This window comes from Arsukibacterium tuosuense (genome assembly GCF_900215315.1).
GTDB classification, from domain to species: domain Bacteria; phylum Pseudomonadota; class Gammaproteobacteria; order Enterobacterales; family Alteromonadaceae; genus Alishewanella; species Alishewanella tuosuense.
On sequence record NZ_OBEB01000004.1, the window covers coordinates 57672 to 173014 of the forward strand.

Sequence of the window (115343 nt, forward strand, 5' to 3'; positions counted from 1 at the left end):
TGTCGGCAATCTCAGTGGCTCACAGGAAGCTGTGGAATGGGCTTTGTTGTGGTTGCCGGAAGGGGGCGAGCTGGTTACTGAAAGTTACGTTAACCTGATTCCCACCGCTCAGGGGGGAACTCATGTTAATGGTTTGCGCCAGGGCTTACTGGAAGCTTTACGCGAATTTTGTGAGTTTCGCACCTTGCTGCCACGGGGCATTAAGTTGTCGCCGGAAGATGTCTGGGACCGCTGCAGCTATGTACTCAGTGTGAAAATGCAGGACCCGCAATTTGCCGGTCAGACCAAAGAGCGCTTGTCGTCACGCCAGTGCGCGGCTTTTGTCTCGGGTATTGTCAAAGATGCCTTCAGTTTATGGTTGAACGAGCATACTGATATCGCGCTGGCGCTGGCTGATTTCTGCATTAACAACGCCCAGAAACGTTTAAAAGCCGCTAAGAAAATTATCCGCAAAAAAGTCACCTCGGGCCCGGCCTTACCGGGCAAGCTAACCGATTGTTCGGCGCAGGATTTAAATCAGACCGAGTTATTTCTGGTGGAAGGTGATTCAGCAGGGGGCAGTGCCAAGCAGGCGCGCGACCGTGAGTTTCAGGCGGTAATGCCGCTGCGTGGTAAAATTCTCAATACCTGGGAAGTGGAGTCCGGCCAGATTCTGGCGTCGCAGGAAGTGCACGATATTTCTGTGGCAATAGGTATTGACCCCGATAGTCAGGATTTAACCGGGCTGCGCTATGGCAAAATATGTATCCTGGCTGATGCCGACTCAGATGGTTTACACATTGCTACCTTACTTTGTGCGTTATTTATGCGTCATTTCAGCACGCTAGTCGCTGCAGGCCATGTTTATGTAGCGATGCCGCCGTTATACCGGATAGATATTGGTAAAGATGTCTATTACGCCCTGGATGAAGATGAAAAAACCGGCGTGCTGGACAGGATTGAAGCCGAGAAAAAGCGCGGTAAGGTTAACGTGCAACGTTTTAAAGGGCTGGGTGAAATGAACCCGTTGCAATTGCGTGAAACAACGATGGACCCGAATACCCGGCGCCTGGTGCAGCTCACCATCGATGACGTGGCTCAAACCATGGAGCTGATGGATATGTTGCTGGCAAAAAAACGGGCGACTGATCGGCGCGACTGGCTGGAGTTAAAAGGCGACCGGGCGCTGATTGCCTAACGTTGTGAGCAGTTTGCCAGCGCCAAAGCATATGCAACAGAATAAAGGATGTGAAACTGTTTTGATGAAAATCTGCCGCTACTTATTGCTGCTGCTATCGTTAAGCATGGCGTTTCTGCTCCGGGCGGAGCCCATTCCTGACTGGTTACAGGAGCTGGATAGCCTGAAGCATCGTCAGCCGGAGCAAAGTCTGGCGATTCTGACCGCGCGCCAACCTGAGTTTTCCAGTCAGCCAGATGCGGTAAAGGCCTATTGGTTGCGACAGCAAGCCGCTCTGTACAGTGCGCTTGGCCGTCATCAACAACAGCAACAGGCTGCCCGTCAGGCGCTGGAACTGTTGCAGGACACTGAGTCGGCGTTGAAAGTGGAAGTATGGTATGAACTGGGGTATGCCCTGGAAATGCAGGTGCAGTTAACCGAAGCGCTTAGTCATTATCAGCAGGGAACGGCACTGGCTACCTTGCTGGACAATGAAAAATTGATCCTGCGTGGTCAGATAAACCAGGCTGCCATCATGAGTGAGCAAAACAATGACCAGCAGGCACTGACGTTATTAAAAGATGTGTATCAGCGTGCTGAATTGCTGCAAGACCCGGAAGTACTGGCTGAAGTAAATGCGCAACTTGGTCTGATGTATTCTTCACTGGCATTTGAAGACGACGCACTGGAGTTTTTGCAGCGGGCACTGGTGTTGTATCAGCAATTGGGCTGGGTTAAAAATGAAATAGCGGTATTGTTTAATCTGGCTCGCACCTATAGCTATCAGGAAAATTATCAGCAGGCTTTGGATCATTTTAATCAGATGCTGCAACGCAGTCTGGCAGCGAATGATAGCGTTAATTTGTATCATGCCTATCTTGGGCTGGCGATTACCAGCGCCGAAATGAGTCGGACCGGGGCGGCGCTTGGTTATATTGAGAAAGCCGAGCAATATTTAGCAAATTTGCAGTCCAGTTATCATGTACAGTCGCATCATTATGAAAAAGCGCTAATTTACAGGGATTTAGAGCAAACATCGCTGGCCATGCAGCAGGTGATGCTGGCAGAACAAGCCAGCAGGCAGCCGGCCGAGCAAGCTGACCATGTGGCGCTGGCCATTAAATTACTGCGGGCTGAGTTACTGGCGCAGCAGGATCAATACCAGAAAGCTTACTTTGCCCTGCATGATTTTATTGATGGCTTTCAGCAACTGCGTAATAAAGAAAATGAGCTGGCGCTGGAGCAAATACGGCTGGAGTTTGACAGCGAACGACAACAGGTCCGCACCAGCTTACTGGAAGCGGAAAATGAATTAAAAGCGCTGCGCTTGCAGGAAGTTGAACGCAAACGCCAAATTCAGCTGTTGTGGCTCGGGATCCTCGGTTGCACAACCCTGATTTTACTGGGCATAGTGTTATGGCAATTTACCCGGCGTGCCGGTAAAACCCGCCGTGAAAAAACAGACTTACCACTGTAACAACGTTACGTTGATAACGGCTGTTACAGCAACTTAATTTATAACGAATTAGCTTAATAATAACAGGAACCGGCATGACAGAAACGGTGTTATCCCAGGACGGCGTTGAGCAGCTACCGCTGCGCCGCTTTACTGAAGAAGCCTACTTAAATTATTCGATGTACGTCATTATGGACCGGGCGTTGCCGCACATTGGCGATGGCTTAAAACCGGTGCAACGGCGGATTATTTACGCCATGTCAGAGCTCGGCCTGTCGCACCTGGCCAAATATAAAAAATCGGCGCGTACTGTCGGTGATGTACTGGGTAAATTTCATCCGCATGGTGATAGCGCTTGTTACGAAGCGATGGTGCTGATGGCTCAGCCGTTCTCGTATCGTTACCCGCTGGTTGATGGCCAGGGTAACTGGGGGGCGCCGGATGACCCGAAGTCTTTTGCTGCCATGCGTTACACCGAAGCGAAGTTGTCCCGGTTCAGCGAGGTATTATTATCTGAGCTTGGTTCTGGCACCACAGACTGGTTGCCGAACTTTGATGGTACTTTAGAAGAGCCAAAGGTACTGCCCGCCCGGTTACCCCACATTCTGTTAAACGGTATTACCGGTATTGCCGTGGGTATGGCTACCGATATTCCGCCGCATAATGTGCGTGAGGTGGCTAATGCCTGTGCGGCATTACTGGACAACCCGCAAAGCTCTATTACTGATTTAATGCAGTATGTCAAAGGGCCGGATTACCCGACCGACGCTGAAATTATCAGCCCGGCCAGCGATATTGCTGCAATTTATCAAAGTGGCCGTGGCAGCATAAAAATGCGGGCGGTGTATCAGCTGGAAGATGGCGACATAGTATTAACCGCTCTGCCGCACCAAACGTCCGGTTCAAAAATTCTGGAGCAGATTGCCGGTCAGATGCAGGCGAAAAAGCTGCCGATGGTCAGTGATCTGCGCGATGAGTCGGATCATGAAAACCCAACCCGGATTGTGATAGTACCGCGGTCAAACCGGGTTGATATTGAACAATTAATGCAGCATTTGTTTGCCACCACTGATTTAGAGCGCAGTTACCGGGTTAACTTAAATATTCTGGGGCTGGATCAGCGGCCGCGGGTGAAAAACCTGCTGGAAATTCTCAGTGAATGGCTGACATTCCGCCGCGACACGGTGCGCCGCCGCCTGCAATACCGCTTAGATAAAGTGCTCGATCGTTTGCATGTGTTAGAAGGTTTATTAATTGCCTTTTTGAATATTGATGACGTTATCCGGATTATCCGCACCTTCGATGAGCCGAAACCGGAACTGATAGCGTTTTTTGGGATAACCGAACGCCAGGCCGAAGCTATTTTAGAGCTGAAATTACGTCATCTGGCCAAGCTGGAAGAAATGAAGATCCGGGGCGAGCAGGATGCGCTGGCCAAAGAGCGGGACAAACTGCAAAGTATTTTAGGCTCAGAGAAAAAACTCACCAAGCTTATTCGCGATGAATTACTGGCCGATGCCGAGAAATACGGTGACGAGCGCCGCAGCCCACTGGTGACCCGGGGTGAAGCTAAAGCATTAAGTGAAAAAGAGTTGCTACCCAGTGAGCCGGTGACGGTAGTACTGTCGGAAAAAGGCTGGGTACGCTGTGCCAAAGGCCATGATGTCGATGGTAATGCCCTGAGTTACAAAGCTGGTGATGCCTTTAAAGCCATGGCCAGCGGTCGTTCCAATCAGCAAGCGGTGTTTATCGATTCCAGTGGTCGTAGCTATGCCACCGAAGCGCATGAATTGCCGTCGGCCCGCGGTCAGGGCGAGCCCCTGAGTGGCCGCTTTACCATTGTTGCCGGTGAAACGGTCGACCATGTGCTGCTGGGTGATGAAAAGCGGGCACTGTTACTGGCCAGCGACGCCGGCTATGGCTTTGTGGCCGAATACAGTGATTTACTCAGTCGTAATAAAGCGGGAAAAGCGGTGCTCAGCTTACCGGTCGGCGCTAAAGTCTTACCGCCGCTGGTAGTGAAACAACCCGAGACCGATTTATTGTTGTGTATTTCAAATGAAGGCCGGATGCTGGTGTTTCCGGTGAGTGAACTACCCAAGCTTAGTAAAGGTAAGGGCAACAAGCTGATGTCGATTCCTTCAGCCCGGGCTGCCAGCCGGGAAGAGTATGTATGTCAGCTGGCAGTGGTGCCGGCAGAAGGCGGCGTTACCCTGGTAGCGGGTAAGCGTAAACTGACGCTGAAAACGGCTGATTTAGAGCATTATGTGGGCGAGCGAGGCCGCAGAGGCAACAAACTGCCACGCGGGCTGCAGCGGATTGACGAAGTGCAGGTGCAGCAGGGAGCCAGCGACAGCCAGCAAACTGATGAAACTGTCAGAGATCAAACCAGCAATGACAGCTAAAGCCGCTATACTGTGCCCCTTTTATCCGGAAGGGGCCAGCTAGTGATTGCGGTTGTTCGTCTAATATTACTGACGTTATTTTTTATTATCAGCACGTTGGCAGGGTTAATCGTCTGTTTGTTCAGGCCCTTTCATCCTGACAACGTCGCACTGTTCAGCCGCTGGTATGGCAAGGTTTCCTGGATTTTAGGGATTGAAGTTGAAGTACGGCGCGACCCGGCGATAATTGTCGGTGAGCCCTATGTGTTTATTGCCAACCATCAGAACAACCTCGATTTATTCACGCTCAGTGGCACAGTATTGCCGCGTACGGTAACGATTGGTAAAAAAAGTCTGAAATATATCCCGTTCTTTGGCCAGTTATACTGGTTGAGCGGTAATATCATGATTGACCGTAACGACAAAAATAAAGCGTTAAGTACCATGCTGGCCGCAGCAGAGCGGATATCGCAGCATAAAATTTCAGTCTGGATGTTCCCCGAGGGCACCCGCAGTTATGGCCGTGGTCTGTTACCGTTCAAAATGGGGGCCTTTCATATTGCACTTGAAGCCAATGTACCGCTGGTGCCGGTAACCATGAGTAGCACCCATGGTCAGTTCAAACTTAACCGCTGGAATAACGGCAAGGTTATTGTCCAGTTTGCCGCGCCAGCGCCGCTTAGCAAAGAAGATAGTTTGCGCCAGTTTGCGAAAAATATCCGTTTACAGATGGCCGCACAAATTCAGCAGCTTGATGAAGAGCTCGGCAACGACTACACTGCGCGAAACAGCAAATCAAAAGAGTAATTGCATGGAAAACTGGCAGGAATTTACTGAAGATACCATAGGCGCGTTGCTGGAAGATGGCAGCGATCCGGATGCGCTTTATACCGTAGAGCATCACTTCTACGACAAAGACTTCAACAAGCTGGAAAAACTGGCCGTTGAGCTGTTTAAACTCGGTTACGAAGTCACCGACGCCGAAGAAGTCGAGTTTGAAGACGGCGCCAGTGCCTGGGTTTTTGACGCAATTCGCGAGCAATCGCTGGAGGTTGAACCTATTGTCGCCGATGCGATTAAACTGGAAGAGCTGGCCCATAAGCATGGCGTAGAATACGACGGCTGGGGCACCTACTTTGAAGGCGACGAAGAAGACTTCGTCCTGGATGACGACGAAGAGTAAGGTAATTAGTTAACAACAAAAAAGCCGCTTAAAAGCGGCTTTTTATATTTTACGGCAGTCTCGGTGGCGTCTGTTGCGGTAGCTACCTGCTGCTAACCTCCACCGCCAAGCCGGTCGCGTAGCTTATCTTTCAATTTGTCAGCGGCCTGTTCTTTTACGTCAGCCAGTTTGGCGTTAAGCATTTGCTCAATATTGCCCTCAAGTGACTCGGCTGCACTGTCCTGCTGATCCAGCATACTCAGCCAGTCGCTCTGACCACCCAGCTGCTGTTGCAGTTCACTGTCGAGCTTGCTGCGTAAATCTGTTTGCAGCGTGGCAATTTTCGCTTTGGCTTCACCCAGCACAGCGTCGGCCAGCAGCTTGTCCAGCGGCGAGCGAATGCTGACATCAGGCGCACTGATTAAACCGCTGGCATTTAAGTTTAATGGAATTTCTGCCTGCTGGTTTAGCAGGGTAGCCAGTTGCTGCATGTATTTGTTGTCGCTGGGTTTAAATTCGGCTTGCTGTAATACCAACTGCGCCTGTTGCTTGACCTGGTTGTCGACCAGATTCAGCTTACCGGTGGTATTCAGGGTGGCGCAAGCGAGCTGTAGCAAGGTGTCGCCACGGCCGATATCCATGCTGTCGACATTAATGCCCTGCAGCTGCCAGTTCACGTTAGTGACCATTTGTTCCAGCACAGCGAAGTCGCCGTTCAGCTTTAGCAGTGCCAGCTGCGGCAGGCCCGTTACCTCGGCATTGAAACGGGTAGCGGCGTTGATGATCTCGTGCTGAGCAGTAATATCCTGCAGCTCTACTAAGGCTTCACCGCCGCCAATAAGCCAGTTAACCCGGGCATTTTTAATCCAGAAGTCGGGATAGGGTTGACTGGGTAGTGGCAGAATGCGATTAGCTAAGGTAAGTTCAGGTTGATCACTCAGCTCTTTACCAGGTAAGTTTTCAGGTAGGTAAGGACCAGCCAACCGGTAAACTGCCTCGAGCTGACCAATCCGCTCGCCCCAGAAGTCACCCAGTAAGATCTGACTGATCGGTGCCAGGCCGCCATCGCTAATGTTGGCCAGGTCCTGCAACTTTTGCCAGTCACTGCTGCTGGCGTCACGCAGCGCCGTTACCGCCTGCTGCAATTGCTGGCGGCTCTGGCCAAGCTGCTCCTGCACCGCTTTTAATTTATCGCGCTCTGAGCGCAGGCTGTCCTGCAGTTTTTTCAGTTCAGCTGCCTTTGCTGCTAAATCGGCCGGATTGGCAATTTTACTGTCGGTCAACGCTTTAATGTCGGCCTGAATTTGTTCGAGTTTCGCTTTATCTGGTAACTGCGATTGTACGTCGCGCAGCACTTTTTGCTGGTCTTTAGCCAGCTGTTGTAACTCTTCGCCGCGGGCCACGGTTTGCAAATCGGCCCGGGCTAACAGCTCATCGGCGTCCGGTAAATCCAGGCGCAGTAATTGTTGGAAATCAACTTTATCAGCGGGGTCAGCATGCGGGCCACGAAATACCTTGCCCGGACTGCTGCGCTCAGTGCCGTAGGCCAGGCCGTCAACCGCCAGGTCGTTGATCACATAATAGCCAAGTAACGCCGGCCACACTTCCAGTGCGGCGCGGGCATTGCTGAAACTAATGGTGTTATGGCTTGGTTTAGCATTGTCAGTGATTTGTAATTCACTGACGTTAAGGGTAAGCGGAGCCAGGCTAACCGACACGTCACTGATATTGACTTCAGCGCCAACTGCTTTTTCCAGGGTATATACCATGCCCAGCCGGATAGCGGTGCCAAGAAACAGATACACCAGTGCCAGCACGGCAGCGAGCAGGGTAAGAAAAATTAACCAACCGGATTTACGGATCATCTGACGCCCCTTAATTTAATTTTTCATACAGCTGGACCAGCTTGCTGGCCTTTAACATCTGTACGATTTTCCATTGCTGAAGTTTGCTCATTACCCGGCCACGATATTGTTTTACCAATACTGTACTAAGCCAGGCAACAGGCAGTAGCAACAGTATGCCCAATACAAAAGCGCCTAATACCAGAGTGTGGTGTAAATGAAACAGTTGCAACGTTTCACTTTGCGCCAGCAGCTGCAATAAAGCGGGGCTTTGTGCATATTGCCAGGTAAGGGCTTCCAAGGCGTCACCGAACATAAACATCAGGCCGCTGCACAGGCCCCAAACCAGCAGAAAGGTAGCCAGATTTACGGTTAACAGACACACCAGCAGCAGGATCAGCAGGGTCAGTAAACCAAAAGGTAATAAACCGGCCATCAGGCCCAGGCCAATAGCCCAGCCAATTTGCCAGGGGGAGGCTTCAGAGTTCAGTACTTTAAGAATTCGGGCAAGCAGGGTTAGCATAGGACATCCTTTATCGTCGCAGTCAGTGCTGTTATATAAGGTAACAGCCACACCGGCGTTTGTCAGCCGCCGGTGGTTGAAACAGTGCCGATAAATTCAATGCCAGCAGGCTTTTACTGCACCTGATGACGCAGCCAGCGCTGACTTAGCTGCTGGCCTATTATCCGCAAGATTAACCCGGCCAGCAGCAATGCTGCGGCCAGTTCAAGCCAGCCAGGCAATACAGAGTGCTGATGTTGCATGGCTCCCTGCACCGTTATATCAAAATAGGCCAGGCCCCGGTCCAATAACCAGCCAAAGAAAACCGACATAACAATAACGCCGAACAAATAAGCTGCTAATGCTCTTTTACCCAACTCTTTGTATACCACACTAATAGTGGCGATATTGGTAGCGGGACCGGCCTGCATAAACACCAGCGCTGCACCCGGGGAAATGCCAACCAGCATCATTGCCGCGGCAATAGGCGTTGATGCCGTGGCACAGACATACATCGGCACGGAGATTAGCACCATTAATAACATAGTCCAGATACTGCTGCCGTATTGGGTGAGATAGTCCATCGGTACCAGGGTTTGCACCAGCGCTGCGAAGAACAAGCCCAGCATCAGCCACAGGTAAAAATCACTCAGTAATTTGCCGGTACTGTACTGCAGGCCATCCTTTGCCTGCTGCCACAGCGAGGATTTTGCCATTGCCTTGCCCTTAGCGCTGCAGCAGGACGGCTTAACTGGCTCGCTGACCGGTGCTGCTTTTACAGCGCAGCAGCTTTTAACGCTATTGCTGTTGTCAGCGGGTGTTGGTTCTTCAGTGGCCCGGCCGACCAGCAGGCCGGCGGTAATGGCGCTGATAATAGCCGCAACCGGCCGCACTATTGCCATCACCGGCCCCAGCAGCACATAGGATACTGAAATAGAGTCGACCCCGGTTTCCGGGGTGGCGCTTAAAAATGCCACGGTAGCGCCTTTACCTGCGCCACCACGGCGCAGCTGGATTGCTGCCGGGATAACCCCGCAGCTGCAAAGTGGTAACGGTGCGCCTAACAGCGCCCCTTTGAGCACCGGTTTTATCCCTTCGCCGCCCAGCTGTTTCTGCAGCCAGTTCATTGGGATCCAGGTTTTCATCATCGCAGCGACCACTAACCCGACCAGTAACCAGGGTGCCGACAGTACAAACAGCTGCCAGAAATTATCAATAAAACTTAGCATCAGTTTTGCTCCTGCTGTTGTGGCGGCATTTTATGTTGCTCGGGTTTAACAGTGCTGCCTTGCTCCAGTGCCGTCAGAATAGAGCACTCTGTGGCGCTGATGCTGCCGCCGCAACAGGCATCGTCCAGCTGTTGCAGGGCTTGTTTAAACTGCTGCAACTCGGCCAGTTGCTTGCTGATCTCCTGGATTTTTTGCTGCACTTTATCTTTGACATCGCTGCACTGCCACTGGCTTTTGTTATCTTCAATTTGTAGCAATTCATGAATTTGCTGCAAACTAAAACCAACACTTTTTGCCCGTAAAATAAAAGCCAGACGCTGGCTGTCAGCTTCGAGGTACAACCGGTAGCCGGCGTCAGAACGCGCGCTGGGGCTTAACAGCTGTTGTTTTTCATAAAAGCGGATGGTGTCAACACTGACCCCATGCCGTTTAACTAATTCACCAATCTTCATCTGAGTGCTCCTGATATCGCTTTAAACGACTACCGGCACAGTATAAACCCTTGAGCTTACTCCAGAGTCAAGGGTTAGCAACAAAATCAGCTGGCCGCTGTCAGACCAGGGCTTGACCAAGTAGTAATTGAATGCTGAAACCAGTGATTATTGCGGTACCCAGTACCACCACCACAAAGGCAATCATCAGCGGCCACTGGAACAGTCGTTTTAAAATAATCATTTCCGGCAGGCTGGCGCCGGCACCACCAATGGTCAGCGCCATTACGCTCCCTAAACTGGCCCCTTTGGCGACCAGGGTTGCCGCCAGCGGTAACATGGTACTGGCCCGCACGTACAGCAAGATACCGCTCAGGGCTGCGGCCGGGATCAGCCACCAGGGGTTAGTGCTGCTCAAACCTGCCAGCAAAGAAGCGGGCACATAGCCATGGATCACTGCACCTACTGCTACACCCAACGCAATATGCGGTAAGAAACTACGGGTTTCTTTTATTGCTTGTTGGAATAATGCTTTTAGTGACACCGATTTCCTGGCTTGTGTCGCAGGGTCGGCGCTACTACTGCCACAACAGCTGTTTGCAGCAGCAGGTAAGGTTACAAAGCGCTGGAAATTTAAAGCTTGCAGAACAAGGCCGCTGCTAATAGCTACCCCCAGCACCGCTACGCTATAAATCAGCAGTAGTTTCAGCCCGAAGATTACCCACAGCATGGCGATTAAATAGGGGTTTAGCAGCGGTGAGGTAAACAGAAACGTCATTACCGGGCCAAAAGCAGCATTAGCCCGCAACAAGCCAACCATCATCGGCAGGGTTGAACAGCTGCAAAAGGGGGTAATGGCGCCTAGTCCAGCCGCCAGCATATAGCCACTTTTACCTGATAGCAGTGCCTTAACCCGCGCTTTAGGGATCTTATGTTGTAGCCAGCTAACCAGCATACTGATGAGCACGAACAACAGCAGCAATTCACTGAACACGATGACAAAGAATTGAATGCTGCTATAAAGCGCATTCTGGTTAAGGTTGGTTAAATCGAGCATTTTGAACTCCTCAGTTTTATTATTCCGCAATTATCGAAATATTGATTATTAAAAAAGCCCGCCGGGCAGTTATAATTCCATTAATGTCGAAATATTTTATTTCTATCAGTATGGAATTGTCAATATGCTTCGATAAATATAGAATGATTTTATTTTCAGACCAAAGTCTGTGTTAAGAGGAAAACCTAATGGAACTTGAATTGGCTGCGGCGCGGCTGGCTGAACTGGGTCACAGCACCCGGCTGGCAATATTTCGTATTCTGGTTAAAGCCGGCCGGCAAGGGTTAAGTGTTGGCGATATTCAGCAGCAACTGGATATTCCTGGCTCAACCTTGTCCCATCATTTGGCGAGAATGATCAAAGTAGACTTATTGCAGCAACAGCGTGAGGGCAGGACACTGTATTGTCAGTTGCAGTTTGAGGTAGTGGAATCGTTATTAGGCTATTTATATGCGGAATGTTGCACCGCTGATGGCCAGCCATTATTGGCGATGCATAACATAGAGCTCGCCAGCGCTAAGTGTTGACGCTTTTGCGAACAACAACCTGCGGTGTGCGATAAAAGGTAGCGGGAAACCAGCGTAAAGCGGTTACGATTAGCGATTGCGAATAATCGTTGCTGATAATTAAGGAATACCAATGCGTTATGTTGTGTTAAGCCTGAGCCTGCTGCTGTCACTGTTTGGTTGCACAGGAAATACATCATCTGTTAATTCGCCGGGGGCTGCCCCAGCTTCATCCCAAACTGAATTTAACCCGGCCTGGCTGTCAAGCCAGGCTGCCAGTCAGGCATTGGCAAAGGGTGAAGTCAGCAGCGAGCTGCTGGTCAGTTATTATCTGCAGCAAATTGATACGCATAACAAAGCCGGACATCAGCTGGCGGCAATTAGTGACATTAACCCGGATGCACTGGCCCAGGCGCGGCAGCTTGATGCAGAGCGGCGTCAGGGTAAGCTGCGCTCTGCGTTGCATGGCTTGCCGGTAGTGCTAAAGGCCAATATAGCCACTAACGACAGCATGCCGACGACTGCCGGTGCGCTGGCGTTGCAAGGCCATCTTACGGCGTCAGACGCTGCACTGGTAAGCCAGTTGCGGGCCGCCGGGGCTATTATTCTGGCAAAAACTAATTTATCAGAATGGGCTAATTTCCGGGGTGAGAAATCAGCCAGTGGCTGGTCGGCGCTGGGTGGCCAGGTGCGCAATCCGCATTTATTAAGTCATACACCTTGTGGCTCCAGTTCTGGCTCAGCCGTGGCCGTCGCGGCCGATTTAGCTTTGCTGGCTGTGGGCACTGAAACCGATGGCTCGATAATGTGCCCGGCTGCTATTAATGGCATTGTTGGTATAAAACCAACCCGCAGTTCGGTGTCAGGTGAGGGTATTATTCCGATCGCTGAAGCACAGGATATCGCCGGCCCAATGGCCAGAACGGTATATGGTGCGGCATTATTATTGGAGGCTTTGGTCACGCCTGCAGCTAAAAATCAATTTGCTGTATCTCTGACTGAGGCTGCTGCCAAGCCGCCCACAACAAAGAAAGTGCTGGTGGTGCGCGCTTATGATAAGCAGGATGCGGCGTTAGCGCCGATGCTGGATAAGCTGACAGCAGAGCTTAACGCTGCCGGAATTGAGGTGGTCAGTACTGATAACTGGCAATTACCGCCAGAATTGTACCAGGCAGAGCTAAAGGTATTAATTTATGAATTTAAACGTGATTTAGAGCACTGGTTAACTACTTATCAGGTACCTGCAGAGCGGGACACTCTGGCGGAAATCGTAGAATTTAACCGGGCGCAAGGTGAAGCCGCGCTGGCGTTTTATGGCCAGGAGTATTTAGAGCAGGCAGCGGCGATAGATTTAGCGGCCGATTATGCCGGTTATCAGCAAGCGCTTGCTGCCAGTCGCAAATTAGCAGAACAGGCGCTGGATCAGTATCTGCGTCAGCAGGGGTATGATGCGATTATTCTGCCATCTTATGGTCCGGCCTGGCCAATTGATCATATTAATGGTGACGACTTTAATTTTGGTACCTCAACTGCTGCGGCAGTGGCGGGTTATCCGTCTATTACCCTGCCAGCAGGTTACAGCGGTATTTTACCACTGGGTGTCAGTCTGGTCGGCTTGCCCTGGTCAGAACCTGAATTGCTGGCGCTGGCCAGTTTACTGGAGCAGCAATTGGCAGCCTATCAGCGGCCGGGTTTTGTGGCTGAACTTAGCAACTAAACATGAATGGCAGTTTTGACTTATTTGTGGTTGAGGCGTAATCTTAGCGGCACTAGCTTCAGCGGCAATTGGATCTGGCAACAGTAACCTGAATTATTTTAAACTCATACGGCAGCTGATACAGATTTATGTTAAGTAACTTATGTTAAGCACTTTGGTACAACAGCAAAAGCACTGGACTATCCCGCTGATGGTCAGCCTTGCTTTGTCCTGGTGTTTGCTGCTGTGCGGTAGTTTAAGTAGTGGTATAAACGCCGGGGTAAATGACCCGGCCCATGCGATGGGCACTGAGCATTCCCAGCACGCTGCCACAGTGCTCTCTGAGAAAACACCGCCTTGTCATAGTCAGCCGGTGTTAACCGGCGTTGATGCCACCGGGCTGACCGCTCAGCACGATAATTGCTCGGGTTGCGATACGCAGGCCACTCAGCTGGATCCGCTGTCGCTACCGGCTATGGTGCTATTTGTAAGTTGGGTGCATGTTAGCGAGATCTGGCCAGTTAACGAACCTGCTAATAACTGGTTTGCTCAGGCGCCACCACCACGACCGTCCGTTCCTCTTTATTTACGTAAAAACCTGCTGTTGATTTGATAGCTGCGATGTAACCAACGGTTATTTTCGCTATGTCAGACACAGAGGTTTTACTATGTTTATCCCGGTTAAAAGCGGTTTGCTGGCCAGTTTGCCAGTGTTATTATTTCTCCAAAGTAGTGTGGTGGCAGCGCCAGCGCAGCAAAGCCCTGTAACAAAGCAAAGCCCATTGCAGCAACTCACTGCGTCTGCTGAACAAGCAACGGTGTATACCTGCTCGATGCATCCGCATGTTCGCTCCACTAACCCTGACGACCGGTGTCCGATTTGCGGAATGGCGCTTATTCCGGTAACCGTGGATGCAACAGAAAATCACTCTGACCCCTTTTCCGGCGAATCTGCTCGCGGTATGCGCTTAAGTGCGAGAGCTGAAGCGTTATTACAACCTGAGTTAACGCCGGTACGACGGCAGCAGGCTGAGGGCAGCATAGCATTGGTCGGAAAACTGGCTGCCGATCAAAGCCGCTTAAAAACCATTAGCGCCTGGACATCCGGTCGGATCGACAAATTTTACCTTAATAGTAGCGGGGTCGATGTTAGTGCCGGCCAGCCAATGGTGGAAATTTTTAATCCGGATCTTATTGTTATTCAACAGGAGCTGGTGCAGGCCAAACAACTGGCTGCGGCAAAAGGTAGCAGCCTGCCAGCGGACAGCACGCTGGCAGCAGCGCGCCGTCGTTTGCGGCTGCTGGGTGTGCCCGCTACTCAGATCGACAGTATTTTACAAAGTGAAAACCTGCAGGACACGGTAACCATTAGCGCGCCGGTATCGGGCCGGGTACTGGATAAACTGGTGAATGAAGGCGCATATGTCAGTGCCGGCCAGCCGCTGTTTACTGTTCTTGAGCTGGATAAAGTCTGGCTGGAGCTGGAAGCCTTTGAGCACCAGCTTGCTGCTATCAGCCCGGGGCAGCCAGTCAGCGTGGAGTTACTGGCATTGCCGGGAGAAACCTTCCACACGCAAGTGCTGCTGCTGGAACCCGAGGTTGATAGTAACCGACGCACGGTAACCGTGCGGGCGCTGCTGGATAACCCCGATGGTCGCCTGTTACCCGGTATGCTGGCCCGTGCCAGCTTGCTTGACAAAGAGGATGACGTATTACTTATTCCTGCATCAGCAGTGCTGCATACCGGACAACGCTCGTTAGTTTATGTGCAGCATCCGCAACAGCCGACAGAGTTTTCCGGTCGGCAAGTAACACTGGGCCGGCGTTTTGCCGATAAATATCAGGTACTGAGTGGCTTAACTGAAGGTGAGTTAGTGGTAAGCAAGGGCGCATTCCGCTTGGATAGCGAACTGCAGATCCGCGGTTTGCCCAGTATGCTCTCTGCTGATGGCCGCAGTGGCGATCCTCATGCGCAGCATGGTCATCCGCAAACACCGGCGCAAAAAACTGAGCAGCAGATGGCAACATCTGCTCAGGACGAAGACTTTAGTCTCAGCGCTGCGCAACAGGCAGCTATTCTGGAACCTTACCAGCAACTATACCTGGCCTTAACCGAGGACGACCTGGCAAGCTGGCAGCAGGGCACCGAAGCCTTTCAGCAAGCGGTTGCCGGGGTTAACTGGCCTGTAGGTTTGCAGCAACAGGCAGCGCAGTTGCAGCGTGGCGCCGGGCACAGTCATCATATAAACGACCTTGAGCAGGCCCGGCAGCAATATTATCAGCAGGTGCAGGCGCTAATAGCGCTGGCAGAGCAGGGCATCTTAGCGGCGGGCTGGTATCGGGCTTATTGTCCGATGGCGCGCGACGGTGAGGGTGCCAGCTGGCTACAGAGGCAGGCTACCGTGTTAAACCCCTATTTTGGGCCAATGATGCAAGGTTGCGGTGATATTGAACAGCAGTACAGCGACGGAGGCAGCCATGCACACTGAGCCGTCTTCGACGCAGGACAACAGCAGCCCGTGGTTTAGCAAGCTGATTAACGGCTGCCTGCGCCAGAAATTGCTGGTATTGCTGATGAGTGCGTTGTTGGTCGTGGTGGGTATTGCTTACGCGCCATTTGGCTGGCAAACCGGTATGCCACTGCAGCCGGTGGCAGTCGATGCTATTCCAAACCTGGGTGAGAATCAGCAAATTGTCTTCAGCGAATGGCCGGGACGTTCACCACAAGATGTCGAGGATCAGCTCAGTTACCCGTTGAGTGTCGCCCTGATGGGCGTGGCCGGGGTTAAAGATGTCCGTACCTTGTCGATGTACGGTTTTTCCAGTATTGCGGTGATCTTTGACGACAGTGTCGAGTTTTACTGGTCGCGTAGCCGTTTGCTGGAAAAACTGGCCAGCTTGCCGGCCGATACTTTACCTGAGGGAGTTCAGCCAGGCCTGGGGCCAGATGCGACGGCACTAGGTCAGGTGTTCTGGTACACGTTGGAAGGTCGTGATCCGAACGGCAAAACGACCGCAGGCTGGGACTTAGACGAGCTGCGCAGTATTCAGGACTGGTATTTACGAACAGGTTTGCTGGCGGCCGAAGGTATTAGTGAAGTGGCGTCCATTGGTGGTTATCAGCGTGAGTACCAGATAGAAGTGGACCCGGACTTACTGCGTATCCATCAGGTTACCCTGGCCGACGTTAGCAGTGCGGTGATGGCAGCAAATCTGGATGTCAGCGCTGGTAGCCGGGAAATTAATGGTGTGGAATATGTGCTGCGTGGCGTCGGTTTAGTTGAAAAACTCAGTGATATCGAACAGGCTGCGGTAAGGTTGGCGGCTAACAATATCCCGATTACCGTTGCCGATGTGGCAACAGTGAGTATAGGCCCGGCCCAGCGCCGGGGGGCATTGGATGTCGCTGGTGCTGAAGCCGTCGGAGGCGTGGTAACGGTTCGTCAGGGTTTTAATCCGCGCCAGGCAATCGACAATATTAACGCTCAGCTAAAGCAAATAAGCCGGGGCCTGCCGGCCAAAGCGGTTATCGACTGGTCAGATACCAAAGCGCAGCAAGTAGCAGCTTTTGCCAGTGCCAATAGTTTACCAGCCTGGGGCACCGATAACAGCCGCTGGACCACTTTCCTCCAGCAGCACCCGGCCACAGCCTGGCCAGAGTGGCTAACCTTAAGCCAGCTGACGGTGGTGCCATTTTACGACCGCTCAGAGCTGATTAATGAAACCCTGGGTACGCTGCAACAGGCATTGAGTTTGCAGCTTCTGGTGACGATTATTGTGGTGCTGGTATTGCTATGGCACCTGCGAGCTGTTTTTGCGGTCAGTATTATGTTGCCGCTGGCAGTATTGCTGAGCTTTATCGGCATGAAATTGTTGGCGGTTGAGGCCAATATTGTCGCCCTGGCGGGTATTGCGATTGCCATTGGTACTATCGTTGATATGGCGATAATTGTCAGTGAAAACCTTATCCGCCAGCGCCAGCAGCAACCGGAGTTAACTGCTTATCGTGCGGTGCAGCGGGCAATGCAGGAAGTGGGGCCGGCAATACTAACCGCCATCAGCACTACCGTAATCAGCTTTCTGCCGGTATTCAGTATGACGGGGGCTGAAGGTAAATTATTTGGTCCGCTGGCGTACAGTAAAACCCTGGTGTTACTGGCAGCAGCCTTACTGGCGCTCACTTTACTACCCGTGTTGCTGTTTTTACTATTCTCGCCGCGGATGCAGGGCATTAAAAACCGCTTTCAGCCGCTAAGGGCACGACTGACTGGCTGGCACAGCCGCTGGCTAACCGGCACACCACTGGCACGGCTAAGCCTGCCAGCCAACCTGTATGGCCGTGGCCGGGCATTACTGCTGTTGTCCTTGTTGCTTGGCGTCACGAGTTTACTGGCATACTTCTGGCAGCCATTGGGGCCGGCTGCGGGTTTACTAAGTAATACGCTGTTGGTTGCATTGCTGCTTGCCGTGGTGCTGCTGTTTTTCTGGCTGTTCTTAGTCAGTTATCTGCCATTGTTGCGGTTGATACTGAAGGTCAAATTGTTGTTTTTGCTACTGCCGATGTTGTTAGTAGGGCACGGCCTAACCATCTGGCTTGGCGCTGAACGGGTACTCCCCTGGGTGGCAACTGACAGCGCAACGGCGCAGCGCTACCCGGGCTTGGGGCGGGAGTTTATGCCGGCGTTAGATGAAGGGGCTTTTTTATTGATGCCCAGCCTGATGCCGCATGCCTCGATGGCTGAAGCTATAGCAGTGCTGCAACAGCAGGATCAGGCAATTGCTGCCATTCCTGAAGTGCGGTCGGTTGTGGGCAAGGTTGGCCGGGCCGAGACAGCGCTGGATCCGGCACCACTTGGTATGATTGAAACACTTATTCAATATCACAGTGAGTTTAAAACCGATGAGCAGGGCAAGCGTGTTTATTTCCGGTTTGACCCTGACAGTCAGCAATTTGTCAGAGATAGCACGGGCCAGTTAATACCGGATAGCCAGGGTCGGCCATACCGGCAGTGGCGCGAGCACATTACCAGCCCGGATGATATCTGGCAGGAGATTATTCAGGCCGCGCAGTTGCCTGGTGTCACCTCTGCACCTAAGTTACAACCAATAGAGACCCGGCAATTGATGCTGCAAACTGGCATGCGTGCAGCAATGGGGTTAAAACTGGCTGCACCCGATTTAGCGACGCTTGAGCAGCTGGCGTTGGCGCTGGAACAGCTGATCCGGGAAGCGCCTGCTGTAAACCCGGCGACGGTGAACGCCGAGCGGATAGTAGGCCAGCCTTATCTGGAGATCCATCCGGACCGAACCGCCATAGCCCGGCACGGTCTGAGTATGCAGCTGGTGCAACAGGCTATCGCTAACGCAATAGGCGGCATGGATGCAGGTCAGATAATTGATGGCCGTGAGCGTTATCCCATCCGAGTGCGCTATATGCGCGAGCGCCGCGATACGCTGGAGCAACTGACCGGGGTATTAATTGATACGCCTGCCGGTTATCCACTGCCATTAAACCAATTGGCTGAGATTCGGTACCAGCGTGGTCCGCAGATGATCCGCTCGGAGAATACTTTCCTAACCGCCTATGTAACCTTTGGGGGCAAGCCGGGCATGGCCGAAGTAGAGGTGGTTGATGCGGTAGCAACCTACCTGGACGATAAACTTGCGACCGGTGCCTGGCAATTACCAGCCGGCGCCAGTTACAGTTTCGCTGGCAGTTTTGAGCATCAGCAGCGGGCTGCGACCACCTTGTTATGGGTAGTACCGCTGGCGTTACTGCTGATTTTTATGCTGCTTTATCTGCAATTCCGGCGGGTCAGTACCACTCTGATGATTTTCAGTAGCATCGCCGTCGCCTGGGCCGGTGGTTTTATCATGCTGGACTGGTTTGCGCAGAGCTGGTTTATGAACTTCAGCCTGTTTGACACTAACCTGCGGCAGCTGTTTCAGTTACAACCTTACAATTTAAGTATCGCTGTCTGGGTAGGTTTTCTGGCGTTATTTGGCATAGCGGTAGATGACGGTATTGTGATGGCCAGTTATTTAAAGCAAGCTTTTGCTGAGCGTACAGCGCGGACTAAAGCAGAGGTGCGGGCGCGGGTATTAGCAGCAGCACAGAAGCGAATCCGGCCGTGTCTGATGACATCGGCCACCACTATTCTGGCGTTGCTGCCGGTATTAAGTGCCACTGGCCGCGGTGCAGATCTGATGATCCCAATGGCCATTCCGACCTTTGGTGGGATGTTATTTGTACTGTTAAGCGTATTTATGGTGCCGGTGTTGTATTGTGCGGTGGAAGAGCGGAGAGTTTCTCGTGTAGCACGTTAGCGATCGACTGCAATACCCCATTTGGCTTGCCACAGCAACTCGTTCGGGCTGACGCCCTCACTCAGACACTCTGTGGCAACCAAATCGGGTTTCCAGTCTCACGCTTAAGCCCCCTGCCAAATAGCTTCAAGTATCAAGCCAGCGCAATAAAGCCAAAAAAGGCAATAATCGCTGCTATTAAAGCATAGGGGAACTGGGTTAGCGCATGGCTCATCAGGTTACAACCTGAGCCCTGTGCGGCCAGTACCGTTGAATCACTGTAAAAACAGGCCTGGCTGCCAAAAGAACTGGCTGATAACAGCGCACCTATTACCAGTGGAATATTGGCATCTACCGCGAACGCCAGTGGCATAACAATCGGAATAGACACTGCAAAAATACCCCAGCTGGAACCTGTGGCGAAAGCCAGCACCGCCATCGCTAGAAACACCAGTGCCGGCAACATCTGCGCGTTCATATAAGGCGCCAGGTTCTCAATAACATACAGCGGCAAGCCGAGTTGATCGCAGACATCTTTAAACGTAAAGGCAGCAATAACGGTACAAATGGCCGGTAGCATGGTTTTAAAGCCGTGCATCATCAGTTCCATCATCTCAACAAACGGCATTAACCGCTGCGCCATATACATCGGGATAGTGAGGATAAATGTCAAAATAAGCGCCGGCCAGATTTCGGCATCAAACCAGATAGTAAAACCAACCAGCATCAGCATCGGTAGCACAAAGTTGTGTAATTTACCGTGGGTGCGGTCGCTTTGCTGCATTTCCTGTTCAAACGATTGCATCGCAAATTCATCGGCACCGTGGCTGGCGCGTGCGGCAATTACCGGAGCAGTTGCTTCGTCAATTGCCGGTGCACTCAGTGCTGCCAGTTCAGCTTTTTTCATCGGCCCAAACAGTGGCACAATGCCCAGAATAACCAGCAACACCATCAGCATGGCCAGCCAGGCATACAGCATATAGGGAATAGCTGAAATATACGTGCTGATACCGTTAGGGTCGGTATCCGGCGCCACACCATTGGCTACCAGTAACCCGCCAAAGAATACCGCCCAGGTGGAAATAGGCACCAGCACACAAATAGGCGCAGCCGTAGAGTCAACTACGTAGGCCAGCATTTCGCGCGATACTTTATATTTATCAGTGATGCGCTTCATGGTTTCACCAACGGTGAGCGCGTTTAAATAGTCATCAATAAAGATAACAATACCCAGAAAATAGGTCATTAATAATGATGGCTTGCGGCCACTGGCATATTGCTGAGCCATCCGGCCAAAGGCAAAAGCTCCGCCGGTATGTACCAACAGCGCAATTAATGCACCGAAGCCACCGCAGACTAAAATTAACCAGCCGATCGTTTCATCCTGCATCACCCTGACTGAGGTTTCCCCAAGATTGAACAGGGCGTCTTTCGGGCTGCCTATCAGTAAAAGTCCGGCCACGGCGCCCAGAATCAGCGCCAGAATTGGCCTTTTCAGCCAGACCGCAAAGGCGATAACCACCAAAGGTGGGATAAGACTGATGGCGGAAGGTTCTGTTTGTAAAACAGCAGCGGCCGCTTCGACCGCGGCAGCAACAGGTTCGGCAATACTGTCCATCTGGTTATCTGCTGACATTTCTAAGTCTCAAATAAAAGCTCCGCATACCGGAGCCAGGTTGATAAACCGTTGCAGCAGATAAACCAGGGCAACGGAGCGCATTTTTTAATTTTTAAAATTTATCAGGCATAAAGTAGTGCTGGTTTTCAGCGTGTAAAAAACCACGGCGCAATAATATCAAAAATATAGTTTTCCACCAGAAAATTGTCTTAGCAGCGCTAGAAGCAGTATTCGCCTTTCCCGGGTCTGGAGTCATTGTCATGAAAATTTACACCAAGATTTGGTCTAAATGTTAAATTATATTAAAAACAGTGGTTTAAAAACTGGCCTGATTAATGCTTTATGTATAGGGAATGCGAATATTAGCGGTTATTCGCCCGTTTGTTCCAACAAGGAGATTTAATATGAACAAATTAACGAAGGGTATGTTGGCGGGTGCCGCTCTACTGGTTGCGCCATTTACTCAGGCAGCAGTGATTGAGTGGACTTATAATGTTACTACAGAATGGACCGGTGCAACTTTCAGTGGTGGCAACGCTAATGAAATTGTAAACGATTCGCTGATTAGTTGGGGGGCGGCTGGTGGTGATCATACCGATACCTCTCAGAACGCTCAGAATTCTCGTAGTGGTTTGGAAATTAGTGACTCACCGGCAGCGGGTAATGTTTTTACCAATAATATGATGCCTGCGCCAACCAACACCATAACGCATTACAACAACACACTCTCTGCCAGTTTCAGCACATTGCTGACTGCTGGTGTTTTAACGACGTTGGATTTGACACCGACTGATCCAGCAGGTCCTGCTGCGCCAACCTTTATGACTAATTTCTTTGTCGATTTTATCGAGACGCCAAACACAACCCCTTGTAACTTTCCAAGTGCGACTGTGTGTGATGACATTTTTGTCATTCAGTTTGGAGCGTTAAATAGCGAGTTCGTATATGATGGCGTAACTTACTTTTTAAGTATTGTTGAATTATCAGGTAATTTGACTCCACTTGATAATGCGACTTGTGCCAGAGCAGGTGTAGCAAATGGTTGTTTAGGTTTTACCACACCTGAGAGTACTTTAACCCCTGCACAGTTCGGCTTCCTTATTACTACCCGCCCGGTAAACGTACCTGAGCCAGCGATGTTAGGCTTGTTCGGTCTGGGCTTGTTAGGCTTAAGAGCGTTCGGTCGTCGCCGTTCTGTTAAAAAATAGTGAGTAATTAAGTGTGCAACTAATTTTTAGTTAAACACAAAACAAAAAAACCGGAGCTTGCTCCGGTTTTTTTCTGAGAGGCGCTGTAACTAAAGGGCAGTAATTTCTGCCTGCTGAGCCTGCAGCTTGGTCACAGCCTGTTCTAACTCGGTTTGTTTGGCCCGCTCTTTTGCCAGTACGGCTTCGGGCGCTTTCGCTACAAAGCCCGGGTTATTTAATTTGCCGCTGACCCGCGCCAGTTCCTGATTAGTTTTTTCCAGTTGTTTAGCAATCCGGCTTAGCTCAGCCTCTTTATCAATTAAGCCTGCCATGGGGATCAGTAAATCCATATTGCCAACCAATTGCGTCGCACTGGCCGGTGCTTTTTCATCGCTATCTAATACAGTGATATTATCCAGCTTTGCCATTACCATTAAAAAGTTCTGGTTTTGCTGCAAGCGGCGCTGCTCTTCATTATTCAGATTACGCAGTAGCACGTTTAGTGGCTTGCTGGGGGCGATGTTCATTTCGCCACGCACATTCCGAATAGCAGTAATAACGGCTTTCAACCATTCTAAATCAGCCATTGCCGTATCATCAGCCAGGCTTTCATCAAACTGCGGGTAGGCTTGCAGCATAATGCTGTCTGCCTTATTGCCATCAATAACAGCTCCGGTCAGCGGTTTTACCGACTGCCAGATTGTTTCGGTAATAAACGGCATGATCGGGTGCATTAGGCGCAGTAAACTCTCCAGCACGGTTAGCAGAGTATGGCGGGTACCGCGCTGTTCAGCCTCAGTGCCTTTAAACAGCACCGGTTTGGTTAGCTCTAAATACCAGTCGCAGAACTGATTCCAGGTAAATTCATACAAGGTGTTTGCAGCTAAATCGAAGCGATAACTGTCGATATACTGGCTAACTTGCTTTACCGTTTGTTGGTATTGCGCCAAAATCCATTTATCGGCCAGCGACAGCACTTTCGGCTCGCTGCCAAAGCCACAATCTTTCTGTTCGGTATTCATCAGCACATAGCGGCTGGCATTCCACAGTTTGTTGCAGAAGTTTCGATAGCCTTCCAGCCGTTTCATATCCCAGTTTATATCACGGCCGGTAGAGGCCAGTGATGCCAGGGTGAAACGCACGGCATCAGTACCACTGGCGGTAATGCCATCCGGGAACTGCTGCTCGGTTTGTTTAGCAATTTTTTCGGCCAGTTTAGGCTGCATTAAGTTACTGGTGCGCTTGGCCAGTAAGTCGGGCAGGCTGATACCGTCAATCATATCCAGCGGGTCGATGACATTGCCCTTGGATTTTGACATCTTGTCGCCGTTTTCATCGCGGATAAGCCCGGTAACATAAACGGTTTTAAACGGTACCTGGGGTATACCATTTTCATCTTTAATAAAATGCATGGTCATCATGATCATCCGGGCAACCCAGAAGAAAATAATGTCAAAGCCGGTTACCAGTACGTCAGTCGGATGAAAGGTTTTTAAATCGTCAGTCTGCTTTGGCCAGCCCAGGGTAGAGAAAGTCCACAATGCTGAGCTGAACCAGGTATCCAGTACGTCATTGTCTTGCTGTAAGGGCAAGTCGGCAGCTAACTGGTAAGTGTCGCGTACTTCCTGCTCGGTGCGGCCAACATACACCTTGCCGTCATTATCATACCATGCCGGAATGCGGTGGCCCCACCACAACTGACGGGAAATACACCAATCCTGAATGTCACGCATCCAGCTGAAATACATGTTTTCGTATTGCTTGGGTACAAACTCAATCTGGCCGGTTTCAACCGCTTCAACGGCGGTTTTAGCCAGCGGCGCTACCCGAACATACCATTGATCAGTTAGTAACGGCTCTATGACCACGCCACTACGATCGCCGTAAGGCAGGGTATTGGTTAAGTTTTCAACCTTTTCCAGCAAACCAGCCTGTTCAAAAGCGGCGACGATGGCCTTACGGGCGGCATACCGGTCCAGCCCCTGGTACGCCTGCGGAATGGCGGCAGTCATTGCCGGGTTCAGCTCACCGTTGCTATGAAAGCACTCGCCGTCAGCGCGGATAGTTGCATCCTGGGTCAGAATGTTGATCATCGGCAGCTGGTTACGTTTACCTACTTCATAATCGTTAAAATCGTGAGCCGGAGTAATTTTTACGCAGCCGGTGCCTTTGTCTTTATCGGCATGCTCATCGGCGATAATTGGAATAGGGCGGTTAACTAACGGCAACAGCACTTGTTTTCCAATTAACGCCTGATAGCGCTCATCAGCCGGGTTTACCGCCACGGCAGTGTCGCCCAGCATAGTTTCCGGCCGGGTTGTGGCCACTACCAGATAGTTTTTACCATCGATGGTTAGTGCACCATCGGCCAACGGGTAGCGCAGGTGCCACATATGGCCCTGTTGCTCTTTATTTTCCACTTCCAGATCAGAGATAGCGGTATGCAGTTTCGGGTCCCAGTTGACCAGCCGTTTGCCACGGTAAATTAAATCGTCCTGATACAGCCGAACAAACACTTCCTGCACGGCTTCAGACAAGCCTGCATCCATGGTAAAGCGTTCCCGCTCCCAGTCGACTGAATTACCGAGACGACGCATTTGTGAGGTAATAGTGCCACCGGATTCAGCTTTCCAGTCCCAGACTTTTTCGATAAAGGCTTCACGACCAAGCTCGTGCCGGCCTGGTAAGCCAGCCGCCGCTAATTGCCGCTCTACTACCATCTGGGTTGCGATACCGGCGTGGTCACTGCCAACCTGCCACAAGGTATTTTTGCCGCGCATCCGCTGGTAGCGGGTCATTGCATCCATTATGGTTTGCTGAAAAGCATGGCCCATATGCAGGCTGCCGGTAACATTTGGCGGTGGGATCATAATGCAGTAACTGCCGGCCCCGGTATCACCGGCCGGTTTAAAATAGCCTTTGCTTTCCCATGCGCTGTACATGGCTTGTTCTATCTGACTGGGATTAAATGTTTTTTCCATGAGAGTACCTGTTGTTCAGTCGGCATTGACGGTAGCAGGGGTAATACCCGACTGACGATATTGCTTATAACGTTCCCGCGCCTGCGATTTGGCAGCAGCCTCAGCCGGAACAAATTCGATAATGTCGGCGAACCGGTTGGCAAAAGCCGGCATATCCGGCGCCAGGTTAATTAATACCTGACGGCTTTGCTTCGGCGTTTGCCAGCTTATTTCGACTGGCGCACCACGTGCCGGACCTTCACCGCTAAGGTTATGCGGTACAAAGCTGTCTGCCTCAAACTGCCATAACAGCTGGTCGATAAGCTCGGCATCTTGCTGGCTGGCAGTATAAACAAAAACCCGCTGGTTAGCGCGGTAAAAGTTGGCGCACAGCTGACATGCCAAAGTAAAATGAGCTGGCGGGTCGCTCAGCTCATTCTCTGTTGACAACTGGCTATCGGCCAGCACATAAAAGGTAACCGCCATCAGTGATCCTGGTTGTGGCCAGCCCGGTTAATTAAAAACTGGGTTAATAATGCTACCGGCCGGCCGGTAGAGCCTTTGTCTTTGCCACCACTGCGCCAGGCTGTGCCGGCTATATCCAGGTGAGCCCAGTTATATTTGCGGGTGAATTTCGATAAGAAACAGGCTGCGGTGATAGTGCCTGCGGCGCGGCCGCCTAAATTACTGAAATCTGCAAAGGGGCTTTCCAGCTGTTCGTGATAATCATCCCACAATGGCAGGCGCCAGGCGCGGTCACCACTTTGTTCTGACGCATTAAGAATTTCGTGGGCCAGCGGGTTGTGGTTACTGAGCAGGCCAGAGGCGTGTTTGCCCAGGGCAATCACGCAAGCACCGGTAAGGGTGGCAACATCTATTACCAGTTCCGGATCAAAGCGCTCTGCATACGTCAGGGCATCACACAACACTAAGCGACCTTCGGCATCGGTGTTTAATACTTCAACGGTCTGGCCTGACATGGTGGTCAGAATATCACCTGGCCGGTACGCATTGGCATCGGGCATATTTTCAGCTGCGGCCAGAATAGCGACGATATTTACAGGTAAACCCAGGGCAATAACCGAGTGCATGGTGCCAAGTACAGAGGCTGCACCGCACATGTCGTATTTCATTTCGTCCATGCCATCGCCTGGTTTTAAACTGATACCGCCGGAGTCGAACGTCAGGCCTTTACCAATTAACACCATAGGCGCACTGTCGTTGCCGGCGCCGTTATATTTAATGACCGACATCTTCGGACCATTAACTGAACCCCGGCCAACCGCCAGGTAGGAATTCATGCCATGGCTGGCCAGCTCTTCTGCGCCCAGCACTTCAACACTGATTTTATCTGATAATTCGACCAATGCCTGCGCCTGTTCCGCCAGGTAAGCCGGGGTGCAGATATTAGGTGGCATATTGCCAACATCTTTACATTGCTTAATGCCTGCAGCGATGGCCAGGCCTTGCTCTACCGCACGCTCGCCAATGGTTAAGTCGCGCCGGGTCGGCACGTTAAACACAATTTTACGTAGTGGCCGGCGGGTTTCGTCTTTTTTGCTCTTTAAACGGTCAAATACGTACAGGCAGTCCTGGGTGGTTTCCACCGCATGGCGCACTTTCCAGTAAGTATCGCGGCTTTTAACATGTAGCTCTGATAAAAAGCACACGGCTTCCATCGAGCCGGTTTCATTCAGGGTACTGATGGTTTTAGCGATAATTTGCCGATACTGCCGTTCGTCCAGCTCACGCTCTTTGCCGCAACCAACCAACAATACCCGCTCGCTTAACACATTAGGCACATGGTGTAATAACAGCATCTGGCCTGGCTTGCCTTCTAAGTCGCCACGGCGCAACAAATTGCTGATATAGCCTTCGCTGATTTTATCCAGTTGCTCTGCTACCGCGGAAAGACGGCGTGGTTCGTACACGCCCACAACAATACATGCGCTGCGTTGTTTTTCCGGACTTCCGCTTTTAACGCTGAACTCCATACTTACTCCTGATTCTAAGAGACTGTGCTACTATAGCCGTTAACATATAGTCGTTAACAATTGTCATTACGTTATAGCGCCAGCTATTTACATGGCTGAATTCTACCGCGAATTGAGAAAAAAGCTCGGTTTTCCCGGTACTTTGCCTGATAATAATTGCTATAAATATCAAGTTTACTTAAAAATTGCCAGGTTTCCAGCAAAAAGACAGGTTTTAGGGGGCATTGTTGATTATTTTTCGCTATCTGATTGGGGAGGTTTTTCGCGCCCAATTGGCTGTCTTTGTTATTCTGACCAGCATTATTATCAGTCAGCGCTTTGTGAAGATTCTGGCTGATGCCTCCGAGGGCGATTTACCTGGGCAGCTGGTGATGAGCATCGTTGCCCTGAAGTTACCCCAGCTTGCGGTAATTATTCTGCCATTAAGTGCATTTCTGGGTATTTTGGTTGCGTATGGCCGGGTGTATGCCGACAGTGAGATGACGATATTGCACTCTACCGGGGTCAGTGAGTGGTATGTTACCCGTCTGACTCTGCTGTTATCGGTTGTAATGGCGATATTAGCCGGCAGTGTTACCTTGTATCTCAGCCCCTGGGCTACCGAGCGTGAATATCAGTTGCTGGAAAAAGCAGACAGTAATGTCGGATTGTTTTCGTTGGTGCCGGGCCGGTTTCAGCACACTGCCAATGAACAAGCCGTAATATTTGTGCAGGAGATCAGTCGCTCTGGCAATAATTTAGCACGGGTATTTGTGGCACAAACTGAACTACAGGGTGAGCGTGCTCAGCACGCCATTGTTTATGCTGAGACGGGCGCAGTAAGCGAAGACGCTGCCACCGGTGCGCAGATGCTGGAATTACAACGTGGCCGCCGTTATGCCGGTGATGGTCGCTCGCCAGCCTATGAAGTGACAGAATTCGGCCGCTATCAAATTCAGCTGCGTGAACAACAAGTCGAGCAGCGTCGGCGCAAACTCAGTAGTCTAAGTACGCCTTTACTGCTGCAGGAACAAAGCACTGAAGCCATAGCCGAGTGGCACTGGCGTATCGCAATCCCGTTATCCATTCCGATCCTTACTCTTATTGCCGTGCCGCTGAGCCGGGTTAACCCGCGGCAAGGAAAGTTTGGTCGTTTGCTGCCCGCACTGTTGTTATACCTGGGTTACTACGCGCTATTAATTATTGGCCGCTCTGCGCTGGAAGATGGCAAAATACCGGCTGAGCTGGGGATGTGGTGGCTGCATGGTGGCGCCTTGCTGCTGGGTGTGTTTCTGATACTGCGAAACCGGGCCGGTGCCCAGCGTTTTCGTGCCAGGTTAGCGGGGCGAGCCTGATATGCTGAAAATTCTCGATTTATACATTGGCCGTACTATTCTGGCAACCTCGGCGCTCACCCTGAGTGTGCTGGTTGCGTTATCAGCACTGTTTCGTTTTATTGACCAGATGCGTTCTATTGGCCGCGGCTACTATGACATGGTGCATGCGGCACTTTTCACTCTGTACAGTATGCCGGGCGATTTCGTGCTGTTTTTCCCAATGGCCGCGCTGATTGGCGGCTTGATAGGTATGGGCATGCTGGCCAGCAGTAGTGAGCTGGTAGTAATGCAGGCTGCCGGTTTATCGCGTTTAAATATTATCGGCTCGGTTATGAAGTCAGCTATTATCATGGTGTTAGTGGTGATGGCAGTAGCAGAGTGGGGCGCGCCGGTAAGTGATCGTGCAGCGCGGGAATTGCGGATAAAAGCGATTTCCGATGGTAATTTGTTTGCGGCCCGCCAGGGTGTTTGGGCCAAAGATGGTGATAGCTTTGTCAATATTAAAGAAGTAGACGACGTCGGTAATTTATCCGGCCTGACCATTTACCAATTTGGCAGTGACCTGCAGCTTGAAACCGTAGTCAGTGCCAGCAGTGCGGTATATCGTAACGAGCGCTGGCGGCTTGCAGACGTAACCGAGTTAACTTTTAGCCCGGAGCGGGTAATACGAAACAACCTGCCGGAACAGCAATGGCAATCCAGTTTAAGCCCCGACAAACTGGGGGTCGTGACCATAAAACCTGAAATGTTGTCGCTGACCGGTTTGGCGCAGTACGTTGAATACCTGGAGCAAAATGATCAGGAAGCCAGTCGCTATGAACTGGCCTATTGGCGTAAAGTGCTGCAACCATTGTCGGTTGCTGCCATGTTATTGCTGGCGCTCAGTTTTATTTTCGGGCCGCTGCGCAGCGTGACCATGGCTGCCCGGGTGCTGCTGGGTATTTTAACCGGTTTTGGCTTTTTTATGAGCAACGAACTGTTCGGCCCGCTGGCCCTGGTGTATCAGTTACCACCGCTGGCTGGTGCCATGCTGCCCAGCCTGCTGTTTATGGCACTGGCAGTATATTTTATGCGAAAAAAGGTATAGCCAGTAAATCGTCTAACGGGCGCGCTGGTGCACGTTCAGGCTTTTACTATGCTCTTTACTTATTACTACCATCTGGCTGGCGGTAAGCTGGTCCTGTAACGCCAGGCCCTTACCCCAGCGCAGCCACAACCAGAAATTACCTAAACCAAAAAATGCCAATAGGGCCCGAGCTAACGCCTGCAAAGGGGTGAGCGGCAAGCCGTTTTGTTTTACCACGACAATACGCCAGGCCCGCATACCCAGGGTCTGGCCGGCTTTACACCAGAAATAGACGTAAAAACTGAGAATTACTGCAATCAGGTAAACAAAATAAAACCAGCGGCGCAGTCCGGTATTTAAATAATCGGCTATGTCGCTGTAACCGCTCAAGTTAACCAAAGTGGCCCAAGCCAGCAGCTGTACCAGCAACATCGCCACCCCAGCGGCCAGCATTACCAGCGCTGCTAACACCAGCACATCATAAATTATAGCCGCTAAACGGCGGGCAAAACCGGCACGGGGGGCATTGGCAAGCATACAAAGGTCCTGTTTCAAAACTTGCACAAGTTTAACACGGCCGCGCATTTTTACGATCCCGGGCCAGGCTTTTTAATGGTTATCATAAATTGCAGGCTAATTCCCGGTGACTTATTAACCACGCTTTAAACCGGTTGAAGCTGTTATCGCAATCACTCTTTGTCATGAAAGTGACATGCCATTTTCATTATTTAGACGCAAAAATATCATTATATATTCATTTTTTTGTTCGTTTAGGTTCATTTTTTACAGCTAATTTACGTCCGCAAAATACAATATAACCAAAGGATCTATAAATGACGGTGACAACTAAAAAAAAATGCTTATCCGTATTGATATCAGCTGTATTGTGCGCGCCAGGCTTAAGTTTTGCTGATACCACAACAGAAGCCGAGATAGAGTCAATTACTATCGTCGGCAAAAAAGCAACCTACGCTAATAATATTGTTGATGAAAGCATGAAAAATCAACAGTCCAATATGACCAGTGTACTGGCTGTTATTGATAATCTTCCCGGGGTTTTAATTAACGAAGGTGATGCATTTGGTGCGGATGACTGGTCAACGTCTATCTCAATTCGCGGATTTCAGGTTGACTTAAGCCAGCAGCAAATTGGTATTACTATCGATGGAATTGCGAACGGCAATTCAAATTATGGTGGCGGTGCAAAGGCCAACAGATATATCGATTCGGAAAATTTAGCCCTGGTTGAAGTGTCACAGGGCACTGCAGATATTGCTTCCCGCTCAAATGAAGCGCTGGGTGGCACGCTAAACTTTACAACAATTGATCCTGACTACGATAAAAAAATTACAACAAGTCTGAGTTTGGGTGAGTCTGATGCCCAAAAGTTTTTTGTCCGCTTAAATTCCGGTGAAATTTTTGACAACACCTTTGCCTGGTTAAGCGTGTCAACCCAGAACAGCAGTGACTGGATGGATCAGGCGGCAGAAAATACCCGTGACCATTTCGCTGCTAAAGTAATCAGTATGATTGGTGACACCAAAATAACCGGGTATTTGTCATATGACGACACTCACGAAGACAATTACCAACGGATTTACGGCTTAGCGCAATTTGCTCAGGAGCCGACATGGGACCAGCTAACCAGTGAATGGACTGGTATTCCCTATATTGATCAGGCATATCGGCGCGGCTGGTCAACTTTAAGGGAAAATTTATTCGGCTACCTGGAAGCCGAATGGCAAATGGGCAGTGTCGACTTTAAAACCAATGTGTATTATCACGATAATGAGGGACGAGGTGACTGGATCCCACCGTATCTTGTCGAAGTTACGAACGATGGTGCAGGAAACGCCAACTCTGAGTTGCTTCCTCAGACAGTTTTCGGTGGCCCATTTTTAGGGCAAATCTTTTTTGTTAATCAAGCAGGTGCCACTTTAACACCTAACGCTGGCTGCGTTAGCTCGTTAACTTTTCCGTACGGTGGCGGCGCTGCACAGTATGATCCGGCATGCTATCAGGCCGGCGCCATTCCTGTAAGCTCGTATCGCCATACCCATTATAAGAAACAACGGCTTGGTATTAACGGTGACTTTACCTGGGAGACTCAAATTGCTGAGTTTGACAACGTGTTGCGCGGTGGTTTTTGGTATGAAGATGTTGATCGCGGTGAATATCGTGACTGGCATAAAATTATAGATAGCCGCACCGGTTTCCGATACGACAATACACCTTACTGGGTGCAGTATGATCGTGAATTTCCGACTGATACCTTAATGTACTATGTTCAAAATGAAATCGACTTTGGTGCGGCTTTAGTCAAACTCGGCTTGAAGCAATTCAATGTTGATGTCGCAAAGGATGACCTGTTCAATAGTGCTAATGATATTGACGTATCTTCCGATTCTGATCTGTTACTCAATATTGGTATTGTGGTACCAGTTAACAAAAATTTAGAGATTTTCAGTGGTTTTGCGCAAAATTTTGCCGCAGTCAAAGATGTGGTTCTTGAACGTGATGATGCAGATGTAAGTTTTGTTGAACCAGAAGAGACCGATAACTTTGATTTAGGTTTGCGTTATTCTGGCAATGGTATTAATGCCGGTGTTACCTACTACCAAATTAAATTTGATAATCGTATTACCTTTATAAGTAGTGAAACGGTTACGGGTATCGACTTTTTAGAGTCAGCTGCCGGTGGTTATATCAACGACGGTGGTGTTGAATCCAGTGGCTTTGAGGCTTCAGTAGATTACGCGCTGAATGCTAACTGGCGGGTCTATTCATCATTAACCATTAATGACTCAGAGTACACTGATGCGGCCATTAAAGGGAATAAAGTATTGGGCGTTGCTGAAAATATGGCTGTGCTTACGCTGGATTGGCAGCAAGACGATTACTTTGCGGGGGTGAGTACTAAATATGTAGGTAAGCGCCCACTTGATCAGGAGAACAGCGCGGAAGTCGACAGTTACACTGTAACTGATTTTTACATTGGTACCGCGTCGAAAATTGCTGAAACTGATGTGCAATTGAGACTTACGATCAATAATTTATTCGACACCAGCTATCTGGGCACAATAGCGCCTGGTGCGGGTTGGATAGGCGCTCCAAGAACGGCCTCATTTAATGTTACTGCAACATTCTAAGATTTAGGATGTGTATACCAAGCGCAGGGTAAAAACTCTGCGCTTTTTTCTTATCATAAATATTGGTCGCACCCGTGTTGCTTACGAGCACGAGTCAGATTTTGCAAACATAAGGAAACACTCATGCGATTAAGTACAACATTAGGGCTGATGTGGTTAATGGCGGTTCAACCTTGCCTGGCGCAAGACGTCACTAAAATTGCCTTTGGCTCATGCGCCCATCAGGACAAGCCGCTCAATATTCTGGCAACTATTGCGCTTGAACGGCCCCAGGCAATGCTATGGTTAGGAGATAACATTTATGGTGATACTGATGATATTGCCGTGCTGCAGTCAAAATATAAAAAGTTAGGAAACAACAAGAACTTTATAGCGTTACGCGAAACCACCCCATTTTATGCTATTTGGGATGACCATGATTTTGGCAAAAATGACAGCGGTAAAGAGTTTGACTTTAAGTTTCAATCCGCTGAGGCATTTTTAAATTTTTGGCAAGTTGCTCAGAGTGATCCCCGCCGCAAACAACAAGACGGTATTTATCATTCTGTAATGCTGAATGGACCCGCTGGCAGAACAATTCAGATCATATTCCCCGACCTGAGGTTTAATCGCGACCCGATCAGTGCGGTAGATGAGCAAACCTACCGAAGCGACAGGCAAGCCAAAAAAATGGGGCCCTATCTTCCAGATCCAACAGCGACAAGGTCGATGTTGGGCAACACGCAATGGTTATGGTTTGAGAACGAATTAAAAAAACCAGCAGATATAAAAATAATAGCATCTAGCCTACAAATTCTGGCAACGTTTACGGGTTGGGAAGCATGGAAAAACTATCCGTATGACACCGAGCGGCTATTTAGTTTAGTATCTGATTTATCCCTGGATAATCTTCTCCTGATCAGTGGCGATACCCACTGGGCAGAGATTTCTAAACAGACGCTTGGTCAGATTGAACTGATTGAGGTGACATCTTCAGGTTTAAGCGAAAAATGGAAAGATGTGAGTCCGAACCACTATCGGATAAGTCCAAGCTACTATCAAAATAACTATGGACTAATTGAAATAACCTGGCAGGAAAAAATAGCAAACCTAACCTTAGGATTCAAAAATAAACAAGGCGATTATGTTGCTGTGGAAACGTTAACCATTAATCTGACTGCTCAGAATCTTTGATAATAATTTGCGATTGCTGCTATTTTGTCCAATTAAAAGCTAATTAAAACAAAGTGTCATAAAAGCACTTGCTAACCCTTTGCAGCATCGTATAATGCCAATGCTTTATGCATTTCCCCCTGTGCCTGGGTGGCGAAATTGGTAGACGCAGTGGATTCAAAATCCACCGTTAGAAATAACGTGCCGGTTCGAGTCCGGCCCTAGGCACCAATACTTGATAGTTAGCAACTACTTAGTAAATTTATAATTAATTCCAATCATCAAACCAGTCATAAAAGCGAATGCTTTTTAATGGCCATCAAAGTTATTGCCTGTTTTACTCAGTTACCTGCTGCCCAGGGCCTAGTCTGTCTGACAGTTTAATAACTCCCTTAGCTTATCTGTGATCTGCGTATTCGCTATGCCGGAAGTCGCTAACCGGATAACAATGACATAGACCAATTCCAGCCGCCAGACCAGCAGCTTTTTTATTGCCTTGCGTTTGAGCTGTCGCTATTATGGGTAGGAAGTCAATGTGGACGCCGGAGCAGCTAAATGGATTTGAACTTGAGTATAATTACCGGGATAGGTGTTTTGGTGCTGGCAATGCTGGTGTTGTCGCTGGTGCGACAGAATCGGGATCAGCAGTGGCAGATAGACTGGAACAGGGATGCTATGCGCGAGATGTTAAAAGAGATCATTGAACTGAAGCGCCAGCTTGACCCGCAACCAGAACTCGAGGCCACATCGTCGGGCCGCACTGCCTGTCGCTGGGGCGGCCCTGATTATATACCTGAAGAAGACCAGAGACGGGGGCGGGGATGACCTGGGTCCGGCAAGACAGCAGATTAGGAGATAAACGATGAAATTTAACCCGGTAGTGCATTTCGAAATTTACGTAGGCGATATGGCGCGGGCTAAAGCGTTTTATCAGACAGTATTTGAGATAGAACTTGAACATATGCCAACACCCACGCCGGAAGTTGAGATGGAGATGTGGTTCTTTCCGATGGATAAAGAAAACGGCATGAGTTACTACGGTGCAGGCGGTAGCCTGGTTAAAATGGCGGGTTATACGCCTGGCAGCGGTGGTACGCTGGTGTATTTTGGCTGCGAGGATTGCGCGGTGCAGGCAGAACGCGCTAGGGCCAATGGTGGCAGCATTCACCAGCCAAAAATGCCAATTGGTGAACATGGTTTTTGTGCCGTAGTGCGGGACACTGAAGGCAATTTAATCGGCTTGCATTCGATGACGTAGATAAGCGTTGGCAGCTGACGTAGTATTGCCCGCAACACTTAACTTAAGGCCATTTGCTGAGTATTTGCTGGTAAACGCCGTTAGCCTGCATGTTAAGCAGCTCACGGTCGAACTGTTGCTGCAGGTGCGGGTCTTTAATAATTGCGCCATAGGACTTGGCAACAAATATTGGGTGAACTGTCAGCTTGTTATCAGGGAAATGCTGTTGCATGATATAGTTTAATAATCGTCGCTCACCAATCACCACATCGGTTCTGTCATTTACCAGTAGTTTTAACTGTAGTTCCCGTTCCGCCACTTCTAAGTAATTTGCATCATTTACCGCCTGGTCAAATTCATCACCCAGCACTGAACGGGCGAATTGATAGGCGATGATGTTTTTGCCTTTTAAATCTGCGATGGTATCAATGCGATGTTTGTGTTTTCTCAACGATACAGCAACATCATGAAATGGCTGATAATTTTTAGTTAGATAGCCATTTTCAGCGGTGAAGGCAGCGGGACTGGCCACGTCGTACTTACCCTCATTAAACTCTTTGATTAACCGGCTATAGCCAAGCAGGTGAAATTCGCTTTCATAACCCAGCGAACTAAGAATATGGCGGATAATTTCAACATCTATGCCTGTTACACCGCTACCTTCCTGATAAAATGCCCAGGGGGGACCAAAATTAACAGCCACTCGTAATGTTTTGGACTTTGCAGCTACCTGCCATGACAAGATAAACATCAACAAAAGCATTATGCGCATTATTACTACCTGATAACCGGTGATGACCAGAGCGTTCTATCGTTATGTTATTGTTTAAGAAGTACTTTAATTTATTACCAGCATCACGGCAATCACTGATTTCTGTAGCTGATTGCTACTTGGTCTTCAGGATGTGGCACGACACACCTTAGTACGACTGGCTGCTTTTGCTTTGTATAGTGTTTCGTCAGCGTGTTGGATCAGACTGGCTGAGGTATCGGTTTTACTGCATTGCGCCACGCCAATACTGACCGTACAGACAGGAATATCGTTGTTTGCAGTAGTGTATTGCTGTAACGATAACCGAATGCGCTCTGCCAATTCGATAGCGCTGTCGATATCGGTGTCGGGCAAAATAATCAGGAACTCTTCGCCGCCAATTCTGCCGACATAATCGGTTTTTCTGAGGTGATCCTTACATCAGTAGCAAAGAATTTAAAGGCCGTTTTGATGATGGTGTAAAAAATGGCAATTTGAATACTATGTTCGAATATACCTTTGATTACGAAATGAAACCCACCCGCGTAAAAGTGCATATGAAAAAAGCTATGGTTGGCGATTCTTACTGGGTAAATCAGCAGTTGCCGGTTTATGGTGGCGAGTAGTTGTTTATCAGAATAGTTTAGCTATTGGTAATCTGGATTATCAGTCTCAACGTTTAACTGAAAATTCTTTTAGGATTATCTTATGTATTGCGCAGATTGTGAGTCGGTAGACGATTATTTTTTTGAACAGGTAACCTATTTTTGGGTATTTGTGCCGACCACTGAGACCTTTGGTAAGCTTGCCCGATTTTACGGCTCTAAAAATTTTGAAGCCAGGCAGGAAAGCACTCACTGTATCTCAGCCAAGATACCGTCGAATACTATAGAGAGTTTTCTAACGTCGTTGAATGGCGTACTGGAACAAACAGAGCTTGCTGGTACTAAAGTTACCACTATGGCAACTGCTCAGCAGCCTGATATAGAAGCCACGGCACGGATTACCACGTTTGATGTATTAATTAATCGCTACAAAGCAAAGTGGTTGATTAACAGTATTGAGCAAGAGCGCTATGAAACCTGGTTTCAGCCTATTGTGCATGCCCAAACTGCACTGCAGACTCCGGTGATTTATTCACACGAAGGTTTGTTTAGAGTCCGTGATGATAACAATGCCATAGTGCCACCACAGCTGGCCTTTATGTTAGCAGAGCAGTCTGACTTGCTATTTTCACTGGATTTAGTGGCCCGACGTTCTGCAGTTCAGCATTTTGCTGCTGCTAAACTAAGGGGTAAGCTGTTTATAAATTTTGATCCATCAAGTATTTATGACCCATCATATTGTTTGCGATCTACTGCCGCCTCTATTTACGAGCTGGGTTTAAAACCGGCCGATATAGTGTTTGAGGTAACTGAAACTAACAAAGCCAGTGATTTGAATCACCTGAAAGGCATTTTGGCGTTTTATCGCAACGCCGGTTTTCAGGTGGCGATGGATGATATTGGCTCTGGCTGGTCAGGTTTAAACCTGCTACAAAAAATCCGCCCGGATTATGTAAAAATCGATATGGAGCTGGTGCGGGATATCCATATCGATACCTTTAAGCAAAATATCGTATCGAGCTTAATCAATATCGCTAAAACTAATGGTATTACTACTATTGCTGAAGGTATTGAAGTCACGGCTGAAGCACAATGGCTAATTGATAATAAAGTCGACTTATTACAAGGGTATTTGTTCGGCAAACCAGCGCTGTATCAGCAGCAAGTTAGTCAGCAGCGTTTGAGAGACATACAAGCCTCGGTTACACCATTAAAAGTGGCGGCAAGAAGGTTGTGAGCTTACAGTTAATCTGAATAGCTACTTTGGCTTTTTTAGTTTTTTCAGGGGCTTATGCAATTACAGCTTCTAAGATGAGTAAGTTCAGTCCGATGCACGACACACCTTATTACGCCCGGCTGCTTTTGCTTTGTATAGCGTTTCGTCAGCGTGTTGAATCAGACTGGCTGAGGTATCGGTTTTACGGCATGGCGCCACGCCAATACTGACCGTACAGACAGGAATATCGTTGTTTGCAGTAGTGTATTGCTGTAACGATAACCGAATGCGCTCTGCCAATTCGGTAGCCCTGTCGATATCGGTGTCGGGCAAAATAATCAGGAACTCTTCGCCACCAATTCTGCCGACGTAATCGGTTTTTCTGAGTTGATCCTTGCAGCAATCTGCAGCGATTTTCAGTGCTTTATCGCCAATCTGGTGGCCGAAGGTGTCGTTGATGGCCTTAAAATAGTCCAAATCCAGCATCATAATACACAGCGCCGCGTGCTGACGGCTGGCACGTGATATTTCTATATCGAGCACCCGCATCGTTTCGCGGCGGTTAATTAAGTCCGTTAGCTCATCTGTGGTTGCCATTTTCTCCAGTTGCGCAGTACGCTTTTTTACCTCGGCTTCCAGCCGGAGATTTGATTCCGCCAGTTGCTTTTCGGCTTGGGTAAGTTCGGCAATTTTGGCTTGCATATTGCGCTTGCTGGGAATGCTGATTGCCTGAGGCAGCAGGTACCAGAGCAAAATAGCGGTACTGATAGAGATTAAACCGGTGGCTGATTTGATAATGCCATGAATATAATAATAACCATGCCACACATTAACGACGCCCAGAAAATGAGTGGCACCACAGAAAAAAATAAAGCCGGCGAACATTAGAAACATCCAGTCAAACCGCATGTCGTCACGCGCCCTGACCAGCCGGATCAGGCCCAGAGGAATCAGCATATAAGCGATAAATGTCAGCAGATCACCGCCAACATGCAGGATCAGTAAGTCGGTACGCCACAGCAAGCAATGACCATGTGGCATAAAGTCGCCATTCAGTAATTCGTTGATAAAGTCCATTTTTGCGCCGTTTCTTTACTGTTTTTAACAACAATCTTAGCTTACATTAACAGACAGTGTAGCGACAAAGGAAACAAATTATTGCAACATGCGTGGAGTGGCAATTAAACGTTGCTGTCGCATGGATTCGTATAAGTAAAACAGCGGCAGGCGGATAACTGGTAAGAAAAGCTGGCGCTTTCGCACCAGCGACAGTTGTTACTTCAATAAAAACTGTTTCTCTGTTACTTCTAATAACGTAGAGAGGGTAACAAAGCCTGGGATCACTTGGTCACCAATTAGAATTGCTGGCGTACCACGCAGGCCCAGCTGAGTAAAAACTGCAAGATTACGCTCAATAATCTGTTTGCTTTGAGCCGACGCGGATAAAAAAGCAGTACTGGCGGTTAGCTCAGCAATTTGTTGTAACGAGGCGGCAGTGTGCAGCCCTGACTTTTTCATCAGCAGTTGGTGCGCCTCGTCAAATTCTGTTTTGTGGCTACGCCATAAATCCAGTGCTAATAAAGCTGAGCTGGTTTGCGCACCAGCGGGTTGCTGCTGGCGCAGCGGTACCAGAATATTGATTACCTGCACTGATGGATGTTTCGCTATCAGTTTTTCAAGTTCAGGTTCCAGCCGTTTACAGTAAGGACAGTCATAGTCAGTAAAGACAATAATTTTATGCGCCGCCTTTGCATCACCCAGAATGGGATGGACAGAATTATTAAACAGCCAGTCCCGGTTCTCGGTTAGCAACGCGTCCTGTTTAGTTAGCTGTGTCAGATAATTATTAAGCCCCTTATGCATACTGCTTATCAGCTGTGGGTTAGATTTAAGCGTGGTATTAATTGCATTAAGCTCACGCTGTTGTTGTGCGGTTAAAGTTTGCGCATGTAAAGAATTTACGGCGCTCAATTGCATAAGCCCCAGCATGCAAAAAATTATGAGAAATGTTTTCATAGATACAACCTTATGTTAGTTAAAATACTGGTAAAACCAAAGACGGGCGTGTAAACCCCAGGAAGTGGTAACCCCTGAGGTTACCGAGACAATCTGGCCATTTTCGACCACGGCTATTGTTGGCGTCGCGCCCACTTGCCATTGGGCGGTTAGGTGGCCATCCTGATCGTTTACAACCGGAAATTCATAGCCTTTGGCTGCTATGTATTGCTGCAATTTCTGGTTATTGCCCGATCGCAGCGCAATACTGACCACCGGATATTTATCGTTAAAGTTGTTAATTATTGGCGAAGTAAGCTGACAAATCGGGCACCAGGTCGCCCAGAAATAGACCAATACCGGGCCTTGTTGACTCAGGCTCTGCAAATTATGCTCTTGCCCGAGTAGATCAATAAGCTGCTGATGCTCAGGCAAGCGCTCTGGCACCTGTTGGTTTCGATACCAGTCGAGCGCCAGTACCAGCGTGAACATCAATACCAGGTATAGTAATGGCTTAACTGCACGGCGGTGCCATGGGTTAGCCTCGTTATTTTGTGTGGTCACGTGCTTGCTCCATTGCTTGAATTACAGCGTCGGTCGTTAACAGGGTGGGTAGGGCAATACCTGCAGGGGCAGCAGGACCATACACTTTATTAAAAGGGACGCCGAAGGTATTGTTGCTTTGTAAATACTGGCTAACAGCCGGGTTTCGGACTGTCCAGTCGCCGCGTAACCGCAGCACATCGGGGGCCGCCAGGGCGTCATGAACTGGTTGTTGCAGCATGACTCCTATTTTGTTGGCCTTACAGGTAATACACCAATCAGCGGTGACATCAACAAATACCAGGTTACCAGCCTCGACAGCGGTTTGAATGCGCTGCTCAGACAGTGTTTGCCAAGTGTGATCGGCAGGCAATACTTGTTGCCAGCTTGGGGCATTAAGCTGCAATACCACGCCGGTGGCTGCGCCAAGAAGTATTAGTGCACTGCATAGATACAGCACTATCTTCAGGCCAAAAGCTCTGGCCATTACAAAGAGGGTGATCAGCAGTATAGCGACTAACAACAAGCCAAATGCCAGCTTGCCAATAAAGGGTGTTAGTAAACTTAGTAACCAGATGCTGGTAGCAAACATCATGGTTGCAAATATTGGCTTAACCCAGTAGAGCCAGCGGCCTGGTTTGGGCAACCAGCCAGACAATTGAGGTAATGCGGCCAGCAGTAACCAGGGCAATGCCATACCGATACCCAGCGCGGTAAAGATCAACAAAATGGTGGCGATATCCGCCGACAGGGCAAACGCCACTGCGGTGCCAAGAAACGGTGCAGTACAAGGTGTTGCCAATACCGTTGCCAGCATGCCTTGCAAGAAGTGGCCGGCATAGCTGTTGTTACCTATGGTTGCGGCCCGGGTGCCCAAAGCACCCGGTAAACGTAATTCGAAAGCGCCAGCCAGATTCAGGGTAAACAGCCAGGTCACCAGGATCATCACACCAATAAAGTAAGGGTTCTGAAACTGAATACCCCAGCCAATACTTTCACCTGACCATTTCAGCAGGCTAAGTACGATGGCCAACAGCCAGAATGATGCCACTATGCCCAGTGCTGAAGCCAGGAATTGTTTTCTGATTGTGCTGGTCTGTTGCGGCTTACTAAGCAGCAGACTTTGTAATTTAATGCCAATTACCGGCAGCACACAGGGCATAATGTTCAGGATCAGGCCGCCGGCCAGAGCCAACAGCAAAATTAACAAAAGCGATGGAGCACTGTCTGTAGTCGCTAAAGTTGATGCTGTTAAGGTTACCGGGTATGCCGCAGCAAAATCCTGATCGGTAATGGTGATAGTGAGCGTTTTTCCCGCCAGAGTAGGTAAATCGAGCCAGTGACTGGCGGTGATCATGACACTGAGATCTGCTCCGGACACGTTGGGCACTGCAACCTGGTAAACTACATCTGCCAACGCATCGTCGTTGCTGTGAATAAAAATCTCAGGCGTTATCCAGGTATGCTCTCGTGTCATCTGAATGAGGATTTGCCCGGGATTAGCGGTTAACCCAGCCTGCTGTATCTGCACGCCGGCAAAAGCTTGCGGTACTTTACTCATGGCCTGGCTAAACAGAAACACCTGCTCTTCATTGGCTTGCAAGGTGGTTAAATCAAATGGTAGCTCTAAAGCAAAGTCCGTCAGCAGGCATACTGTGGTGCAACTGGGCATTGTCAGTACCCCTTGTAATACCCCACTGGTTGCCCCGGGCGCAAGTTGCAGCTGCAGCGGAAAAGTTACACTGTTTTGATAGCCCTGGGTTGCGAAACCCTGTACCTGATAGCGTGACGGCGCAGGCCAGAACCAATCCAAGTTTTTCAGGTTCTCTGATTCAGACCACTGCAATGACGGCGCAACCCCTCCTTCCCCCGGGGCTTGCCAGTAGGTTTTCCAATCGTCGGCTAACTGCACTTGTAATGTCGCTGGCAACACCCTTGAGGCAGCATCATACTGGCCGGTAAGGGTTAATTTTACTGATAAATGGGGGGCTTCAGTTGTTGTCAGCCAACCCGTACTGGGAGGGCTTGCCAGCGTATCTGCTGTAAAAAGCAAACCGCACAAAAGCCCAATCAACACCCATGGCTTACGCCAGAGCGAATAAACGTTGTACATATAATTTTCTCCTGAAAAAAGATTAAAACGAGGTGTGAAAAACCGCGTTATCTATTCCAGGAAGCAACAAAACAGTGAGTGGGTGCGCCTTTTCGGGCGCCATTGTGGTTTGAGTTTGAGCGGCAATTGGACATGATAAGCGTTGCCAAGTAGCACCAACACGATAATCAGAAATGGTAAAATATCCGGCAAATCGAGTTGGACTTGTTTAAGCAAACATGAGGTTTTGTCACAGCTGTCGGCTTTTGCCGACTGGCTTAGTCCGGTCTGAGAGGTGTGATTACTATTATAAGTATCAGCTTGAGACAGGCTTTCAGCAGTCTCTGCTTGGGCTGCAGCAATACTAAGTTGAGAAAAGCTATTGCCACTCCATGCATTATGCGCCCAGCACGATAAAAAAATGCAAAACAGCAGTGTCATAAAGACACGACTGTTCTGAATTTTTTGGCTGAGTATATAGAGCATAGTATCTGATTATAAATTTCGTTGGCGCAAGATTAACAGAGTAGCTGTACATTTAATACAGCTGTCGTTTTATCCGGCGCGTTACGGTACAGAGGATATTTGCTGTATTGCGCCGAATGTTTTGAGGTAACAACATATTAGGACGAAACTAATGAATTTCTTTAGCCAGCTTCAGCATCTGTGCACTTAAATGAAAGCCGTTTTGCCGGGCCAGGGTCAGGTTAACCCGAAATGAGATCCGCTGTGGCTCAGCAATTAAGCCAAACATGGCGCCTTGTCGAAACAGCTCGGCTCCCTCTACCACTGTCAGACGGCCAGAGGGTTGTAGCAACGGTGACCAGCCAGCTTGTGAGGCAAGCTCTAAACTCAGAAATAACACAGTACATTCTGTCGCCTGATCAGCATTTTTCAGCAATACGGTTTTCGCCTGCTCAGGCAGCATGGCGGTCAGGGCATTAAATACTTCGATATCACCAGCAACACAATAAACTTGCTGTGCCGGCGGATTTACAGACCACTCGCTGTACTGAACGAACCGGTACAACAACGCAGCTTTTAACGATGCCTGGGCCGACTGGGCATGCAGCGCCGGCTGATAAAAAGCTGACGTTGCCAACAAAAGTGCTATCAGCAACCGGTTCATTACCGGAAATTCCAGTTAATTGATAATTCAGCACTGCGCCCGGGTTGTCTTAAGATAGCGGCGGACGGCAGCGGGGCATCGACGTATGTTTTATCAAATACATTTTTCAGGCCCAGCACAATGGATAGCTGCGGGTTTGGTTGCCATGACAGCAGCACGTCGTGCCGGGCATAACCGGGCATCTGCCATGACGGGCTGGTTCGGGCCGAGGCAGCGAACATGTGCCAGTTCAGATGGATATTTTCCTGCCACAGCGGCTGGCTGAACTGTGTTTTAAATAGCTGCTCCGGCGAGTTGGTTAGTTCCAGCTGATCGGTATTATAGTGGGCTCGTTGCACGCTGGCAGAAAGTTGCAGCTTTGCGCCGGTTTGCCAGTTTTTTGCAGCGGTGGTTTCAAGGCCAAGCGCCTCGACTGAGCGGTCATTAAAAAACTGCACTATGGCACTTTCGCCATAATTGCCGGTTATCAGGTTGCGGACCCGTGAATGATAAATGCTGGCGCCAACAGACCAACCATTGTCTAACTGTGCCTGCCAGTTCGCTTCCAGTGTGCTGATTAACTCAGACTCGGGTACCGGAAGGTCATTATATAAGTTTGTTTTTTGCTCGTACTCATTGGGTGCACGAAATGCCGTCCCATAACTGAGCCTGACACTCTGCTGGTTGCTAACTTGCCATACCCAGCCGAGCTTGGGGCTGAACTCACGGACATTCTGTTTGGTATAGTCATAGCGGAAACCGCTGATAAATTTATGATTGGCAGAAAGTTGCCAGCCATGTTGCAGATAAAGCCCGATCCGATTGTTGTCGCTGCTGACGCCAAGCAGCGGAATTATATCGTCGATACTGAACTGATAGCTCTGATGCTGATCATGCTGGCCGTCAATCCCAAACAGCAGATGGTGCGACGGGTCTGGCGTATAGCTTAAGCGTAAATCAAGATTGGTCCATTTGCCGGTAACGTCAAAAAGATAGCGGCGGATTTCACCGGTTGGAAACACAAAGGGAGTAAAGGTTGTCAGATCGAAACCGTTCGTTGATAAATGGCTGTATAACTCCGTCTGTTCGCTTAACCTTAATTCGTGCTGTAGCGAGACAAAATAATTGCGGTTTTTTATTTTAAATATTTCGCTACGAGAGGGGTCTTCAGCCAACAGCATTGGCTCCTGACGGGTTCTGGACACGCCGGCCATTTGCAACTGCAGCCGCCGATAGCGGTAGCTGGCGGCCACTTTATGGTTCAGGTCTTCATTCAGGGTGCGCTGTGACGTCAGGATAGCTGGCGCATTAATATCGGCAACGGCAATGTCGTCTTGCTGGCTGCGGCTTAGCGACAGCCAGCCTTCATGACCGCTGGCATGGCGAAGCCCATAAGACAGAGACAGATCAAGCTGATCGCGCTGGTTGGCTGCCACTGCCAACTGGGCGTCCTGCAGTTTATTACCACGCTTGGTAATGACGTTAACCACGCCCAGAAATGCATTATTGCCATACAGTGCCGACCCGCTACCTGGGCTGTACTCCACCCGGTCAATCAGTTGTGGATCAATATAAAAATTATTGCCGATCATGCCTGCATCGTAAATATTGTCATTTACTCTGGTGCCATCGACCAGTAACAGGATCCGGGCATTATAGTCGCCAGGCCGGCCGATACCGCGGGCAGTCAGATAGCCGTAACTGCTGTCTGAGCTGACATACAACCCCGGAAAGAAACTGAGTATTTGTTCCAGATTCCTCAGGCTGAAACGCCTGATTTCTTCATCGGTTACAATATAAGTGACTTGCGAAGACTCGCCGGCACTCTGGGCATGACGCGCAGAGGTTGACACTTCAATCAGCGCCGGATCGGTGGTCGTTGGTTGTTGCAGTAATTCTTCCAGGCTTGGAACCTGTTGAGCCTGCAATGGCATGCTGACAACACACAGAAGTAAAGATTTAATCAGCACGGTATATCTGATAAGCATTTTTCCCCGCCCTTTTTGCCTGATACATGGCTTCATCGGCCAATTGCAGTAATGTGGCTGAGTCAGTGCTGTGCTGAGGACACAAGGCCACCCCAATACTCAACGATACCGGCATTTTCGCATTTTTAACCCAAATCGGTTGGTTTATTTGTTGCAGTAATCTGTTACATACCCGCTCGGCCAGCTGCGGTGTCACCTGTTTTGGCAGCAACAAGGCGAACTCGTCGCCACCCAGCCGGCACAAGGTATCGTCAGCGCGGATAGCTGCCTGAATGCGGGCGCTTACCTCTATCAGCACGGCATCGCCGGCATCATGGCCATAGTTGTCATTTACAAATTTGAAGTTATCAAGATCAATAAACATCAGCGCCGACATTGTATTATCACTAATACTATTTAACACCATCTGATTAAGCAACTGGCCGAAATTGTGTCGGTTTGGCAACTGGGTCAGGCTGTCATTGTTTGCCAGTTGCTCCAGTTCATCACCACGTGCAGCCTGTTGCTGTAGTTTGTTGCTGAGCTCTGCCTGCCAAATCTCTGCCCGTTTCAGTAATTCATTAAAGCGCTGCGTTAAGCTGCCTATTTCGTCATTGTCGACCACTGATGCTCTTAATGAGAAATTCCGTTCGCTTGCCACTTTTTCAGCCAGGGCTGATAGCTGTACCAAAGGGGATAGCGCCTTGCGCTGAATAGTAATTAACAATCTGGCCGCAAACCAGTATATGGCGATCATCAGCGCTGACATAATAAACAGGCCCCGCAGGAACCAGTTCATTAGCTGATGTAAATTCTCCTGCACATACAGTACACCTTCGGTTTTATCTCTTACCACCACCGGTACGGTAAGTACTATTTCCAGGCCCTGGTAGCGTCTTACCGGCTCAGCAGACGCGGGTAATTGCTGCCAGGGTAATGTTGGCACATCTGCTAAGTCTGCGAACAACTCACCGTTGGCATTGTAAAGTGCTACACCACTGAGATCACGATTCTTGGCAAGCAATTCCAGGTCACGTTCTGCGGCATCGGGGTCATTAAATACCAGCATAGCAGACACATTGCCGGCTAGCTGAATAGCGGCCAGCTCTGCCGCGCTGCCCTGGCGTTCACGGGCAGTAAGCCATAACATTACCGCAATCAGTAGAAAACTGACCAGCATACTGCCAAGCAACACCGTAAGGTTTTGCCGGGTCAGTTTACGAACCAGTGAATGGCGGGGTTTAGTGGGGCTTAACAAAGCCTCTTTGCTTGTCATGAAACAACTTATACTCTATTACGCCGGATAAAGCAGCAGTACTTCACCTGATTATAGATGAGTTAGTTTATTTGAAAAGCACCCTTAATTGTCTTCTACTGGCTTCCACCATGACAAAAACAGAGTGGTTTCTCAAGTTTGTTTTACCATAACTTCAGTGCTTTACTTATTCGCAGGTGTGAGCGTAACCCGGTTTAAAAAGCGAGGATTGGATGAGTATTACCAGCAAACATCCGGAAGCTGATTGTAATGTCGAGCAGGGCTGTGCGGCTATTGAACTGATTATTGAGCCCCGGCCGCATGATTTGGGCGGTTTTACTGTAAGACGCAGTTTGCCGGTGCGGCAAAAACGCAGTATTGGCCCCTGGATCTTTTTTGATGAAATGGGCGCTGCCGAGTTTGCACCCGGCAGCGGGGTCAACGTGCGGCCACACCCACATATTAATCTGGCGACGGTAACTTACCTGTTTGACGGTGAAATACTGCACCGTGACTCACTGGGCAGCTATCAACCAATCACGCCTGGTGATATTAACCTGATGGTGGCAGGCAAGGGGATTGTCCATTCAGAGCGTGAGCGGCCACAGGTGACCAACAGTGTGCACCGGCTGCATGGTTTACAGCTGTGGATGGCGTTGCCGGAAGCGGATGAAGAAACTGAGCCGGCGTTTTATCATTACCCGGCAACGGCCATTCCGGCCACCATTATCGACGGAGTGCCGGTACGGGTGTTAATTGGCTCGGCTTACGGCCTGCATTCACCGGTGAAAACCTTTTACCAGACACTGTACCTTGAAGCCACACTGCAGCCGGGCCAAAGCCTGGTGTTACCCAATGCAGCCGAGCGTGGGCTATACCTGGTATCCGGCGGGCTTAAGTTGCAGGACAGCCAGCTTGCTGCGCAGCAACTGGCGGTGCTGGGGCCAGCCGCAGGGGGGACGATTACTGCTACTGCGCCCAGCCGAATAGCCCTGATTGGGGGCGAGGCTATTACAAAGCGGGTGATGGAGTGGAATTTTGTCTCCAGCCGTAAAGAGCGGGTTGAGCAGGCCAAACGGGACTGGCAGCAGGGCCACTTCCCCAAAGTACCCGGAGATGAAGACGAGTTTATTCCGCTGCCAGTTTAGAAGCTAGGCGTGATGCCGGCCTTCCCGTATTTCTTCCAGTAGTTTTTTATTGAATGCCGGCAGGTCGTCGGGGTTGCGGCTGGTTACCAGGCCATTATCTACGACAACCGGCTCATCTACCCAATCGGCACCGGCATTTTTCAGATCGGTGCTGATGCTGCCGAAAGAGGTGACCTTCCGCCCTTTAAGTACGCCAGCTTCAGCCAGCAACCAGGGGCCATGACAAATAGCAGCAACCGGTTTATTGGCATCGGCGCTGAAAAAGCCCTGAATAAAGTTGATTGCCTGCTTATCCTGACGCAGCGTGTCCGGGTTGATTAAGCCACCGGGCAGTACCAGGCCGTCATAATATTCTGCTTTTACATCAGCCAGAACTTTATCTACTGTTACCTCTTCAGCCCAGCTCTTGCCAGACCAGCCAGTAATATTGCCAGCTTGTGGTGACACGATATCGACCTCGGCACCTGCATTTAACAGGGCGTTGCGTGGTGAAGTCAGTTCACTTTGTTCAAAGCCGTCGGTGGCTAAAATAGCGACTTTTTTTCCGGCAAGGGGTTTTGATTCGTTCATAATCTGTCTCCTGTTTCTATTGTAAGCATTAATTGAAGGGGGTATTTGCTGATAATGCTGTAAAAGTTATATAAGCCTGTTGGTAAAAGTTACCCGTACCCCGACTGAATAAATAAGTTGAGGTGTAAAACCATGCTGGTGATTAAATATCTTCCAGTCGGTTTGCCCCTTGCATCATTTGCTGCGCTTGCTCTTTTTCAAAGTCATGCACTTCATTCAGTAATTTCTGCATTTCAGCCGGATGGCTGCGTTCACCAAGGTTATGATAGAGCGAGATAATAAGTTGGTGTTGTTTCTCTGTCTCACTGATGATGTCATCGGTGTTCATGGTGGCGAAGGCGTCGTCACAACGGGTTTCGTCCATTAATGGATGCTGGTCTATATGTGCTGTACACCAGGTATCCAGCGCCTTGTCTTCGCCAACCGCTTTAAAGGCGCGCACCCGATTTGCCAGGTTCATCTCTTTATCAGCCAGATAATCAAGCAATAGCTGGGATCGCTTGTCTGACTGGGCCTTAGCGCTATCGGCAAAGCAGTTTGATAAATGCTGATGGTAGTCTGAAGTCCAGTCGAGTAAATCGCGGAATGATTCAACTTTCATAATCTCTCCTGTTTGAAAATGCGAGCGGCGCCGGGCGGCCATCGCGTATTAACAAGAGACTATGCAAGGATAGGACCAGCTGGCCGGAACGCTACTGTGCAGCCGCTGTCAACTTGGGCTGCAAGTTATTTAAGTTATTTAAGTTATTTAAGTTATTTAAGCTATTTAAAATAGGCCAGACGCGAGTAAATATATTCACGGCACAATGCCGCTTCTGCATAGTTATCCGGCGTGTCGGCCGGGTCCTTCGACGTGCGATAAATAACAAAACCCGCCTTTTGATAGGTTGGCAATGCTGCAGGATGATCATCTGAGCACGTATGCACCCATACGTTAGCAGAGGTGCCAGCTATTGTGTCTGGCGTGCTGCCGGTTAACCATTGCTGGCCAAGGGCAATAGCAGCCTGTAATAGTTTTGGTCCCAGCCCCTGGCCAGTAAAAGCAGGTAGTAATCCAAAAAACTTCAGCTCAACACTGGGCCCCTGCTGACTGTCTGCGTGATAATTCAGCTCAATAAAGCCGGCTGGGGTACCGCGCTGATACAGCACCCAGGTGCGAACCGACTCGTTACTCAGGTAACTCAACCATTGCTGATAGTCCCAACTCAGCCGGCTGAACCACTGCCAGTGGTTGCCGACAGCAGTAAATAAAAACTGGCTTAGTTCCGGGCTGGCAACGGTTGCTTCCATTAATAAGCAATTTTCCGGCAAGATGGGTAACAGCTGGATGGGCCCCTGATATTGCAAAAACCAGGTGGTAATCATATTGTCTGACATGGCTTATATTTCAAAATTACAATGCGGCATGCTAGCAAACCGCCAGCAATCGGTAAATGCTCAGCTTCCGGCTGCGACTACACTCTGCCAAGCTCGAACTGATCGCAATCTACTTTAAAACCTTCGCTGGCCAGCCAGTCAAGGGCAGTTTGTTGTTCAGTGAACTCCTGTTGGCGATAGGTTACGCTGGAAACCGGGTTCATCTTGTCCAGTTGATACTGTTTTAACATATTTTCCCGGTATACTTTGGCAGTGCAAACCAGGTTGTGGGCTAGTGACCAGTGCGCCAGATCCAGAATAACCGGCTCGACTTCCGGTGTTGCCAGGATCCAGTCGTCCAGCAGCAGAATATGGGCCCAGGGGTTGTGATATACAGAGGCAGCAGCCTTTTTAAAACTGGCGCAATAGTCGCGGGCCGTCATTACATCCCAGCCGCCTGCGGCATAGGTAAAGATAACCTGATTGTCCTGACTGACAGTAAAGTGGCCACGATAACTCATAAACTACCTCAGTTTGCCGGGCAAGTTGATGAACCGGATATTAGTTATAGTCAACTTTTTCATTTTCGGACATAGTATTGCCAGTTAATTCGCAATCTAAGGACAGTTTAAAGGTGAAATATCTGATGTTTTTAGCAGCACAACTTAGCCTGTTGTGTGGGCCATTATTTGCCGGGGTGCCTGAGCATCCGGTCCAGGCAAAGCAGCCACAAATGCTGCAGCTGATAGCGGCTGATGCCCAACTGGAAATTCTGGCTGATGGCTTTAGCTGGGCTGAAGGGCCGGTGGTGGAGCCGGTAACCGGCGATGTTTTATTTTCAGATGTGCCAACCAATAAAGTTTATCGCTGGAGCGACACTAGCGGGCTATCAGTGCATCTGGCACCGTCAGGTTATACCGGCTTGTACCCGAATGATAATCCACAGCAAGGCGCTAACGGCCTGATTTTTAACCAGAAGAAACAGTTGGTGCTGGCCCAGCACGGTGACCGACGCCTGGCACTGCTAGCGGGCATTGACAACGGCCAGCCGCAGTATCAAACCCTGGTAAACCATTATCAGGACAAGTTATTTAATAGCCCGAATGATCTGGTACAACATAGCAGCGGCGCCTACTATTTTACTGATCCGCCTTATGGTTTAAGCGGTGGCGATAACGCCAGCCAGAAGCAGCTGTCGGCAAATGCAGTATACCGGCTGGCCCCGGATGGCAAGGTCAGCCAGTTGGCAAGCAACCTGAACCGGCCAAATGGCCTGGCATTTTCGCCTGATGAAAAATGGCTGTATGTAGCAAATTCAGACAGCAACGCTGCTCAGTGGTGGCGTTATCCGGTCGCTCCGGACGGCAGCCTGGGGCCTGCTGAACTATTTTATGATGCCACAGGTTATACAAAAACAAGCCGTGGTTTACCCGACGGTTTAAAAGTGTTGCCATCAGGGCATATCCTGGCTACCGGCCCGGGCGGAGTATGGGTATTTACCGCAGAGGGTGAGCATCTGGGCACTATTGAAACGGGTGTAGCCGCCGCCAATGTTGCCCTGGCACCGGATAACCGCTATTTGTACATCACCGCCACTAACTATTTATTGCGGATTGCATTGCAAGCCCGTTAAACCGGGCTTAGTGGAAATAACACCCAGCCAAGGGCCTTTTGGGCTGCGGCGTTAAATACCCGCAGCATGGCGTTAATAATGTCTTCTGCCAGCTGCAGGGTAACGATGGCCAGCGAGCGCAGCCGTGCTCTGGCAACCATCCGCTGATCTTCCAGAAATATCTTTGCGCCATATTCGTCTATCTGACCCAGTACCTTCTGCCGGGCGACATAATCAAGGTCTACTAAAATGCTGCGGGCAATGTTGTCTGCCAGCTCACTGACCGCTGGCCAGCTGTCTTTGGCAGCTTGTTTGGCGCTGGTCATGGCGTCTGCCAATACATCACCAATATCTATGTTGTTCAGAATCGTCATGTTGGCTCCGTTAGTGGCTGGTCTGGCGCAGCTTTGCGACTTCAGCTTGCTGTACAGCGACAATAAAGCGAATAAGAGATAAATGGCGGCGTGACCAGTCCGCCTGGGTCAGTACTTTGCCGGGTGCGGCCTCGTGCTGTGCTTGCCAGGTAACCACCAGGCATTTTAAATCAACAAAGTTTTTTACCGTCAGCGAGCTGAATTCAGCCCGGACATCATCGGCACTGTTATCACAGTTCGACGGTAAAGCATTATCAATATAGCCGGTAATTTTGCTTTGCAGGCGCTGGCCGGTCTCATCGACCAGCTCGCTGTTAGCCAGGGCCCGCAGCAGCAAAATGTTAGTATCGATCAGCAGCTCGGCATACAGATTGTCCATATTGGCAATATGGCCGGGGTGGTTGCTATCTTCAACTGTGGGCCGCTCAACGGGGCTTTGCGATCTGCTGTGCTCAATAATAGTGGCTGCGTTGCGATAAAACTGCTCGCTGCCGGTTAATAGTCTTTCATCATAAGGCTGCACCAGAGTTGCAGTCGTACAGCCCAGCAGGCTTAGCAAGCTGACAATATAAATAAATGAGCGGCACCAGTGCATAATTACGGGTCCTTGTGATTAATGCTTCAGCGTTTAAAACCAATCCTGAAGCCACCCCAGTGTTTACCGTTAACAAAAATGGGTACTGATAAATCGTGCAGTATTTCGCCGGTGTCACGTTTATAAGTTTGTAACAGCATCGCCTCAGTATTACTACCACAGCGGCTGCCGGTTCTGTCAGCGAAAATACGTTTACTGCGATTAGCCAGCAAGTCTTTATTATAGTCACCGCTGAGCGGTTGGCTGAATTTTTTATTATGGGTTGGGAAATAGCCCTTGCGGTCGACGGCTCCCGCGTACAGCACCTGGCTGTGCCGGCTGAGAATAGGCTCCTGCACCTGAGGAAATACCTGATCGGTGTAATTGTCATAAGCGGTATGAAATTTCTGCGGATCGGTATTGGCTATCGGTTGATAATCCCGGGCAAATAATTGTTGTTCAGTAAACTTGCCACTGTTAATGCCTTGCTGCAGCAAGCTGGCAATTACCCCGGCGGCTTGCAGGGCTTCGTCCAGGATCGGGCTGTAGAAGCTCTGATGTTCCAGCTGACTGAGTTCCCGGTATATGCTTTCGGTTTCCATTGATAAATCAATAGCCTGATTCGCGATGCTGCTGCCTTTGTGCTCTATCGCATTCAGACCACCACTGATATTGCTGATCGCCTCGGTTATCGCTGTACTGGTTTGTGCTAAGCGGGTGCCGGCACTTTCCAGTTGGTCACTGGCTGCCGCCGCCTGAGTAATTTCATTGTTAATATTAGTAAAGCCAGTTGTAACCTGTTGTAATTGTTGCTGAACCTCTGAGCTTTTTATCACCAGCAGGCTCATCTGATCGGCCGTCTGGCCACTTTGCTGGCGAATTTCTGCCAGCATTTTTGCGATATCGGCAGTCGCGCCGGAGGTTTTACTGGCCAGCGCCCGCACTTCTTCCGCTACTACCGCAAAACCACGGCCCTGCTCGCCGGCCCGCGCTGCTTCAATGGCGGCGTTCAGTGCCAGCAGGTTAGTTTGGTCAGCCACATTGTTGATGACTTCGGTGATCCGTTGAATATTATCGGCAGAGCTACGCAATTGCTCCAGCTCTTCTGCAGAATGGCTGACCGAGCTGGCCAGCTGTTCCAGACTGATAACACTGCTACTGAGTTGTTTATCTGCTTGCTGACAGGCACTGGCGGTATGCTGAATGCTTTGGTTAAGCGTTTGCAGGCTGTCATTCAGCTGGCGGCCGGTATGACTTAACTCACTGCTGTTATCAGCAATCTGGCTGCTGTTCTGCGCGCTGAGTTTAATCTCATTGTTCAGGCTATCGATAAAAAAAGATACTTCAGCTGAACCGATAGCTAGCCTGGAGGTTGATACTTCAATTTTACTGATATCAAGTTCAGGTTGGCGGGGCGCAACTTCAGCATTGGCTGTCGGAGGCCTGATAAAATGCAGTAAGCTGAAATAGCCTGCAAGTACCAGAACCAGCACAATACTGCTTACTATGCTGGCACTGCTTAGCCAGTAGCCGGCAAGCAGCACAAGCAGTAATCCAAGATTAACTAACCAAAGCAACATATTAACTCCGGAATATGCACTACTATTGAAACTACTATGGCAGAAATAAGGGGCCGGTAAAGCATTACCGGTTGGGCTGCGACTAAAGTCTAGGACGTTTTTTATACGAATTAGTTGATGTCTGTCAAAACCGCAGCGTATGTTAACCAGTATTATAATAACTACTAAATGCAGGAGAGTAAGCTATGAGCAATTTCAATCGTCGTACCTTTTTTAAAGTATCTGCCGGTGCGGTCATCGGCCTGACCGCTGGCGGTATCAGTTTAAGTGCCCTGGCAGCAGAGCAGTTAAAGCTGGATGACCCGTTAGCGGCAGCCATGCGTTATACCCATAAATCAGAAGTTGAAGGCCAAAACTGTGCAAATTGCAATCTGGTTCAGGGGGAAGACGGCCAGGAATGGCGGCCCTGTGCGATTTTCCCCGGCAAACTGGTTGCCAGTGAAGGCTGGTGTGCGGCCTGGGTGAAGAAAGTCGCGGCGTAATAACAGCCTTGATAAAAGAAACGGCCCGCGGGCCGTTTTTTTACGTTAGAAATTTATGGGAGCTTTAAATGCCGGCCGCCATCGAGCGCCAGCACCCTGCCGGTAATGTACTTGCTGTTCAGCAAATATAAAATGCTCTGCAGTACTTCATCCGGGCCCGGAGCTACGGCCATTAACGATTTAGTCAGGGCTTTCTGGCGATAAGCTGCATCATCGCTGTCGTTAAACATCAGCAGTGCCGGCGCTATGGCATTTACCTTGACGTTTGGCGCCAATTGGCGTGCCAGTGAGAAAGTCAGGTTTTCCAGGGCGGCTTTTGACGCCGCATACGCCTGATGTTTGCTGCTGCCCACGCTGGCAACAAAGTCCGTTAGATGAATAATGTCAGCACCGTCCGGGCTGGCACGTAATTTTGGCAATAACGCGCGGTTCAGCAAGTAAGGCGCCCTGGCGTGAATATGCTGCATGGCATCAAACACGGCTGCATCCTGCTGCAACTGTCCGGCAACTGATTGTGGCGCAGAAGAGTGCTGCAGCGGCAAATCCGCTTGCCAGCTTGAGGCATTATGAATAATGGCCCTGATAGCCGGGTAAGGCGCCAGCGCGTCAATAAATGCTGCCATACTGTCCAGCTGAGTGAAGTCGGCAGCGATACAACGGGCCCCGGCTTGTTGCAGTGCGGTAATACCTGCGGTCATTTTGCGGTAACTTACCAGCAGCTGATATCCCTGCTGCAGTAACGCCGTTGCGCAGTGCAAGCCAACCCGCTGGCCTGCGCCGGTGATAACAATAAGGCCTTTCGATGAAGCTGTGTGATTCATAAGCAATTTATAGCACCAAGATAAAACAGGCTATACGCAACAATGCTTAATCAGGTTTTGTTGTTCTGGCTTCATTCATCAGTTCTGCACTGACATACCCCAGAAAGTCAGTTTCAGGTAAGGGTTTGGCCCAGTAAAAGCCCTGGCCTTCGTCGCAACCCAGCAGGGCCAGCTGCGCTGCGGTGGCACTGTCTTCGATGCCTTCTGCCACGGTTTTCAGGCCCAGGCTTTTGCTCATCTGAATAATAGCCCGCACCAGAGGTTCGTCCCGCTCTGATAAGCAGAGAGACAAAATAAATGACTTATCAATTTTCAGCCGGCTGGCATTAAACCGGCGTAAATAGCCGAGGTTAGAGTAACCGGTGCCAAAGTCGTCGATGGATATGCGGATCCCTAGTTGATGCAACGCTGAGAGTTGCTGAGCAATATTGTCGCCTTCGCCGATTAATAATGACTCTGTTAACTCCATTTCCAGCGAATGGGCAGGCAGAGCGGCCGCAGTAAGTGCTTGTTGGACCTGTTGCTCCAGTTTGCCGTCCCGAAACTGGACGGTTGATAAATTAACTGCGATGGTTAAATCATAACCCTGTTGCTGCCAGCGACTGCAGGCAAGACAGGCTTGTTGTAACACCCATTGCCCAATTTCGACGATCAGGCCACTGCTTTCTGCCAGCGGGATAAACTCATCCGGGCTAATCATACTGCCATCGGCTTGTGGCCAGCGCAGTAACGCCTCAGCACCGATGACCCGCTGATCGCTCAGCTGCAGTTTCGGCTGATAATATAATTGAAATTCATTGTTCTTTAATGCTTTGCGCATTAACTGCAGCAGGTTGAATTTATCAATGCTGGCCTTGTTTAATTCGTCATGATAAAACCGGTAGACATTGCGGCCATCGGCTTTTGCCTGAAACATAGCCATATCGGCATGTTTGCATATTTCACTGAATTCGTTGCCATCCTCCGGGGCGATAGCAATCCCGACTGAGCCAGAGATTTCTATCTGGTTTTGCATAATAAAAAATGGCGCTGTGGTTTGCTGCAGCAAGGCACTGGCTTTGGCAGCCAATGCTTCATTGCTGCTAAAGCCGGGTAGCAACAATAAAAACTCATCGCCGCCAAAACGACATAATATGTCGTTTTCAGTCAGCAGGTTTTCCAGCCGCCGGGCCAGTTGCTGCAGCAGTAAATCGCCTGCTGCGTGGCCCAGCGAATCATTTACCGGTTTAAAGTTATCCAAATCTAGAAATACCACCGCCAGCCGCTGGGCATTAGCCAGGCATTCGCCATATAAGCGTTGGAAATGTTGTTGGCAATATACCCGGTTAGGTAAGGCAGTAAGGGGGTCATGTAATGCCAGATGTTCAATATGCGCCTGGCTCTGTTTTACCCGGTGGTTTTCGCTTTGCAGCGAGTGCATCAGACGTTGCTGGTCCCGGTACAGCAAATACACACAGCCACCGGTGACCATTAAAATAGCGCCAATAAACACGAAGTGCGCTGCACTGATCGCCGGAATAACCGGCATTACAATGCCACTGGTTGCCAGGTAAGTCAGCACGGCACAAAAAGCCAGCATAAAACTGATTAACGAGAAAAAAAGCCTGCCATTGCCCAACATTGCCGCAAATACCAATACGCCAGGATAGCCCAGCAAAGCTAAATCACGAATGCCACCAGAAATATAGGCCAGGGCAGACAACATTAAGCACATCGCCCATAACAGGATATATGTGGCGGCAACTACCCGGCGTTGATATGCCAGCAGGGCAGCCAGACCTAGAGCACAGCATCCACCCAGCAGTACCCACTTAGTGCTGCCGGTAGCTACCGCTACGGCCAACACCAGACCAAATAAGGTAAGGCCTATTATTTGCAGTAAACGCTTGGTGCGCAGCTTATTGCGTTGCTCGGGGTGGTTAACAACGAAAGATTGAGTGAATTCTGGGTTATCCGGCATTCAAATCGATACTACACATTTATCGGGTTACTTTACTGTAGCCGGTTTTTTTATGTTGTGCGAATTGCCGGCAGCATTCTGGAAATAAATACAGTCAGTACCAGCATAGCGCTGGATACCCAAAGGCAGGTGATTAAACCCGCGCTCTGATAAAGCCAGCCTGACAACACGGTACCGAGCAAGCGGCCCATAGCATTGGCCATATAGTAAAAACCAACATCCATCGATACGCCGTCACTTTTGGCATAGCTGACAATTAAATAACTGTGTACAGATGAATTAATGGCAAACACCGCCCCAAACAGCATTAAACCACCAAGCAGCGCCAGCTCAATGTGCCAGTTTGCTGTCAGGGCAATGGCAATCAGCCCCGGAATAGCGCACAGCAGTAAAGCCCATAGTGCCACCGTTTTGCCATCAGGTATGTTGCTTTTACCCAGCAGCAGTGGCGCGATACTCTGAACGCCGCCATAACCTATTACCCACAGTGCCAGAAAACCGCCGACAGTCCAGTGGTCCCAACCCAACTGACTGGCTAAAAAAAGTGGCAGGGCAATCACAAACCAGACATCGCGGGCGCCGAATAACAGCATGCGGGCCGCGGATAAAATATTAATAGCCCGGCTTTTAGACAACATTTCACTGAATTTTGGTTTGGCGCTGCTTTTGCCTAAATCCTGGGTTAACTTAAGTAAACTCAGCAGCCAAACCAGCAATAACATTACCGCCATGCATAAAATGGCAAGCTGGAAGCCAACTAAACTCAGTAATAAACCGCCAATAAAAAAACCCAGGCCTTTCAGGGCATTTTTTGAACCGGTCAGCAACGCTACCCATTTAAACAACGTGCCCTGCGCTTCACTGGAGACCAGCATTTTAATGCTGCTTTTCGCACTCATTTTGTTTAAATCTTTGGCAATGCCTGATAAAGCCTGAGCCGCCATAACCCAGGGCACAATCAGATATTCAGCAGGTAACAGCAGCATTGATAGCGCGATAATTTGCAGGAATAAACCAATATTCATGGTTTTGTTTAAACCAATTTTTGCCCCCAGCCAGCCCCCCACCAGGTTGGTTATGACCCCGAAAATCTCATAAAACAAAAACAGCATGGCAATGCTAAGGCCGCTGTAGCCCAGGCTGTAAAAGTGCAGCACTACCAACATTCGCAGCGCGCCATCGGTCAGGGTAAAGGCCCAGTAGTTACCGGTTACCAGTAAATACTGACGTACTGCCGGTGAAAGTGCTGCCAGTCCCATAATTAAGCCTGGTCCTGTAGTCCGACCATTTTCGCCAGCTCGACCGTGCGGTTGGCATAGCCCCATTCATTGTCGTACCAGGCATATATTTTAACCTGGGTACCATTAATTACCATGGTACTGAGGGCATCAATAATGCTGGAGCGTGGGTCGGTTTTATAATCAATAGATACCAGTGGCCGGGTTTCATAGCCCAGAATATCTTTTAATTCGCCCTCTGCCGCTGCTTTGAACATAGCGTTCACTTCTTCAGCCGTGGTTGGCCGCTCGACTTCAAATACACAGTCAGTTAATGAAGCGTTGGTCAGCGGCACCCGCACGGCATGGCCATTTAAGCGGCCTTTGAGTTCCGGGAAAATTTCAACAATGGCCGTGGCCGAGCCGGTAGTGGTGGGAATTAGGCTGGTACCGCAGGCACGGGCCCGACGCAAGTCCTTGTGTGGGGTGTCCATTATGCTTTGGGTATTGGTTAAATCGTGAATGGTGGTAATAGAGCCATGCTTAATTCCCAACTGTTCGTGAATAACTTTAACCACCGGTGCCAGACAATTAGTGGTGCAACTGGCCGCTGTCACTATCTGGTGGGTGTCTTTATCGTACAGCTGATGATTAACCCCCATAACCACATTTAAGGCACCGGCTTCTTTTACCGGTGCGCTGACAACCACCCGCTTTACCCCTTGCTGCAGATAATCCTGAAGTACAGCCACGGTTTTCATTTTGCCGGAGGCTTCAATCACTATATCGCAGCCCGACCAGTCAGTATCGCTGATCGCTTTATTGTGGCTGACCTTAATAGTTTTACCATTGATCAGGATATTGCTGCCTTCGGCGCTGGCATTATGGCGCCAGATGCCATGCACTGAGTCAAAATTCAGCAGGTGAGCATGAGTAGCCGCATCAGCGGCCGGGTCGTTAATCTGCACAAACTCCAATTCAGGCCAGTCGAATGCGGCGCGCAGCGCCAGACGGCCAATCCGGCCAAAACCGTTAATACCAACTTTAATGCTCATGATGCTTTCCTTTTAATCTTAGCAGCAGCCTTGCTCAGCAGGCCGTTGTGATACCAGAGTGAGTTGTTGCTGGCAAGGTGCCAGATAGGGCTGGTTGGCCAGCAGCGTTTGTTGCAATACCTGATGTGCCCAGGCTGGCAGCTGTGGATGCAGCGAATAAAACACCCACTGGCCGCTGCGTCGGTCTTGCAGAATATTGGCATTACGCAGCTGAGCTAAATGACGGGAGATTTTTGGCTGGCTTTGCTCCAGTGCTGTCATCAGCTCACAGACACACAGTTCTTGCTGCTGCGTGATTAACAGTAAGCTTTTTAAGCGGGTGTCATCGGCCAGCGCCTTGTAAAATACCAGGGGTGAAAACATAGGCTTGTCTGAATAGGTGAATGAAATATGCGAATAATCATATATTCAATTTTTCATATGTCAATCTGTTTAGTCAATCTGTTTAAAGGTGCAGTGCAATAACTAAGCTTAACTTTACCCTGAGCAGTCGCAGCGTTAAGATGCCGCTGAATTGTGGCGCCCTTAGGGCGCAGCATTATTTTAGTCAGAGGAGCCCGATATGTCCGACAATAACCAGCAGGGTTTCAGCGCTGAAATGGACCGGGCCAGACAACGTTTGCAGGCCATCAGTAGTCTGGCGTTACAGCAATTTGAGCAGGCAATAACGGCGTATCAGAACGTTAACAGTCAGTTGGCGCAACAAGTACTGAGCCAGTTGCAGCGAGCCCATGATTTTGAGCTGGATATGGACGATCATTGTCTGGATATGCTGAGTCATACTGCAAGCGACCGCGATCTAAGGTTGGTGCTGGCCTTGCTAAAAGCGATCAGTGATATTGAGCAAATTTGCAATCAAAATGCGCAAATTGCCCAACAGGTATTGCTGAACACAGCGGCAAAACCATCGATAAAGCAGCTTGAAGCGATCAGCACCCTGGCTGAGCCGGTTGGCACCATGCTGGCTCTCGCCCTGTCAGCATTACAGCAACCCGGAAGTGCTAAAGCTGAACAGGCGCTTAGTCTGGCAGCAACCGTCAATCGATGTTACGGCGCCATTTTGCGTAGTAACCTGGCGAATAATGTCAACCAGGCTGGGCAGGTGGATACGGCATTGGGTGTTGACTGGGTGGCCAGAGCACTGGAACGGATTGCCGAGCACAGTGTTAATCTGGCTAAACAAGCTGTGTTTATGGCTAAAGTCAGCAGTGGTCAGTCATCGCGGGTTGAACTGCAACCCCGGCGCCCCCGTTAACCCCTGGTCAGGGTCTAAAAGTATCAATTAACAAATATGTAATAAATATGTCGTTATTATGACGGTCTACTTATTGCTGACACCTTAAAAAGTATTTAAAAAACAATGAGATAAAAAAATAAAAAATTATTTCCAACCTTCACTAAACTGTAATAAAAATATGCTAGACAGCCGGCGTTGTGCTGACTATAGTCTGGGTAAGACGTAGCAGGAGTACAACAATGAAAATTAACAAAAACCACGTAGTAACAGCGTTAGCAGCAGTAGCAATTATCGGCTTAAGCGGTTGTTCAAGCCTGAGTAAACAACAGTATACTTATGTCGTCGATAATGACCGGCTGACAGAAGCAAATAGTTTAACCCGCACTTCACCGCATACTGGCCATGTGGTTTGGTTAAACCCACCAACTAAGAGAGTAGCGTTAACTAAGGATCAAAAATGAGCCGACCGGCTATTTTATAAAACCCACCAGCAAGGTGGGTTTTTTATGCGCTAAACATAGCTCTGTAATGGCTGCCGGCCAACTTTATTCCATGTCATAAAATTGTCATTAATGGCACGTATCCTCAGCCAATAAAAGCTGCCTGAGATATCCCTATGTTGTCCAGATTGAATATTTCCCAACGAATTTTATTACTTGGCCTGTTGCCATTATTACTACTGGCAATGGTGCTGGGGGCAAGCTACTGGGCGGCCCAGACCAAAGATAAACTGTTTCATCAATTATATGATCAGCATCTGGTGATCTTGTCAGATGTCATGAGCGCCCAAAAACTTATCCAGCAGCAGGGTTTAGTTGAGATACGCAAGTATCGTACCGGTTGGGCTTCGGCGGATAACACCCGGACTGCTGTACTGGCGCAAATGGAACAGGCGCAACAGCATTGGCAAAGTTTTACGGCAGCACGACCAGTGCCCGACGAGGAAAATAGTTACCAGGCACTGGACGAGGCATTCGCCGGGGCGGTTAAGCAATATGAAGAGTGGCTGGCGTTTGCCGGTAGCGATGCGTTACTGGTTCGTATTTTAAATGAGTCGACAATTAATGGTGAAATAGAACGCCGGATAACCGGTTTTACTGATTTGGCCGATGCCTTTATTCAGCAGCAAATTGCAGCAGCGGCGGTAGTGCGGGATCAGTCGGTTAATTTTACCGATACGCTGTTAAAAGCGTACCTGTTTGGTGGCTTGCTATTGTTGTTAGCGATTGCTGGCCTGATACTGGCTATTCAACGCTCTGTATCCATGCCGTTGAATGGCTTGCGCGGTTTGCTGCTGCAGGTTGCCCGACAATCAGATTTGCGGTTACGGGCCCACGACCAGGGTAAAGATGAGATAGCCCAGGCGGCTCAGGCACTAAATACCATGTTACAGTCTTTTGCTGAGCTAATCCGCAACCTCGGTACCAGTGCTGAAGCATTGAGTCAGCAGTCAGAGCAGGTTTCTGCCGTGAGTGAGGAAGTCAGCAATGGTTCAGCCCGTCAAACCGAGCAGGTTAGTCAGGTTGCTGCGGCCGTTGAACAAATGAGTATGGCGATTCGTCAGGTTGCAGAAAATGGCCGCAGCGCTGCCAGCCGTGCTGAGCAGGCCGAGCAGTATAGTCATGACGGCAGCCTGGTTGCAGCCAGCAGCATGGCCACGACTGAGCAGCTGGAACAAAAAATGTTGCAAGCCAGTACAGTGATCAGCCAGTTACAACAGGACAGTACCCAAATATCCAGCGTGCTGGAGGTGATCCGGAAAATTTCGGAGCAAACCAATTTACTGGCGCTAAATGCGGCAATAGAAGCGGCCAGAGCCGGTGAAGCAGGGCGGGGGTTTTCAGTGGTTGCAGATGAAGTTCGGATGTTGTCAGCCAATACCCAGCAAGCGACAGAATCAATCCGCACTATGATTACTCAACTGCAACAACAAGCTGATTCAGCGGTGACGGCTATGGAGCAGGCCGCAACTCAGGCCAGCGAAAGTGTGGGCCAATCGCGGCAGACCGATCAGATGTTCCGGCAAATTGCCGGTGCGGTAAAACAAATTGTGCAGTTAAATGCTGAGATCTCGGTAGCAACGGATGAGCAACAGCAGGTTGCAACCGCTATTGCTGACAGCATTACCATGTTAAATGATGATATCCGCCAGCTTAACAGTGGGGCTGAACGCTCATCCGGGGCCAGTGAGCAGTTAAACGTGCTGGCAAAACAACTGTCACAGAGCTGTCAGGCTTTTAAAGTTTAGCCAGTAGCCGGTTTAGCGGCTGCCACTAGCCATGGTTTCAGATGATTGTCATATTACTGCAATAAAAGTATCGCATAATGGTCTACATTAAATGCATATCTTTAGCCGAGGATCCACCTAATGAAAATGAATAAGCTTACCAAACTGATTGTAGCTTCAGCTGTCAGCCTGGCATTTGCAGGTCAGGCCCATGCGAATCGTGATACCGTGCAGGTAGCGGGTTCATCTACTGTATTGCCGTTCTCTTCTATTGCTGCTGAAGAATTTGGTAATAACTTTGCGCAGTTCCGTACTCCGGTAGTGGGTTCAGGCGGTTCATCAGGTGGCCTGCGTCAATTCTGTCAGGGTGTGGGTACCAACACCATCGATATTGCCAACTCATCACGGAAAATTCGTCCGGCGGAAGTAGCAGCCTGTAAAGAGAACGGCGTCAAAGAAATTGTCGAAGTCAAAATTGGCTATGATGGTATCGTATTTGCCTCTCGGATTGATGCCGGTATTTTCAAATTAAAGCCGGAGCATGTGTTTCTGGCCCAGGCTGCGCAAGTACCACAAAACGGTAAAATGGTAGCGAACCCTTATACTAATTGGCAGCAAATTGATAAGTCTTTGCCAGACCAGACAATTTTACTGGCCATCCCCGGTTCTAACCACGGCACCCGTGAAGTTTACGAAGAAAAAGTGATTATTGACGGTTGTAAAAGTTTTGCTGAAGTACAGGCACTACCTAAAGCTGAGCAAAACAACTTTTGTTTAGCCATGCGTACCGATGGTAGCGTAGTTGAAATTGCTGGTGATTATACCGAAACACTGGCCAGGCTGCAGGCACAGAAAAATGCCGTAGGCGTATTTGGTTTAAGTTTCTATGAAGCCAACCGCGACCGGATTAAAGTGGCAACCGTTAATGGTGTTGAGCCGACCGTTGATAATATTATCGATGGAGTGTACCCGGTATCACGGCCATTATTTTTCTATGTTAAAGGCGAGCACATCGGCGTTATCCCGGGTTTAAAAGAATTTGCTGAATACTTTGTTTCTGACGCGGCCTCTGGCTTTGGCAGCCCGTTGGAAGCAGCAGGTTTAATTCCGCTGGATGACGACGAGCGAGCGACTATACTGGCGAATATCCGCGCCAAAAAATCGCTGTAACGGCGGCAACACAGTAATATAAAGAAGAGGGCCAGCAGGTCCTCTTTTTCTGTTTCAGAAATATGACAGCAGCTGTAATAAAACTGCAATATGCGCGCGTTAAGCTTGCGCGGCTTATAAAGAAGTATGTATCCCCGTGGGATAACCCGGATTGGCGAATGGAGCAAGCATGAGTAATTTTTCGTTAATTGTACTGCTGCTGGCGTTGATGGCGATAGGCTATCAACTTGGCATGGTACGCAGTCGCAGGGTGGCGACAGTTAACCCACAGCAAAAAATGCACTCCAGGCCTCATCATTACGGCATGATGGTCGGCTTGTGGGCAGTTATCCCGGCTTTTTTCATTCTGGTGCTCTGGACCTTACTGGCGCCTGGCGTGATCAGCAGCATGGTAGCAGCGCAATTACCTGCAGAAGCGTTGGCTGCTGAGGGCATGAACGCTGATGTGATTATGCGCCGCATCAGTAACCTTGCTGCCAATTTTGGCGTGGTGGCTGAAGCTGAGCAATGGGAGCTGGCTGCTGCAGCTTACATGCAGCAGTTAAAAAGCAGCAGCGCCTTGTTGTTAACCGGCCTGATGGCAGCGATAGCGGCAGCGGGTTTATTTTTCAGTTATAACCGCATTCAGCCAGAGCTGCGCGCTCGCCACCAGATTGAGCGCACCGTTAAAACGGTATTAATTATCTGCTCGACGGTGGCTATTTTAACGACCATTGGTATCGTGTTGTCTATGGTAGGCGAAACCATTAAGTTCTTCAGCTTTATTCCACCGGCCGACTTTTTCTTTGGTACCACCTGGAACCCACGGTTTTCGACAACAGGGGTGAGTGAAGGCTCACTGACAGGTAGTCAGGGTAGCTTCGGTTTATTGCCGCTGTTATCAGGCACTATGCTGGTCGCTGCTATTGCGCTGCTCGTAGCCATTCCGCTGGGGTTAATGGTTGCAATTTATCTGGCAGAATATGCGCCTGCTAATTTCCGGGCAACCGCCAAACCCATCATAGAAGTACTGGCCGGTATTCCCACCATCGTCTATGGCTTTTTTGCCCTTGTGACGGTTGGGCCATTTTTAGCCGACTTTGGTGCCAGTATTGGTCTGACAATCCGGGCAACATCAGCCCTTACTGCCGGTGTGGTTATGGGTATCATGATCATCCCTTTTATCTCTTCACTATCTGACGACATTATCACTCAGGTACCCAAAGCACTGCGCGATGCCTCGCTCGGACTGGGTGCGACCAAATCTGAAACGGTGCGTAAAGTGGTGTTGCCTGCTGCTTTACCGGGTATTGTTGGTGCCGTATTGCTGGCGGCCAGCCGGGCCATAGGCGAAACCATGATTGTGGTACTGGCTGCCGGTAACAGCCCAACGTTAACGGCCAACCCGTTTGAAGCGGTATCAACCGTTACCGTTACCATCGTTAACCAGTTAACCGGCGACAACGATTTTGCCAGCCCGCAGTCACTGGTGGCCTTTGCCCTGGGATTAACGTTGTTTGTTATTACCTTACTGCTTAACGTGGTCGCGCTGGTGATAGTGCGTAAATACCGGGAACAATACGAGTAACTTATGACTGAGATGAATATGACTCCAGCGAATGATCCAGCGGCAGAGAACCTGGCACCGCTGAGTAAAACCCAGCAAACGGTTGCAAGATCACTGAATCGCCGCCATCGCCAGGAAAAGCTGTTCAAAGGTGTTGGTCTTGGGGCGGTGGTGATCAGCCTGACCCTGGTGGCTATTCTGTTTATTAATATCTTTGCCAAAGGGTTACCGGCATTCTGGCAATCGGCTATTACCCTGGAGATATACTTTGACCCGGAAATTATCCAAATCAGTGAAAAACCAGTGCAGCAGCCGGATGAAACTGAAAATGCCTTCCGACAGCGCTTTATTGAATGGCAGTCTGAAGTGGGTATGGTTAACTTTAACCGCTTAATTCTGGAAGGCCTTTCTAACGTTATACCGGAAGCGTCAGAACGTAAGTATCGGCGTGATTCAGCGCGAATTGTTACCTCAGGTGAGCGCTATGCATTACGGGATATGGTTATTGAGAACCCTGAGATTATTGGCCAGACTAAAACCGTACATCTGTTAACTGACGCCAATATCGATGTCTGGTTAAAAGGCAATATTGACCGCAGCCTGCCAGACGCACAGCAACAATTAAGCCCGAAAGTACGGGAGTGGGTGACGATGTTGTCTGAGCAGGGCATTATTGAAAACCGCTTCAGTTTCGCGTTATTTATGAACCCGGATTCGCGCAGTTCACTGGCTTCGGCGGGTTTAGCAGGTGCCTTTATGGGCTCGCTGTATATGATGCTGGTAGTGATTTTCCTGGCCGTGCCAATGGGGGTGGCTGCTGCCATTTATCTGGAAGAGTTTGCCCCTAAGAATAAGCTGACCGACTTAGTGGAAGTAAACATTAATAACCTGGCGGCGGTGCCTTCTATTGTGTTTGGTCTGCTTGGCGCAGCGGTATTTATTGGCTGGTTTAAACTGCCTATGTCAGCACCCATTGTCGGCGGCTTGGTGTTAAGTTTAATGACCTTGCCAACGGTGATTATCGCCACGCGTTCGACTCTTAAAGCCATACCGCCTTCTATCCGCCAGGCCGCGCTGGGCCTTGGCGCGTCTAAGATGCAGGCAATTTTTCACCATGTGTTGCCACTGGCGGTACCGGGCATTTTAACCGGTGCAATCCTGGGTGTCGCGCAGGCACTTGGCGAAGCAGCGCCACTGTTGCTGATAGGCATGAAATCTTTTGTGGCGCAGGTACCAACCGGGCCATTTGAACAGTCAACTGCGCTGCCGGTACAAATTTTCCTGTGGCAGGGCAATGAGCTACGTAACTTCTTTGAAGCCCGCACTTCAGCCGCTATTATCGTGCTGCTGGCGTTAATGTTGTCATTAAACGCCCTGGCGATATGGCTGCGCAAAAAATATGAAAAACGCTGGTAAGCAGAGCTGGTAAATCAAGATGAATAACCCAGCAAAACCAAGAATATTAACCGAACAAGATGTAACCTTACACGGTGTAACTAAGGCGGATTTAGCGATGACAGCAATTGAGACCAACAGCAGCGGCAAGGTAAAAATGACAGCCCGCGACGTCAAAGTATTTTACGGCGACAATGAAGCTATTCATGGCGTTAATCTTGATGTCATTGAAAACGAAGTTATCGCTTTTATCGGCCCTTCTGGTTGCGGTAAGTCGACCTTTTTACGTTGTCTGAACCGAATGAACGACACTATTGATATTTGCCGGGTAACCGGCAGTATTAAGATGGATGGCCGCGATATTTATGACCCGACCCTGGATGTGGTGCAGCTGCGGGCACAGGTTGGCATGGTGTTTCAAAAACCCAACCCGTTTCCTAAATCTATCTACGAGAATATTGCCTATGGCCCACGGCTGCACGGCCTGGCCAGCCGCAAATCAGAGCTGGATGATGTGGTTGAGTCGAGCTTACGCCGTGCCGGTCTATGGAATGAAGTAAAAGACCGGCTGGACCAGCCCGGCACCGGTTTATCCGGTGGTCAGCAACAGCGCTTGTGTATTGCCCGCAGTATTGCGGTCAGCCCGGATGTCATTTTAATGGATGAGCCCTGTTCGGCACTGGACCCTATCGCGACTTCGATTATCGAAGAGCTGATTGATGAGTTAAAACAAAACTTTACTATTGTAATAGTTACCCACAATATGCAGCAGGCCGCGCGCGTCTCAGACCGTACTGCGTTTTTCCACCTCGGTGACTTAATTGAAATCGGTGCCACTAACGAAGTGTTTACCAACCCTAAAAATAAAAGAACCGAAGACTATATTACCGGCCGCTATGGTTAAGTCTGTGATCATTAATAGCTAATAAAAAAGGAGCCTGGGCTCCTTTTTTTATTGGCTAAATTGCTGATCTGCTGGATTTCTGCTTAAGTTGATAAATACTTTTGCTAAAAAGGCCTTGCCATAACCTTAAGGTTTGCGTTAAGTCATAAAAGCATCATTTAATAGTCATAAAAATGCCACTTTGTCATCTAAATGTCATAAAGTGACCATAATATAGCCGCCGTCAACAACAGCAGCAGTGATTATCGCCGTTGCGGCAATAATTACTGAATTAACTCAGGTGCAGAATATGAAAAAATCCGCAGTAGCATTAGCAATGGCTTTGGCAGGTGCAACCACAGTTCAGGCCGATCCGGTAACGGTATATGGCCAGTTGAATGTATCGGCGCAATCCAGCGATGAAGGCGAAGGCCGCTTCTCTGAGTTAAAGAGCAACAGCTCACGCTTTGGTTTAAAGGGCGATTTTGAACTGGACCACGGCCTGACACTGGTATACCAGGTTGAGTGGGGTGTGGATCTGGCTGATGTGGGTAACGGCGACAATATTACCTCGCGCAACCAATATATCGGTTTAAAAGGTAATTTTGGTGAAGTACGGTTAGGCCGGCATGACACAGCATTAAAAGATGCCCAGGGCAAAATTGATTTATTCAGTGATTACGAAGCTGACGTTAAAAATTTATGGCGTGGTGAAGTGCGGGCCAGCGACTCTGTTACCTATTACACCCCAACCTATAATGGCTTTGGTGTGCATTTAACCTACGTGATGGAAGATGCTGCTGATGCCGAAGACGCCTTTTCTGCGGCGGTTTATTATGGTGATGACAGCCTGAAAGACGGTAATTTCTTTGCCGCTATAGCCATGGATTCGGATGTTGCCGGTTATGATGCCATGCGCGCTCATGTCCGGACAAAATTGTCAGGTGTAAAACTGGGTGCAATGTATCATACTCAGGAAAATATTCTCAGCGGCCTGGAGCAGGATGGCTGGTTAGTCAGCGCGGCTTACCCATTCGGTAAAACCGAGTTAAAGGCTCAATATCAGACCCTGGAAGATGATGACGCAGTCAGTATCGGTGCTGATTATAAAGCAGGTAAAAACACCACTTTATATGCATGGTATAGTAGTTTTAATTTTGATTTAGCGGCACCTGATCGTGACTATCTGGCCGTCGGCATAAAGCATAAATTCTAAGATTAAGCGCTTAAGGCTTAACATAAAAAAACGCCGGTCACTGACCGGCGTTTTTGTTTAGGCAGGGTAAGCCGCCTTAGTATTTGTAAGAGAAACTTAAGCTGTAACTCTGACCTTCGGTCCGTTGTTGCAGGATCTCGCCCTGCTGCAGAATTTCCACTTCTTCATCCAGTAAGTTTTTCAGGCCTACTTTCAGCGTCATGTTTTCCAGCGGGGTGTAACCGTAGGTGAAATCCAGTGAATGAAAGGGCTGCTCAAAGGCATCGTCTTTGTCGTTAACACCAGCAAAGGCAATCCGCTTACCAAATACGTTATAGGTAAGGGTAGCATTGTGCTTGTTATCGTCAGAGTCAAAGCCAAGCTGCAGGTTAGTGACAAACTTGGAGTGGCCACTTAGCCCCCGCGTTAAGTTGGTTAAATCGGCACCCGGGAACGGCTGAATGCTGATTTCAGACTCACTGATTGTCAGGTTACCGGCAACAAAGAAGTTATTAGCAAATTTACCGAATTCGCCGCTAAACATATCCAGTTGCTGCAGAAACTCTGCTTCACCACCATACACTTTACCGCTCTGGCCGTTGCGGAAAGACATTAACAGGTTACCGTCAGAGCCTGATAATTCGATTGCTTCAATCGGGTTGTCCAGATCTTTATAGAACAGGCCAAAACTGTAGTTGCTGTTGTCGTAGTACCATTCAAGCCGGGCATCAAAACTGCTGATGTCGGTGCTTTTCAGGCCGGAGAAGCCGGTTACTTTAAAGTCGGTTAACGGGTCGACATAAAGTACTGGTGTTACTTCCCGTAAATCGGGGCGGACTACCGTTTTACTGTAGCCAAAGCGAGCCTGCAGGTCATCATCAACAAACCAGGTTAATGATAAAGCCGGGTAGAAGCCATCTTCCAGTAGCACAGAGTCAGTAACGGTGCCGCTGACAGTGCCATCGGCAGTGAGTGGCAATGAAATTTGTTTAAAATCTTCATAGCGCACGCCAATGTTTAACCGGAACATGTAGTCGTAGTTAATTTCCAGGGCACCGTATCCGGCATCAATCATTTGCGCAGCCAGGTAGTCATCGGCCTGGGTGGTAACGTTAGAAATTTTAAAGCCGTTAGCCGGGTTCAAAATATTGCTGTCAGAGAAAATTTCTGAGAAGCTGCCTGACAATTGCTCAAGGCTATAACCTACCGTATCAAAGTTAAAGCGGTCAGTCTGGGCATTACGGCTACGTTCGAAATAGCTGTAGCCGCCGCTGAAGGTCATTTCAGCTTTACCCAGTGTCAGTGGCAGCTTGGCATTCCAACTAAGGTTTTCAGTGTTATCTTTCATATCACTGAAGCTGTAATTCACTGCATTCTGATTCCGACGCAGGAAAGAGAACACTGAGCCATCATCCTGGGTTTCGTTCAGGTAGCGATATTCCACTTCGCCTGGCGCATTGCGCCGTGCTTTGGCGTCGGTGTACTGCCAGTCTACTGCCAAATCCATCAGGTACGGGAAGTTGTGCTTACCACGCAGCTGATTACTCAGCATAGTGCGCTCTTCATATAAGATACTGGTGTCGGTATTAAAACGGTTAGTCTCGTTAATGGTTTCGATACTGTCGCCGTTTTTAATCTTTATTTCATCTTTGGTATCGCTGAGATAAATAGTCGAGGTTTCCAGGCGGTGATCGATACCGAGCTCTAAACCGAAGTTCAGCATACCCGACAGCTTAACCTGATGCTCAGTGCCTTTAATATCATCATAGCGATTCAGTGGCACCAGATTGTCACCTGATACTGAATAATAACGCTCGCGCTCGTCAATATTCTGGGTAGAACGGTCGTAACTCAGACCAGACATCACCCCGAAAACCACATTTTTGGTCAGGTCAAAGCGGGTACCAAAGGAGGCACTGGCGTCGAAGTCTGGTTTTACTGAGGTCGGTGTGATATCGATATCACGGTTAAAAGCAGTACCCAGTTCGCGCACGATAGTTTCGGCTTGTGCCAGGTTTGGACCGGTAATACCGCCTAAGGCTTCTGCGATGTTGATCGGCGTTAAAATGCCGTATTGTTGCTGGGCGCTGGCAAGCGCTGGTGAAATGCTGCGCTGGCCATCGTCTTTGCCGCGCCAGTCATCGCCACCACCGGCATATTCAAAGCCATCGTCACTGTTCAGGCTGTTAAAACCGGTACCGATTGATACGTTAAAACTGGTTTGCAGCGGAATAGCGGTGGTGCGGATATTGACATTACCACCACCAAAGGCTGCAGGCAGCTCAGGTGAATAGGCTTTTTGTACCACTAAACTTTCAATAATTCCGGCCGGAAACATATCCAGTGGAATTACGTTACGGGTGGGGTCCGGGCTGGGTACCATGGCGCCATTTAATAAGGTACTGGAATAACGCTCACCTAAACCGCGAACATAAATAAACTTGTCTTTTACCAGGGTTAAACCCGTTACCCGACGCAAAGCAGCAGCGGCGTTGCTGTCACCAGCACGGGAAATTTGCTCCATACCGAGTACTTCTGCTACATAGGCTTGCTCACGACGTTCTGCAGCAGCAGAGGCAGCAGAGCTCATCAGGCGGCCGGAGACAGAAATACGTTCTACTTCTTCCTGCCCGGCTTGAGTGGGTTCTGGCGTTTCTTGTGCAATGGTATTTAACGACATCATCGCAGTGGTCGTGCCTAAGGCCAGCAATACACTGCGGCCAACACGGCTGAAACTAAATTTTTGAATGCTGCTCATCTGAACGTTGTCCTATCAGCTTTAAACGGTTACTAGTCTTGGTATATCGAATGTCGGAATAAGAAAAGGCACTGCCGGGTTGCCCCGGCAGTGCCGATTTGCTTAGTCTTCTAAGCCAACTGTCCAGCCAGCAGTCCAGTCATTGCCGGCTTCTACTGCACCGACGAAGTCAACTGCTTCAAAGAAGCTATCAACCGCAGTCATGTCTTTAGGCATGGTGGCATCGATGGTGAAGATACCGTCCAGTACCGCAGCCTGATTAGCTGCAACGCTGTTGCCTTCCTGAGCCAGGAACCATTGCTCGGTAGTGGTACCGTTACCCAGGTCGCCTTTGAATGGTTCTGCACAAGCGATAACCGAATGGGTCATGGTTAATGAACCTGCCGCCGCTAACGCTTTAGTTTCATCTGAATCAAATTCCAGACACTCACCCATACCATCCGGACCGGTGATAACAAAGTTGGCTAGCTGGGCGTTGGTACCTGCGCGCAGCAATACGCCTTCTGAATCATCATCACCATCAAAGTTATTGCCGATAATGGTCATATTAGCGATGACAGGGTTTGATACTGGTGTGGCAGTGAAGTTACCAGACTGGTTGTCCGCTTCGATGCCGCGGTTCGATTTAGAATCATCAGCACCATGTTTAACCAGCACGAACTGCAGTTTACCGTTCCAGCCATCGGCCCAGTCTACTGAGTCATCGCCGTTTGCAGTTAACACTACGTTTTTACAGCTGACGCTACCGCCAAACATCTCGATACCGTCATCAACGTTCTGGTGAACCTGGATATTTGCACACTCAGTACCTGAACCTACACCGGCAAAAGTAATACCGTTTAATTCGTTATCCGGGATAACTTCAAAACCAGCATGTTTAACTACGACGTAGTTTAAAGTACCGCTGTTATCTTCTGCATCCGCACCGCCGTATGGGCCGGCTTCGCCTTCTGCCTGAATTTCACAGCTGGCTAAATCAGCCTGGTCACATTTATTGCTTGGCGCGTTACCCAGTAACACTAAACCGCCCCACTGGCCGGCAGCCGTTGGTGAGCCGATAATGTCCTGTACTGAGGTCATGACGATAGGGTTAGCGGCAGTGCCGTTCGCTTCAATTTTTGAGCCGCGGGTAATAACCAGGAAGTCAGCACCTGATTTACCGTAAATCCGTACACCTGGCTCAACGGTTAAGGTCGCAGCAGTGGTGTTATCGACACCAATCCGCACCCGACCGTCTAACACATAGTCTGCACCGGCAGCCAAGGTTACGTTAGCGGTAATGTCGCCGCTTAACTGACAGTTTAAACGGCCAGATAAGCTGTTAACTTCGCTGGTACCGGCAGGGCAGGCAGCTAAGTCGTCTTCCGGGTGAATACCCACAGTCCAGCCTACAGTCCAGTCTTCTTCGCCGTCAAAAGCGCCGATGTAATCAACATTATCAAACCAGCTGTCAACGTTGTTCGCGACGTTATAACCATTACCTAAGGCTGGCGAATTTGGTGCCGGAATATAGCCACCTAACAGCGCATCACCAATGATGTTGCCAGGCTGGGCAAGGAACCAGGCCTCAGCATCAAAGGTAACGTTACCTGCATCGTCCTCAGTGTCTTTGGTAGGCTCTGCACAGTCCAGAATAGAGTTGCGGAAAATAATTTCGCCGTTACCAGCGTTGGTTACTGACTCAGCTGAGTTAATTTCAAAACACTCACCCATACCTGCCGGGCCGGTAACAATGAAGTTATACAACTCGCCGGCAGTGCCAGCGCGCAGTAATACGCCTTCTGAGTCATCTTCGCCATCGAAGTTGTTACCGATAATGGTCATGTTGGCAATGCGTGGCTTAGATACCGGCTCAGCAGTAAAGTTACCTGACTGGTTGTCAGCTTCAATACCACGGTTACCCTTGGTATCGTTCGGGTTATGACGAACCAGCACGTGCTGCATCCGGCCACTCCAGCCATCAGCCCAATCTAATGAGTCATCACGGTTACCGGTTAACACTACGTATTTAGCATCAACTGTACCGCCGAAAAATTCTACGCCGTCATCCAGGTTGTTGTGTACCTGAATATATTCAACTTCAGTGCCGCTACCGACACCAGCAAAGGTGATACCGTTTAATTCGTTATCCGGAATAACCTCAAAACCGGCATAGCGTACCTGGACATATTTCAATGCACCGCTGTCATCTTCCGGGTCAGCACCACCGTATGGGCCGGCTTCGCCTTCTGCCTGAATTTCACAGCTGGCCAGCGCCGCCTGGTCACATTTGTTGCTTGGTGCATTACCCAGTAATACCAGGCCGCCCCATTCAGCTGTTGATTCTTCGTCTGATAAACCCAGCATGTCGTTAACTGAGGTCATAACGATTGGCGCGTCGACGGTGCCGACTGCCTGAATTTTTGAACCGCGGGCGATAACCAGATAATCGGCGCCGCTTTTACCATACACAAAGGTGCCCGGCTCGATAGTCAGGGTAGCGCTGTCAGCGTTATCGTTACCCACGGTAACTTTGCCGCTTAAAGACCAGGCAATGTCATTGCTCAGGCGGGTATCGCTGGTAATGGTACCGCTGATTTCACATACTGGCAGGTCAACGCCTGCCAGGCTGTCGCCTTCAGTAGCAAACGCAGGACAATCTGAAGTAACTGGTGGAGGAGTGCCACCACCGCCATTGCCACCGCCAGTATCGCTACCGCCGGCATTCACTACCAAGTCGCCACCGCAGCCGGCCAGAATTAGTGCTGACGCTATTGCGCTTAGTTTTAACAGTTTGCGTAAAGCCATTACCATCTCTCCATTGAGTTGTTATAGGTGTTGCCAATCAAGTTGCAGGCACCCTACAGCAGGGGAGTGACGGTTTTATTACAGTAATGCGACGCTTGGGTTACAGTGGCGGACCGCACTGTCCGGCTGCGGTCCGGCGTGAAAGCTGTCAAAAAAAATTCATTTTTCTGTCATGCAATTACCGGAGGCTTAAGGTTTTAATATTGTGATATTTGTTATTTATTTGTTTTGATGGTTGGCCGATTGGCCGTGTCTAAAGATTAACCTCGTGTTTTCATAAAAATGTCATAAACTGCAGTAATACTAGATGGTAGAGACAGTTAGAACCGTCCGGAAGAAATGCCGGCTAACAGAATGTGGTGAACCTTATGGCAAGAAAGATCCTGGTGGTGGAAGATGAAGCCCCGATCCGAGATATGTTGTGTTTTGTTTTAGAGCAAAATGGCTATCAGGCAATTACGGCCGAAGATTTCCCAAGCGCCATTAATCAGCTGATAGAACCCTATCCGGATTTAGTCTTACTGGACTGGATGATCCCGGGCGGCAGTGGGATTCAGTTCGCTAAAAAGATGAAGCAACATGAGCTGACCCGTAATATTCCGATTATTATGATCACCGCCCGCGGTGAGGAAGAAGATAAAGTGCGTGGCCTGGAAGTCGGCGCTGATGACTATGTTACCAAGCCGTTTTCACCCAAAGAGCTGATGGCCCGGATCAAAGCTGTGATCCGCCGGGTTTCGCCAACCAGTCTGGATGAAGTGATTGAAGTGCAGGGCCTGAAGCTTGACCCGGTAGCGCACCGGGTAATGGCCCAGCAGCAGCCGCTGGATATGGGCCCGACCGAGTTTCGGTTACTGCATTTCTTTATGACCCATCAGGAACGGGTGTATAGCCGCGAGCAGCTACTGGACCATGTCTGGGGCACTAACGTTTACGTGGAAGACCGGACCGTCGATGTGCATATTCGTCGTTTACGTAAAGCGATTTCCGTCGCAGGGCATGATAAGCTGGTGCAAACTGTGCGGGGCTCAGGCTATCGCTTTTCTGCTAAGTAGGTTTTATGCGGCCACAGCTTTCTAAAGGGAAGATTTTCAGCAAGGTCTTCCTTTTTTATTCCCTGGCAGGGCTGGTTGGCTGGCCCTTTGGCCAGAGTATGTTGTTTATGTTATTGCTCAGCTTTTATTTGCTGGCATCTAACTATAATCACCTGTTTTTAATCACCAAATGGTTGTGGCACGATCGCAAGCTTTCCCCGCCGGAAGGCCGGGGGTTCTGGCAGCAAATTTTTGATGGTATTTATTATCAGCAGCGGCGTGAGCGCAGAAAGCGCAAAGAGCTGCGCAATCTGGTTCGGCGTTTTCGCGATGGCGCTGAAGCACTGCCTGAAGCGGTGGTGGTACTGACCAGTGACTGGACCATTGTCTGGTGTAATAAACTGGCCCAGATGCTGGTGGGCCTGCGCTGGCCCAGTGATGAAGGACAGCGGATTGACAACCTGGTGCGCAACCCGGAATTTCAGAGCTTTTTAAAACAAAAGCAGTTTCAGCAGCCACTGGAGATCAGTGCCAATGGTAATAACAACCTGGTGCTGGAATGCAAAATGATGCCTTACGGCAGCGAGCAGTACCTGCTGATTATTCGTGACATTACCCAGTTAAAACAGCTTGAACAAATTCGCAAAGACTTTGTTGCCAATGTCTCGCATGAGCTGCGTACGCCATTAACCGTGCTGCAGGGCTATCTGGAGGTAATTGACTCTGAGCGGTTACCTGAGCCGGCAATGTGGCAAAAAGCCCACACGGTAATGCTGGAGCAAACCAAGCGGATGGACGGGCTGGTGCAACAACTGTTGACCTTATCGCGGATAGAGGCATCGGCGAGGGTGCAGTTTGACGACGAAGTTGATGTGCCGGCCATGCTGGCCACACTGGAGCAGGAAGCACAGGCGCTGAACCATGAAAAGCAGCATAATATCAGTTTTAATATTGAAGCTGGCCTTAAAGTGACCGGGGTAAAAGAAGAGCTGCGCAGTGCCTTTTCGAACCTGGTAACCAATGCTATTAAGTATACGCCGGCAGGTGGCGACATCAGCGTCAGCTGGCAACGACAGCATCAACGGGCGGTGTTTGCAGTAAATGACACGGGTGAGGGGATAGCGCCGCATCACGTTAAACGCTTAACTGAGCGCTTTTACCGGGTCGATCAGGCGCGGGCACGCAATACCGGCGGCACCGGTCTTGGTCTGGCTATTGTTAAGCATGTTTTATCGCGCCACAACAGCCAGCTGATGATTTTCAGTGAGCCGGGCCGTGGCAGCAGCTTTTCGTTTACCATCCCGGCCGAACTGGTGCTGGGCAACAGTAAATCTGCCCCGATAAAAAAAGCCAAGTTTAAAGTGAAGTAGTGCGGAAGACTAAGATTGCGGTTTGGGCCAACAACGTTCAATGACCTCTTCGGCGGCTTTGCCCAGAATATCTTGCTCCAGTCCTTCGATCTGGCCTAAAAACGTTTGTGCCAGCTCGCCGTCGGTCATCATCGTGGCGATGATGTCTTCGGCATCTTCAATGCTGGTGGCACCCTCCAAATAGCGGACATGATGCTGGGGGTCTACCAGTAAATCATCTGTATCATTACACCATTTGGTAAAGACCAGTTTGGCCAGCTCACGCGATCTGGCCTGGGGTCCACCCATCACGATAAAAAAAGTGTCGCTGGTGGCGAAAGCGTATTTTTCTGTAATGCGGCTCAACTGGTGATGCAGTTGTGTGACCTCATCCTCCGCGCTTTGCAGCAGCAACTGACTAAACACCGGTTCCAGTTGCCTGGCGTACTCGAGTATTTGTAAATGACCGAGGGTATGTTGATGTGCAACCTGCTGCAGCAGCTTACCAATAATCTCTGTTACCTCTGAGGCGATAGCAGGCCCTGGTGCTGACTGCATTTGCTGCAGCCAGTTTTTAAGTCGCGGTACGGCCTCAGCCAGAGGTGAGTGCAGTAAGCTGTAATAGGCCGCCAGGGTGCTGTGGGCCAGCGCTTTTAACTGATGATATGTCTTGCCGTTAACAAGGTATTTCTGGATTTCTCCCCCGCAACTGATCACCAGCCGGCTGTCCATCCTGATAACCAACAATACTTTGCCCTGTTTAATTTTATTTCTAAAATGCTGCTTTCGGTCGGCGTAGAGCTGATGAAAATACTGGTTAATGCTGCCAAGTGGCGAGCCGGCGGGTTCCGCTGTAGTGTCGTCGATAATGTTGCTGCTCATGGGCGGCCCTCAGGTGGCTGAAAAATATACTGGTAGTTACTAAAAGCAGGTTTCGTGCCCGGGTTGGAAAATTAACCAGTAATAGCGCCGTTGTTGTGTTGGCGCCTGACAATATACAAGTGTGCTGGCTGACGGGCGTGACCTGGGGGAGTAAGATTGAATATATTACTGACGGTTAACGTAAAACTTGCAAGGCCACTACCTGAGATTTCGCAACCTTAGCCATAACGGCTCAGGCAGACGAGCTGTTGCCGCAGGCAAGGCTTTGTACCGCTAATTTTAAAAACTTAGTGCAGTGCTCACTTAACCCGAACTTCTTTATCATACAGCAATACAAACATATTCAGCCGCTCAGCCAACTCATGGATAGTAGTTTCATAGGTTTTATCTGTATTGCCGACTTTAGGATCAGGAAAATCCCAGCTTAGTATGTGTTTAGCCGCAAGCCCCTCAGCACATTCCTGATTGGCTTTGCTGCATAAGATAATGGCATAGTCGATGCTGACATCCGTTAATTCAGCTAATGATTTTGAACTGAGGTTAGCCGTTTCAAAACTATGACCCGCTAATGCTTTTAGCGCTTTGGCATCCGGTGTAGTTGGTGCGGTGCCGGCGCTGAACACTTCAAAACGATCGCTGTAGCGTTGTTTGGCTATGGCCTCAGCCATTAGCGAACGGGCAGAGTTTTCAGTGCAAATAAAAACAACAGTTGGCTTCTTCATATTGACCTCGCTATATATATGCAGAAAAGTATATATATGTTTTTCTATATATCAATCAGTTTTCACTGCTGTTTTCCGAAAGCAATTATTTTGATGATCATTAACCATACCGCAGGCCTGCATATGGGCATAGATAATAGTTGAGCCGACAAACTTAAAGCCGCGTTTTTTTAAATCTTTACTAAAGGCATCTGATTCCGGGCTGGTAGCGCGAAAATCGCCTGGGCTTGCAATGCTGTTTTGCTGCGGTGCGCCATTAACAAAGCGCCACTGATAGTTGCTGAAACTGCCAAATTCGGCCTGTACTTCTATAAACCGCGCTGCGTTGTTAATTGCCGCCGCTACTTTTAAGCGGTTACGGATTATCCCCGGGTTTTGCAGTAATTCAGCGGCTTTGGCATCATCAAAAGCCGCCACCTTCACCGGGTCAAAATTAGCAAAGGCGGCACGGTAATTATCGCGTTTTTTTAACACTGTATACCAGCTCAGGCCAGCCTGAGCGGCCTCCAGGGTTAAAAATTCAAATAGTTTATTATCGTCATATACCGGTACGCCCCATTCGGTATCGTGGTAGGCTACGTAATCGGGTTTGCTTAAGTCAACCCAGCTACAACGGCATAATTCCTTGTTCATTCTGCCCCCTGTGCTGCCTGCTGTGGCGGTGCGGCCAGGTAGTCCAGCGCTAAGCCGGTTAGTGCCCGCACGCCGTTGACTAAAGCGTCTTCGTTGACGTCAAACATCGGCGAGTGGTTTGGTGGTACCTCACTAAGCGGGGTGTCATCGGGTGAAATGCCTAAAAAGAAGAATACTCCGGGAATTTGCTGCTGATAGAACGAGAAATCTTCAGCGCCGGTAATGGGTTTTATCGGCGCCACGCCGTTGTCGCCGGCAGCCCACTGCAGGCTTGGCATCGCCCAGTCTGTCAGGGCCGGGTCATTCCAGGTTACTGCCGCAAAGTTATGGACATGAAAATCAGCCTCAGCGCCGCTGGCTTTGGCAATATGTTCGCTGGTATGGGCCATCCGGGCGATTAAATCCTCGCGCATTTCGCTGTCAAAGGTGCGGATAGTGCCTTCTAATTTGACGTCATCCGGAATAATATTCCAGCGGATACCGCCGTGGACCTGACCAAACGACACGACTGCCGGTGCCTTGGTCACATCTATCTGCCGGGCCGGTATCAGGTTAATGGCGTTGATCAGCTGGCCGGTAACGTTAATCGGGTCTATGCCGCGCCACGGGCTGGAGCCATGCACCTGTTTGCCTTTGACAGTGATTTGAAAGCTGTCGGCAGCGGCCATAATGCCTTCGGTTTTCACCTGCAGCTGGCCCGGTTCGCCCGGCCAGACATGCAGGCCAAAAATAGCTGTCGGGGTAGGGTTGGCAAATAGTCCCTCGGCCAGCATCATCTTAGCACCACCTTCCTCGCCGGCTGGCGGGCCTTCTTCTGCCGGTTGAAAGATAAACATAATGGTGCCGGCAAGCTCTGCTTGCTGCTGGCTTAGCACTTCGGCTGCGCCCATTAACATCGCGACATGAGCATCGTGGCCGCAGGCATGCATTACCCCGGTTTGCTGGCCGTTAAATTCACTTACGACTTTGGATGCGAAGGGTAAGCCGGTTTGCTCGGTTACCGGCAAGGCGTCCATATCGGCGCGCAGCGCTACTACCGGCCCGGGTTTAGCACCCTTTAAAATGCCGACCACGCCGGTATGGGCAATGCCGGTGCGTACCTCAAGGCCAAGCTTTTCTAAATGCGCCGCCACCTTGGCAGCCGTGCGCACTTCACGGTTCGACAGCTCCGGATGCTGGTGAATATCGCGCCGCCAGTCAATGACCTTTGGCATCACGCTTTGAATGGACTTTGCCAGCTCAGGCCGTTGCTCGGCGACGGCCAGTGGCGTATATAACAAAGGTAGTACAGCGAGGCTTAGCAGTGACAGGCGCATAGAAGTTCCGGATAGTGACTATGAAGTAGCACTACCTTAAGCGCAGTCTGCCAAAAAGCCAAGCCATATGCTCTTGTAATAACCAGGCTGCTACAGCCAGGCTATTCCATCCCGGCTGCTACAACCAGCCTTTGCGCTTAAAAAACCAGTAGGGGGCAAAGCCGGAAAGCAGCATCAGCCCTAATGCCCACGGGTAACCTAATAGCCACTGCAGTTCCGGCATATGGCTGAAGTTCATGCCATAGGCACTGGCCACCAGGGTAGGCGGTAGAAATACCACGGCCGCTATGGAGAAGGTTTTAATAATCTGGTTCTGGCGGATGTTAATAAAACCCTGGGTAGAGTCCATCAGAAAGTTGATTTTATCGAATAAAAAGGTGGTGTGGGACATCAGAGTTTCAACATCGCGCATAATTTCGCGCAGGGTTTCTTCGTGGGCGGGCCGGCCTTTCAGGTTACGCAGCAAAAAAGAAATATCGCGCTGGGTATCCATTAAGCACAGCCGGATTTTACCGTTGCTGTCTTCCAGCCGCGCCATTTTGCTGATGGCCTGATAAAGCTCTGAATCTTTTTCCTCCAATACCAGATGACTGACTTCCTCCAGCTGGCGGTGCAAGTCTTCCACTGTATCGGCATGGTTTTCCACTTTTTGCTCAAGAATAGTGACCAGCAGACCGGCCGGATCAGAGCAACTGACCTGACCACGGCGGGCGCGCAGCCGCAGTAACCGAAAGTCGGCAATTTCGTCCTCACGAATGGTGATAAGCCGTTCATTTTGCAAAATGCAGGCGACCGTTACCGTGACATGACGCCCTTCCTGCGGCGCCAGAAACAACGAGTGGACATGAATACCGGCCTGATCGACAAAACAACGGGCCGAGGCTTCAATTTCTTCCACATCATCTGACTCGGGCAGCTCAACACTTAGCAAGGTACTAAGCAGCTCACGTTCCGGCTCGGTAGGCTCATGGGCATCAATCCAGTGAGCGGTGCGCATCAGCTCCAGATCATCAGTTGCTCCGGCAACCGGGATCTCCCGGATAATGCCCTGGTCAATCGTAAATAAGCGGATCATAGCGCCCTCATGAATTAAGCTATGTTAAGCCTTTAGTCTACCAGAACAGCGGTTATTAATTCAGCCTTCCGGTATGAGAGTGCTGATGATTAACTGATGGTTAGCTTGGATAGTTAGCATGCTTAGTTAGCATAGCTAAGTACCCGGTCCGCATTCCAGGCAGGGGTTAACCTCCGGGCTGGATTTGTGCAGATTATGCTGCAATTCTTTCAGCGCAGTTCGTACTCCTTCTTCGATAACCGGATGATAGAAAGGCATTGCCAGCATCGACGACACCGTCATCCGCTGTTGTGCCGCCCAGGCCAGCAGATGGCCGATATGCTCAGCCGCCGGGCCAAACATCTCGGCGCCGGTAAAGACCCCGTTGTCGCGTCTGGCGTAAACTTTCAGTAATCCCTGATTTTTAGCAATGACCTTACTGCGACCCTGCTCTTCAAAAGAACTGCTGCCTTGCGCATATTTTTCGCGTTCCGCCGCTGCCATATGAGAGGGTAAGGTACCAACGCTGCTAATCTGCGGGCTGGTAAACACCACTGAAAACGGCACATACCGCTTGGCAGAAATTAGATCCGGATAATGTCCGGCGTTGTCGCCGGCAATTCTGCCTTCATGCGCCGCTTCATGCAGCATAGGAAGCTGCTGATTGGCATCACCGACCAGAAAAACCGGCTTATCGCCACATTGCAATGTTGAGGGGTCAGTCAGCGGCAGGCCTTTATCATTTAAACTCAGGCCGCTGTTTTGCAAATCCAGACTATTTAAATTAGGAGCGCGACCGGTTGCCAGCAAAACATAATCAAACAGCCCGGTTACCGGCCCTTTGTCACGATGTGTAAAGCTGATAGAAACACCGTCCGTAACCGCTGAAATATCTGTTACGTCGGCATCGGTATCTAAATAAAATTCTTTGTTAAAGTATTGCCTGGCATAGTCGCGTATTTCCTTGTCAGCAATACCGGCCACAGCGCCGCTGCGGCCAAACAGGTACACATCGACACCCAGCCGGCTTAAGGCCTGCCCCAGTTCCAGCCCAATCGCGCCAGCACCAAATACCGCTATGTTCTTTGGCAATGCGGGTAGTTCAAACAGGTTGTCGGTGGTTAGTAACCGTTTGCCTAACCCCTGAAACATCTCGGGAATAACCGGGCTTGAGCCGGTAGCAATAACAATACGCTTTGCTGCGATTTCAGTTGTTTCGCCAACTGCCAGCAAACCCGGCGCGAGAAAACGGGCAGGGCCCTTTAGTTTGTGGTCATCGGCAATGGCTTGCATTGACTTAAGTACCGATCCGACAAAGTTATCTCTTTCCTGGCGGACACGTTTAAGCACCTGCTCACTATCAATGACGATATCATTAATCTGAATACCAAATAGTCCACTATTCGCAGCATCGTGGGCGCGTTCTGCGGCGGCAATCAATAGTTTGCTCGGCATACAACCCACCCGGGCACAGGTAGTGCCATAGCTGCCGCTTTCAATCAGTACCAGCTTGTCGGTGTGTTTGCGTGCAGCATTGTAAGCGGTAAGCCCGGCCGTACCGGCACCGATGATAGCGACGTCGACATGTTTCTTATCCATATAAATGCCTTGTGTTTAAATCGGTGAAGTCGTTGCTAAAGTGAGGCGTGCTAAGCGCGGAAATCATTATATTCTGCGCCTTAGCAGCAAAATCAGCTTATCCGTTACTAACAGGATAGCAGAAGCGCCTGAAGGTGGGGCTGAAGCGGTTTTCTGTTAAACATTTACCAGCGTAATTGGCAGCCGATCTGGCTTAGTTAAACCAGTGCCGGGTTTTATTGGCAAACCAAACCAGTGACAACATAACCGGCACTTCAACCAGTACGCCAACAACGGTGGCTAAGGCGGCGCCGCTGTTTAAACCAAATAAGGCGATTGCCACTGCGACGGCCAGCTCAAAAAAGTTAGAGGTACTAATCATACAAGCCGGTGCGGCAATGTTATGTGGCAGCTTGATTTTTTTCGCTATGGCATAGGTAATGGCAAAAATGCCGTAGGTTTGAATCAATAACGGTATGGCAATCAGCAGAATAATAAGTGGCTTGGCAACGATAGTTTGTGCCTGAAAGCCAAATAGTAGTAAAACGGTGGCCAGTAAACCAATCATCGACCATGGCTTGGCTTTAGCCAGAAACTGGCCAATCCGTTGCTCACTGCTACCACTGTTAAGTTTTTTGCGGGTCAGCACCCCGGCGACCAGTGGCAGCAGTACATACAGCACAACTGACAATAAAAGCGTTTGCCATGGCACGACTATATCACTCACGCCCAGTAGCAAAGCAGCCAGCGGCGCAAAGGCGAAAATCATAATAATGTCGTTTACTGAAACCTGTACCAGGGTGTAATTAGCATCGCCTTTGGTTAACTGGCTCCAGACAAATACCATAGCGGTGCAGGGGGCCACGCCCAGTAAGATCATGCCGGCGATATATTCATTGGCACTTTGTGGGTCGACTAAACCGGCAAAAAACACTTTAAAAAACAACCAGCCCAGCGCCGCCATCGTAAAAGGCTTTACCAGCCAGTTCATTACCAGAGTTAACAGCAGACCTTTTGGCTTTTTACCGACATCTTTAATCGCACTGAAATCTATCTGCACCATCATCGGGTAAATCATCAGCCAGATAAGCACTGCCACCACCAGATTAATCTGGCCGTATTCCAGAGCGGCAATAGCCTGAAATATCGCCGGGAACAGATTGCCAAGCAGCACCCCGGCAATAATACACAGTGCCACCCAAACCGATAAATAACGCTCGAAAATGCCCATATAAAATTCTGACTGCAATGATTGTATTGATATAACGATTAGAACAGATTAAGCAGAAGAATGGCCAGCGTTAGTTCTGGTTGGCAGCGCAGCTATGGCAAAACTCGTACTACAACTCCTGGTATCGCTGTGTTAGGCTACAAAGTATTAACAGGAGGTACGATGAGTAATTGTAATCAGCCAAAATCGTCCGCACTGGTTGTTGAAGGTGGTGCAATGCGTGGCATTTTTGCTGCGGGCGTGCTGGACGCCTTTATTGAGCAGCAATATCAGCCGTTTCAGTTTGCCATTGGCGTCTCCGCCGGCTCGACTAACCTAATTGGTTACCTGGCTGCAGATCACGGTCGCAGCCGCCAGATCTTATTAGACCATGCCCGGCGGGCTGATTTTTTAAACTGGCGCCGTTATCTGAAAGGGGGCCATTTTTGTGACGTCAGCTGGCTATGGCACGCCTCTTTTGATGAGGTGCCGCTTAATGTTAGTCATTATGTGCGCCAGCAGGTACCACTTTATGCAGTCACCACCAGCGTCAGTAGTGGCCAGGCCTGTTATTTTGAAGTGACCGGGGACAATATGCATCAGCTGTTTCCGGCGTCTTGTGCCATACCACTGATGTACCGTGATTTCCCGCGGATAGACGGTGAGCAAATGACCGACGGCGGTCTGGCTGATGCCATTCCGGTGCTTAAAGCGTATGACATGGGGGCACGGGATATTACCGTGGTACTGTCGCAGCCCAGCGGCTATCGGAAACGTGCCAGCCGCTTTCCTGTGCTGATGAAACCCTTCTTTAAACAATACCCCTGGCTGTTTACGGCGGTACTGAGCCGGACGGCTCGCTATAATCAGGCGCTGGATTTTATTGCCTCGCCACCGGCTGATTGCACGGTCAGGGTGGTGGCGCCGCCTGCTAATTTTGCGGTTGGCCGCTTTTGTCAGAACCCGCAACAGCTGGAAGCGGGGTATCAGGCCGGTCGGATAAGCGGTTTGCAACATGTCACGGCTTAAAGCAGTTATTGCTTTAGTAAGTGCTTAGTAAACAACGGTCTCTGGCAGGTTCGGGCAATCGAGCCGGAACGCAATTTTCTTCAGGGCCTTTTGTTCCAGCTGCAAATCAGCTGATAATACACTCTGCTGGGCCAGCCACTCTGGTGGCAACACGAGCTGCAGCTGCTGAGCACTGGCACTGAGCGTAAACTCTGGCACGAAATCGTCCCGTCGCTTCTGATTCAGTAACACTGCCAGCCGCAATAGGACCAGCAGGTTTATAACCTGTGGTAGCTGATACAAACTGAAAATAGGCAGCTCATCGGCCCGGATTTTACGGCGGTGAAAGCGCACCAGGCAGGCAAGTAATTGTTGTTGCTCCTGATTAAAGCCTGGCAGGTTGGCGTTTTGCAGAATATAAGCAGAGTGCTTCTGAATACCCGAAGAATTAATTTGCAGGCCTATTTCATACACCCTGCAGGCAAAACTTAGCAGTAATCCATCGTCGTCAGTGAGTTGCCAGGCAGCCTGTACCTGGTTAAACAGCGCCTGAGCAGTCTGTTGTACCCGCTGAGTTTGGGCATCGTCAACGGTGTAGCGGCGCATCATGCTGCTGATGGTATGCTCGCGGATGTCATGGTGCTGCAACCGCTCGCTCATTTCATACAACACGCCTTCCCGCAGCGCGGCATCGACATACACCATCTCATCAATTTGCAGCATGTTAAAAGCGGCAATCAAAATAGCCAGGCCAGGACAGAGCAGCAGTTTGCGATCGTCAGTTAAGCCAGTTAATTCCAATTCACTGGCATGATGGTGTTGCAGCAAATGGCGTTTTAGCGCGGTTAAGTCATTCAGGCGAATGCTGCTGTTATTCCAGCCCAGGCCAGAGATCACATCTTTGATGGTTTTAATGGTGCCTGAGGTGCCGACCGCTTGCTGCCAACCGGCGTTGCGAAAGCTGCTGACTATGGGCTCCAGCTCCTGCTCGGCCTGCAAGATTGCGCGCTCAAAGCGCCTCAGGCTAATCTTGCCCTGGGCGAAATGGCTCTGGCCATAGCTGACGCAGCCCATATTGCGGCTGCTTAAGCGTAGCGGCTGCAACCCTTCACCAATGGCAAATTCGGTACTGCCACCGCCAATGTCAATCACCAGCCGTTTGGCACTGAAATGTTCAAAGTGGGCGACGCCCTGATAAATAAAACGGGCTTCTTCCTGACCGGATATGACTTCTATCGGGAAAGGGAATACCACTTTGGCGCGACGTAAAAACGTGGCTGAGTTACGCGCCCGGCGCAGGGTATAGGTAGCAATAACCCTTACGGCGTTCGGGGCGAAGGGCTGCAAAGTATCAGCAAACTGCGCCAGTACCTGCAAGCCGCGTTCAATGGCTTCTTCGCTCAGCACCAGCTCATCGTTCAGGCCTTCTGCCAACTGTACTTTTTGCTTTTCCCGGTGTAGTAGTTGCAAAGAGCCGTCAATGACCCGGGCAATAACCATATGAAAACTGTTGGAGCCGAGATCAACGGCTGCCATATAATCAGCGTTTGAAGGCGCTATTTGTTCAGAATCTGTCAATTGTCTGCATCAACCTGTACCGCCTGTTGTCGCGCCAGAAAATGATAAATTTCCTGCTGGGAACGCAAATTGCGTTTATTACCGCGCTTAACATAAGCGTTAGAATGTTTGCCGTCAATAATACGCGCCTTAACGTTATCCCGCCACTGGATATCAAGGGTGCTGATAATTTGCTGCTTAATCCGGTTGTCATAGACCGGCACGCCAACCTCCACCCGCTGATCAATATTGCGGGTCATCCAGTCTGCTGACGAGATATACAACGCGGTGTCGCCGCCGTTATGAAATAAGTATACCCGGGCATGTTCTAAGTAGCGGTCCAGCACGCTGATGATTTTAATATTCTGGCTTTTACCCGGTAGCCCTGGCAGCAATGAGCACATACCGCGGATGATCATCCGGATTTTAACCCCGGCCTGGCTGGCTTTATAAAGAAGCTGAACAATTTCTTCATCGACCAGGTTATTCACTTTTAAAAAGATTTCGGCTTTGCGACCGCTGGTAGCAAAGTCGATTTCGCGCTGAATTAAACTGAGCAGCCGCGGCCGGCTCCAGGTAGGTGAGACAATTAAATGCCGGAAATTAAAGGGCCGGTACGAGTACTGAATAAACTCAAATACCTGATCAATTTCGGTAGTAATTTCGCTGTGGCAGGTAAACAGGCTCATGTCGGTGTATATGCGGGCGGTTTTCTCATTAAAATTGCCGGTGCCAATGTGGCCATAGCGCATCGCTTTACCTTTTTCCAGACGGGTGATTAAACACAGTTTAGAGTGTATTTTCAAAGTGGTCTGGCCGAAAATAACTTCAATGCCGGCATCGGTCATCCGCCGGGCCCAGTTAATGTTATTTTCTTCGTCAAAGCGGGCTTTCAGCTCCACCACCACGGTGACTTTTTTGCCGTTGCGCACCGCATCCAGTAAGGAGTGAATAACCCGCGAGTGCTTCGCCACCCGGTACATAGTCATTTTAATATGGCTGACTTTCGGGTCAAATGAGGCCTGGCGCACCCATTCGGTAAAATAACTAAAGTTATGATACGGATAATACAGCAAAATATCAGTGGCCCGGATTGCATCAAAACTGGTGGAGTAGTGCTCGAAATCCGGGCTGGGTAATGGCTGCATCGGCGGGAATTCCATACTCTGGTGGCCGAGGTTAGGAAAGCCAATAAAATCTTTAAAGTTGCGATAGCGACTACCGGCAATCAGCGCATCGGTAGAGCTGGTGCCGAGTTGTTTGGTCAGTACTTTCAGCATTTGCTCGGGCATGGCGGCATCGTATACCAGCCGGGTTGGTTCAGATTTTAAGCGCTGGCGAATACCTTTGGACATTTTATCAATCAGGCTCTGGTCAAGGGTGTCACTGATATTATATTCGGCGTCACGGGTCAGTTTCAGTGAAAAAGTGCAAATGCTGTCAAACTGAAAAAAACCGTTGAATAAGTCGCTGGCGCAGTGGTTGATAATGTCGTCTAACAATAAAATCTGCCGGCGGTAATGACCATTTTTTTTCCGGGTATTCAGCTGCAGTGGTAATTCAATAAAGCGCGATACCTCGGCAGTAGGCACTTCGATAATGGCGTAATCGGGTTTGCCATTACCGGTCATTTCCACCATCAGGTAGGTGGTGTTATCTTCCAGAATTTTGCTTAGTGAGCTGTCGGTGCTGGACAGGATAATGGGTGATATGTGGCGTTTTACTTCGCTGCGGAAAAATGCTTTTACCCAGGCAGACTGCGCCTCGGTCAGTTTGCTGTCATCAATAAGCTCAATATTGTGCTTGCGCAGCTCCAGCTGAATATCCATATAAATTTTATTAAACTGCTTGCCCAGTTCTTTTACCTGTTGCTGAATTTGCTGCAACAGGGTTTCTGCATCTTCGTGCTCCCAGGTCTGGTATTTTTTCAACAGGATCCGCCGCTTCACGTCCGCGACCCGCACCCGGAAAAACTCATCAAGGTTGTTAGAGTAGATGCCTAAAAACCGTAACCGCTCTATGGGCGGGTTGCGGGTGTCTGCGGCTTCCTGTAATACCCGGCCATTAAAAGCCAGCCAGCTTAGTTCGCGTGGAAATAACGGGTAGTCAGGGTGTGCCCCGTTGCTGAGTTGTTGTGATGCTGGCTGATCCATTCTGATTGCTCCTGCTTACTGCCTGCAAAGCACACTATGGCATTTTTGTGACAAAATGATGAAACGCTTCACCCAGCAGAAAGCTGGGTGCAGGTTTGCATTTTAGTTGTGGTGGTAAGATTGGAGGCCGGTTTTCAGTCCGCTCAGGTTTCCACGTCCACCACAATGTCGGCAGCAATGGCTTCCAGCGCCTTGATTACTTCATCACGGCTCAAACCAGCAGGCAGCTGCACGGTTGCTTCGGCGTGAAACAACGGTACACCCCAGTTTGGTGCGCTTTGCTTATTGCTGGAAAACTGCACGATATTGGTGCCTTTGTGCTTAATCACCGACGATAACTCACGGACAATGCCAGGCCGGTCATTGCCGGTAATCACAAAACGTAACTGCTGTTGTTTATTCAGTTCGCTTTGTTCGCCTTGTTGCACTTTTATATCTAAATCACTGATTTCACTAAGCGCAGTTACCAAAGTGCCCAAATCCGGTTCAGCTACTTCTATTTGCACTATGCCGGCAAAATAGCCTGCCAGGTGGCTTAAGTTACTGGCCATCCAGTTGCCATTGTGGTCGTTAACTACCCTGGCTAACTGCTCAACTAAACCCGCTTTATCTTTACCAATAACGGTAAGGACTAACTGCTTCATATCGATATTCCCTTACTATCACTTAAGGTTAAACCGCCGTCACCGACGTGAGTTCTGCCCAATATACGTTAAAAAGTGTTTTAGAGTGTAGACACAACTTTCTGATTTTAAAACGCTACTTAACAATTTATTTTTGGTTTGCTGTCTTGTCGCGTTTTGCTGTTATAAGATAGCAGTAAGTCGGTGAGTACGGGTATAAAACAGATGGCGTTAACCAGGTGGCAGACATTTTTGCCGGGGATGATACTAATAATCGTTATTGGTAGTACCGCTGTGTCTGAGGTTGCCGCTAAATCTGACAGTACTTTATCCAGTGTTGGCTCCGATACGTTGCAACAGGTTATGCAATTGTGGGCCGAAGAATACCGCCGTCGCTACCCGACAGTAAACTTTCAGGTGCAGAGTATTGGCTCCTCTACTGCACCGGTGGCATTAATTGAAGGCACCGCGCAACTGGGGCCAATGAGCCGCACTATGCGCCAGACTGAAATACAGCAGTTTGCGCAGCGCTTTGGTTACCCGCCAACCGCAGTGCCGGTTGCGATTGACTTACTTGCCATATATGTTCACCCCGAGAATCCGTTAAGCCAGCTGAGTCTCAGTCAACTGGATGCGATATTTTCAGTAAACCGGCGTTGTGGGGCGCCGGCCGATATCCAGCATTGGGGGCAGCTGGGCTTAACCGGCCTCTGGCGACAGCGTTTTATCAGCTTATATAGCCGTAATTCAGTGTCGGGTACTTATGGCTACTTTAAACAACATGTGTTGTGTAATGGTGATATTAAAGCCCGTACCAACCAACTTGCAGGGTCGTCCGCTATGCTACGGGCAATCAGTCAGTCGGTAGCAGGTATTGGTTACTCTGGCATTGGCTATGCGACAGAAGATGTGAAAGTACTAAAGTTAGCGGCTGCTGACGGCCAGGCATTTGCTCCTACTGCGGCAAATGCGCTGGCCGGAGATTATCCGCTGGCCAGACAACTTTATATTTATGTTAACCGGGTGCCGGGCCAGCCATTAACCGCAAACGAGCAGGCATTTTTCGATCTGGTTTTATCACCCACTGGTCAGCAGTTAGTGGGGCAGGATGGCTTTTTACCGCTGCCAGCTGAAGAAATCACCCTGTGGCGGCAGACGCTGGGACTGCCGGCCTGGCCGGAGCAGCCATGACAGCGTTACGAGCGTCTGAAAACAATGTTTCGAACAAGCTGCAGCGGCGCCGGCGCTGGTACAACCGGCTGTTTCATGCAGTAATCGGTTTATCCGGGGTCAGCGTGGTGATGATGCTGGCCGCTTTATTTATTTATTTATTCAGCGAAGTGGTGCCGTTATTCAGGAATATTACTGCTACCGCTTTGCCAGCGGTAATTTTAGAGACCCCACCTAAGCGGGCAGCGGTACCCGTCAAAGTGCCCGCGGCGTTAACAGACTGGCAGGGTGCCCCCGTCTTTGACGCCGTATCTGAAAGCGGCGACTACCGGTTGCTGGCCACAGCTGATGGTGATGCCTGCTTGTATTCCAGCAAGTTTGGTCGTCGTTGCTTGCAGCAGTGGCAGCTGACGGACACCACCGATACCCTGACCAGCTTACGCTGGCTGGCCGCAGACCAGGCGGTGCTCGCAGGTTATCAGAGCGGCCGTCTGCAGCAGTGGTTTTTGCTGGCAGATAATAGCAAAGCTGCGCATTTCCGGTTAGTCAGAGAGTTACCCGGCCAGCAGGCCGCGATATTGCATATAGCGGCGGAACATAACAGGCGCGGCTTTGCTACGCTGGCAGCAGATGGCCAGCTGGCACTGTTTTATTCGACCATGGCGAAGCCGTTGTGGCAACATGCCAGCGGTATTACTGACGCTACGGCTTTAGCGTTTTCTGCAGATAATCAGCAGCTTAATGTATTTACTTCGACTAGCCAACATGCCTATGCCATAGACAACCCCCACCCTGAAGTAAACTGGCAAACTTTATGGCACAGTGTCTGGTATGAAGGTTTTGCCCGGCCCGATTTTGTCTGGCAGACGTCTTCTGCAGCGGATGACTATCAGCCGAAGTTTTCATTGGTACCGTTAACCATAGGCACCTTGAAAGCTGCACTCTATGCCATGGTTTTCGCCGCGCCATTGGCCATTATGGCGGCCATTTATACCGCATGTTTCTTGCCGGCCGGGCCTCGCCGCCGTATTAAAGGCCTAATTGAGCTGATGGCGGCGTTTCCAACGGTTATCCTGGGGTTTATTGCGGCAGTCTGGCTGGCGCCGGTTATTGAAAGCCACCTGCTGGCGTTGTTGCTCTGGGTAATATTGCTGCCGCTAAGTATTCTGACACTGGCCGCCTTGTGGCCCCGGTTGCCGGTTAGCTTCCGGCAACATTGCAGTGGCGGGCGGGAAATACTGCTACTGATGGTGTGGCTGGCGTTGGTGAGCATTGTAATATTTGTTGTGGCAAACCGTTTAGATAGCAGCTTGTTTGTCGGTGGTTTACGTTTGTATCTGGATCAACTGGGAATTTTTTATGAACAACGTAATGCTCTGATTGTTGGCATCGCCATGGGCTTTGCGGTCGTGCCGGGAATATTTACTATTGCCGATGATGTGCTCTATCAGGTACCCCCACAGTTAACCCGGGGCGCCCTGGCCCTTGGCGCGACGCAGTGGCAGACTGTGCTGCGGATCAGTCTGCCTTTGGCGGCGCCAGGACTGATTGCCGCTACCCTGGTTGGGTTTGGCCGGGCAATTGGTGAAACCATGATTATTTTAATGGCAACCGGTAACAGCCCGATAACCAATTTTAATATTTTTGAAGGGCTGCGCAGTTTAACGGCCACCCTGGTTATTGAATTACCTGAAGCAACAGTGGGTAGCAGTCATTTCAGAGTATTATTTGTCGCCGCGTTAGTCTTGCTGTTATTTACCTTTGTTGCCAACACCGCCGCTGAAGTTATCCGGCAGCGGTTGCGTAAAAAGTATCAGAGGCTGTAGCCATGCTCCGTAACTGGTTTCGTCAGGGGACGCCCTGGATTTGGTTAAACGCCGGGGCAGTAGCATTGAGCCTGTTGCTGGTAGGCGGGTTACTGGCTTTTATTCTGCTGCAAAGTATCGGCGTGTTCTGGCCCGGCGATATGTCCGGCCATATTGGTACTAAGTTATTACAATATCTGGCTAACTGGTGGCAGTTCCTTAGTGGCTCATCATCCGATGGCGGTATATTTCCGGCGATACTGGGCACGGTACTGATGGTGCTGCTGATGTCGGTACTGGTGACGCCGCTGGGGGTGTTAGCTGCGGTATACTTACATGAATACGCCAAAGAGGGGCCTTTGCTGCGGGTGATCCGGGTGGCAGTGCATAATCTGGCAGGTGTGCCTTCTATTGTATTTGGCGTGTTTGGCCTTGGCTTTTTTGTTTATTTTCTCGGTGGTAGCATCGACAGTCTGTTTTATCGTGACAGCTTGCCGACACCAACCTTTGGCGCACCCGGCCTGTTGTGGGTATCATTAACGCTGGCGTTACTGACCCTGCCAGTGGTAATTGTGGCCACTGAGCAGGGATTGGCCGGCATTCCAAAAAATCTGCGGCTGGGTTGCTTTGCTCTGGGCGCAACTAAGGCAGAAGTCATCTGGAAAATAGTGTTACCCCAGGCATCGCCGGCAATGGTGACGGCATTGATGCTGGCGATAGCCCGTGCTGCCGGTGAAGTGGCCCCCCTGGTGTTTGTTGGTGTGGTGAAATCTGCACCTTCGCTGCCGCTTAGTAGTGAATTTCCCTATCTGCAGCTGCAGCAGAAAATTACCAGTCTGAGCATGCATATTTATGATGCCGGTTTACAAAGTCCGAACGCACAGCTCGCTGAACCGCTGGTGTTTGCGTCAGCGTTGGTGCTGATTACCTTAATATTTATATTGAATCTGATGGCTTATCGCTTACGCAAGCGTTTAAATTCGCGCTATCGCCAGCGGGCAGTAGAAGAGTAATAAAACTGTAACATTGGTAGGGTAGGATATGACGGCAAAGGTTACCGCAAAATTGGAAGTTCAGGATTTATCGCTGAAATTTGCTGATAAAACCGTGTTGCAGCAAGTTAATTTGTGCATTCCTGAGCATAAAATTACCGCCTTTATCGGCCCTTCTGGCTGCGGTAAGTCCAGCTTATTGCGCAGTTTTAACCGGATGAATGAATTACTGGAAGACACTGAGACAACTGGCAGGGTGCTGCTGGATGGTCAGAATATTTACCACTCTGCAGTTGAAGTGGCAGAGCTCAGGCGCAGAGTGGGTATTGTTTTTCAAAAGCCGAATCCATTTCCACACAGCGTTTACGAAAACGTTGCTTTTGGCCTACGCTTACAGGGTATCAAGCAGACCCGCCAACTGGATGAGTTGGTGGAATCGGCGTTACGTAAAGCCGCATTATGGGAAGAAGTGCGTGACAGGTTGCACGACAGTGCTGTTAATTTATCCGGCGGCCAGCAACAGCGGCTGGTAATTGCCAGAGCGATAGCAATAGAGCCGGAAGTATTGCTGCTGGACGAGCCCGCGTCAGCGTTAGACCCGATTTCAACGCTGAAAATTGAAGAACTGATGTACGACTTAAAACAGCACTATACTTTGATAATAGTGACGCACAATATGCAACAGGCTGCCCGGGTATCTGATTACACCGCCTTTTTAAATATGGGGCAGCTGATAGAGTTTGATGAAACAAATAAGATGTTTACTGATCCCAGCCAGCGCGCCACCGAGGATTACATTACCGGACGCTTTGGCTAACAGGTTCAGCAGACAGCACATTTAATAGCAGCAAGGGTCATTCAATGGACAAGTTAAATTTATCAAAGCATATCTCCAGTCAGTTTAATGAAGAGATAGAGCAGGTTCGTAACCATGTAATGGCGATGGGTGGTTTAATTGAAAGACAGCTGTTTGATGCATTGGCTGCCATCGCCAACAGCGACAGCGAACTGGCCCAGCAGGTGATTGCCAACGATTTAAAAGTCAATGACTGGGAACTGCAGATTGATCAGGAATGTACCCGGATTATTGCCAAACGCCAGCCAGCGGCCAGCGATTTACGTTTAATCATGGCAATTTTAAAAACCATTGCCGATCTGGAGCGGATTGGTGATGAAACCCGGCGTATTGCTAAAGTAGCGCTGGAGTCATTTAACAGTGCCCAGCAGGATTTACTGGTTAACCTGGATAACCTGGGCCGGCATGTCGCTCAGATGTTACACGATGTACTGGATGCCTTTGCCAGAATGGATGTGGAAGCTGCCCTGACAGTCCACAAAGAAGATAAAAAAGTTGACCGGGAATATGAGTCTATTACCCGCCAGTTAATGACCTATATGATTGAAGATCCGCGCTCTATTCCAAAGATTATGAACGTGCTCTGGTCAGCCCGATCGCTGGAGCGGATTGGCGATCGCTGTAAGAATCTGTCTGAATACATTATCTTTTTTGTTAAGGGTAAAGTGGTCCGACACAGTTCAGAAGAAACACTTGAGAAAGAAGCCCGCAGCTGACCTTTTCGAAACTGATTCGCTTTTTTGAGCCGCCTCAACCAGACTTCTGGCTGAGGCGGTTTTTTATATCTGCTAATATTTCATTTTTATTGCAGTTTGATTGCAGTTACAATGCGCGCCGACCTTATTCATCCTGAATTCTATGAGGCCACACTATGCCAGGTAATACTTTTTTATCCGTGTTCGCCAAATCACCGATAAAACCTATCGAAGAACATATTCGCAAAGTACACGAGGCCAGCGAGCTGTTATTGCCGTTTTTTGCGGCTGTGTATCAGAAAGACTGGGTTAAAGCGGCCGAGGTACGAAAAGACATCGTTACCCTGGAAAAAGATGCCGACAAGATGAAGCGGGAAATCCGGATTAACTTACCCCGTGGTTTATTTTTGCCGGTCGATCGCACCGACATTCTCGAGTTAGTGGCACAGCAAGATAAAATTGCTAATAAAACCAAAGATATCTCTGGCCGGGTACTTGGCCGTGAGCTGGAAATTCCTGCTGCTATTCAAACTGATTTTCATGCTTACATTCAGCGCTGTATTGACGCAACAGCGATGGCATCGGAAGCCATTAACGAATTGGATGAATTACTGGAGACCGGTTTCCGGGGCCGGGAAGTGGATCTGGTGATCAAAATGGTAGAAAAGCTGGACGCCATTGAGCACGACACTGATGAAATGCAAATTAAGCTGCGCAAAGCATTAAGGGGCGCAGAGGCCGAGCTGAATCCGGTTGATGTGATGTTTTTGTACCGGACTATTGAGTGGATTGGCGATTTAGCCGATATCGCCCAGAAAGTGGGTTCACGTTTAGAAATTATGCTCGCCCGTTAATTTAAAAGGTATTACTGATGGATATTATTCAATCATACGGCCTCATTCTGATTATATTGGCTGCAGTTTTTGGTTTTCTGATGGCTTATGGCGTGGGCGCAAACGATGTTGCTAACGCTATGGGTACCTCTGTCGGCTCCAAAGCACTGACCATTAAGCAGGCTATTTTTATTGCCGCCATTTTCGAATTTGCCGGTGCGTACCTGGCCGGCGGCTCGGTTACCTCAACCATCCGGGGTGGTATTACTGATGCCGCGTTCTTTGTCGATACGCCAGAGCTAATGGTGTACGGCATGATTGCCGCCTTACTGGCTGCAGCAACCTGGTTAATTGTGGCGTCTTACTTTGGCTGGCCGGTATCAACCACCCACTCCATTGTTGGTTCTATTATCGGTTTTGCCGCCGTAGGGGTTGGTATTGACGCTGTGCACTGGGATAAAGTGGGCGGCATTGTCGGCAGTTGGGTGGTAACACCTATCCTGGCCGGTATTCTGGCCTATATGTTTTTTATGAGTGCCCAGAAGCTGATATTTGATACCGACAAGCCTATCGTCAATGCTAAAAAATATGTGCCGTTCTATATGGCATTTGCGGCCTTTGTTATGGCGTTGGTAACGGTGCAAAAAGGCTTAAAACATATTGGTATGGATATCAGTACCGCTAACGGTTATTTGTTAGCTATTGCGCTGGGCGTTATCGTTGGCCTGATTGGTAAAGTGGCAATCAGCCGGATAAAAATTGACCCGGCCGCTGATAAAAAAATGCAATTTAATAATGTCGAGCGCATTTTCAGCGTACTGATGATCACTACCGCATGTTGTATGGCGTTTGCGCATGGCTCGAACGATGTGGCCAATGCGATAGGCCCGTTGGCTGCGGTGGTAAGTGTGGTCAGCTCAGGTGGTGAAATTGCTGCCAAAGCGCAACTGGCCTGGTGGATATTGCCGTTAGGTGGTATTGGTATTGTGATTGGTCTGGCAACCCTGGGGGCCCGGGTAATTAAAACGGTGGGTACCGCCATTACTCACTTAACCCCCAGCCGTGGCTTCGCCGCCGAGCTGTCTGCTGCGTCTACGGTGGTAATCGCCTCTGGTGCCGGTTTACCGATATCGACTACCCAGACTCTGGTTGGGGCAGTATTAGGGGTAGGCTTAGCCCGCGGTATTGCTGCGCTTAACTTAGGCGTGGTACGCAACATCTTTATCTCCTGGGTCATTACCCTGCCAGTCGGAGCCGGCCTGGCTATCGTGTTCTTCTATATTTTACAGTTCCTGTTTACCTTGTAAGCACCGGGCTTAGTAATAAGAAAGTAATAAAAAAGGGGCTGAATTTCAGCCCCTTTTGGTATGTTGCCTCAGGGGGAAACCTGAGTAAGCTTAGCAGCTTAAGGCTGGTACTCACTGATCAGGGTTAAACCCCTGACGGCGCGGAAGCCATAAACTGACATATGCCACACGCCCGCTTCCGGGTTTGAAATAACGCAGGTTTCTTCATTACCATTGCGGTTCGGCCGGCAATCGTAGCTGCCTGCACTGGGTGTGCTGCCATATTTCAGGTATAGATCGGCATCGCCACGGCCACCGGTAATAGTGACACTCAGCTCCGCCATACCAGCAGGGACGTCCAGCGTGTAATGCTGCCAGCTGCGACGGTCAACATTAATATTGTTGATGGTTTCACCGCCAGCATCGGGTAAGTCCGGATCATCCTCTGCAGTAAAGCTGCCGGTCAGACTGACATCAGTAAAAGCGGTATAACCAATTATTTTTGCGTAGTAAGTGCCTTCTTGTGCAGGGTCAATGGCACAGCTCTCATCATTACCTGTTAAGTATGGCCGGCAATCATAGTCGACAGCAGTAGGTTCTGCCCCAAATTTAACATAGAGGTCAGCATCACCGGTACCGCCACTCATCGTGAAGGATAAATCAGTGGCTGTGGCAGGAACATCCAGCGTAAACAGTAATTCTTCGCCAGCGGCACCGGCCAGATCGGTCACCGCCTCACCATTTTCCAGTTCAGTTGCACCCGGTGGAGTAGGTTCATCAGGGCCATCATCTGAACCCGAGCAGCCATATTCGGCCAGATAATCCACCGCATCTTTAGCCTGCACCAGGCCGAAGCCATAAGATGTATCGCGGCCGGTAGCACCTAAATCATCAGCACTGGCTGCCAGAGCTGAGCGGATTTCGGCATTGCTACAATCGGGGAAATGGCTCCAGACCAGGGCAGCGACCCCGGCAACATGAGGCGATGCCATAGACGTACCGCTCATCAGGCCATAGTTGCTGGCACCTGAGTTCAGATTGGCGATACTACCCAGTTCTGCCAGCAACATCTGACCGTCTTCCTGAGAAATACTGACAGCCGGAATAGTAGACGTTGTCCCCTCTACGGTACCGCTGAAATTACCCGGCTCATTATTATAAATAATCGCAGCAAGACCACCGCCGGCCTGGCATGATTCTACTTTTTGTGAGAAAGCTACTTCTCCGCGGGAAATTAAGCAGACTTTTTCAGCCACATCAGTACAGGCATCAAGCCCCAGACCACAGTCAGCAAACTCGGCACTCACAGTGCCACTGCCAGATTCTGACATTGGGTTGGAATCATAAAATACACCGTTAACACTCAGCTGAGCTTCCAGTGCTGTGCCTTCAGGGTACGTAGAGCGAACATCGACACCCGGGCCGGCTAATTCTACCTGAGCATTGCGCTGGGAAAAATCTGCCAGGGTTCGGGTGCTGTCTACGGCAGCCACTGAAACCACGGAGTCATAAGACGCCGGGTAAGACATGGCCGTGTTGCCATCATTACCGGCGGCAGCAATTAATAACAGGCCTGCATCGAAAGCGGCTTGCATAGCACTGCTTTCAGTAGCGCTGGGGGCAGCACCACCCAGGCTCATATTAATCACGGTCGCATCGGCATCTGCACAGGCATTTACTGCGCTGGCCAGCGTCGAAGAGTATCCCCAGCCTGCAGCATTAAATACTTTAATTATATGCATATTAAGCTGGCCATTTGGCATAACGCCGACGATACCGGTGTCATTGTTCAGGGCGCCGATAGTCCCTGCTACATGGGTACCATGCGGACCACCGGCATCATACCAGTTGCCGGTACCCACATCATTGGTACCACTGATATTGCCCGAAGCGAAATCTTCGTGCGGTAAGTCAAGGCCGGAGTCAATAACACAGACGGTCTGGTTGGAAGCAAACTCATCGCTGACTAAATCAGCCTGGACCATTGGAAAGCCATAAGGAATTTGTTGCATCATCGGATAACGGCGTTGATCGACTTCAATTAACTCGATGGTTGGATCGGACTTTAACAAGTTAACCAGGCCAGGCCGCAGTTGTACGGCAATGGCGCGTTGCTCTGCTAACAGATGATGGATCCGCGCCCCCTGACGTTTTAACTTGCTGCTGTTGTCACTTAATCGGGCCAGAATGGCATCTTTGGTGCGCTTGTGCTGGCTTAATACGAAATCTTGTTGTTTGCTAAGCCCCAGACTGCTGTCTTTATATTTAATAATATAACGATGATCGTCTGTACTGTGTTTAACGGTGGTAGCCAGGGCGCTGTTAACGGCGAGTGCCAGCAAGCTGCAGCTGGCCAGAGCCAATGGTTTGGTTAATTTGGACATGGTTCACCCTCCTGAGGTGATTTTTTTATAATTAAGTGTTCCTGCAAACTGGTTTACGGACTGCCCAACTCGCAACCAAGGGTCAATGTATGTACAACTTGTCTGTATCTGCATGGAGGAAATATTCCAGGGTGTTAATGCGACACTGTTACAGATATATACAATGAGAAGCTCAAGCTATAACAAATAAATAACTGATTCAAATTTTAATTTACAAAAATAGCGAATTTTAAATACAAGTGTCTGAAAATTAGCTAGTTATAATATCGGTTAACTAGTTAGATTTGTTAACTAAAATCAATACAAATGTTAATTTTAGAGTTGCTCGACCTTAGATTGCTGATACGATATATTGATTCGTATAAACGTGCAGATTTTGCTTTTTAATCGGAATTTATAATGAAAAGATTGCCAAGTATTAAACAACTGCAGTATTTGCTGGCGCTACACGAACACCAGCATTTTGGTCGGGCCGCTGAAGCCTGCTTTGTTGGCCAGTCTACTCTTAGTGCTGCTATTGCTAATCTGGAAGAGACCATGCAAACCCAACTGCTGGAGCGGGATCATAAGACTTTTATTTTCACCTCTTTAGGCGAGGATGTTGTGCGCCAGGCCCGGCATATTATTGAACAATGTGAAGAGTTGACCCAGTTTGCCAAGTCGCAGGGCAAGCCAATGGCCGGGCCGTTTCGTCTTGGCTGTATTCCTACTATTGCCCCTTTTGTACTGAGCGAGGTCATGAGTTTATGCCGCGAGCGCTACCCTGATTTACAGTTGCTGTTGCGCGAAGATACCAGCGATAATTCGTTGCATGCGTTGGCAGAAGGGCGGCTGGACATGGTATTGCTGGCGTTGCCCTATGAAACGGGCGCCTTTCATACTGAAGTGCTGGCGCAGGATGGCTTTAAACTGGTATTGCATAAAGACTGGCTGGGAAGGGGCTTTAATCAGGATATCAGCCAGTGGCCGGACGAAAGCATTTTTTTACTGGAGCGGGAGCATTGCCTGACCGGCCATGCCGTAAAAGCCTGTGAGTTGGAGGACAGCCGCAAGGTGAACCCGTTTTTTGCTACCAGTCTGCATACTCTGACCCAGATGGTAAATAATAAACTGGGCGTCACCTTTATTCCGCAAATGGCCATTAGCAGCGGCTTGCTGGAGGGTACTGAACTGATTACCCAGCTGCCGACCAGCGGCAACGCTTACCGCGATATAGGCGTTGCCTGGCGGCCAACATCAAGTAAAGCCCGCAGTTACCGTTTAATGACCAGCCTGATCAGTGAAGTTTTACAGCAAAAATGCCAGTAATCTTTGCGTAGCTTCTGCTAGAATACCGGCTGTTTTTTTACAGCCGTGCCTCTGGTCGGTAAAGCCAAGGAACCTTCTATGCAACCTAAAAGTATGCAAGTTAAAGACTTCTCATTCGAGTTGCCTGAGCAACTTATTGCCCGTTTCCCCAAAGCCGAACGCTCGAGCAGCCGCCTGTTGGCGATGGATAAACAAAGCGGGGCATTAAGCCATCATATTTTTAAAGATTTAACCGATTTTCTTAAGCCAGGTGACTTACTGGTGTTTAACAATACCAAAGTGATCCCGGCGCGCTTATTTGGCCAGAAAGCCTCAGGCGGTAAAGTTGAGGTACTGGTTGAACGAATGTTAGACGATAAGCGCTTTTTAGCTCACGTCCGGGCCAGTAAGGCCCCTAAACCCGGCACTGTGTTAATGCTGGAAAATTCGGCCGAAGTGCGGATGAACCAGCGGCACGACGAGCTGTTTGAGCTGGAAGTGCTAAGCGATGAGCCGGTGCTGACCATGCTGGAACGTTTAGGCCATATGCCGTTGCCGCCTTATATCGACCGGCCCGATACCGAGGACGATAAAGCCCGCTACCAGACGGTTTATAACGAAAAGCCTGGCGCGGTAGCGGCACCCACTGCGGGCCTGCACTTCGACCAGCCGTTGCTGGATAAACTAAAGGCCAAAGAGGTTGAGTTTGCCTATGTAACCTTGCATGTCGGCGCCGGCACCTTTCAGCCGGTGCGGGTAGACAATGTGCTTGAGCACAAAATGCACGCCGAATATATTGAGGTACCACAGCAGGTGGTGGATGCTATTGCTGCGTGCAAAGCACGCGGTAATAAAGTGGTTGCCGTAGGCACCACCTCGGTCCGCTCGCTGGAGTCGGCCGCGCAGCAGGGGGGCGGTAAATTGATTAGTTACAACGGCGATACCCAGATTTTTATCTACCCCGGTTATCAGTTTCAGGTGATTGATGCGCTGATTACTAACTTTCATTTGCCGGAATCAACGCTGATTATGCTGGTATCTGCCTTTAGCTGCCGCGAACATGTAATGAATGCCTACGATACGGCGATAAATGAGCAATATCGTTTTTACTCTTATGGCGATGCAATGTTTATTAGTTAGGATCATGAGGGGATAAGGAAATTCCTGTTTCAAAGAAGTTTGTAGAAGCTGTGGTTGGGTGTTCTTATGGAGTAGCGGCAGGGATGCCGCGCAGACTGAGACAGCACAGGGACGTGCTGTCGAAGGCGGCGGAATAAGAATTTCCCAGCCATGGCCTTAGTGCTCAGTATTTCCAGATACATTGTCGTTTAGTATCTCGGCCGTAAGCTGTTATAATCGCGGCGCGAAAAAGCCAGACTGTCTTTCTGGCATATGAGGATAGTAATGAAATTTGAATTAGATACCACCGACGGCAGGGCCCGTCGTGGCCGGCTGATTTTTGAGCGTGGCACAGTCGAAACCCCGGCCTTTATGCCGGTAGGCACTTACGGCACCGTTAAAGGCATGACGCCGGAAGAACTGGACGCCACCGGCGCCCAGATTTGCTTAGGCAACACCTTTCACTTAATGCTGCGCCCCGGCACCGAAATCATCAAAAAACACGGCGATTTACACGACTTTATGCATTGGCATAAGCCTATCCTGACCGACTCTGGCGGCTTTCAGGTATTCAGCCTGGGCGAGCTTAGGAAAATTACCGAAGAGGGGGTTAAGTTCCGTTCACCGCTGAATGGTGAGCGTATTATGCTTACCCCGGAACGCTCAATGGAAGTGCAGCGTGATTTAGGCTCAGATATCGTGATGATTTTCGATGAATGTACGCCCTATCCGGCTTCCGAGCAGCAAGCGAAAAAGTCGATGGAAATGTCACTGCGCTGGGCCAAACGCTCGAAAGATGCCCACGGTGATAACCCGGCGGCATTGTTCGGCATTATTCAGGGCGGGATGTACCCGAATCTACGTGACGTATCGCTGCAGGGCCTGGAAGAAATTGGCTTTGATGGCTACGCCATCGGCGGATTATCTGTCGGCGAGCCGAAGCAGGACATGATCAATATCCTGAACCATACCACCGGCCAGATGCCGGGCCATAAACCGCGCTATTTAATGGGCGTTGGCAAACCGGAAGATATCGTTGAAGCGGTGCGCCGGGGTATTGATATGTTCGATTGTGTAATGCCTACCCGCAATGCCCGCAATGGTCATTTATTTATCAGCAGCGGCGTGGTGAAAATTCGTAATGCCAAGCATAAAGACGATATCTCGCCACTGGACCCGGAATGTGATTGCTACACTTGTAAAAATTATTCCAGGTCATATCTACATCATCTGGACCGCTGTAACGAAATACTGGGCGCACGGCTTAACACGATCCACAATTTGCATCATTACCAAAAACTGATGCAGGGATTGCGTGACGCCATAGCCGCTGGTACCTTGGAGCAGTTTGTCAGCGAATTTTACGCGAAGCGTGAGTTGCCGGTACCACCGCTTGAGCAGCTTGCCGATAGGTTAGATGCCAATAGGTTAGATAATACAGAAACACCAGTTAGCACTAATTAATAACGACTAACACTAATTACGACATATATTAAAACTTAACTATTTTATTAATTTCAAGGGGATAACCATGAGTCTATTTATCAGCAATGCCTACGCCGACAGCGCTGCAGCTGCACCACAAGGTGGCGGCTGGGATTTAATTATAATGTTGCTGGCCTTTGGCTTAATTTTCTATTTCTTAATTTACCGGCCACAAGCTAAAAGAGTGAAAGAGCACCGCAACCTGATGTCAGCCCTGGGTAAAGGTGATGAAGTGTTAACCCAGGGCGGCATTGTCGGCCGGATTAGCAAAATTGCAGACGACAAAGACTTCGTCACTGTTGCGTTAAATGACAGCACAGAAGTAACAGTGCAAAAGTCAGCGATCAGTGCCGTATTACCAAAAGGCACCTTAAAGTCGCTGTAAGCGGCTAAGCGAATAAAAAGGATCATCTTGTGTTAAACAAAAATCCTCTCTGGCGGTATTTGGTAGTGTTGGGTGTGCTGCTGGCAGCATTCCTTTATGCGTTACCAAATGTGTACCCAGAAGATCCGGCATTAAATATTAATGCCAGTCGTGGCGGTGTGGTCAGTGAAACCACCCGCGCTGAACTTGAGCAGGCCTTTGCTGCCGCCAACATTACCGCTAAAGCCGTTACCCTGACAGAAGGCCAGATCCTGGCTCGTTTCGGCAGCGCCGAAGACCAGTTAAGGGCACGGGAAGTCGCTGAGCGTCAGTTGGGCAGTACTTATATCACGGCCCTTAATATGGTACCCACCACCCCGGGATGGCTGCGTGCTATCGGGGCCAGCCCGATGAAGCTGGGCCTGGACTTACGCGGCGGTGTGCACTTTTTAATGGCCGTTGATATGAAAGCGGCTATCGACAAAAACATTAACGACATGGTGCAGGCGTTTCGGGCAGACTTGCGGGAAGAGCGGGTACGTTACCGGGCGGTGCAAGCCGATTTAGAGCGTGGCCAGGTGCAGGTTTTACTGCGCAGCGCCGAAGATGTCGCAGCAGCGCGTTCGGCACTTGGTAAAAACGACCAGGAGCTGATTTTCAGCGACGGTGATACTGAGCATAGTCTGGTTGTCAGCCTGAGCGAAAACCGGGTTAAAGAGATCCGTGAATATGCGCTGGAGCAGAACATCACCATTATCCGTAACCGGGTTAATGAAATTGGTGTGGCAGAGCCTTTAGTGCAGCGTCAGGGTGCTGACCGGATTATCGTGCAGTTGCCCGGGGTGCAGGACCCGGCCCAGGCTAAAGAGATTCTGGGTGCAACCGCGACCCTGGAATTCCGCTTAGTCGATAATGATTCAGATTTAGGCGCCGCCTTAGACGGTCGCTTACCTGCCGGTGCCAGTTTATATCGCGACCGCAATGGCCAGCCGTATTTACTGGAAAACCGCACTATGTTAACCGGTGATCATATTACCGGTGCAACATCAGGTTATGATGAATATTCACGGCCACAAGTCAGTATTTCACTGGATGCGCAGGGCGGTAATTTACTGTCAAACGCGACCCGCAGTACCATTGGCCGGCAAATGGCCACCGTATTTATTGAATATAAGCCAGGTGAAGAGCGCAACGAAGACGGCACGCCGGTGCTGGTAAAGTATGAAGAAGTAATTAATGCGGCCACCATTCAGGCACGGTTGGGCCGTAGTTTCCGGATTACCGGTATCGATAACCCGGCGGAAGCACAAAATCTGGCGCTGTTGCTGCGTGCCGGTGCCCTGATCGCGCCGACCCAGATCATTGAAGAACGCACCATAGGCCCAAGCCTGGGTAAGGAAAACATTGATTTGGGCATGACGGCGATTATGTGGGGCATGGTGGTCGTACTGATCTTTATGGTGTTGTATTACAAGGCCTTTGGTTTAATTGCCAACGTAGCGCTATTAGCTAACCTGATTCTGATTACCGGCTTTATGTCGATGATCCCGGGCGCTACCTTAACGCTGCCAGGTATGGCAGGCATAGTATTGACAGTAGGTATGGCGGTTGACGCCAACGTGCTGATATTCGAGCGGATCCGCGAGGAACTGGCCGAAGGGCGCAGTGTGCAGCAAGCTATCCATCATGGCTACGACCGTGCTTTTGCCACTATTGCTGACTCGAATATCACCACTTTACTGGTGGCACTGATCCTGTTTGGTATCGGTACCGGGCCGGTTAAGGGTTTCGCCATTACTCTGGCGATCGGTATTCTGACTTCAATATTTACATCAGTGGTCGGAACCCGCTTGCTGGTTAATTTAATCTGGGGTGGCCGCCGTGTGCAGTCACTACCGATGTAGGGAGGCGGTGTGAGAATATTTAGCTTTAATGAGCCGCTTAATTTTATGCGGTTTAAAATGCCGGCGCTGATCCTGTCAACATTACTGGTAATTGCCTCTCTGGCCACTATTACGGTTAAAGGTATGAACTGGGGACTGGATTTTACCGGTGGTACCGTTATTGAAGTGGGTTACAGCGGAGGCGCTGATTTATCGCAGGTGCGTAAAGTGCTGGCTGATAACGGCTATGCTGATGCGGTGGTGCAGTATTTTGGTTCAAGCGAAGATGTCGCTATCCGGATTTCACCACGTGAGGGCATTGACCAGTCAACCATTTCCAATGAGATACTGCGGGCGCTAAGCGCAACATCCAGCGAGCCGATTGAAATGCGCCGGGTTGAGTTTGTTGGCCCCAGTGTCGGTGATGAGTTAAAAGAGCAGGGCGGTTTAGCCATGTTGGCCGCACTGATTGGTATTCTGCTGTATGTGACCATGCGGTTTGAATGGCGCTTATCAGTGGGAGCGGTAATGGCACTGGGTCACGACGTCATTATTACCCTTGGCTTGTTTTCCCTGCTGCAACTGGAGTTTGACTTAACAGTACTGGCGGCTATTCTGGCGCTAATCGGTTATTCGATAAACGATACCATCGTAGTATTTGACCGGATTCGGGAAAGTTTTCGTAAGTTGCGTGACGCCACAGTCCATGAAACTATTAATGAAGCTGTTACTTCTACTCTTAACCGGACAGTCGTTACCTCATTAACCACCATTATTGTACTGGTGGTGTTGTTTACCATGGGCGGCGCGTTAATTCATAACTTTGCGTTTGCTTTGCTGTTTGGTATTGGTATTGGTACTTACTCATCAATATTTGTGGCCAGCTCGCTTGCCGTGCAGCTGGGTATCAGCCGCGAAGATATGTTGCCACCGCCACCACCGGAAAAAGAAGGCGAAGGTACCGAGCCTTTGCTGTAAAGCAGCTTTATATGTGCTACAAATGCCAGTCTGAGACTGGCATTTTTTTTGAGTTTTTGAACATATTTTGAGGACAACTATGGCCGCCCAACATGCAGCCGGCTTTATTGCGCTGGTAAATCAAGCAAAAAAACACATCAACGAAATTAGCATCAGTGAGTTGCTGCAACACAACCAACCCTACGTATTGTTAGATGTCCGGGAAGATCATGAGTGGGCTAAAGGCCACCTGCCAGAAGCAATGCATTTAGGCAAAGGGATTATCGAGCGTGACATTGAGCAAATGGTGCAGGATAAAAAGCAGAAAATTGTATCGTACTGTGGCGGCGGCTATCGTTCGGCACTGGCTGCGCTGACCTTGCAACAGATGGGGTATCAACAGGTACTGAGTCTGGCAGGGGGCTACCGGGAGTGGACTGAGCTGGAACTGGCAGTAGAAGTTCCCGCCTGACGCTTTGCAGTAATTTACGCAGCGCCCGGCGGGTAACAGAATTACTTGGCCAGGGTTTCTGACAGGTGAGGCCGCATACCTTTTACCATGGCTTGCAGTACTTTCGGGCTGGCCGCTACGATATTACCACTTTTCATCTGGTTAGAGCCGCCGGTAAAGTCACATACCATGCCACCGGCTTCGCGCACAATCAGCTCACCGGCAGCGATGTCCCAGGGCTTTAAACCAATTTCAAAGAATCCATCGAAACGGCCGGCTGCTACGTAGGCTAAATCCAGCGCAGCAGAACCGGTGCGACGCATATCAGCGCAGTCAGCAAAAAAACTATTGAAGATTTTGCTGTAACTGTCCAGGTGATGTTTTGCTTTGAATGGAAAACCCGTCGCTAAAATGGCGCCGGTCATATCAGGCAGGGCGGTAACCCGGATACGGGTGCCGTTAAGTTGTGCACCGCGACCACGCGAGGCGGTAAATAACTCGCCGCGTAGCGGGTCAAAGATCACCGCCTGGTCAAGTTTACCCTGGCGCTTTAAGGCGATGGAGACCGCGAAGTGCGGGATGCCTTTAATAAAATTACTTGTGCCGTCCAGTGGGTCAATAATCCACTGGAACTCGCTGTCGCTGTTACCGTAATCGCCATGTTCTTCACCAACAATACCATGCGTTGGAAAAGACTTTTTCAAAATTGCCACTATAGCCTGTTCAGCTTCTTTATCGACGTTGGTGACAAAGTCGTTGCTGCCTTTTTGCAGCTTTTGCACCATATCTAACTGGCCACAAGCACGGGCGATAATATTACCTGCACTACGGGCAGCACGAATGGCGATGTTTAACATCGGATGCATAGCGATTACCTTATTTATAAAGAGCGTTTAAAAACAGCTGCAACCAGCTGTATAAAGATCAAACAAAAGAGCGGCGCGTATTGTAGCCGCTCCAGTAAAAAAGTAAAGGTAATTGGCTGTAAAAAAGCCAGTGTCCCGCTGTTAAATATCCCGTTACATTGTTTTACCAGTTAGCGTTAACGCTGTGCTAACTATTCAGATAATATTCAGCTTATCTACGCACAATAGTTGTACGCAATAAGTCCTAATTTAGTGAGGGATTCATGAATATTTATAAACTGGCGCTGGCAGGCGCAATGATAATCAGCCTGGCCGGTTGTGGTGCTCTGCATACCTCGGTGGCTAAGCGGAATCTGGATGTGCAAACCAAGATGACCTCCAGTATCTTTCTGGATCCGGTAGAGCCTTCGCTGCGCACTGTTTTTGTTGATGTTCGCAACACTTCCGATAAACCCGAATTTGATATTAAACCGCAGGTGGTGGCTAATCTGCGGGCGAAAGGCTATCAGGTAATTGACAGCCCGGGCCAGGCACACTACTGGTTGCAGGCGAATGTGCTGCAGGTAGGGCGGGCCAATGGCCGGGATGCTAACAGTGCCTTCGCAGCTGGCCCTGGTATGGCAGGTGGCGCCGTTACCGGTTATGCCATTCACCGGGCCACCGGTGGTTCCGGTGCGGCCGGCCTGGGTGCAGCAGTAGCAGGGGCCGCAGCCGGTACCATCGTTGATGCCCTGGTTGAAGATGTTTACTACACCGCTATTACAGATATTCAGGTAATGGAGCGTTACAGTGGTACCGTCAGCGAGCGCTCTGAGCATCAGTTATTACAGGGTGACAGTGGCAGCACTACCTCGAGCTATCAGCGCCAGACTGATATGCGTAAATATCAAAGCAGGGTTATGAGTTATGCTAATCAGGCTAACCTGAAGTGGCCGGAGGCGGCGCCCCAGCTTACTGATGGTGTGGCGCGCTCACTGGCAGGTTTGTTTTAAATGCGCCTGTTGCTGTGTTTGTTAGTGCTGTTACCGTTGTCTGGTTGCATGGCACTGCATACCTCGGTGGTGAAGGGTAAGCTTGATGTGCAAACCCGGATGAGTGAAACCGTTTATCTTGATCCGGTTGAACCTGAGTTTCGCACCATTTTTATTGATATTCGCCAGACTGCAGCTGAGTACCAGCTACCATTAGCAGATGACGTGCGGGATTTGTTACTGAGTCGCGGTTATCAGGTAGTCGACTCACCGCAGCTGGCCCAGTACTGGTTACAGGTGAATGTACGAACGGTATTAAAAGAACGGCCTGAAGTGGTACTGTCCAGTGGTGAGTACAACATGAGCCCGGAGCAAATTCATCAGTTGCTATATCCGGGTAGGGCTTTGCCGGACCCCGAGCCAGAACGGATTGCGTCGCAGCGTTGGGCTGACAATGTGACCGTGTATGCGGATGCCAGCTACGGCACAGATATCAACGGTAAAGACATTGCCAGGGCGTTAGTCGTACTGGCCGCCTGGGCGGGTGCTGAATATGTCGGTAATCAGCTGGTAAAGGATAAATATTACACTATGCTGACTGATATTCAGCTGGCGGAGCGGATTGCGCCTGACAGCATTGGCATGGTGCAGGAAACCAGTATGCAACAGCTTAATCAGGGTGATAGCGGCAATATAGAATTGTTGTGGGAACTGGCAACCGACCGGCGCAAGTATCAGCTAAAGGTCGTGAGTTTTGCCAACAAAGCGAACCTGAACTGGGAAGATGCTGAGCAGCCGCTGCATCAGGGGTTGCTGCGCTCGTTAGCGGGTATTTTTTAGCGGCTGAACAGCCAAAATCATCCATATAATATTTTAACGAAAGCATTGCTGCTTATGACATCAGACACAAGCCAAAATAGCCAGGATAAGGTGCAGCAGGCGGCGCTTGAACCTGTTGTGCTGGCAGAGTGGTCACCTGCCTGGGCGCAGGCTTTTGTTCAGGAAAAACAGCAGTTACAACAATTGCTGGGTACCGAGGCTGGCCGGATTGAACATTTTGGCAGTACCGCAATCACCGGTATGCCCGCTAAACCGATTATTGATATGCTGGTAGAGGTGCCGAGTTTAAGCTGGGTACGTGATACGCTGGCCGCTAAACTTGCACCGTTAGGGTATCAGCTGTTCTGGCGGCCGGCAACGCCCGGCGATATCGATGTGGCTTATGCCTGGTTTATTAAACGCGACAACAATGGCCGGCGCAGCCATCATCTGCATATGTTACTACCAGATTCAACCGACTGGCAAAAACTGCAGTTTCGTGATCACCTGCAAGCAAACCCAGCAGTAGCAAAGGCGTACGCCAACCTGAAGCGACAGGCAGCCAGGAAATTTGCCAATGACAGAAAGGCCTACAACGCGGCTAAAGACGCTTTTATCAGGCCGATAATGCAACAGCTTACAGCAAGCCGCTGAGAGTGGGTTATTACCAGTACTGCTCTACCGTAATATTACCCGGGGTGCGGCGCAGGTTTTTCTTTAACCCCATGCTGTCCAGCAGCGCTTTGGTGTCGGTAATCATTTGTGGATTGCCGCACAGCATCACCTGTGATTTCGGATTGAGCAGCTGACCACATTGTTGTTGTAGTTGATGTGAGGCAATAAGATTGGGAATGCGGTCTTGCAATGCCCCTGGGTGCGGCTCGCGGGTTACAACGGGCTGGTAGTGCAATTGGCCGGGATGCTGTGTTACAAAACCCTCAATGAGTTCTTTATAAGCTAAGTCGGCAGCTCTGCTGACACTGTGCACCAGAATAATATGTGCAAAACGCCGGTAAGGTTCGGCTGTGGCCAGCATCGACAAATACGGGCCTATGCCGGTACCCGTAGCAATCAGCCATAAATTATCGCCATCCGGCACTTCATCCAGAATAAAAAAGCCAGTGGCAGGTTGGCTGATACCAATGGTATCTCCTGGTGTCAGCTGCTGCAGTAACGGCGATAGCAGGCCATCAGCCACTGTACTGATTAAAAACTCCTGGTGCTCGCTATCCGGCGGATTAACCAGTGAATAAGCGCGTTGAATTCGCCCTTCAGGGCCATCAACTGCCAGCCGCACAAACTGGCCGGCAATAAATGACAGCGGCCCGGTTTTGGCTTTGAGACTAAATAAGTTGCTGGTCCAGTAAATTGTTTCAGAAACGGTTGCATTTAACCATTGCGCCATAAAGATCTCCGGATTAAGTTATGCTTTATGTTCAGGATATTAGCATAGCAGCTTAACAGCTTAACGCGGGAGACGTGATGGAAACTATCAGCTGGCAGGATTTTGCCAAAGTAGAACTTCGGGTAGGCACTATTATTGCCGTGGAAGATTTTCCGCAGGCCCGTAAACCCGCCTATAAATTGCAGTTGGATTTTGGCAGTGAACTGGGCATTAAAAAGTCCAGTGCCCAAATTACCGCCTTGTACAGTAAAGAGCAATTGCTGGGCAGACAGGTGCTGGCGGTAGTGAATTTTCCGCCCAAGCAAATCGGGCCCATTCAGTCTGAGTGTCTGGTAACGGGCTTTGCCCGCGACGATGGCGCCATTGTGCTGGTCGGGGTCGACAGCCCGGTACCGAATGGTGCTAAGTTAGGTTAAAGCCCGGCGTATAGCAGCAGAGCGCCAGCAAATCTGTCTGGTAGCTCCGCTGCGCTATGCTACTGACGGGTTAACACAAAGCGTTCGGGCCCTTGAATCAGGGTAACTTGAGTTGCCTGACCTGTTGCAGGCGCAAACTCCAGTTTAGCGTCCACCACAGTAAGGTACAGGCTTCGTTCACTGGCTGCTTTTAATGCCAGCGCAGGCTGACCTGTTACCTGCACCATTAAACCATTGTCATCATTCTGAAAAATTTTCAGCTGCAACTGCTCGGAAGCATAGTCACCAATCAGCGGCTGCTGCTGTTCCGGCGTTAAGCTAATATCGGCCTTTACTGTGATATCGTCGGTTCGCTGCCAGACTTCACCTTCGCCGTCGCCATCATAAAACATGCTGAGGCCGCTCGCGTTGCCGTCCTGGTCGCGCTGGATCACCATACGGGTTACGCTATCGGTAAAGCCAAAACTGTTGTTGCCCTGGGCGATTAACTCAAATGGCCGGCTACCGGCACGGGTAGAGAATAGCTTGCCATCGCGAACTTCCAGGGTACGACTGTCGTCGCCTTTGCTATAAACACCGCTGACTTCATGTAACTGGGCTTCTGTCAGCGTAACAGGCTGGAACTCCGGGTAAGGGTTACCACTGGCAAAGGCTGCAATTTTGCGGCTTAAATAGTTTAAATCGGGCCCGGGTCCATCACTGTTGCGCAGCATTGCCACTGTCACGTCCTGCTGTGGCAAATAAACTAACATCGATACAAAGCCATTAATACCGCCACCATGCTGCAGTTCTGGCATGCCCCGCAATGTGCCGCGGCTAATACCAAAGCCATAATTGCGGTCACTTTGCGCCGCAGCATCTACCGGAGTAATCATTTGCTGATACGTCGCTGCTTTAAGTAACTTGCCGCCGTGAAGCAGCCGGTTCCACTGCCATAAGGCGTTCAAATCTGCTATCAGAGCGCCGGCCGCATGAGGTTGGGTCATACTGAGTAACGATGCTTTTTGCACATCCTGGCCGGGGCGCAGGCTGTAACCGCTGGCCATGCCAGCAATAACAGTCTGTTCAGCAGGATAAACAATATTATTTAACTTGTTAGGTTGAAGCAAAGCATCATTAATATAGTCGTGCCAGCTCTTACCACTGATGGCTTCAATTACTGCGCCCAGCAACACATAACCAGAGTTGTTATATTTAAAGTCTGCGCCGGGGGCGAAATCGACTGGTAAGTCTTTAAACTCGTCAATCAGCTCAGCTGTGGTTAACTCACGACGAATTTTATTATGCATATAACCGGGAATGCCGGTATAGCTTTTAACACCCGACGTATGGTTCAGTAGCTGTAACAGCGTAATGGCATGTCCTTCAGGGTAATCTGGCAGGTATTTACTGAGGGGATCAGTCAGTGACGCTTTGCCCTCATCAATCAGCCTTAACAGCGCGGCGGCAGCAAATTGCTTGGTAACAGAGCCAATCCGGAATTTATGCTCCGGGCTTAATGGCACACCAAGCTCAATGTTTGCCTGGCCATATGCTTTTTTAAACAGTAATTCGTCAGCGCGAGCCACCAGTACTGCCACGCCGGGGCTGTTGTTATCTATTGGTTGTTGCTGCATCAGCTGATCGGCATAGCGGCTTACCGCCTGGGCATCAGGTAGTGGCTCAGCGGCGATTACCACGCTGCTGGCGCAGCACAACGCTGTAGCCAGCCATAGTTGTTTCAACATAGTTGCTCCTTGTCTTTGTTATTAAGTATTGCTCAGTGGCGGCTTTGCCGCCTGCAGCACTGAAAGAGCAAAAATAAGGCCACTATATAAATATATATAAATCAATGTTCTGCATTTTAAAGAGGGATGGCTTTATTAAGCATTTCACCAAAAAATACGTTTATATGCCAAGCTATAAGTGTGTTTCACAGCAAGCTATTGTAATAAATGTGCCTTAACTACGTGTTATAACTGCGGCCGCTATGAATAAATACTTATATTTTCTTCGCCACGCCACCGCAGAAGTTATCCGGCCCAACCAGCTGGATATTGACCGTTGTCTTATAGAAAAAGGACGTTTGCAAGCGAGGCGGGTTGCACACTTTATGCAGCGCCATAATATTTCGCCTGAAGTAATATTAAGCAGCCCCTATCCACGCGCTATCCAGACTGCGGCAATAGTATGCAAGGAAGCGGATCTGGTGCAGGCCAGAGAGCGTGACTGGCTGGCGCTGGCCACTGACAGCCAGAGCGTATTAAGCCAACTGCATCAGCAACTGCCAACACTACCACAACACACTTTGCTGGTAGGCCATGAACCTGATTTTTCAACATTGCTTAGTTTATTGTTGGGTAACCATCAGCCGGCGCTGAAAATCAGAAAAGCCTCGTTAACCTGTCTGGCATACTGCGAAGTTAGCAACAGCTTTCAGCTGGAGTGGTCAGTTCCGGCTAAATTTATGTAGAATTGCCAGCTATTGCTTACGCGGGTTTTGCTAATGCCAGAATACTTATTTGTGTACGGTACCCTTCGCCAACGCGCCCAGCGCCGCGCCGCCGGCAAGCGCTGCTATCAGTTACTGCAGCAGCATGCCAGCCTGCTTGGGCAGGGCCATTTGCAGGCCAAGTTGTATCTGGTCGATTATTACCCTGGCGCAGCCTTAACTGACAACCCAGACTGGCAGGTAACGGGTGAGGTGTATCAGCTGCAGCAGCCAGCGTTATTGCTAGCTGAGTCAGATCAATATGAAGCGTGCGGCCCAGGCTTTGCTGTGCCTACCGAATACCTGCGACTGCAACAACAAATCACCCTTAAAAACGGCGAAGTGATTAGCGCCTGGGTCTATATCTATAACCACCCAATTGATGGCCTGCAGCAGATTATGTCGGGTGATTTTTTGCATTGCCTTTAAAACTATCCTGTTTACCTCGCAACATTTGATAAGTGTAAAGCAATGCTTTACACTTTTTACCATTTCATGAAGGTAATCAGGGTAAAGTATTGGAAAAAATGACACGTTGCCCCAATCATCCCGGGCTGGTTTTTCGTAGCCAGATCCTGGAAGAACATGGTATTTCGGTGACTAAAGCTGCGAAAGCCTTAGGTGTATCCCGTACTACTATGAGTAATTTTTGTCACGGTCATATACCTTGCTCTGCAGATTTAGCGCAGCGTATTGCCCTGGCAACCGACAGCAATGTGGCTCTATGGATAAACCTGCAGGCAAATTACGATGCCTGGCAGGCCGAACATGGCGAACAGCCGGTAGTTGAGAAGTTAGTATTAAACAGCGCAGCCTGAAGTTT

At 49.7% G+C, this 115343-nt stretch carries 101 protein-coding genes, 1 tRNA gene and 1 pseudogene (1 of these 103 only partly in view); 55 read left to right on the top strand and 48 right to left on the bottom strand.

Translation table 11 applies throughout. The features are described 5' to 3' along the window. The 5 genes from parE to rraB form a co-directional block, all read left to right on the top strand. Positions 1-1177, top strand: the 3' portion of a protein-coding gene (gene parE / locus CRO03_RS09150) for a DNA topoisomerase IV subunit B (RefSeq protein WP_097111339.1). Its footprint begins 716 nt before the window's first position; only the last 1177 of its 1893 coding nucleotides appear in the window; the start codon falls outside the window, past its left edge; its stop codon occupies positions 1175-1177. A 64-nt stretch (positions 1178-1241) separates the two neighbouring features. Further along, entirely contained in the window at positions 1242-2633 is a 1392-nt protein-coding gene (locus tag CRO03_RS09155; RefSeq protein ID WP_245861567.1) for a tetratricopeptide repeat protein, read from the top strand. Positions 2634-2707: 74 nt separating this feature from the next. Continuing rightward, positions 2708-5017 carry a DNA topoisomerase IV subunit A gene (gene parC / locus CRO03_RS09160; RefSeq protein WP_097111340.1) on the top strand — a complete coding sequence of 770 codons (2310 nt, stop codon included), beginning with the start codon at positions 2708-2710 and terminating at the stop codon, positions 5015-5017. A gap of 42 nt (positions 5018-5059) precedes the next feature. After that, the gene (locus CRO03_RS09165; RefSeq protein WP_097111341.1) at positions 5060-5803 is read left to right on the top strand and encodes a 1-acylglycerol-3-phosphate O-acyltransferase; all 744 of its coding nucleotides are present in this window, start codon (positions 5060-5062) and stop codon (positions 5801-5803) included. Positions 5804-5807: 4 nt separating this feature from the next. Beyond that, positions 5808-6179 carry a ribonuclease E inhibitor RraB gene (gene rraB / locus CRO03_RS09170; RefSeq protein WP_097111342.1) on the top strand — a complete coding sequence of 124 codons (372 nt, stop codon included), beginning with the start codon at positions 5808-5810 and terminating at the stop codon, positions 6177-6179. A 92-nt stretch (positions 6180-6271) separates the two neighbouring features. On the opposite strand, the gene CRO03_RS09175 is transcribed toward rraB, so the two are convergent. From CRO03_RS09175 to CRO03_RS09195, 5 genes are all read right to left on the bottom strand, one after another. After that, a complete protein-coding gene (locus CRO03_RS09175; RefSeq protein ID WP_097111343.1) occupies positions 6272-8023 on the bottom strand; it encodes a TIGR03545 family protein in 1752 nt (583 codons plus the stop codon). A gap of 10 nt (positions 8024-8033) precedes the next feature. Then, complete coding sequence (locus tag CRO03_RS09180; RefSeq protein ID WP_097111344.1) at positions 8034-8525, bottom strand: TIGR03546 family protein; 492 nt, start codon at positions 8523-8525, stop codon at positions 8034-8036. A 113-nt stretch (positions 8526-8638) separates the two neighbouring features. Next, positions 8639-9733 carry an SO_0444 family Cu/Zn efflux transporter gene (locus tag CRO03_RS09185; RefSeq protein WP_097111345.1) on the bottom strand — a complete coding sequence of 365 codons (1095 nt, stop codon included), beginning with the start codon at positions 9731-9733 and terminating at the stop codon, positions 8639-8641. Beyond that, positions 9733-10185, bottom strand: a complete 453-nt coding sequence (gene zntR, locus CRO03_RS09190; protein ID WP_097111346.1) for a Zn(2+)-responsive transcriptional regulator — start codon at positions 10183-10185, stop codon at positions 9733-9735. Before zntR ends, CRO03_RS09185 begins: the two co-directional genes overlap by 1 nt. Positions 10186-10285: 100 nt before the next feature. Beyond that, positions 10286-11221 (bottom strand): permease, encoded by a 936-nt coding sequence (locus CRO03_RS09195; RefSeq protein ID WP_097111347.1) that lies wholly within the window; start codon positions 11219-11221, stop codon positions 10286-10288. A 188-nt stretch (positions 11222-11409) separates the two neighbouring features. Between CRO03_RS09195 and CRO03_RS09200 the strand changes: the two genes are divergently transcribed. The 5 genes from CRO03_RS09200 (at position 11410) to CRO03_RS09220 (ending at position 19750) form a co-directional block, all read left to right on the top strand. After that, positions 11410-11748 (top strand): ArsR/SmtB family transcription factor, encoded by a 339-nt coding sequence (locus tag CRO03_RS09200; protein WP_097111348.1) that lies wholly within the window; start codon positions 11410-11412, stop codon positions 11746-11748. Positions 11749-11860: 112 nt separating this feature from the next. Further along, a complete protein-coding gene (locus CRO03_RS09205) occupies positions 11861-13444 on the top strand; it encodes an amidase (protein ID WP_097111349.1) in 1584 nt (527 codons plus the stop codon). Between the two features lie 142 nt (positions 13445-13586). Further along, the gene (locus CRO03_RS09210) at positions 13587-14036 is read left to right on the top strand and encodes a hypothetical protein (protein WP_097111350.1); all 450 of its coding nucleotides are present in this window, start codon (positions 13587-13589) and stop codon (positions 14034-14036) included. 55 nt (positions 14037-14091) lie between these two features. Then, on the top strand, positions 14092-15912 hold the full coding sequence (locus tag CRO03_RS09215; RefSeq protein ID WP_097111351.1) for an efflux RND transporter periplasmic adaptor subunit: 1821 nt from the start codon (positions 14092-14094) through the stop codon (positions 15910-15912). Continuing rightward, positions 15902-19750, top strand: a complete 3849-nt coding sequence (locus tag CRO03_RS09220) for an efflux RND transporter permease subunit (RefSeq protein WP_097111352.1) — start codon at positions 15902-15904, stop codon at positions 19748-19750. Before CRO03_RS09215 ends, CRO03_RS09220 begins: the two co-directional genes overlap by 11 nt. Before the next feature lie 133 nt (positions 19751-19883). Here CRO03_RS09220 and CRO03_RS09225 read toward each other — a convergent pair whose 3' ends face one another. Further along, the gene (locus CRO03_RS09225) at positions 19884-21347 is read right to left on the bottom strand and encodes a Na+/H+ antiporter NhaC family protein (protein ID WP_212682398.1); all 1464 of its coding nucleotides are present in this window, start codon (positions 21345-21347) and stop codon (positions 19884-19886) included. A gap of 404 nt (positions 21348-21751) precedes the next feature. Here CRO03_RS09225 and CRO03_RS09230 point away from each other — a divergent pair, with 404 nt between their 5' ends. Continuing rightward, on the top strand, positions 21752-22555 hold the full coding sequence (locus tag CRO03_RS09230) for a THxN family PEP-CTERM protein (protein ID WP_097111354.1): 804 nt from the start codon (positions 21752-21754) through the stop codon (positions 22553-22555). A gap of 89 nt (positions 22556-22644) precedes the next feature. Here CRO03_RS09230 and CRO03_RS09235 read toward each other — a convergent pair whose 3' ends face one another. From CRO03_RS09235 to pepA, 3 genes are read right to left on the bottom strand one after another with little or no spacing between them, the layout of a single operon-like run. Next, positions 22645-25515, bottom strand: coding sequence for a valine--tRNA ligase (locus CRO03_RS09235; RefSeq protein WP_097111355.1), 2871 nt, complete (start codon positions 25513-25515; stop codon positions 22645-22647). Between the two features lie 15 nt (positions 25516-25530). Next, the gene (locus tag CRO03_RS09240; RefSeq protein WP_097111356.1) at positions 25531-25980 is read right to left on the bottom strand and encodes a DNA polymerase III subunit chi; all 450 of its coding nucleotides are present in this window, start codon (positions 25978-25980) and stop codon (positions 25531-25533) included. Continuing rightward, positions 25980-27488 carry a leucyl aminopeptidase gene (gene pepA, locus CRO03_RS09245; RefSeq protein WP_097111357.1) on the bottom strand — a complete coding sequence of 503 codons (1509 nt, stop codon included), beginning with the start codon at positions 27486-27488 and terminating at the stop codon, positions 25980-25982. Before pepA ends, CRO03_RS09240 begins: the two co-directional genes overlap by 1 nt. Before the next feature lie 227 nt (positions 27489-27715). Here pepA and lptF point away from each other — a divergent pair, with 227 nt between their 5' ends. Then, positions 27716-28822, top strand: coding sequence for an LPS export ABC transporter permease LptF (gene lptF / locus CRO03_RS09250; protein WP_097111358.1), 1107 nt, complete (start codon positions 27716-27718; stop codon positions 28820-28822). Between the two features lies 1 nt (position 28823). Beyond that, positions 28824-29891, top strand: coding sequence for an LPS export ABC transporter permease LptG (lptG, locus tag CRO03_RS09255; protein WP_097111359.1), 1068 nt, complete (start codon positions 28824-28826; stop codon positions 29889-29891). A 12-nt stretch (positions 29892-29903) separates the two neighbouring features. On the opposite strand, the gene CRO03_RS09260 is transcribed toward lptG, so the two are convergent. Continuing rightward, entirely contained in the window at positions 29904-30407 is a 504-nt protein-coding gene (locus CRO03_RS09260; RefSeq protein WP_097111659.1) for an RDD family protein, read from the bottom strand. 296 nt (positions 30408-30703) lie between these two features. Between CRO03_RS09260 and CRO03_RS09265 the strand changes: the two genes are divergently transcribed. From CRO03_RS09265 to CRO03_RS09285, 5 genes are all read left to right on the top strand, one after another. Further along, positions 30704-33019, top strand: coding sequence for a TonB-dependent receptor domain-containing protein (locus tag CRO03_RS09265; RefSeq protein WP_097111360.1), 2316 nt, complete (start codon positions 30704-30706; stop codon positions 33017-33019). A 123-nt stretch (positions 33020-33142) separates the two neighbouring features. Next, the gene (locus CRO03_RS09270; RefSeq protein ID WP_212682400.1) at positions 33143-34192 is read left to right on the top strand and encodes an alkaline phosphatase D family protein; all 1050 of its coding nucleotides are present in this window, start codon (positions 33143-33145) and stop codon (positions 34190-34192) included. Positions 34193-34315: 123 nt separating this feature from the next. Next, positions 34316-34402, top strand: a tRNA-Leu gene (locus CRO03_RS09275). 324 nt (positions 34403-34726) lie between these two features. Beyond that, the gene (locus CRO03_RS09280) at positions 34727-34996 is read left to right on the top strand and encodes a hypothetical protein (RefSeq protein ID WP_097111362.1); all 270 of its coding nucleotides are present in this window, start codon (positions 34727-34729) and stop codon (positions 34994-34996) included. 37 nt (positions 34997-35033) lie between these two features. Next, positions 35034-35429, top strand: a complete 396-nt coding sequence (locus CRO03_RS09285; protein WP_097111363.1) for a VOC family protein — start codon at positions 35034-35036, stop codon at positions 35427-35429. A gap of 43 nt (positions 35430-35472) precedes the next feature. Here CRO03_RS09285 and CRO03_RS09290 read toward each other — a convergent pair whose 3' ends face one another. Next, positions 35473-36180: a substrate-binding periplasmic protein gene (locus CRO03_RS09290; protein ID WP_097111364.1), complete on the bottom strand. Its 708-nt coding sequence runs from the start codon at positions 36178-36180 to the stop codon at positions 35473-35475. Between the two features lie 126 nt (positions 36181-36306). Beyond that, the gene (locus CRO03_RS09295) at positions 36307-36561 is read right to left on the bottom strand and encodes a diguanylate cyclase (protein WP_097111660.1); all 255 of its coding nucleotides are present in this window, start codon (positions 36559-36561) and stop codon (positions 36307-36309) included. A gap of 92 nt (positions 36562-36653) precedes the next feature. Here CRO03_RS09295 and CRO03_RS18620 point away from each other — a divergent pair, with 92 nt between their 5' ends. Together CRO03_RS18620 and CRO03_RS09305 are read left to right on the top strand one after the other, a co-directional pair. Further along, positions 36654-36785: a PAS domain-containing protein gene (locus tag CRO03_RS18620; RefSeq protein WP_281256387.1), complete on the top strand. Its 132-nt coding sequence runs from the start codon at positions 36654-36656 to the stop codon at positions 36783-36785. A gap of 82 nt (positions 36786-36867) precedes the next feature. Next, positions 36868-38001 (top strand): EAL domain-containing protein, encoded by a 1134-nt coding sequence (locus CRO03_RS09305; protein WP_097111365.1) that lies wholly within the window; start codon positions 36868-36870, stop codon positions 37999-38001. Positions 38002-38085: 84 nt separating this feature from the next. Here the strand turns inward: CRO03_RS09305 and CRO03_RS09310 are convergent, their stop codons facing one another. The 8 genes from CRO03_RS09310 to CRO03_RS09345 form a co-directional block, all read right to left on the bottom strand. Beyond that, on the bottom strand, positions 38086-39057 hold the full coding sequence (locus CRO03_RS09310) for a GGDEF domain-containing protein (RefSeq protein ID WP_097111366.1): 972 nt from the start codon (positions 39055-39057) through the stop codon (positions 38086-38088). Between the two features lie 198 nt (positions 39058-39255). Beyond that, positions 39256-39996, bottom strand: a complete 741-nt coding sequence (locus CRO03_RS09315) for a DsbA family protein (protein WP_097111367.1) — start codon at positions 39994-39996, stop codon at positions 39256-39258. Between the two features lie 15 nt (positions 39997-40011). Further along, a complete protein-coding gene (locus tag CRO03_RS09320; protein WP_097111368.1) occupies positions 40012-40539 on the bottom strand; it encodes a protein disulfide oxidoreductase in 528 nt (175 codons plus the stop codon). Beyond that, positions 40523-42631, bottom strand: a complete 2109-nt coding sequence (locus CRO03_RS09325) for a protein-disulfide reductase DsbD family protein (RefSeq protein ID WP_097111369.1) — start codon at positions 42629-42631, stop codon at positions 40523-40525. Before CRO03_RS09325 ends, CRO03_RS09320 begins: the two co-directional genes overlap by 17 nt. 51 nt (positions 42632-42682) lie before the next feature. After that, entirely contained in the window at positions 42683-43051 is a 369-nt protein-coding gene (locus CRO03_RS09330; protein ID WP_097111370.1) for a hypothetical protein, read from the bottom strand. 193 nt (positions 43052-43244) lie between these two features. After that, the gene (locus tag CRO03_RS09335; protein WP_097111371.1) at positions 43245-43739 is read right to left on the bottom strand and encodes a YfiR family protein; all 495 of its coding nucleotides are present in this window, start codon (positions 43737-43739) and stop codon (positions 43245-43247) included. Continuing rightward, positions 43739-45706 carry a TonB-dependent receptor plug domain-containing protein gene (locus tag CRO03_RS09340; RefSeq protein WP_170948989.1) on the bottom strand — a complete coding sequence of 656 codons (1968 nt, stop codon included), beginning with the start codon at positions 45704-45706 and terminating at the stop codon, positions 43739-43741. The genes CRO03_RS09335 and CRO03_RS09340 overlap by 1 nt, the downstream gene beginning before the upstream one ends. Continuing rightward, a complete protein-coding gene (locus tag CRO03_RS09345; protein WP_097111373.1) occupies positions 45678-46961 on the bottom strand; it encodes a sensor domain-containing diguanylate cyclase in 1284 nt (427 codons plus the stop codon). The genes CRO03_RS09340 and CRO03_RS09345 overlap by 29 nt, the downstream gene beginning before the upstream one ends. Positions 46962-47173: 212 nt before the next feature. Here CRO03_RS09345 and CRO03_RS09350 point away from each other — a divergent pair, with 212 nt between their 5' ends. Beyond that, entirely contained in the window at positions 47174-48088 is a 915-nt protein-coding gene (locus tag CRO03_RS09350; protein ID WP_097111374.1) for a pirin family protein, read from the top strand. A gap of 3 nt (positions 48089-48091) precedes the next feature. Here the strand turns inward: CRO03_RS09350 and CRO03_RS09355 are convergent, their stop codons facing one another. The 4 genes from CRO03_RS09355 to CRO03_RS09370 all read right to left on the bottom strand — a co-directional run bounded on the left by CRO03_RS09355 (position 48092) and on the right by CRO03_RS09370 (position 50535). Continuing rightward, positions 48092-48658 (bottom strand): type 1 glutamine amidotransferase domain-containing protein, encoded by a 567-nt coding sequence (locus tag CRO03_RS09355; RefSeq protein WP_097111375.1) that lies wholly within the window; start codon positions 48656-48658, stop codon positions 48092-48094. Between the two features lie 142 nt (positions 48659-48800). Further along, on the bottom strand, positions 48801-49259 hold the full coding sequence (locus CRO03_RS09360; protein WP_097111376.1) for a hypothetical protein: 459 nt from the start codon (positions 49257-49259) through the stop codon (positions 48801-48803). Positions 49260-49420: 161 nt separating this feature from the next. Continuing rightward, the gene (locus tag CRO03_RS09365; RefSeq protein ID WP_097111377.1) at positions 49421-50035 is read right to left on the bottom strand and encodes a GNAT family N-acetyltransferase; all 615 of its coding nucleotides are present in this window, start codon (positions 50033-50035) and stop codon (positions 49421-49423) included. Between the two features lie 77 nt (positions 50036-50112). Further along, positions 50113-50535: a hypothetical protein gene (locus CRO03_RS09370; RefSeq protein ID WP_097111378.1), complete on the bottom strand. Its 423-nt coding sequence runs from the start codon at positions 50533-50535 to the stop codon at positions 50113-50115. 125 nt (positions 50536-50660) lie between these two features. Here CRO03_RS09370 and CRO03_RS09375 point away from each other — a divergent pair, with 125 nt between their 5' ends. Continuing rightward, entirely contained in the window at positions 50661-51647 is a 987-nt protein-coding gene (locus CRO03_RS09375; protein WP_097111379.1) for an SMP-30/gluconolactonase/LRE family protein, read from the top strand. Here the strand turns inward: CRO03_RS09375 and CRO03_RS09380 are convergent. From CRO03_RS09380 to CRO03_RS09390, 3 genes are read right to left on the bottom strand one after another with little or no spacing between them, the layout of a single operon-like run. After that, entirely contained in the window at positions 51644-52000 is a 357-nt protein-coding gene (locus tag CRO03_RS09380) for a hypothetical protein (RefSeq protein WP_097111380.1), read from the bottom strand. The two genes, CRO03_RS09375 and CRO03_RS09380, sit on opposite strands and share 4 nt — an antisense overlap. Positions 52001-52010: 10 nt before the next feature. Further along, positions 52011-52595, bottom strand: coding sequence for a hypothetical protein (locus tag CRO03_RS09385; protein ID WP_097111381.1), 585 nt, complete (start codon positions 52593-52595; stop codon positions 52011-52013). A gap of 26 nt (positions 52596-52621) precedes the next feature. Further along, positions 52622-54154 (bottom strand): methyl-accepting chemotaxis protein, encoded by a 1533-nt coding sequence (locus CRO03_RS09390; protein ID WP_097111382.1) that lies wholly within the window; start codon positions 54152-54154, stop codon positions 52622-52624. Between the two features lie 185 nt (positions 54155-54339). On the opposite strand from CRO03_RS09390, the gene CRO03_RS09395 reads away from it, so the two are divergent. Further along, positions 54340-54636 carry a high-potential iron-sulfur protein gene (locus tag CRO03_RS09395; protein ID WP_097111383.1) on the top strand — a complete coding sequence of 99 codons (297 nt, stop codon included), beginning with the start codon at positions 54340-54342 and terminating at the stop codon, positions 54634-54636. 53 nt (positions 54637-54689) lie between these two features. On the opposite strand, the gene folM is transcribed toward CRO03_RS09395, so the two are convergent. Genes folM through CRO03_RS09420 form a run of 5 tightly spaced genes read right to left on the bottom strand, consistent with a single transcriptional unit; the run spans position 54690 to position 60052 of the window. After that, positions 54690-55457 carry a dihydromonapterin reductase gene (gene folM / locus CRO03_RS09400; RefSeq protein ID WP_097111384.1) on the bottom strand — a complete coding sequence of 256 codons (768 nt, stop codon included), beginning with the start codon at positions 55455-55457 and terminating at the stop codon, positions 54690-54692. 46 nt (positions 55458-55503) lie between these two features. Beyond that, positions 55504-57417: a putative bifunctional diguanylate cyclase/phosphodiesterase gene (locus CRO03_RS09405; RefSeq protein ID WP_097111385.1), complete on the bottom strand. Its 1914-nt coding sequence runs from the start codon at positions 57415-57417 to the stop codon at positions 55504-55506. A 50-nt stretch (positions 57418-57467) separates the two neighbouring features. After that, complete coding sequence (gene arsJ / locus CRO03_RS09410) at positions 57468-58676, bottom strand: organoarsenical effux MFS transporter ArsJ (protein ID WP_170948990.1); 1209 nt, start codon at positions 58674-58676, stop codon at positions 57468-57470. A 2-nt stretch (positions 58677-58678) separates the two neighbouring features. Then, on the bottom strand, positions 58679-59689 hold the full coding sequence (locus CRO03_RS09415; protein ID WP_097111386.1) for an ArsJ-associated glyceraldehyde-3-phosphate dehydrogenase: 1011 nt from the start codon (positions 59687-59689) through the stop codon (positions 58679-58681). 18 nt (positions 59690-59707) lie between these two features. Continuing rightward, positions 59708-60052 carry a metalloregulator ArsR/SmtB family transcription factor gene (locus tag CRO03_RS09420; RefSeq protein WP_097111387.1) on the bottom strand — a complete coding sequence of 115 codons (345 nt, stop codon included), beginning with the start codon at positions 60050-60052 and terminating at the stop codon, positions 59708-59710. A gap of 199 nt (positions 60053-60251) precedes the next feature. On the opposite strand from CRO03_RS09420, the gene CRO03_RS09425 reads away from it, so the two are divergent. From CRO03_RS09425 to CRO03_RS09460, 8 genes are all read left to right on the top strand, one after another. Beyond that, a complete protein-coding gene (locus CRO03_RS09425; protein WP_097111388.1) occupies positions 60252-60944 on the top strand; it encodes a phosphate signaling complex PhoU family protein in 693 nt (230 codons plus the stop codon). A 221-nt stretch (positions 60945-61165) separates the two neighbouring features. Next, complete coding sequence (locus CRO03_RS09430; protein ID WP_097111389.1) at positions 61166-61387, top strand: hypothetical protein; 222 nt, start codon at positions 61166-61168, stop codon at positions 61385-61387. Between the two features lie 155 nt (positions 61388-61542). After that, complete coding sequence (locus CRO03_RS09435) at positions 61543-63174, top strand: methyl-accepting chemotaxis protein (RefSeq protein WP_097111390.1); 1632 nt, start codon at positions 61543-61545, stop codon at positions 63172-63174. Between the two features lie 120 nt (positions 63175-63294). Next, the gene (locus CRO03_RS09440) at positions 63295-64323 is read left to right on the top strand and encodes a substrate-binding domain-containing protein (RefSeq protein ID WP_097111391.1); all 1029 of its coding nucleotides are present in this window, start codon (positions 63295-63297) and stop codon (positions 64321-64323) included. Positions 64324-64492: 169 nt separating this feature from the next. Then, on the top strand, positions 64493-65890 hold the full coding sequence (gene pstC, locus CRO03_RS09445; RefSeq protein ID WP_097111392.1) for a phosphate ABC transporter permease subunit PstC: 1398 nt from the start codon (positions 64493-64495) through the stop codon (positions 65888-65890). A gap of 18 nt (positions 65891-65908) precedes the next feature. Then, entirely contained in the window at positions 65909-67285 is a 1377-nt protein-coding gene (gene pstA / locus CRO03_RS09450; protein WP_097111662.1) for a phosphate ABC transporter permease PstA, read from the top strand. Positions 67286-67382: 97 nt separating this feature from the next. Next, positions 67383-68168, top strand: a complete 786-nt coding sequence (pstB, locus tag CRO03_RS09455; RefSeq protein ID WP_097111663.1) for a phosphate ABC transporter ATP-binding protein PstB — start codon at positions 67383-67385, stop codon at positions 68166-68168. Positions 68169-68457: 289 nt separating this feature from the next. Further along, the gene (locus CRO03_RS09460; RefSeq protein ID WP_097111664.1) at positions 68458-69363 is read left to right on the top strand and encodes a porin; all 906 of its coding nucleotides are present in this window, start codon (positions 68458-68460) and stop codon (positions 69361-69363) included. Between the two features lie 76 nt (positions 69364-69439). On the opposite strand, the gene CRO03_RS09465 is transcribed toward CRO03_RS09460, so the two are convergent. Beyond that, complete coding sequence (locus tag CRO03_RS09465; RefSeq protein ID WP_097111393.1) at positions 69440-72100, bottom strand: TonB-dependent receptor domain-containing protein; 2661 nt, start codon at positions 72098-72100, stop codon at positions 69440-69442. A gap of 102 nt (positions 72101-72202) precedes the next feature. After that, positions 72203-74887, bottom strand: a complete 2685-nt coding sequence (locus tag CRO03_RS09470) for a hypothetical protein (RefSeq protein WP_097111394.1) — start codon at positions 74885-74887, stop codon at positions 72203-72205. A 368-nt stretch (positions 74888-75255) separates the two neighbouring features. Here CRO03_RS09470 and phoB point away from each other — a divergent pair, with 368 nt between their 5' ends. Together phoB and phoR are read left to right on the top strand one after the other, a co-directional pair. Beyond that, positions 75256-75942 (top strand): phosphate regulon transcriptional regulator PhoB, encoded by a 687-nt coding sequence (phoB, locus tag CRO03_RS09475; protein WP_097111395.1) that lies wholly within the window; start codon positions 75256-75258, stop codon positions 75940-75942. Positions 75943-75947: 5 nt separating this feature from the next. Further along, on the top strand, positions 75948-77291 hold the full coding sequence (gene phoR / locus CRO03_RS09480) for a phosphate regulon sensor histidine kinase PhoR (RefSeq protein ID WP_097111396.1): 1344 nt from the start codon (positions 75948-75950) through the stop codon (positions 77289-77291). Positions 77292-77300: 9 nt separating this feature from the next. Here phoR and CRO03_RS09485 read toward each other — a convergent pair whose 3' ends face one another. The 7 genes from CRO03_RS09485 to arsB form a co-directional block, all read right to left on the bottom strand. Next, on the bottom strand, positions 77301-78152 hold the full coding sequence (locus CRO03_RS09485) for a hypothetical protein (protein ID WP_097111397.1): 852 nt from the start codon (positions 78150-78152) through the stop codon (positions 77301-77303). Between the two features lie 299 nt (positions 78153-78451). After that, the gene (locus tag CRO03_RS09490; RefSeq protein ID WP_097111398.1) at positions 78452-78874 is read right to left on the bottom strand and encodes an arsenate reductase ArsC; all 423 of its coding nucleotides are present in this window, start codon (positions 78872-78874) and stop codon (positions 78452-78454) included. A 51-nt stretch (positions 78875-78925) separates the two neighbouring features. Continuing rightward, positions 78926-79507 carry a DNA-3-methyladenine glycosylase I gene (locus tag CRO03_RS09495; protein WP_097111399.1) on the bottom strand — a complete coding sequence of 194 codons (582 nt, stop codon included), beginning with the start codon at positions 79505-79507 and terminating at the stop codon, positions 78926-78928. Beyond that, complete coding sequence (locus CRO03_RS09500; protein ID WP_097111400.1) at positions 79504-80823, bottom strand: amidohydrolase; 1320 nt, start codon at positions 80821-80823, stop codon at positions 79504-79506. The genes CRO03_RS09495 and CRO03_RS09500 overlap by 4 nt, the downstream gene beginning before the upstream one ends. Positions 80824-80941: 118 nt before the next feature. Then, entirely contained in the window at positions 80942-81898 is a 957-nt protein-coding gene (gene corA, locus CRO03_RS09505) for a magnesium/cobalt transporter CorA (RefSeq protein ID WP_097111401.1), read from the bottom strand. A 135-nt stretch (positions 81899-82033) separates the two neighbouring features. Beyond that, positions 82034-83476, bottom strand: coding sequence for a dihydrolipoyl dehydrogenase (locus CRO03_RS09510; protein ID WP_097111402.1), 1443 nt, complete (start codon positions 83474-83476; stop codon positions 82034-82036). 193 nt (positions 83477-83669) lie between these two features. Continuing rightward, the gene (arsB, locus tag CRO03_RS09515; RefSeq protein ID WP_097111403.1) at positions 83670-84686 is read right to left on the bottom strand and encodes an ACR3 family arsenite efflux transporter; all 1017 of its coding nucleotides are present in this window, start codon (positions 84684-84686) and stop codon (positions 83670-83672) included. Between the two features lie 162 nt (positions 84687-84848). Here arsB and CRO03_RS09520 point away from each other — a divergent pair, with 162 nt between their 5' ends. Further along, a complete protein-coding gene (locus tag CRO03_RS09520) occupies positions 84849-85694 on the top strand; it encodes a patatin-like phospholipase family protein (protein WP_097111665.1) in 846 nt (281 codons plus the stop codon). Between the two features lie 24 nt (positions 85695-85718). Here the strand turns inward: CRO03_RS09520 and CRO03_RS09525 are convergent, their stop codons facing one another. From CRO03_RS09525 to CRO03_RS09535, 3 genes are all read right to left on the bottom strand, one after another. After that, entirely contained in the window at positions 85719-87209 is a 1491-nt protein-coding gene (locus CRO03_RS09525; RefSeq protein ID WP_097111666.1) for a Ppx/GppA phosphatase family protein, read from the bottom strand. Positions 87210-87247: 38 nt separating this feature from the next. Next, complete coding sequence (ppk1, locus tag CRO03_RS09530) at positions 87248-89383, bottom strand: polyphosphate kinase 1 (protein WP_097111404.1); 2136 nt, start codon at positions 89381-89383, stop codon at positions 87248-87250. Positions 89384-89526: 143 nt separating this feature from the next. Continuing rightward, positions 89527-90027: a glycine cleavage system transcriptional repressor gene (locus CRO03_RS09535; protein ID WP_097111405.1), complete on the bottom strand. Its 501-nt coding sequence runs from the start codon at positions 90025-90027 to the stop codon at positions 89527-89529. A gap of 204 nt (positions 90028-90231) precedes the next feature. Here CRO03_RS09535 and CRO03_RS09540 point away from each other — a divergent pair, with 204 nt between their 5' ends. From CRO03_RS09540 to CRO03_RS09570, 7 genes and pseudogenes are all read left to right on the top strand, one after another. Continuing rightward, positions 90232-91197, top strand: a complete 966-nt coding sequence (locus CRO03_RS09540) for a PstS family phosphate ABC transporter substrate-binding protein (protein ID WP_245861570.1) — start codon at positions 90232-90234, stop codon at positions 91195-91197. Then, positions 91194-93002, top strand: coding sequence for an ABC transporter permease subunit (locus CRO03_RS09545; protein ID WP_097111407.1), 1809 nt, complete (start codon positions 91194-91196; stop codon positions 93000-93002). Before CRO03_RS09540 ends, CRO03_RS09545 begins: the two co-directional genes overlap by 4 nt. Positions 93003-93154: 152 nt before the next feature. Further along, positions 93155-93994, top strand: a pseudogene (gene pstA / locus CRO03_RS09550) (phosphate ABC transporter permease PstA); the annotation flags it as partial. A 28-nt stretch (positions 93995-94022) separates the two neighbouring features. Continuing rightward, positions 94023-94790 (top strand): phosphate ABC transporter ATP-binding protein PstB, encoded by a 768-nt coding sequence (pstB, locus tag CRO03_RS09555; RefSeq protein ID WP_097111409.1) that lies wholly within the window; start codon positions 94023-94025, stop codon positions 94788-94790. Between the two features lie 44 nt (positions 94791-94834). Beyond that, complete coding sequence (gene phoU, locus CRO03_RS09560) at positions 94835-95545, top strand: phosphate signaling complex protein PhoU (RefSeq protein ID WP_097111410.1); 711 nt, start codon at positions 94835-94837, stop codon at positions 95543-95545. A gap of 155 nt (positions 95546-95700) precedes the next feature. Further along, the gene (locus CRO03_RS09565; RefSeq protein ID WP_097111411.1) at positions 95701-96378 is read left to right on the top strand and encodes a TIGR00153 family protein; all 678 of its coding nucleotides are present in this window, start codon (positions 95701-95703) and stop codon (positions 96376-96378) included. A 17-nt stretch (positions 96379-96395) separates the two neighbouring features. Next, on the top strand, positions 96396-97664 hold the full coding sequence (locus CRO03_RS09570) for an inorganic phosphate transporter (protein WP_097111412.1): 1269 nt from the start codon (positions 96396-96398) through the stop codon (positions 97662-97664). Positions 97665-97762: 98 nt separating this feature from the next. Here the strand turns inward: CRO03_RS09570 and CRO03_RS09575 are convergent, their stop codons facing one another. Beyond that, on the bottom strand, positions 97763-100027 hold the full coding sequence (locus CRO03_RS09575) for a S8 family serine peptidase (RefSeq protein WP_097111413.1): 2265 nt from the start codon (positions 100025-100027) through the stop codon (positions 97763-97765). Positions 100028-100426: 399 nt separating this feature from the next. Here CRO03_RS09575 and CRO03_RS09580 point away from each other — a divergent pair, with 399 nt between their 5' ends. The 7 genes from CRO03_RS09580 (at position 100427) to CRO03_RS09610 (ending at position 107594) form a co-directional block, all read left to right on the top strand. Further along, complete coding sequence (locus CRO03_RS09580) at positions 100427-101335, top strand: hydrogen peroxide-inducible genes activator (protein WP_097111414.1); 909 nt, start codon at positions 100427-100429, stop codon at positions 101333-101335. Positions 101336-101428: 93 nt separating this feature from the next. Beyond that, a complete protein-coding gene (gene queA / locus CRO03_RS09585; protein ID WP_097111667.1) occupies positions 101429-102454 on the top strand; it encodes a tRNA preQ1(34) S-adenosylmethionine ribosyltransferase-isomerase QueA in 1026 nt (341 codons plus the stop codon). A 264-nt stretch (positions 102455-102718) separates the two neighbouring features. Beyond that, on the top strand, positions 102719-103897 hold the full coding sequence (gene tgt / locus CRO03_RS09590) for a tRNA guanosine(34) transglycosylase Tgt (protein WP_097111415.1): 1179 nt from the start codon (positions 102719-102721) through the stop codon (positions 103895-103897). Between the two features lie 67 nt (positions 103898-103964). After that, positions 103965-104303, top strand: a complete 339-nt coding sequence (gene yajC, locus CRO03_RS09595) for a preprotein translocase subunit YajC (RefSeq protein ID WP_019676498.1) — start codon at positions 103965-103967, stop codon at positions 104301-104303. 29 nt (positions 104304-104332) lie between these two features. Beyond that, on the top strand, positions 104333-106186 hold the full coding sequence (gene secD, locus CRO03_RS09600; RefSeq protein WP_097111416.1) for a protein translocase subunit SecD: 1854 nt from the start codon (positions 104333-104335) through the stop codon (positions 106184-106186). A gap of 9 nt (positions 106187-106195) precedes the next feature. Next, positions 106196-107143, top strand: a complete 948-nt coding sequence (gene secF, locus CRO03_RS09605; RefSeq protein WP_097111417.1) for a protein translocase subunit SecF — start codon at positions 106196-106198, stop codon at positions 107141-107143. Between the two features lie 79 nt (positions 107144-107222). Then, positions 107223-107594, top strand: coding sequence for a rhodanese-like domain-containing protein (locus CRO03_RS09610; RefSeq protein ID WP_097111418.1), 372 nt, complete (start codon positions 107223-107225; stop codon positions 107592-107594). 41 nt (positions 107595-107635) lie between these two features. Here the strand turns inward: CRO03_RS09610 and suhB are convergent, their stop codons facing one another. Further along, positions 107636-108439, bottom strand: coding sequence for an inositol-1-monophosphatase (gene suhB, locus CRO03_RS09615; protein ID WP_097111419.1), 804 nt, complete (start codon positions 108437-108439; stop codon positions 107636-107638). Positions 108440-108702: 263 nt separating this feature from the next. Between suhB and CRO03_RS09625 the strand changes: the two genes are divergently transcribed. Genes CRO03_RS09625 through CRO03_RS09635 form a run of 3 tightly spaced genes read left to right on the top strand, consistent with a single transcriptional unit; the run spans position 108703 to position 110883 of the window. Beyond that, the gene (locus CRO03_RS09625) at positions 108703-109431 is read left to right on the top strand and encodes a complement resistance protein TraT (protein ID WP_097111421.1); all 729 of its coding nucleotides are present in this window, start codon (positions 108703-108705) and stop codon (positions 109429-109431) included. Further along, on the top strand, positions 109432-110250 hold the full coding sequence (gene traT / locus CRO03_RS09630; protein WP_097111422.1) for a complement resistance protein TraT: 819 nt from the start codon (positions 109432-109434) through the stop codon (positions 110248-110250). It begins immediately after the preceding gene. Positions 110251-110304: 54 nt separating this feature from the next. Then, positions 110305-110883, top strand: a complete 579-nt coding sequence (locus CRO03_RS09635) for a GrpB family protein (RefSeq protein ID WP_097111423.1) — start codon at positions 110305-110307, stop codon at positions 110881-110883. A 10-nt stretch (positions 110884-110893) separates the two neighbouring features. Here the strand turns inward: CRO03_RS09635 and CRO03_RS09640 are convergent, their stop codons facing one another. Next, positions 110894-111634: a ferredoxin--NADP reductase gene (locus CRO03_RS09640; protein WP_097111424.1), complete on the bottom strand. Its 741-nt coding sequence runs from the start codon at positions 111632-111634 to the stop codon at positions 110894-110896. A 77-nt stretch (positions 111635-111711) separates the two neighbouring features. On the opposite strand from CRO03_RS09640, the gene CRO03_RS09645 reads away from it, so the two are divergent. Continuing rightward, complete coding sequence (locus CRO03_RS09645; protein WP_097111425.1) at positions 111712-112050, top strand: tRNA-binding protein; 339 nt, start codon at positions 111712-111714, stop codon at positions 112048-112050. 59 nt (positions 112051-112109) lie between these two features. On the opposite strand, the gene CRO03_RS09650 is transcribed toward CRO03_RS09645, so the two are convergent. Further along, positions 112110-113777, bottom strand: coding sequence for a serine hydrolase domain-containing protein (locus tag CRO03_RS09650; RefSeq protein ID WP_097111426.1), 1668 nt, complete (start codon positions 113775-113777; stop codon positions 112110-112112). Between the two features lie 242 nt (positions 113778-114019). Between CRO03_RS09650 and CRO03_RS09655 the strand changes: the two genes are divergently transcribed. The 3 genes from CRO03_RS09655 to CRO03_RS09665 all read left to right on the top strand — a co-directional run bounded on the left by CRO03_RS09655 (position 114020) and on the right by CRO03_RS09665 (position 115338). Further along, on the top strand, positions 114020-114502 hold the full coding sequence (locus tag CRO03_RS09655; protein ID WP_097111427.1) for a SixA phosphatase family protein: 483 nt from the start codon (positions 114020-114022) through the stop codon (positions 114500-114502). 33 nt (positions 114503-114535) lie between these two features. Continuing rightward, positions 114536-114949, top strand: a complete 414-nt coding sequence (locus CRO03_RS09660; protein ID WP_097111428.1) for a gamma-glutamylcyclotransferase family protein — start codon at positions 114536-114538, stop codon at positions 114947-114949. A 98-nt stretch (positions 114950-115047) separates the two neighbouring features. After that, positions 115048-115338, top strand: a complete 291-nt coding sequence (locus CRO03_RS09665) for a HigA family addiction module antitoxin (protein WP_245861573.1) — start codon at positions 115048-115050, stop codon at positions 115336-115338. Positions 115339-115343 lie beyond the last annotated feature (5 nt).

Bases quoted from the DNA above. Each gene is read 5' to 3' on its own strand.
- CRO03_RS09155 (WP_245861567.1), top strand. From the start codon at position 1,242: ATGAAAATCTGCCGCTACTTATTGCTGCTGCTATCGTTAAGCATGGCG.
- parC (WP_097111340.1), top strand. From the start codon at position 2,708: ATGACAGAAACGGTGTTATCCCAGGACGGCGTTGAGCAGCTACCGCTG.
- rraB (WP_097111342.1), top strand. From the start codon at position 5,808: ATGGAAAACTGGCAGGAATTTACTGAAGATACCATAGGCGCGTTGCTG.
- CRO03_RS09175 (WP_097111343.1), bottom strand. From the start codon at position 8,023: ATGATCCGTAAATCCGGTTGGTTAATTTTTCTTACCCTGCTCGCTGCC.
- CRO03_RS09180 (WP_097111344.1), bottom strand. From the start codon at position 8,525: ATGCTAACCCTGCTTGCCCGAATTCTTAAAGTACTGAACTCTGAAGCC.
- CRO03_RS09185 (WP_097111345.1), bottom strand. From the start codon at position 9,733: ATGCTAAGTTTTATTGATAATTTCTGGCAGCTGTTTGTACTGTCGGCA.
- zntR (WP_097111346.1), bottom strand. From the start codon at position 10,185: ATGAAGATTGGTGAATTAGTTAAACGGCATGGGGTCAGTGTTGACACC.
- CRO03_RS09195 (WP_097111347.1), bottom strand. From the start codon at position 11,221: ATGCTCGATTTAACCAACCTTAACCAGAATGCGCTTTATAGCAGCATT.
- CRO03_RS09200 (WP_097111348.1), top strand. From the start codon at position 11,410: ATGGAACTTGAATTGGCTGCGGCGCGGCTGGCTGAACTGGGTCACAGC.
- CRO03_RS09205 (WP_097111349.1), top strand. From the start codon at position 11,861: ATGCGTTATGTTGTGTTAAGCCTGAGCCTGCTGCTGTCACTGTTTGGT.
- CRO03_RS09210 (WP_097111350.1), top strand. From the start codon at position 13,587: ATGTTAAGCACTTTGGTACAACAGCAAAAGCACTGGACTATCCCGCTG.
- CRO03_RS09215 (WP_097111351.1), top strand. From the start codon at position 14,092: ATGTTTATCCCGGTTAAAAGCGGTTTGCTGGCCAGTTTGCCAGTGTTA.
- CRO03_RS09220 (WP_097111352.1), top strand. From the start codon at position 15,902: ATGCACACTGAGCCGTCTTCGACGCAGGACAACAGCAGCCCGTGGTTT.
- CRO03_RS09225 (WP_212682398.1), bottom strand. From the start codon at position 21,347: ATGGACAGTATTGCCGAACCTGTTGCTGCCGCGGTCGAAGCGGCCGCT.
- CRO03_RS09230 (WP_097111354.1), top strand. From the start codon at position 21,752: ATGAACAAATTAACGAAGGGTATGTTGGCGGGTGCCGCTCTACTGGTT.
- CRO03_RS09235 (WP_097111355.1), bottom strand. From the start codon at position 25,515: ATGGAAAAAACATTTAATCCCAGTCAGATAGAACAAGCCATGTACAGC.
- CRO03_RS09240 (WP_097111356.1), bottom strand. From the start codon at position 25,980: ATGGCGGTTACCTTTTATGTGCTGGCCGATAGCCAGTTGTCAACAGAG.
- pepA (WP_097111357.1), bottom strand. From the start codon at position 27,488: ATGGAGTTCAGCGTTAAAAGCGGAAGTCCGGAAAAACAACGCAGCGCA.
- lptG (WP_097111359.1), top strand. From the start codon at position 28,824: ATGCTGAAAATTCTCGATTTATACATTGGCCGTACTATTCTGGCAACC.
- CRO03_RS09260 (WP_097111659.1), bottom strand. From the start codon at position 30,407: ATGCTTGCCAATGCCCCCCGTGCCGGTTTTGCCCGCCGTTTAGCGGCT.
- CRO03_RS09265 (WP_097111360.1), top strand. From the start codon at position 30,704: ATGACGGTGACAACTAAAAAAAAATGCTTATCCGTATTGATATCAGCT.
- CRO03_RS09270 (WP_212682400.1), top strand. From the start codon at position 33,143: ATGCGATTAAGTACAACATTAGGGCTGATGTGGTTAATGGCGGTTCAA.
- CRO03_RS09280 (WP_097111362.1), top strand. From the start codon at position 34,727: ATGGATTTGAACTTGAGTATAATTACCGGGATAGGTGTTTTGGTGCTG.
- CRO03_RS09285 (WP_097111363.1), top strand. From the start codon at position 35,034: ATGAAATTTAACCCGGTAGTGCATTTCGAAATTTACGTAGGCGATATG.
- CRO03_RS09290 (WP_097111364.1), bottom strand. From the start codon at position 36,180: ATGCGCATAATGCTTTTGTTGATGTTTATCTTGTCATGGCAGGTAGCT.
- CRO03_RS09305 (WP_097111365.1), top strand. From the start codon at position 36,868: ATGTATTGCGCAGATTGTGAGTCGGTAGACGATTATTTTTTTGAACAG.
- CRO03_RS09310 (WP_097111366.1), bottom strand. From the start codon at position 39,057: ATGGACTTTATCAACGAATTACTGAATGGCGACTTTATGCCACATGGT.
- CRO03_RS09315 (WP_097111367.1), bottom strand. From the start codon at position 39,996: ATGAAAACATTTCTCATAATTTTTTGCATGCTGGGGCTTATGCAATTG.
- CRO03_RS09325 (WP_097111369.1), bottom strand. From the start codon at position 42,631: ATGTACAACGTTTATTCGCTCTGGCGTAAGCCATGGGTGTTGATTGGG.
- CRO03_RS09330 (WP_097111370.1), bottom strand. From the start codon at position 43,051: ATGACACTGCTGTTTTGCATTTTTTTATCGTGCTGGGCGCATAATGCA.
- CRO03_RS09335 (WP_097111371.1), bottom strand. From the start codon at position 43,739: ATGAACCGGTTGCTGATAGCACTTTTGTTGGCAACGTCAGCTTTTTAT.
- CRO03_RS09340 (WP_170948989.1), bottom strand. From the start codon at position 45,706: ATGCTTATCAGATATACCGTGCTGATTAAATCTTTACTTCTGTGTGTT.
- CRO03_RS09345 (WP_097111373.1), bottom strand. From the start codon at position 46,961: ATGACAAGCAAAGAGGCTTTGTTAAGCCCCACTAAACCCCGCCATTCA.
- CRO03_RS09350 (WP_097111374.1), top strand. From the start codon at position 47,174: ATGAGTATTACCAGCAAACATCCGGAAGCTGATTGTAATGTCGAGCAG.
- CRO03_RS09355 (WP_097111375.1), bottom strand. From the start codon at position 48,658: ATGAACGAATCAAAACCCCTTGCCGGAAAAAAAGTCGCTATTTTAGCC.
- CRO03_RS09360 (WP_097111376.1), bottom strand. From the start codon at position 49,259: ATGAAAGTTGAATCATTCCGCGATTTACTCGACTGGACTTCAGACTAC.
- CRO03_RS09365 (WP_097111377.1), bottom strand. From the start codon at position 50,035: ATGTCAGACAATATGATTACCACCTGGTTTTTGCAATATCAGGGGCCC.
- CRO03_RS09370 (WP_097111378.1), bottom strand. From the start codon at position 50,535: ATGAGTTATCGTGGCCACTTTACTGTCAGTCAGGACAATCAGGTTATC.
- CRO03_RS09375 (WP_097111379.1), top strand. From the start codon at position 50,661: ATGTTTTTAGCAGCACAACTTAGCCTGTTGTGTGGGCCATTATTTGCC.
- CRO03_RS09380 (WP_097111380.1), bottom strand. From the start codon at position 52,000: ATGACGATTCTGAACAACATAGATATTGGTGATGTATTGGCAGACGCC.
- CRO03_RS09385 (WP_097111381.1), bottom strand. From the start codon at position 52,595: ATGCACTGGTGCCGCTCATTTATTTATATTGTCAGCTTGCTAAGCCTG.
- CRO03_RS09390 (WP_097111382.1), bottom strand. From the start codon at position 54,154: ATGTTGCTTTGGTTAGTTAATCTTGGATTACTGCTTGTGCTGCTTGCC.
- CRO03_RS09395 (WP_097111383.1), top strand. From the start codon at position 54,340: ATGAGCAATTTCAATCGTCGTACCTTTTTTAAAGTATCTGCCGGTGCG.
- folM (WP_097111384.1), bottom strand. From the start codon at position 55,457: ATGAATCACACAGCTTCATCGAAAGGCCTTATTGTTATCACCGGCGCA.
- CRO03_RS09405 (WP_097111385.1), bottom strand. From the start codon at position 57,417: ATGCCGGATAACCCAGAATTCACTCAATCTTTCGTTGTTAACCACCCC.
- arsJ (WP_170948990.1), bottom strand. From the start codon at position 58,676: ATGGGACTGGCAGCACTTTCACCGGCAGTACGTCAGTATTTACTGGTA.
- CRO03_RS09415 (WP_097111386.1), bottom strand. From the start codon at position 59,689: ATGAGCATTAAAGTTGGTATTAACGGTTTTGGCCGGATTGGCCGTCTG.
- CRO03_RS09420 (WP_097111387.1), bottom strand. From the start codon at position 60,052: ATGTTTTCACCCCTGGTATTTTACAAGGCGCTGGCCGATGACACCCGC.
- CRO03_RS09425 (WP_097111388.1), top strand. From the start codon at position 60,252: ATGTCCGACAATAACCAGCAGGGTTTCAGCGCTGAAATGGACCGGGCC.
- CRO03_RS09430 (WP_097111389.1), top strand. From the start codon at position 61,166: ATGAAAATTAACAAAAACCACGTAGTAACAGCGTTAGCAGCAGTAGCA.
- CRO03_RS09435 (WP_097111390.1), top strand. From the start codon at position 61,543: ATGTTGTCCAGATTGAATATTTCCCAACGAATTTTATTACTTGGCCTG.
- CRO03_RS09440 (WP_097111391.1), top strand. From the start codon at position 63,295: ATGAAAATGAATAAGCTTACCAAACTGATTGTAGCTTCAGCTGTCAGC.
- pstC (WP_097111392.1), top strand. From the start codon at position 64,493: ATGAGTAATTTTTCGTTAATTGTACTGCTGCTGGCGTTGATGGCGATA.
- pstA (WP_097111662.1), top strand. From the start codon at position 65,909: ATGACTCCAGCGAATGATCCAGCGGCAGAGAACCTGGCACCGCTGAGT.
- pstB (WP_097111663.1), top strand. From the start codon at position 67,383: ATGACAGCAATTGAGACCAACAGCAGCGGCAAGGTAAAAATGACAGCC.
- CRO03_RS09460 (WP_097111664.1), top strand. From the start codon at position 68,458: ATGAAAAAATCCGCAGTAGCATTAGCAATGGCTTTGGCAGGTGCAACC.
- CRO03_RS09465 (WP_097111393.1), bottom strand. From the start codon at position 72,100: ATGAGCAGCATTCAAAAATTTAGTTTCAGCCGTGTTGGCCGCAGTGTA.
- CRO03_RS09470 (WP_097111394.1), bottom strand. From the start codon at position 74,887: ATGGCTTTACGCAAACTGTTAAAACTAAGCGCAATAGCGTCAGCACTA.
- phoB (WP_097111395.1), top strand. From the start codon at position 75,256: ATGGCAAGAAAGATCCTGGTGGTGGAAGATGAAGCCCCGATCCGAGAT.
- phoR (WP_097111396.1), top strand. From the start codon at position 75,948: ATGCGGCCACAGCTTTCTAAAGGGAAGATTTTCAGCAAGGTCTTCCTT.
- CRO03_RS09485 (WP_097111397.1), bottom strand. From the start codon at position 78,152: ATGAGCAGCAACATTATCGACGACACTACAGCGGAACCCGCCGGCTCG.
- CRO03_RS09490 (WP_097111398.1), bottom strand. From the start codon at position 78,874: ATGAAGAAGCCAACTGTTGTTTTTATTTGCACTGAAAACTCTGCCCGT.
- CRO03_RS09495 (WP_097111399.1), bottom strand. From the start codon at position 79,507: ATGAACAAGGAATTATGCCGTTGTAGCTGGGTTGACTTAAGCAAACCC.
- CRO03_RS09500 (WP_097111400.1), bottom strand. From the start codon at position 80,823: ATGCGCCTGTCACTGCTAAGCCTCGCTGTACTACCTTTGTTATATACG.
- corA (WP_097111401.1), bottom strand. From the start codon at position 81,898: ATGATCCGCTTATTTACGATTGACCAGGGCATTATCCGGGAGATCCCG.
- CRO03_RS09510 (WP_097111402.1), bottom strand. From the start codon at position 83,476: ATGGATAAGAAACATGTCGACGTCGCTATCATCGGTGCCGGTACGGCC.
- arsB (WP_097111403.1), bottom strand. From the start codon at position 84,686: ATGGGCATTTTCGAGCGTTATTTATCGGTTTGGGTGGCACTGTGTATT.
- CRO03_RS09520 (WP_097111665.1), top strand. From the start codon at position 84,849: ATGAGTAATTGTAATCAGCCAAAATCGTCCGCACTGGTTGTTGAAGGT.
- CRO03_RS09525 (WP_097111666.1), bottom strand. From the start codon at position 87,209: ATGGCAGCCGTTGATCTCGGCTCCAACAGTTTTCATATGGTTATTGCC.
- ppk1 (WP_097111404.1), bottom strand. From the start codon at position 89,383: ATGGATCAGCCAGCATCACAACAACTCAGCAACGGGGCACACCCTGAC.
- CRO03_RS09535 (WP_097111405.1), bottom strand. From the start codon at position 90,027: ATGAAGCAGTTAGTCCTTACCGTTATTGGTAAAGATAAAGCGGGTTTA.
- CRO03_RS09540 (WP_245861570.1), top strand. From the start codon at position 90,232: ATGGCGTTAACCAGGTGGCAGACATTTTTGCCGGGGATGATACTAATA.
- CRO03_RS09545 (WP_097111407.1), top strand. From the start codon at position 91,194: ATGACAGCGTTACGAGCGTCTGAAAACAATGTTTCGAACAAGCTGCAG.
- pstB (WP_097111409.1), top strand. From the start codon at position 94,023: ATGACGGCAAAGGTTACCGCAAAATTGGAAGTTCAGGATTTATCGCTG.
- phoU (WP_097111410.1), top strand. From the start codon at position 94,835: ATGGACAAGTTAAATTTATCAAAGCATATCTCCAGTCAGTTTAATGAA.
- CRO03_RS09565 (WP_097111411.1), top strand. From the start codon at position 95,701: ATGCCAGGTAATACTTTTTTATCCGTGTTCGCCAAATCACCGATAAAA.
- CRO03_RS09570 (WP_097111412.1), top strand. From the start codon at position 96,396: ATGGATATTATTCAATCATACGGCCTCATTCTGATTATATTGGCTGCA.
- CRO03_RS09575 (WP_097111413.1), bottom strand. From the start codon at position 100,027: ATGTCCAAATTAACCAAACCATTGGCTCTGGCCAGCTGCAGCTTGCTG.
- CRO03_RS09580 (WP_097111414.1), top strand. From the start codon at position 100,427: ATGAAAAGATTGCCAAGTATTAAACAACTGCAGTATTTGCTGGCGCTA.
- queA (WP_097111667.1), top strand. From the start codon at position 101,429: ATGCAAGTTAAAGACTTCTCATTCGAGTTGCCTGAGCAACTTATTGCC.
- tgt (WP_097111415.1), top strand. From the start codon at position 102,719: ATGAAATTTGAATTAGATACCACCGACGGCAGGGCCCGTCGTGGCCGG.
- yajC (WP_019676498.1), top strand. From the start codon at position 103,965: ATGAGTCTATTTATCAGCAATGCCTACGCCGACAGCGCTGCAGCTGCA.
- CRO03_RS09610 (WP_097111418.1), top strand. From the start codon at position 107,223: ATGGCCGCCCAACATGCAGCCGGCTTTATTGCGCTGGTAAATCAAGCA.
- suhB (WP_097111419.1), bottom strand. From the start codon at position 108,439: ATGCATCCGATGTTAAACATCGCCATTCGTGCTGCCCGTAGTGCAGGT.
- CRO03_RS09625 (WP_097111421.1), top strand. From the start codon at position 108,703: ATGAATATTTATAAACTGGCGCTGGCAGGCGCAATGATAATCAGCCTG.
- traT (WP_097111422.1), top strand. From the start codon at position 109,432: ATGCGCCTGTTGCTGTGTTTGTTAGTGCTGTTACCGTTGTCTGGTTGC.
- CRO03_RS09635 (WP_097111423.1), top strand. From the start codon at position 110,305: ATGACATCAGACACAAGCCAAAATAGCCAGGATAAGGTGCAGCAGGCG.
- CRO03_RS09640 (WP_097111424.1), bottom strand. From the start codon at position 111,634: ATGGCGCAATGGTTAAATGCAACCGTTTCTGAAACAATTTACTGGACC.
- CRO03_RS09645 (WP_097111425.1), top strand. From the start codon at position 111,712: ATGGAAACTATCAGCTGGCAGGATTTTGCCAAAGTAGAACTTCGGGTA.
- CRO03_RS09650 (WP_097111426.1), bottom strand. From the start codon at position 113,777: ATGTTGAAACAACTATGGCTGGCTACAGCGTTGTGCTGCGCCAGCAGC.
- CRO03_RS09655 (WP_097111427.1), top strand. From the start codon at position 114,020: ATGAATAAATACTTATATTTTCTTCGCCACGCCACCGCAGAAGTTATC.
- CRO03_RS09660 (WP_097111428.1), top strand. From the start codon at position 114,536: ATGCCAGAATACTTATTTGTGTACGGTACCCTTCGCCAACGCGCCCAG.
- CRO03_RS09665 (WP_245861573.1), top strand. From the start codon at position 115,048: ATGACACGTTGCCCCAATCATCCCGGGCTGGTTTTTCGTAGCCAGATC.